General features: G+C 64.6%; 86 protein-coding genes and 2 pseudogenes (1 of these 88 running past the window's edge). 49 read left to right on the plus strand and 39 right to left on the minus strand.

The window, feature by feature from the left end:
- The first annotated feature begins 582 nt into the window (after positions 1 to 582).
- The 4 genes and pseudogenes from JF290_RS10890 to JF290_RS10900 all read left to right on the plus strand — a co-directional run bounded on the left by JF290_RS10890 (position 583) and on the right by JF290_RS10900 (position 2,281).
- The gene (locus tag JF290_RS10890; protein WP_199024914.1) at positions 583 to 1,368 is read left to right on the plus strand and encodes a hypothetical protein; all 786 of its coding nucleotides are present in this window, start codon (positions 583 to 585) and stop codon (positions 1,366 to 1,368) included.
- Between the two features lie 189 nt (positions 1,369 to 1,557).
- Positions 1,558 to 1,823, plus strand: a pseudogene (locus tag JF290_RS19820) (transposase); the annotation flags it as partial.
- A gap of 10 nt (positions 1,824 to 1,833) precedes the next feature.
- Positions 1,834 to 2,016 (plus strand): annotated as a pseudogene (locus tag JF290_RS19825) (IS5/IS1182 family transposase); the annotation flags it as partial.
- Positions 2,017 to 2,020: 4 nt separating this feature from the next.
- On the plus strand, positions 2,021 to 2,281 hold the full coding sequence (locus JF290_RS10900) for a hypothetical protein (RefSeq protein ID WP_199024915.1): 261 nt from the start codon (positions 2,021 to 2,023) through the stop codon (positions 2,279 to 2,281).
- On the opposite strand, the gene JF290_RS10905 is transcribed toward JF290_RS10900, so the two are convergent.
- From JF290_RS10905 to JF290_RS10915, 3 genes are all read right to left on the minus strand, one after another.
- Positions 2,238 to 2,498, minus strand: coding sequence for a DUF2798 domain-containing protein (locus JF290_RS10905; protein WP_425503955.1), 261 nt, complete (start codon positions 2,496 to 2,498; stop codon positions 2,238 to 2,240). The two genes, JF290_RS10900 and JF290_RS10905, sit on opposite strands and share 44 nt — an antisense overlap.
- Before the next feature lie 35 nt (positions 2,499 to 2,533).
- Positions 2,534 to 3,286: a hydroxypyruvate isomerase family protein gene (locus JF290_RS10910; protein ID WP_199024917.1), complete on the minus strand. Its 753-nt coding sequence runs from the start codon at positions 3,284 to 3,286 to the stop codon at positions 2,534 to 2,536.
- Positions 3,287 to 3,372: 86 nt separating this feature from the next.
- Complete coding sequence (locus tag JF290_RS10915) at positions 3,373 to 3,954, minus strand: DUF1285 domain-containing protein (RefSeq protein ID WP_199024918.1); 582 nt, start codon at positions 3,952 to 3,954, stop codon at positions 3,373 to 3,375.
- Positions 3,955 to 4,023: 69 nt separating this feature from the next.
- Between JF290_RS10915 and JF290_RS10920 the strand changes: the two genes are divergently transcribed.
- From JF290_RS10920 to JF290_RS10935, 4 genes are read left to right on the plus strand one after another with little or no spacing between them, the layout of a single operon-like run.
- A complete protein-coding gene (locus JF290_RS10920) occupies positions 4,024 to 5,031 on the plus strand; it encodes an AAA family ATPase (RefSeq protein ID WP_199024919.1) in 1,008 nt (335 codons plus the stop codon).
- Positions 5,028 to 5,903 (plus strand): DUF58 domain-containing protein, encoded by an 876-nt coding sequence (locus JF290_RS10925; protein WP_199024920.1) that lies wholly within the window; start codon positions 5,028 to 5,030, stop codon positions 5,901 to 5,903. The genes JF290_RS10920 and JF290_RS10925 overlap by 4 nt, the downstream gene beginning before the upstream one ends.
- A complete protein-coding gene (locus tag JF290_RS10930) occupies positions 5,900 to 8,680 on the plus strand; it encodes a DUF4159 domain-containing protein (protein WP_199025121.1) in 2,781 nt (926 codons plus the stop codon). Before JF290_RS10925 ends, JF290_RS10930 begins: the two co-directional genes overlap by 4 nt.
- A complete protein-coding gene (locus JF290_RS10935) occupies positions 8,677 to 10,719 on the plus strand; it encodes a hypothetical protein (RefSeq protein WP_199024921.1) in 2,043 nt (680 codons plus the stop codon). The genes JF290_RS10930 and JF290_RS10935 overlap by 4 nt, the downstream gene beginning before the upstream one ends.
- Before the next feature lie 140 nt (positions 10,720 to 10,859).
- On the opposite strand, the gene JF290_RS10940 is transcribed toward JF290_RS10935, so the two are convergent.
- The 3 genes from JF290_RS10940 to JF290_RS10950 are packed head-to-tail and all read right to left on the minus strand — an operon-like array spanning position 10,860 to position 19,224.
- On the minus strand, positions 10,860 to 11,708 hold the full coding sequence (locus JF290_RS10940; protein ID WP_199024922.1) for a 2-keto-4-pentenoate hydratase: 849 nt from the start codon (positions 11,706 to 11,708) through the stop codon (positions 10,860 to 10,862).
- A 26-nt stretch (positions 11,709 to 11,734) separates the two neighbouring features.
- Entirely contained in the window at positions 11,735 to 13,792 is a 2,058-nt protein-coding gene (gene pbpC / locus JF290_RS10945; protein WP_199024923.1) for a penicillin-binding protein 1C, read from the minus strand.
- Positions 13,789 to 19,224, minus strand: a complete 5,436-nt coding sequence (locus tag JF290_RS10950) for an alpha-2-macroglobulin family protein (RefSeq protein ID WP_199024924.1) — start codon at positions 19,222 to 19,224, stop codon at positions 13,789 to 13,791. Before JF290_RS10950 ends, pbpC begins: the two co-directional genes overlap by 4 nt.
- Positions 19,225 to 19,373: 149 nt before the next feature.
- Here JF290_RS10950 and JF290_RS10955 point away from each other — a divergent pair, with 149 nt between their 5' ends.
- Positions 19,374 to 21,737, plus strand: a complete 2,364-nt coding sequence (locus JF290_RS10955) for a response regulator (protein WP_199024925.1) — start codon at positions 19,374 to 19,376, stop codon at positions 21,735 to 21,737.
- Positions 21,738 to 21,753: 16 nt separating this feature from the next.
- Here JF290_RS10955 and yaaA read toward each other — a convergent pair whose 3' ends face one another.
- The 3 genes from yaaA to JF290_RS10970 form a co-directional block, all read right to left on the minus strand.
- Positions 21,754 to 22,524, minus strand: a complete 771-nt coding sequence (gene yaaA / locus JF290_RS10960; RefSeq protein ID WP_199024926.1) for a peroxide stress protein YaaA — start codon at positions 22,522 to 22,524, stop codon at positions 21,754 to 21,756.
- Positions 22,525 to 22,558: 34 nt separating this feature from the next.
- A complete protein-coding gene (gene recQ, locus JF290_RS10965) occupies positions 22,559 to 24,598 on the minus strand; it encodes a DNA helicase RecQ (protein WP_199024927.1) in 2,040 nt (679 codons plus the stop codon).
- An 85-nt stretch (positions 24,599 to 24,683) separates the two neighbouring features.
- The gene (locus tag JF290_RS10970) at positions 24,684 to 24,971 is read right to left on the minus strand and encodes a YggT family protein (RefSeq protein WP_199024928.1); all 288 of its coding nucleotides are present in this window, start codon (positions 24,969 to 24,971) and stop codon (positions 24,684 to 24,686) included.
- 205 nt (positions 24,972 to 25,176) lie between these two features.
- Here JF290_RS10970 and JF290_RS10975 point away from each other — a divergent pair, with 205 nt between their 5' ends.
- The 16 genes from JF290_RS10975 to JF290_RS11050 all read left to right on the plus strand — a co-directional run bounded on the left by JF290_RS10975 (position 25,177) and on the right by JF290_RS11050 (position 42,396).
- Entirely contained in the window at positions 25,177 to 26,553 is a 1,377-nt protein-coding gene (locus tag JF290_RS10975) for an MFS transporter (RefSeq protein WP_328701247.1), read from the plus strand.
- Complete coding sequence (mepA, locus tag JF290_RS10980) at positions 26,553 to 27,422, plus strand: penicillin-insensitive murein endopeptidase (RefSeq protein ID WP_425503958.1); 870 nt, start codon at positions 26,553 to 26,555, stop codon at positions 27,420 to 27,422. Before JF290_RS10975 ends, mepA begins: the two co-directional genes overlap by 1 nt.
- On the plus strand, positions 27,395 to 28,306 hold the full coding sequence (locus JF290_RS10985) for an esterase-like activity of phytase family protein (RefSeq protein WP_199024931.1): 912 nt from the start codon (positions 27,395 to 27,397) through the stop codon (positions 28,304 to 28,306). The genes mepA and JF290_RS10985 overlap by 28 nt, the downstream gene beginning before the upstream one ends.
- A 63-nt stretch (positions 28,307 to 28,369) precedes the next feature.
- A complete protein-coding gene (locus JF290_RS10990; RefSeq protein ID WP_199024932.1) occupies positions 28,370 to 28,999 on the plus strand; it encodes a queuosine precursor transporter in 630 nt (209 codons plus the stop codon).
- 271 nt (positions 29,000 to 29,270) lie between these two features.
- Complete coding sequence (gene arfB / locus JF290_RS10995; RefSeq protein ID WP_199024933.1) at positions 29,271 to 29,690, plus strand: alternative ribosome rescue aminoacyl-tRNA hydrolase ArfB; 420 nt, start codon at positions 29,271 to 29,273, stop codon at positions 29,688 to 29,690.
- Positions 29,691 to 29,765: 75 nt separating this feature from the next.
- Positions 29,766 to 30,509 (plus strand): SDR family oxidoreductase, encoded by a 744-nt coding sequence (locus JF290_RS11000; RefSeq protein WP_199024934.1) that lies wholly within the window; start codon positions 29,766 to 29,768, stop codon positions 30,507 to 30,509.
- A 107-nt stretch (positions 30,510 to 30,616) separates the two neighbouring features.
- Positions 30,617 to 31,630: a P1 family peptidase gene (locus JF290_RS11005; protein ID WP_199024935.1), complete on the plus strand. Its 1,014-nt coding sequence runs from the start codon at positions 30,617 to 30,619 to the stop codon at positions 31,628 to 31,630.
- Positions 31,627 to 32,157: an isopentenyl-diphosphate Delta-isomerase gene (gene idi / locus JF290_RS11010; RefSeq protein WP_199024936.1), complete on the plus strand. Its 531-nt coding sequence runs from the start codon at positions 31,627 to 31,629 to the stop codon at positions 32,155 to 32,157. The genes JF290_RS11005 and idi overlap by 4 nt, the downstream gene beginning before the upstream one ends.
- Positions 32,158 to 32,182: 25 nt before the next feature.
- Positions 32,183 to 33,445, plus strand: a complete 1,263-nt coding sequence (locus JF290_RS11015; protein WP_199024937.1) for a flavin-dependent oxidoreductase — start codon at positions 32,183 to 32,185, stop codon at positions 33,443 to 33,445.
- 113 nt (positions 33,446 to 33,558) lie between these two features.
- Entirely contained in the window at positions 33,559 to 35,040 is a 1,482-nt protein-coding gene (locus tag JF290_RS11020; RefSeq protein ID WP_199024938.1) for an ABC transporter substrate-binding protein, read from the plus strand.
- Between the two features lie 38 nt (positions 35,041 to 35,078).
- On the plus strand, positions 35,079 to 36,506 hold the full coding sequence (locus JF290_RS11025) for a tannase/feruloyl esterase family alpha/beta hydrolase (protein WP_199024939.1): 1,428 nt from the start codon (positions 35,079 to 35,081) through the stop codon (positions 36,504 to 36,506).
- Between the two features lie 87 nt (positions 36,507 to 36,593).
- A complete protein-coding gene (locus tag JF290_RS11030) occupies positions 36,594 to 37,541 on the plus strand; it encodes an ABC transporter permease (RefSeq protein WP_199024940.1) in 948 nt (315 codons plus the stop codon).
- A complete protein-coding gene (locus tag JF290_RS11035; RefSeq protein WP_199024941.1) occupies positions 37,538 to 38,353 on the plus strand; it encodes an ABC transporter permease in 816 nt (271 codons plus the stop codon). The genes JF290_RS11030 and JF290_RS11035 overlap by 4 nt, the downstream gene beginning before the upstream one ends.
- On the plus strand, positions 38,350 to 39,942 hold the full coding sequence (locus tag JF290_RS11040) for an ABC transporter ATP-binding protein (RefSeq protein ID WP_199024942.1): 1,593 nt from the start codon (positions 38,350 to 38,352) through the stop codon (positions 39,940 to 39,942). Before JF290_RS11035 ends, JF290_RS11040 begins: the two co-directional genes overlap by 4 nt.
- A gap of 99 nt (positions 39,943 to 40,041) precedes the next feature.
- On the plus strand, positions 40,042 to 41,493 hold the full coding sequence (locus JF290_RS11045) for an aldehyde dehydrogenase family protein (protein ID WP_199024943.1): 1,452 nt from the start codon (positions 40,042 to 40,044) through the stop codon (positions 41,491 to 41,493).
- 6 nt (positions 41,494 to 41,499) lie between these two features.
- Positions 41,500 to 42,396, plus strand: coding sequence for a DMT family transporter (locus JF290_RS11050; protein ID WP_199024944.1), 897 nt, complete (start codon positions 41,500 to 41,502; stop codon positions 42,394 to 42,396).
- On the opposite strand, the gene pncB is transcribed toward JF290_RS11050, so the two are convergent.
- Both pncB and pncA read right to left on the minus strand, forming a co-directional pair.
- Complete coding sequence (gene pncB, locus JF290_RS11055) at positions 42,397 to 43,686, minus strand: nicotinate phosphoribosyltransferase (protein WP_199024945.1); 1,290 nt, start codon at positions 43,684 to 43,686, stop codon at positions 42,397 to 42,399.
- Positions 43,687 to 43,747: 61 nt separating this feature from the next.
- Positions 43,748 to 44,338, minus strand: a complete 591-nt coding sequence (gene pncA, locus JF290_RS11060; protein WP_199024946.1) for a bifunctional nicotinamidase/pyrazinamidase — start codon at positions 44,336 to 44,338, stop codon at positions 43,748 to 43,750.
- A gap of 98 nt (positions 44,339 to 44,436) precedes the next feature.
- Between pncA and trhO the strand changes: the two genes are divergently transcribed.
- Positions 44,437 to 45,336 (plus strand): oxygen-dependent tRNA uridine(34) hydroxylase TrhO, encoded by a 900-nt coding sequence (trhO, locus tag JF290_RS11065; RefSeq protein WP_199024947.1) that lies wholly within the window; start codon positions 44,437 to 44,439, stop codon positions 45,334 to 45,336.
- A gap of 35 nt (positions 45,337 to 45,371) precedes the next feature.
- Here trhO and JF290_RS11070 read toward each other — a convergent pair whose 3' ends face one another.
- Entirely contained in the window at positions 45,372 to 46,592 is a 1,221-nt protein-coding gene (locus JF290_RS11070) for an MFS transporter (protein WP_199024948.1), read from the minus strand.
- A gap of 263 nt (positions 46,593 to 46,855) precedes the next feature.
- On the opposite strand from JF290_RS11070, the gene JF290_RS11075 reads away from it, so the two are divergent.
- Positions 46,856 to 57,835 (plus strand): calcium-binding protein, encoded by a 10,980-nt coding sequence (locus tag JF290_RS11075; protein WP_199024949.1) that lies wholly within the window; start codon positions 46,856 to 46,858, stop codon positions 57,833 to 57,835.
- A 15-nt stretch (positions 57,836 to 57,850) separates the two neighbouring features.
- Here JF290_RS11075 and JF290_RS11080 read toward each other — a convergent pair whose 3' ends face one another.
- From JF290_RS11080 to JF290_RS11090, 3 genes are read right to left on the minus strand one after another with little or no spacing between them, the layout of a single operon-like run.
- On the minus strand, positions 57,851 to 59,170 hold the full coding sequence (locus JF290_RS11080) for an HlyD family type I secretion periplasmic adaptor subunit (RefSeq protein WP_199024950.1): 1,320 nt from the start codon (positions 59,168 to 59,170) through the stop codon (positions 57,851 to 57,853).
- Positions 59,167 to 61,386 (minus strand): type I secretion system permease/ATPase, encoded by a 2,220-nt coding sequence (locus tag JF290_RS11085; protein WP_328701240.1) that lies wholly within the window; start codon positions 61,384 to 61,386, stop codon positions 59,167 to 59,169. The genes JF290_RS11080 and JF290_RS11085 overlap by 4 nt, the downstream gene beginning before the upstream one ends.
- A complete protein-coding gene (locus JF290_RS11090) occupies positions 61,383 to 62,768 on the minus strand; it encodes a TolC family protein (RefSeq protein WP_199024951.1) in 1,386 nt (461 codons plus the stop codon). The genes JF290_RS11085 and JF290_RS11090 overlap by 4 nt, the downstream gene beginning before the upstream one ends.
- Before the next feature lie 257 nt (positions 62,769 to 63,025).
- On the opposite strand from JF290_RS11090, the gene JF290_RS11095 reads away from it, so the two are divergent.
- Positions 63,026 to 63,688: an OmpA family protein gene (locus JF290_RS11095; protein ID WP_233155286.1), complete on the plus strand. Its 663-nt coding sequence runs from the start codon at positions 63,026 to 63,028 to the stop codon at positions 63,686 to 63,688.
- Positions 63,689 to 63,703: 15 nt separating this feature from the next.
- On the opposite strand, the gene JF290_RS11100 is transcribed toward JF290_RS11095, so the two are convergent.
- From JF290_RS11100 to JF290_RS11120, 5 genes are all read right to left on the minus strand, one after another.
- Positions 63,704 to 65,032, minus strand: coding sequence for an NAD(P)/FAD-dependent oxidoreductase (locus JF290_RS11100; RefSeq protein WP_199024952.1), 1,329 nt, complete (start codon positions 65,030 to 65,032; stop codon positions 63,704 to 63,706).
- Positions 65,029 to 65,847: an ABC transporter permease gene (locus tag JF290_RS11105; protein ID WP_199024953.1), complete on the minus strand. Its 819-nt coding sequence runs from the start codon at positions 65,845 to 65,847 to the stop codon at positions 65,029 to 65,031. The genes JF290_RS11100 and JF290_RS11105 overlap by 4 nt, the downstream gene beginning before the upstream one ends.
- Positions 65,844 to 66,722 carry an ABC transporter permease subunit gene (locus JF290_RS11110; RefSeq protein WP_199024954.1) on the minus strand — a complete coding sequence of 293 codons (879 nt, stop codon included), beginning with the start codon at positions 66,720 to 66,722 and terminating at the stop codon, positions 65,844 to 65,846. Before JF290_RS11110 ends, JF290_RS11105 begins: the two co-directional genes overlap by 4 nt.
- Positions 66,722 to 67,849, minus strand: a complete 1,128-nt coding sequence (locus JF290_RS11115; RefSeq protein ID WP_199024955.1) for an ABC transporter ATP-binding protein — start codon at positions 67,847 to 67,849, stop codon at positions 66,722 to 66,724. The genes JF290_RS11110 and JF290_RS11115 overlap by 1 nt, the downstream gene beginning before the upstream one ends.
- Before the next feature lie 65 nt (positions 67,850 to 67,914).
- Positions 67,915 to 69,000, minus strand: coding sequence for a polyamine ABC transporter substrate-binding protein (locus tag JF290_RS11120; RefSeq protein WP_199024956.1), 1,086 nt, complete (start codon positions 68,998 to 69,000; stop codon positions 67,915 to 67,917).
- A 140-nt stretch (positions 69,001 to 69,140) separates the two neighbouring features.
- Here JF290_RS11120 and JF290_RS11125 point away from each other — a divergent pair, with 140 nt between their 5' ends.
- Positions 69,141 to 69,827: a GntR family transcriptional regulator gene (locus JF290_RS11125; RefSeq protein WP_199024957.1), complete on the plus strand. Its 687-nt coding sequence runs from the start codon at positions 69,141 to 69,143 to the stop codon at positions 69,825 to 69,827.
- Positions 69,828 to 69,890: 63 nt separating this feature from the next.
- Positions 69,891 to 71,288 (plus strand): aspartate aminotransferase family protein, encoded by a 1,398-nt coding sequence (locus tag JF290_RS11130; RefSeq protein WP_199024958.1) that lies wholly within the window; start codon positions 69,891 to 69,893, stop codon positions 71,286 to 71,288.
- Positions 71,289 to 71,396: 108 nt separating this feature from the next.
- On the opposite strand, the gene argE is transcribed toward JF290_RS11130, so the two are convergent.
- The gene (gene argE / locus JF290_RS11135; RefSeq protein WP_199024959.1) at positions 71,397 to 72,575 is read right to left on the minus strand and encodes an acetylornithine deacetylase; all 1,179 of its coding nucleotides are present in this window, start codon (positions 72,573 to 72,575) and stop codon (positions 71,397 to 71,399) included.
- Positions 72,572 to 73,756, minus strand: coding sequence for a M24 family metallopeptidase (locus JF290_RS11140; protein ID WP_199024960.1), 1,185 nt, complete (start codon positions 73,754 to 73,756; stop codon positions 72,572 to 72,574). Before JF290_RS11140 ends, argE begins: the two co-directional genes overlap by 4 nt.
- 242 nt (positions 73,757 to 73,998) lie before the next feature.
- Between JF290_RS11140 and JF290_RS11145 the strand changes: the two genes are divergently transcribed.
- The 5 genes from JF290_RS11145 to JF290_RS11165 all read left to right on the plus strand — a co-directional run bounded on the left by JF290_RS11145 (position 73,999) and on the right by JF290_RS11165 (position 79,507).
- Entirely contained in the window at positions 73,999 to 75,099 is a 1,101-nt protein-coding gene (locus JF290_RS11145) for an ABC transporter ATP-binding protein (protein WP_199024961.1), read from the plus strand.
- A 111-nt stretch (positions 75,100 to 75,210) separates the two neighbouring features.
- Positions 75,211 to 76,317 (plus strand): extracellular solute-binding protein, encoded by a 1,107-nt coding sequence (locus tag JF290_RS11150; protein ID WP_199024962.1) that lies wholly within the window; start codon positions 75,211 to 75,213, stop codon positions 76,315 to 76,317.
- 106 nt (positions 76,318 to 76,423) lie between these two features.
- Positions 76,424 to 76,660 (plus strand): DUF1330 domain-containing protein, encoded by a 237-nt coding sequence (locus JF290_RS11155; protein WP_233155287.1) that lies wholly within the window; start codon positions 76,424 to 76,426, stop codon positions 76,658 to 76,660.
- A complete protein-coding gene (locus JF290_RS11160; protein WP_199024964.1) occupies positions 76,657 to 78,324 on the plus strand; it encodes an ABC transporter permease in 1,668 nt (555 codons plus the stop codon). The genes JF290_RS11155 and JF290_RS11160 overlap by 4 nt, the downstream gene beginning before the upstream one ends.
- 4 nt (positions 78,325 to 78,328) lie before the next feature.
- Positions 78,329 to 79,507: an ABC transporter permease gene (locus JF290_RS11165; protein ID WP_199024965.1), complete on the plus strand. Its 1,179-nt coding sequence runs from the start codon at positions 78,329 to 78,331 to the stop codon at positions 79,505 to 79,507.
- Positions 79,508 to 79,560: 53 nt separating this feature from the next.
- Here the strand turns inward: JF290_RS11165 and JF290_RS11170 are convergent, their stop codons facing one another.
- From JF290_RS11170 to JF290_RS11200, 7 genes are all read right to left on the minus strand, one after another.
- Entirely contained in the window at positions 79,561 to 80,895 is a 1,335-nt protein-coding gene (locus tag JF290_RS11170; protein ID WP_199024966.1) for a lytic murein transglycosylase, read from the minus strand.
- A gap of 150 nt (positions 80,896 to 81,045) precedes the next feature.
- Entirely contained in the window at positions 81,046 to 83,298 is a 2,253-nt protein-coding gene (rnr, locus tag JF290_RS11175; protein ID WP_199024967.1) for a ribonuclease R, read from the minus strand.
- A 12-nt stretch (positions 83,299 to 83,310) separates the two neighbouring features.
- Positions 83,311 to 83,919: a TIGR04282 family arsenosugar biosynthesis glycosyltransferase gene (locus tag JF290_RS11180; protein ID WP_199024968.1), complete on the minus strand. Its 609-nt coding sequence runs from the start codon at positions 83,917 to 83,919 to the stop codon at positions 83,311 to 83,313.
- A gap of 8 nt (positions 83,920 to 83,927) precedes the next feature.
- Complete coding sequence (dapE, locus tag JF290_RS11185; RefSeq protein WP_425503959.1) at positions 83,928 to 85,070, minus strand: succinyl-diaminopimelate desuccinylase; 1,143 nt, start codon at positions 85,068 to 85,070, stop codon at positions 83,928 to 83,930.
- A 63-nt stretch (positions 85,071 to 85,133) separates the two neighbouring features.
- Entirely contained in the window at positions 85,134 to 85,493 is a 360-nt protein-coding gene (locus JF290_RS11190) for a hypothetical protein (RefSeq protein WP_199024969.1), read from the minus strand.
- Between the two features lie 119 nt (positions 85,494 to 85,612).
- A complete protein-coding gene (gene dapD, locus JF290_RS11195) occupies positions 85,613 to 86,440 on the minus strand; it encodes a 2,3,4,5-tetrahydropyridine-2,6-dicarboxylate N-succinyltransferase (protein ID WP_199024970.1) in 828 nt (275 codons plus the stop codon).
- 98 nt (positions 86,441 to 86,538) lie between these two features.
- Positions 86,539 to 87,465, minus strand: coding sequence for a threonine/serine dehydratase (locus JF290_RS11200; RefSeq protein ID WP_199024971.1), 927 nt, complete (start codon positions 87,463 to 87,465; stop codon positions 86,539 to 86,541).
- 79 nt (positions 87,466 to 87,544) lie between these two features.
- Here JF290_RS11200 and JF290_RS11205 point away from each other — a divergent pair, with 79 nt between their 5' ends.
- Positions 87,545 to 88,387, plus strand: coding sequence for an LOG family protein (locus JF290_RS11205; protein ID WP_199024972.1), 843 nt, complete (start codon positions 87,545 to 87,547; stop codon positions 88,385 to 88,387).
- 3 nt (positions 88,388 to 88,390) lie between these two features.
- On the opposite strand, the gene JF290_RS11210 is transcribed toward JF290_RS11205, so the two are convergent.
- Entirely contained in the window at positions 88,391 to 89,146 is a 756-nt protein-coding gene (locus JF290_RS11210) for a DsbA family protein (RefSeq protein WP_199024973.1), read from the minus strand.
- A gap of 296 nt (positions 89,147 to 89,442) precedes the next feature.
- Here JF290_RS11210 and JF290_RS11215 point away from each other — a divergent pair, with 296 nt between their 5' ends.
- On the plus strand, positions 89,443 to 90,852 hold the full coding sequence (locus JF290_RS11215) for a M10 family metallopeptidase C-terminal domain-containing protein (protein ID WP_199024974.1): 1,410 nt from the start codon (positions 89,443 to 89,445) through the stop codon (positions 90,850 to 90,852).
- Between the two features lie 2 nt (positions 90,853 to 90,854).
- On the opposite strand, the gene rlmN is transcribed toward JF290_RS11215, so the two are convergent.
- Together rlmN and JF290_RS11225 are read right to left on the minus strand one after the other, a co-directional pair.
- Positions 90,855 to 92,030, minus strand: coding sequence for a dual-specificity RNA methyltransferase RlmN (gene rlmN / locus JF290_RS11220; protein WP_199024975.1), 1,176 nt, complete (start codon positions 92,028 to 92,030; stop codon positions 90,855 to 90,857).
- A 132-nt stretch (positions 92,031 to 92,162) separates the two neighbouring features.
- Positions 92,163 to 92,693 carry an invasion associated locus B family protein gene (locus tag JF290_RS11225; protein WP_199024976.1) on the minus strand — a complete coding sequence of 177 codons (531 nt, stop codon included), beginning with the start codon at positions 92,691 to 92,693 and terminating at the stop codon, positions 92,163 to 92,165.
- A gap of 189 nt (positions 92,694 to 92,882) precedes the next feature.
- Here JF290_RS11225 and JF290_RS11230 point away from each other — a divergent pair, with 189 nt between their 5' ends.
- On the plus strand, positions 92,883 to 93,860 hold the full coding sequence (locus JF290_RS11230; RefSeq protein ID WP_199024977.1) for an asparaginase: 978 nt from the start codon (positions 92,883 to 92,885) through the stop codon (positions 93,858 to 93,860).
- A 7-nt stretch (positions 93,861 to 93,867) separates the two neighbouring features.
- On the opposite strand, the gene serB is transcribed toward JF290_RS11230, so the two are convergent.
- On the minus strand, positions 93,868 to 94,743 hold the full coding sequence (gene serB / locus JF290_RS11235) for a phosphoserine phosphatase SerB (RefSeq protein ID WP_199024978.1): 876 nt from the start codon (positions 94,741 to 94,743) through the stop codon (positions 93,868 to 93,870).
- A 156-nt stretch (positions 94,744 to 94,899) separates the two neighbouring features.
- On the opposite strand from serB, the gene JF290_RS11240 reads away from it, so the two are divergent.
- From JF290_RS11240 to JF290_RS11250, 3 genes are all read left to right on the plus strand, one after another.
- Positions 94,900 to 96,054 carry a phosphoserine transaminase gene (locus JF290_RS11240; RefSeq protein ID WP_199024979.1) on the plus strand — a complete coding sequence of 385 codons (1,155 nt, stop codon included), beginning with the start codon at positions 94,900 to 94,902 and terminating at the stop codon, positions 96,052 to 96,054.
- Between the two features lie 98 nt (positions 96,055 to 96,152).
- Positions 96,153 to 97,748, plus strand: coding sequence for a phosphoglycerate dehydrogenase (gene serA / locus JF290_RS11245; protein WP_199024980.1), 1,596 nt, complete (start codon positions 96,153 to 96,155; stop codon positions 97,746 to 97,748).
- 109 nt (positions 97,749 to 97,857) lie between these two features.
- Positions 97,858 to 98,589, plus strand: coding sequence for a metallophosphoesterase (locus tag JF290_RS11250; protein WP_199024981.1), 732 nt, complete (start codon positions 97,858 to 97,860; stop codon positions 98,587 to 98,589).
- A gap of 6 nt (positions 98,590 to 98,595) precedes the next feature.
- Here the strand turns inward: JF290_RS11250 and JF290_RS11255 are convergent, their stop codons facing one another.
- The 3 genes from JF290_RS11255 to JF290_RS11265 are packed head-to-tail and all read right to left on the minus strand — an operon-like array spanning position 98,596 to position 101,803.
- Positions 98,596 to 99,555, minus strand: a complete 960-nt coding sequence (locus JF290_RS11255) for a PLP-dependent cysteine synthase family protein (RefSeq protein WP_199024982.1) — start codon at positions 99,553 to 99,555, stop codon at positions 98,596 to 98,598.
- A gap of 5 nt (positions 99,556 to 99,560) precedes the next feature.
- A complete protein-coding gene (tdh, locus tag JF290_RS11260) occupies positions 99,561 to 100,619 on the minus strand; it encodes an L-threonine 3-dehydrogenase (RefSeq protein WP_199024983.1) in 1,059 nt (352 codons plus the stop codon).
- On the minus strand, positions 100,616 to 101,803 hold the full coding sequence (locus JF290_RS11265; RefSeq protein WP_199024984.1) for a glycine C-acetyltransferase: 1,188 nt from the start codon (positions 101,801 to 101,803) through the stop codon (positions 100,616 to 100,618). Before JF290_RS11265 ends, tdh begins: the two co-directional genes overlap by 4 nt.
- Before the next feature lie 139 nt (positions 101,804 to 101,942).
- On the opposite strand from JF290_RS11265, the gene JF290_RS11270 reads away from it, so the two are divergent.
- Positions 101,943 to 103,118 (plus strand): acetyl-CoA C-acyltransferase family protein, encoded by a 1,176-nt coding sequence (locus JF290_RS11270; protein ID WP_199024985.1) that lies wholly within the window; start codon positions 101,943 to 101,945, stop codon positions 103,116 to 103,118.
- Positions 103,119 to 103,220: 102 nt separating this feature from the next.
- Here the strand turns inward: JF290_RS11270 and ubiB are convergent, their stop codons facing one another.
- Both ubiB and ubiE read right to left on the minus strand, forming a co-directional pair.
- Entirely contained in the window at positions 103,221 to 104,753 is a 1,533-nt protein-coding gene (ubiB, locus tag JF290_RS11275; RefSeq protein WP_199024986.1) for a 2-polyprenylphenol 6-hydroxylase, read from the minus strand.
- A gap of 2 nt (positions 104,754 to 104,755) precedes the next feature.
- Positions 104,756 to 105,508, minus strand: coding sequence for a bifunctional demethylmenaquinone methyltransferase/2-methoxy-6-polyprenyl-1,4-benzoquinol methylase UbiE (gene ubiE / locus JF290_RS11280; RefSeq protein WP_199024987.1), 753 nt, complete (start codon positions 105,506 to 105,508; stop codon positions 104,756 to 104,758).
- Between the two features lie 86 nt (positions 105,509 to 105,594).
- Here ubiE and mutM point away from each other — a divergent pair, with 86 nt between their 5' ends.
- From mutM to gyrB, 7 genes are all read left to right on the plus strand, one after another.
- Positions 105,595 to 106,446: a bifunctional DNA-formamidopyrimidine glycosylase/DNA-(apurinic or apyrimidinic site) lyase gene (mutM, locus tag JF290_RS11285; protein ID WP_199024988.1), complete on the plus strand. Its 852-nt coding sequence runs from the start codon at positions 105,595 to 105,597 to the stop codon at positions 106,444 to 106,446.
- Between the two features lie 64 nt (positions 106,447 to 106,510).
- Complete coding sequence (locus tag JF290_RS11290; RefSeq protein WP_199024989.1) at positions 106,511 to 107,287, plus strand: enoyl-CoA hydratase; 777 nt, start codon at positions 106,511 to 106,513, stop codon at positions 107,285 to 107,287.
- Positions 107,288 to 107,460: 173 nt separating this feature from the next.
- Positions 107,461 to 107,724 carry a 30S ribosomal protein S20 gene (rpsT, locus tag JF290_RS11295; RefSeq protein WP_199024990.1) on the plus strand — a complete coding sequence of 88 codons (264 nt, stop codon included), beginning with the start codon at positions 107,461 to 107,463 and terminating at the stop codon, positions 107,722 to 107,724.
- A gap of 552 nt (positions 107,725 to 108,276) precedes the next feature.
- Positions 108,277 to 109,644 carry a chromosomal replication initiator protein DnaA gene (gene dnaA, locus JF290_RS11300; protein WP_199024991.1) on the plus strand — a complete coding sequence of 456 codons (1,368 nt, stop codon included), beginning with the start codon at positions 108,277 to 108,279 and terminating at the stop codon, positions 109,642 to 109,644.
- Positions 109,645 to 109,867: 223 nt separating this feature from the next.
- Positions 109,868 to 110,986, plus strand: coding sequence for a DNA polymerase III subunit beta (dnaN, locus tag JF290_RS11305; protein ID WP_199024992.1), 1,119 nt, complete (start codon positions 109,868 to 109,870; stop codon positions 110,984 to 110,986).
- A 59-nt stretch (positions 110,987 to 111,045) separates the two neighbouring features.
- The gene (recF, locus tag JF290_RS11310) at positions 111,046 to 112,140 is read left to right on the plus strand and encodes a DNA replication/repair protein RecF (RefSeq protein WP_199024993.1); all 1,095 of its coding nucleotides are present in this window, start codon (positions 111,046 to 111,048) and stop codon (positions 112,138 to 112,140) included.
- A gap of 113 nt (positions 112,141 to 112,253) precedes the next feature.
- Positions 112,254 to 114,671 (plus strand): DNA topoisomerase (ATP-hydrolyzing) subunit B, encoded by a 2,418-nt coding sequence (gene gyrB, locus JF290_RS11315; protein WP_199024994.1) that lies wholly within the window; start codon positions 112,254 to 112,256, stop codon positions 114,669 to 114,671.
- 174 nt (positions 114,672 to 114,845) lie between these two features.
- On the opposite strand, the gene JF290_RS11320 is transcribed toward gyrB, so the two are convergent.
- Positions 114,846 to 115,343 carry the 3' portion of a hypothetical protein gene (locus JF290_RS11320; RefSeq protein WP_199025135.1) on the minus strand. It continues 48 nt past the right edge of the window, so the window shows 498 of its 546 coding nt (coding positions 49-546); its start codon lies off the right edge, out of view; its stop codon occupies positions 114,846 to 114,848.

Genomic DNA, 115,343 nt, shown 5'->3' on the forward strand with positions numbered 1-115,343 from the left:
GTAGGGCTCCAGACGCGCCATCTGCGCATCCGTCAGCCAGAAAGGGTCAGACATATCACCGCTCCGTTTTCGTAGCCGCGAACCACGCAAACCGACCAAAATCAATGGGTCCTGAGCCTAGGAGACGGCAAACGCTTCCCGTCTTGCTTCAAACGTCGAAACGCCCGGACGACTTTTGATGCCGGAAGGGCCGCAACTGGGGCTGAGGCGGGCTAGACCCCAAGCATTCCAATCTTTAGATTGCTTCTTGTGCAGTTTGTCCGAAAAGCGCGTTGGCAGCAAGATAGCGCGGCTCTGAAAAGGTATGTCATGACAGTTTGCGTCGTTCATATTGGAGATATCAAGTCCGGCACGACGTCTATTCAGGCGGCATTGCGTGCGGGGAACATTCCAGACGTTGGAAAGAAGGTCGTCTATCCCTGTCAGGACTTGAACCACAACAATCTTGCGCGCATCATTGTGAATCGCAAACGCCTACAGGCGTCTCAGGTCAATCATATTCGCCAACAACTGATACAGAACAGAGATGCCGACCTATGCATTCTTTCCGGATAGCGGCTGTCGACAGTTACTCCAACTTTGGTGAAGCAGGAATTGGAGAAATGCTTTGGAGATCTCGTTTCTGAATTTCGAGTAATACACTATATTCGACCACACTTTGGCCGGACGGTTTCGGCCTATTCAGAGCAGGTAAAAATTGGCGCAACGGAGCGCAGTCTGCCAGATTTTGTGAAATGGGTCTGCGAAACCAATCGTTTTGCACATATGCCGCGCCTATCTGCTTGGCGGAGTGTGTTCGGGGCCGGCTACCAAGTAAGACCTATGCTACGAAACATGTTGTATAGGAACGATGTTGTCGCTGATTTTTTTGAGAGTGTATTGGGGCACGTACCGATCGGTTGGCCGATACCCCCACAAGTAAACGTCTCTCTCACCGCATCTGGGATTACCCATGTGATGCGGCTTCAATCTCAACTAAGGGGCAAACACCCCAGCCTCCGGCACGCAATTGGATATGAATTTGAAGAGCGATACTCTAAACTTGTAGGAACAATAAAAGACCCAATAAAATTGAACTCTAGTATTGCCAAAATTTTCTATTTGCATTATTTGAAAGATGCCCAAGAATGCGATAAATTTCTTGAAACCCCATTTCTTGTAAATTCTCTTGAAATGGATGCGATATCTTATCAAAGGGTTGGACTTGATCCGTCCCTCCCCGTTGACAGAAAAGAAGTTGATTCTTTGATTTCGCACTTGATCGAACTGTCCAATACCGAAAACGAGAAACAAATGGCCAAACAGATTCGACAGATGCGATTTGCACGATATCTGGCACTTTCGTCAACACCTTCACATTGCGGTTGAAAAAGGCTTTGTGGCTTTGGGTCAGGACTTATAGTGAGAAAATTGCGGTGCGGCGGCGACGATGGCTGATAGGAATACCTTTACTCATCTGTCGTGATGGAGCGCCATGCGCCGCCGATCCTTCAGCCTGCCTGCGCTGTTGCAGGAGTTTGACTGTGAACGACTCTTTACGTGAATCCATGCGGTTAGATGGCCGAAACGAGCAAGCTGCCACCCGCCCGCTACCGCACAACGAATTAATCCAGATTCGCTGCGAAACCGCGGTTCACTGGCGATCTGGTTGGACAAGGAGATCACCTGGTTCGCACCACCTGTCGGCCACCGCGCTCGCCCTGCAGTGTTCCTGATGCGGCGATCCAGTTTTGTCTATCGATCAAGGTCCTGTTCAAGGGCCACTCAGGCAGACTGCTGGAATGGTCTCCAGCCTGCTGCGTTTGGCCGGCTCGGACTGGCCGAGCCTTCTGAAAGCGATGGACCGGATATCACGCTCGCAGCCGGATCGAAGCGAAAATGCACCACCTCAAATCCGTCGGAGAGCGCATCGCCGCCGGAGACTCCGACCAAAAAATCGCCGAAGTTCATATTTGCAACCCGCTGATGAACCGCTTCAACGCCTCCGGCACCGCCGAGATCGTCTGCGTTGCTTGAAGTCATGGGGGTAAGGGGCCGGCACGTCTCAAGCGGTCGTGCTGCAACACTGCCGTTTGCCTTCTTCGTCGCGGTCTTCATCTTCGACGAGGCGTTCGGACAGGCGCTGATGATCGATTTCCAGATGATATGGTGCGCACTGGTGATCTTTACCGTCACCTCGGTCAGACAGGCACGCAGCACGCGCCGGATGGCGGCACAGGACCCGGACTCGGCGCGGCTCAACCCGGAGATTTCACCAGCAGCGCGACCAGACGCCGGGTGATCGGGGCAACGACAAGGACCACCGGAAAGGCGATGGCCCAGCTGAGGGCCCAGGAGGACATCCATTCGCCCAGCACGCCCTCGGTCAGGCCGACTGCGCGCAGGGTCGAAATGCCCGAGACCATGCAGGACATCAGGCCGGACAGGATGAAACCGAACAGGACGGGGGCGAAACGGGCAGGCACCATGGCGATCTCCGGACGTGTTGCGCGCCTCATATGCAGAATACCGAACGGAACTTCCAGTGCGCGTGTCAGCGCATCCAGTCAAGGCTATCTTCGGTGCGCGGCGTGCTGGGGTGGTACTCTGCACTGACCCAGCCGTCATAGCCGCTGGCGTCGATCGCAGAGAACAATGCGGGGAAATCGGTCGGCCCTCGGCCCGGTTCGCTGCGGTCCGGTGCCGCACCGATCTGCACATGCATGGCGCGGTGGCCAAGACGGTCCCAGACGGCCTGCGCGTCGCCGTGGATCACCTGCGCGTGGTAGCTGTCGTATTGCAGGCCGACATTGGGCCGGTCGACCACGTCCAGGATGTCCGCAGCAAGATCGAAGTCGTCGAGGAAATAGCCTGGCTGGTCGCTTGGATTGAGCGGTTCGATCGTGAAAAGCTGCTGCGGCGCTTCGTCGGCGGCCCATTGCAGGTTGGCGATGAATGTGTCGCGCGCTGCCGCGTCCTTGGTGTAGCCCGACATTACGTGGATGAAGCGTGGTTTGAGGATTTCGGCATAGCGCATCACGCGGCGGATGTCGTGCTGGAAGCGCCCCTCGCCACCGGGAACCGCGCCATAGCCGGGAGAGCCGCCGGTGTAGTTGGGCGGCGGGGCATTCATCAGGACGAGATCGAGCCCGTTCCTGAGCAACGCGCGCCGGGTCTCCTTGGCGGGAAGGTCGTAGGGAAAGAGGATCTCGACCGCGGCAAACCCTGCCTCGGCGGCGGCATCGAATCGATCAAGATAAGGCAACTCGGCAAAGAGCAGCGTGAGATTTGCGGCAAATCTGGGCATTTTGGGGCACTCGTTCAAACCGCAAAAGGTTTAGCGCGTGACCCGTGCCGCTGCCAAGCCGCTGATGCGAAAACGCAGCGGAAGGCTCAGCTGATTCCGAGATCGGCCGAAGGGATGATCCGGAAGAATTCGCCCGAAGACCAGACTCCGAACCAACCGTCCTCGTGCGCTCCAAGCTCGACCAGCCGATAGAAGCTCTTGCGATCGATCAAGGCTTCGAGATTGTCACGGATCAGCACATAGGGCGCGGGCTCGCCGGTTTCCGCGTCCCTTTCGACGCGGATCGGGTGATCCGGACCGGCGACAGCGATATCGCCAACGTGGTTGTGAAAGGTCAGGATCTGGTCGCGTCCGCTGCCCTCGGCATCGAAATCGACCGCTACAAACGGGGCATCATCAACGGTGATTCCGACCTTTTCCACCGGAGTGACCAGAAAATAGGCATCGCCCTCTTTCCTGAGGATCGAGGAAAACAGCCGCACCAGCTCGAAACGGGTGATCGGCGTTCCGAGGTAGAACCAAGTGCCATCACGGGCGATGCGCATGTCGAGATCACCGCTGAAGGGCGGATTCCACTCGTGCACGGGGGGCAACCCCTTGCCCTTGGCGGCCTTGACCGAGGCGGCAATGCCCTCGGCAGACGGAGTAACGGCTTTTTGTGCACTCATAGCTTTTGCCATTTCCTGTTGGCGCGATACACTTACATTTCAGAGTATATGTCCCGCGAAAGGAATGTCATGTCCGATCCCTCCGATCTGGTCGCCGAAATCGAAGCGCTCGAGGACAAGCTGGCCGAGGCGAAGGGGTCTATCACCCGCCGCTTCATCGGACAGGAACGGGTGGTCGACCTGACCCTGACCGCGCTGCTGTGTGGCGGGCATGGCTTGCTGATCGGCCTGCCGGGTCTGGGCAAGACCCGGCTGATTGAAACCTTGTCGACCGTGATGGGGCTGGACGGCAACCGCATCCAGTTCACGCCCGACCTGATGCCGGCGGATATCCTCGGTTCGGAGGTCCTGGACACGGCAGCCGACGGCACGCGAGCGTTCCGCTTCATTCCCGGACCGATCTTCTGCCAGCTTCTGATGGCGGACGAGATCAACCGCGCCAGCCCGCGCACGCAATCGGCGCTGCTGCAGGCGATGCAGGAACGTACGGTAACGGTGGCGGGCGAGGATCGCAGTCTGGGCGCGCCTTTTCATGTGCTGGCGACGCAAAACCCGATCGAGCAGGAGGGCACCTATCCGCTGCCCGAGGCACAGCTCGACCGGTTCCTGGTGCAGATTGACGTGAACTACCCCGACCGCGCAACCGAGCGTGACATCCTGATCGCCACCACAGGCGTCGCCGAGGACAACGCCACGCAGGTGTTCAGCCGCGACGAGTTGCTGGCGGCGCAGACCCTGTTGCGGCGGATGCCGGTGGGTGACGCGGTGGTCGAGATGATTCTCGACTTGGTTCGGGCATTCCGACCGGACCAGCCGGAAGCCAGCGACCGCGTGCGCGAGACCGTGGCCTGGGGTCCGGGACCACGCGCGGCGCAGGCACTGATGTTGACGGTGCGGGCGCGGGCGCTGCTGGAAGGACGGCTGGCCCCCAACGCGGAAGACGTGATCGACATGGCCCGCCCTGTGCTGAGCCACCGGATGGCGCTGAATTTCGCTGCCCGGGCCCGCGGGGACAGCCTCGCCGATCTGATCGAAACAACGGCGGCCGGTCTTGGCCGGGACCAGGCGGCTGCGTGATACATCCCGCCTCCCTGCGCGAACGGTCGGAGACCGAAGCGAGCCGCCTGCCGCCCTTGCTGGCGCGGGCAGAGCACCTCGCCGGCACCGTGCTGCTGGGCGAGCATGGCCGCCGGCGCGCCGGACTGGGCGACGATTTCTGGCAATACCGGCCCGCGCAGCTGGGCGACAGCAAGCGGATGATCGATCATCGCCGATCGGCGCGGGGCGATCAGCAATTCGTGCGAGAGCGGGAGTGGCAGATCGCGCAATCGGTGATGCTCTGGGTCGATCAGGGCGCTTCGATGCGGTTCCAGTCCAATGATGACCTGCCGACCAAGGCGGACCGCGCCCGCGTGCTGGGCCTCGCGGTCGCCATCTTGCTGGTACGCGGCGGCGAACGGGTCGGCCTGACCGGCACCAGCCTCCCGCCGCGGCGGGGCAACGCACAGATCATGCGGCTGGCCGAGGCCCTTACGCGCGATGCGCCGCAGGACTACGCCCCGCCCGAGCATCGGGCGATGATTCCCCACGCGCGAGCCGTGTTCATCTCGGATTTCCTCGGCGACATGGACGAAGTCGAACTGGCCCTGACCAAGGCGGCGGATCGAGGCGTGCGCGGCGTGGTATTGCAGGTGCTCGATCCCAGCGAGGAAAGTTTTCCGTTCCGCGGACGCACCATCTTTGAAAGCGTCGGCGGCACGCTGCGCCATGAAACCCTGAAGGCCGGCGACCTTCGCAGCCGCTATCTGGACCGTCTGGCCGAACGCAAGGAGAGGCTGGCGCACCTGTGCCGGACGACCGGGTGGATGCTGGGGCTGCATCACACCGGCGACAGCGCGCAATCGGCGCTTCTATGGCTGTACCGGGCGCTGGATCGGGGCACGACGTGACCGTTCTGGGCGGCATCGGGTTCGCATCTCCCTGGCTGCTGCTGGGGCTATTGGCGCTACCGATCCTGTGGTTGATTCTGCGCGCCATCCCTCCTGCGCCGATCCGCCGGATGTTCCCCGGTGTCGCGCTGCTGCTGGGGCTGAAAGATGACGAGAGCGTCTCGGACCGCACCCCGTGGTGGTTGCTGCTGCTCAGAATGCTGGCGGTGGCAGCGGTGATCATCGGGCTGGCCGGCCCGATCCTGAACCCACAGCAGGAACGTGCCGGAAGCGGGCCGCTGCTGATGTTGCTGGATGCAAGCTGGGCCGGAGCGACGCGCTGGGGCGACAAGATCGACCTGTTGGACTCGCATCTGACCGAAGCCGGTCGCGCAGGGCGTCCCGTTGCGATCCTGCGACTGTCCGATCCCGAGCCACCTGTGTTTCAGGCCGCCGATGTCTGGCGCAGCCGCCTCGCCGGCCTTCAGCCCGAACCATGGCAACCGGCGCAGGCGCAGGTCGACCGCGCGATCGAGGCGCTCGCCGCCGTGGAGGGCGGGTTCGACACTTATTGGCTGAGCGACGGGCTGGATCACGACGGCCGTTCCGACCTGATCGCGGCACTGGATGCGCGCGGCGCGCTGCGCGTCTTCCAGACCGGCACCGAGGTTCTGGGCCTGCTCCCCGCAAGCTATGAAGACGACGCGGTGAACCTGACCGCGACCCGGTCCGCCGATGGGTCCGAGCGCGAGGTCACGATGCTGGCGCAAGGCCGCGATCCGGCGGGCACCGCGCGGGTGCTGGCCTCTGCCACGGCGACATTTGCCGCCGGCGAGACCACGGCCGAGGCGGCCCTGTCGCTGCCCTCGGAACTGCGTGCAAGAATCACCCGCTTCGAAATCCAGGGACAGCGGTCGGCAGGCACGGTCACGCTGACCGACGACAGCCTGCGCCGCCGCGAAGTCGCACTGATCGCCGGGCGGGAAGATCGCGAGGGGCTGGAGCTGCTGTCGCCGCTGCATTACCTGAACCAGGCGCTGGTGCCGACCGCCGACCTGCTGGACGGGGCGCTGCTCGACCTCTTGCCCGCCAATCCCGACGTGATCGTATTGGCGGACGTGGCGACTCTGTCGGATGCAGAAGAAGAGGCCCTGACCGAGTGGATCGAGGACGGCGGCATGCTGCTGCGGTTCGCCGGGCCGCGACTGGCCGCAAGTGACGTGAGTCGCACCGAGGAAGACCCGCTGATGCCCGTGCGTCTGCGCGCGGGCGGCCGCAGTGTCGGCGGCGCGATGAGCTGGGGCGAACCCAAGGCGCTGGCGCGATTCCGGGCCGAATCTCCCTTTTTCGGTCTGGCTGTGCCCGATGACGTGACCGTGAGCGCCCAGGTGATGGCCCAGCCCGATCCTACCTTGGCCGACCGGGTGATCGCCGAACTGAGCGACGGCACGCCGCTGGTCACACGCAAGCCACTGGGACAGGGTCAGGTCGTGCTGTTCCACGTCACCGCCAACGCCGAATGGTCGACCCTGCCGCTGTCGGGTCTCTTCGTCGAGATGCTCGAGCGGTTGGCGGTCTCCTCCGCCTCGCGAATGCCCGATGCTGATGATCTCGAGGGCACGACCTGGACCCCGGTGCAGGTGATGGACGGTTTCGGCAGCCTGTCGGATGCGGGCAACCTAGGCGGTGTTTCGGGCCCCGAGCTTGTGACCGATCCGACCGGTCCGACCTTGCGTCCCGGTCTCTACGCCAGCGAGGATCGCCGGCTGGCGCGCAATGTGCTTCCGGCAGGTGCGGTTCTGAGCCCAGCCGCATGGCCCGCCGGCATACCGGTCGAGGGGCTGGCGATCGAGCGCGAACTGCCGCTGGGCGGCGTATTGCTGGGCCTCGCGCTGGCGCTGCTGGCAGTGGACGTGGTGGCATCCTTAGCGCTGTCGGGCCGGCTTGGCCCAGCGGGGCGCGCGACCGCGGCCGGGCTGGCCGCGCTGCTGCTGGTGCAGATGGCCGCCCCGGCACAGGCGCAGGACGACCAGCAGGCGGCGGATGATTTCGCTCTTGCCGCGACCTCGGAACTGGTTCTGGCGCATGTTCTGACCGGCGATGAACAGCTGGACGAGGTGGCACAGGCCGGGTTGCGCGGTTTGTCGGACACGCTGTTCTTCCGCACCTCGGTGGAGCCCGCAGCGCCAATCGGGATCGACCTTGAGCGCGACGAACTGGCGTTCTTCCCGATGCTCTACTGGCCGGTGACGCCCGACCAACCGACGCCCTCGTCAGAGGCCTATGCCAAGCTCAACGCCTATCTGCGCTCAGGCGGGATGATCCTGTTCGACACGCGGGACGCCGACATCGCCCGCTTTGGCGGCGCCAGCCCGAACGGGCGCAAACTGCAACAGTTGGCGGCGCCGCTGGACATTCCGCCGCTGGAGCCGTTGCCGGCGGACCACGTGCTGACACGCACCTTCTACCTGTTGCAGGACTTTCCCGGCCGGCACGCCGCGCGCGAGGTCTGGGTCGAAGCCGCTCCACCGGACGCGCAGCAGATCGAGGGAATGCCGTTTCGCAACCTCAACGACGGGGTCACTCCCGTGGTGATCGGCGGCAATGACTGGGCCGCGGCCTGGGCGGTGGATGGAAACGGGCGCCCGATGCTGCCGGTGGGGAGCGGGTTTTCCGGCGAGCGGCAGCGCGAGCTGGCCTATCGCTTCGGCGTCAACCTCGTGATGCATGTGCTGACCGGGAACTACAAGTCGGACCAGGTGCATGTTCCTGCGCTGCTGGACAGGTTGGGCCAATGACCGGAAGCATCGTCTTTGACCCGCTGATCCCGTGGCCAGCAATCGCCGCACTCGCCGTGCTGGCGTTGGCCGGCGTGGTTCTGGCGCTTTGGCGCGGTCTTTCGGGCTGGGCGCTGCGCGGGCTGGCGGCGCTGGTCTTGCTCGGGGCGCTCGCGGGCCCGGCCTATCAGGTCGAGGACCGCACGCCGCTGACCGACATCGTGGTGATGCTGGAGGACGAGAGTGCGAGCCAGGCGCTGTCGGACCGTCCGGACCAGATGACCGAGGCGGCCGAGGCGCTTGCCGTCGAGATCGGCGCCCGCGCCAACACCGAATTGCGCCGGGTCACCGTTCCGGACGGTGCCGGAGATGCGGGCACCGAACTGATGACCGCGCTCACCGCCGCCCTGGCCGAGGAGCCTCGCGCGCGCATCGCCGGGATCATCGCCCTGAGCGACGGGCAGGTCCACGACATCGAGCGCGCGCCCGACCTGCCCGCGCCGATGCACCTGTTGCTGACCGGGCGCGAAGATGATTGGGATCGCCGCCTGATCGTGCGCAATGCGCCGGCCTTCGCGATCATCGGCGAGCCGGTGACCCTGACCCTTCGGATCGAAGACAGCGGCGCGGTGCCCGCGACCGGTGCAACGGCGCCCCTTGAAATCTCGGTCGATGGAGGCGAAGCACAGAGTTTCGACGTGCCGATCGGGCAGGATATCGACCTGCCGCTGACCCTGCCCCATGGCGGGCGCAACGTGATCCAGTTCACCGTGCCGGAGGCTGAGGGAGAGCTGACCGATCGCAACAATACCGCTTTGATCCAGATGAACGGCGTACGCGACCGGCTGCGCGTGCTGCTGGTGTCTGGCGAACCTCATCCGGGCGGACGGACCTGGCGCAACCTGCTGAAATCGGACAGTTCGGTCGACCTCGTCCATTTCACCATCCTGCGCCCGCCGGAAAAGCAGGACGGCGTACCGGTCGGGGAACTTTCTCTGATCGCTTTTCCGACGCGCGAGCTGTTTCTCGAGAAGATCGACGATTTCGACCTGATCATATTCGACCGTTACAAGCGGCGCGGTATTCTGCCGGCGATCTACCTCGACAACGTGGCCAACTACGTCGACAAGGGCGGCGCCGTCCTGATCGCGGCAGGACCGGATTTCGCCAGTGCAGACAGCATCTATCGCTCACCGCTGGCCCGCATCCTTCCCGCCGAACCCAGCGCGCGGGTCATCGAGGACAAGTACCGCCCCAGCGTCACCGACCTGGGCGAACGCCATCCGGTGACGTCGGATTTGGGCGATGGCGAGACCTGGGGGTCGTGGCTGCGCCAGATCGACGTGACCGCCGGGGCCGGATCGGTGCTGATGAGCGGCGTCGAGGATCGCCCGCTGCTGATCCTCGACAGGGTCGAGGAGGGCCGCGTCGCCCTGCTGGCTTCGGATCATGCCTGGCTCTGGAACCGCGGCTACGAGGGCGGCGGCCCCCAGCTCGAACTGCTCAGACGCCTGGCACACTGGATGATGAAGGAACCAGAGCTCGAGGAAGAAGCGCTCTGGGCGGAGGCCACGGGCCAGACCATGCGGATCATCCGCCGCTCGCTGTCCGAGGAGATCGGCCCGGTCACGGTCATGCGGCCTGATGGCGTGACACTTGAAATCGAGCTGGAAGAAGTTTCGCCGGGCCGGTTCGAGGCGCTCTATGACGGTCCCGAGATCGGACTCTACAGGCTTGCCGAAGGCGAGCACGAAGCGGTGATCGGACTGGGACCCGCCGCGCCGCGCGAGTTCGAACAGACCATCGCCACGGGTGAGGTGCTCGATCCCGTTTTGGCGACGATGCGCGGCGGCGTGGTGCGGCTTGAGGACGGGCTGCCTGACCTGCGTGACGTGCGCGAGGGCCGCCCGGCAGCAGGACGTGGCTGGATCGGGCTGACGCCGCGCGATGCCTACGAAACCCGCGACGTCACGCAATCCCCACTGCTGCCGGCCTGGCTGGTCCTGCTGCTCGCCTCGGTCCTGATCGTCGGCGGCTGGCTGCGCGAGGGCCGCCGATAACCTTAGGACGTGATGGCAAGGGGCCGTTGGCCACCTGCCTGATGTGCCTCGTCAGAGTTCAGTCGCTCCATACGAATCCGGCAAAACTGGGCGCAGTCGTCGAATGACTCCCCATCCGACACCAAGTTGCACGTTGAAGGCTAGGGTCTGAAGCGCACGGATACGGTCGGATCATTGGGCAGGCCTTCGTAGGTCACCGACGCGCCACCCTTGCCGTTGGCGGGCGGAACCAGCGGGCCGAAGGATCCGACCGACACCAGGTCCCCCGCCTTCAGCGTGATCCCCTTGGACATCAGCCAGAGCACCGCGTTGACCGGATGCCCAAGCACCGCCGTTCCCGGGGCCTGCGCCAGAACTTCGCCATCCGCTGCCGCCAGCGTGACCTGCATATCGCCGAGCGCCGCGAAGGTCGACGCCGCATCCTCCACCGGGATTTCCGCGCCGATGACCCCCAACTTGGGCGCAACCGCCATCGCCGTCAAAGTCACGCCGGTGATCGGTTCGCCCTCGGCATAAGTCAGGTCGGGCAATTCGATGAAGGGACGGATGGCCGAGATATGCGCCATCGCCTCCTCGGCCGTGCTGGCGCCGTTGATCGCGTCGTTGCCGACGACAAGGATCAGATCGGCCTCGAACAGCGGACGCGCGCCCCAGCGTTCGGGCACCTCGGCCCCGTCAGGCAGCATCATGTCGCGGTAGAGCACGCCCTGCACCGGTTCGCTGACACCGAACCGGTCCTGCGCCGGCGGACTGGTCAACCCCGCCTTGTACCCGATCACCGGGCCCATTCGGGCGCTGACGGCCGCGACAACCTTGGCTTGGGTGCACAGCGCGTCCTCCATCGTTCCGCCCGCCGCCAGCGCGGCAGTGGGCGTGTTGGCCATGTAGTCAGCGACGAATGTCGCGACCTGCGCATCACTCGCGCAGTCTGCATGGGCGTTGGCGGCAATGCAGATAAGCCCCGCGGCCAGTGTCTGTTTCAGCGTCATGGCAGTCTCCCTTTTTCATTTGCTTGTCAGTCCAGTCGAACGGTCACGCGGTCCGATCGCCCGTTGCGGTCGATCAAGGTCAGCGTTGAGTAGCCGGGGCCGAGGCCCGACACCTCGAATTCGTCGCGGCGCTGGCCGGTCAGCACGGGTTTGCCGTTGGCCATCACGAGGTAAGGCCCGACACCGCCGCGCAGCTTGACCGTCACCGCGCCGCCGGTCGCCGCCAGAACCGCGCCGTCAGGGGGAAACACCAGCTTGGGCGATTCGGCGGCGTCGGTGAACTGCGCGTCGCGCGGACGGAAACGTTGCAGCGGCAGGGGCAGGTCGGCGGTGCCCGCGATCAGCGTCGCAGGCGGTGGCGGCGGCAACGGGTCGAACCCATGCTTCAGGCGTCCGAACGCCTGGAACAGGACCGGCGCTGCCAGATCGCCACCGAAAGCGCCGGGCACCGGCGTACCATCCGCCCGCCCGATCCAGACACCGATCACGTGCCGCCCATCATAGCCGATCGCCCAGGCATCTCGATGCCCATAGGAGGTGCCGGTCTTGTAGGCCAGCGCCCGGGGTGGCGCGCCCGGTGGCGGCACCATTCCGGCGAGGATGTCACCGACCTGCCAGGCTGCGACGTCGGACATCACTCGCGTTGGTGTCTTGCCGGTTTCGCCTCGCGTCGCGTGCAGGCGCGGCCCTTGCCCCCCTTGCGCGAGCGCCGCGTAGAGTTGAACGAGATCGTGCAAGCTGACACCCAGGCCGCCAAGTGCCACGGCCAGACCCGGCCGCCCGCCCGGAAGCTTCGCCACGACGCCGGCGCGATCGAGCGCCGCCATGACCCGGGCCGGGCCGATCTCCTGTGTCAGCTTGACGACGGGGATGTTGAGCGACAGCTGCAGCGCCTCGCGGATGCGCAGGTCACCCCGGAACCGTCCGTCAAAATTGCGCGGGGTATAGCGACCGAACTGCACCGGCGCGTCACGGATCAGCGTTTCGGGATGCGCGCGGCCCTGATCGAAGGCCAGCCCATAAACCAACGGTTTCAAGGTCGACCCCGGCGAGCGCAGCGCGCGTGTCATATCGACGAAGCCTTGCCGCCCGCCCGTCGCGCCATAGGCAGCCGAGCCGACCGATGCGAGGATTTCGCCGCTCCGGTGATCCGCGACGACGAGGGCGGCGGACAGCTTGGAACCGGCGCGGTGGACGGACTCGGCCACGAGTTGTTCGAGCGCCGCCTGCAAAGCGGCGTCGAGCGTGAGATCGTGCCGACCGAGGTCTGGCGCACCGGCGCGCAGGCGATCGCCCAGATGGGCCGCCAACTGCGGAAAGGGCTCCATTCGACTGGGCAGCTCTGCCCGGGAGGCGACCTCCGCCGCGTCGCGCGGCAGGACAGCCTGCCGGGCCATGCGTTCCAGAACGCGCTTGCGCGCGGCCCGGGCGTGGTCCTGGTTGCGGTCTGGACGGCGGGTTTCCGGCGCCTGCGGCAGCGCCACCAGCAGCGCAGACTGAGCCGCGGACAGGCGCGCGGGCTCCTTGCCGAACCAGGCCAAAGACGCGGCGCGGATGCCTTCGAGATTACCGCCAAAGGGGGCGTGCGTGAGATAGAGTCCGAGGATCTCGTCCTTGGACAGGCGGCGTTCGAGCGCCAAGGCGACGCGCATCTGGCGCAGCTTGCCCGCCCACCGGCCGGTGCTGCCATCTTCGAGCGACCGCGCAACCTGCATCGTCAAGGTCGACCCGCCCGAGACCGTGCGACCCTGCCAGACGGCCTGTCCGGCGGCGCGCAGCAGCGCCAACGGATCAACGCCGCGATGGCGGTGGAACCGTTTGTCCTCGTAGCGGATCAGCATGCCGAGATAACCGCGATCGACAGTGGCCAGTGTCGGCGCAAGCCGCCAGAGCCCGTCCTCGACCGTGTAGGCCCTGAGCAGCCGGCCTTCCCGGTCGCGCATCTCGACCGAGGTTTCAGCCAAGGTGAGCGGCAGCACCGTCGCGTCGACCCAGCGGTCGAGCGCGTCGCGCGCCATCGCCAGGGCAACCAGCAGCAGGGCGAGGCCGATCAGCCAGCCGCCGACTGCCGAGCGGCGTGTCATTCGGCGATATCCATGCGCCCCGTGCCCGTCCGGGCGCGGAAGCGCGGGCGATACATGTCCTCGACCGAAGCCGCCGGATGGTGGAAGCTGCCCGGAGTGACCGCGCGGGCGATGTAGGCCAGATTGACCGGCGCGGCGCCGCTGCTGTCCACGGCAGCGAGGAAGCGGTCACTGCGGAACTCGGCATGGCTCGCCTCGGACGGGGTGAGCCAGCCAAGCCCGCGGATGTCGCCGGCGCGCAGCAGGTTCGGATTGTCGATCTCGATTCCGGCGGGCAGCGGATCGTCGATCATCAGTCGCGCGCCGGTGTCCTGAAACGGCGTGACCTGAAGCACGACGACCATCCGGTCGCCGACGGTCAGGGTATCGGGTGTGATCTCCTCCCCTTCCATCGTGTAGTAACTGCGCGTTATGGCATAGCCGGTGCCACCTGCGGCGGGGGACGCGAGGGGCACGCCAAGCGTCGTCAGGGTGATTTCGGCGCCCGCATCACCGGCGGGGCTGATCGCGCGGACGGGCGCGTCCCTCCCCTGGTCCAGAACCTGTACGAACGGGCCATCCACCGGCACGCCGTCGAGCAGCAACCCGGAGGCGCCGGGGGTTTCGATCAGCGCACGGGCGGCAAGCAGACTCCAGGCGGCCTCCTGCGTCGAGAGCGGACCACCGGCGGCGGCGAGCCGGGCGCCGAGCGCATCGACGTCGATAACCTGGCTGCCGGCCTCTGTCGCCAGCGCAAGGAGCCCCGCCGCGTCGCGCAAGGGGGTGCCATAGTCGGCGCGCCAGATCGGTTCGAGCTCGGCTTGGTCCGTGACCAGCCGCGCGGCTCGGGCGAACATCACATCCGCGCGCTGCTGATCGCCATAGAGCGCAAGCGCCGCACCAAGTTGAGCCGCCGCCAGCGGCGTCGCAAAGGCGTCGCCCTTCACATCGGCATAGTAGCGCAGATCGCCCATCGCCGCCGCGCCCTCGCGGGCCAGCACCATCAGCGCATAGGCGATATCCTCACCACCACTGTCGAAATCGGATGCATAATTGATCCGGTTGCGCAGGTTATCGAGCGCCAGCCCGAAGGCCCGGTCGGGCACGTCATGCCCGGCGGCTCGAGCGCGGGCAAGGAAATCCGTGATATAGGCGTCGAGCCAGAAATCTCCCGCTTGCGCCTGCCACAGGCCGAAAGCGCCATTGCCCGTCTGGTTGGTCAGAATGCGGGTGATCGATGCATCGACCCGCGCGCGCAGGGCAGGTTCCTGTCCCAGCCCGGTCGCCTCGGCCACCGAGGAAAGATAGAGCAGCGGCAGCGCCTGCGAGGCAACCTGTTCGGTGCAGCCGTATGGATAGCGGTCGAGCGTTGCCAGAAGACCCGGCACGTCGAAACGCGCCAGCGGCCCGGCCGACAGGATTGCCTTGCCGGTCTCCGGTCGCAACCCGGCAAAGACATCCGGGCTAAAGGTGAAGACGCTGCCGGGATCGAGCGTGATCCGCTGTGTTCGCGCGACTGCAGGATCATTCGCGCGCACCGGGAGCGTGAAGCCCTGCAGCAACGCACGCCCGTCCGGCGTGGTCAGCACGAGAGACAGCCGCGCATCGCCCACGGCCAGCGCGGTCACCGGCAGGTCGAGCCGCGCGCGACCGCCCTGTTCCAGCCGGATCACGCCGGGGGCCTCGCCGATTTCGACCGTGTCGCCGTTCGCGGTCAGGGCGACGGTCATGTCGCCTGCGGGACCGTCCGCGTGGATGAGATCGAGCCGGATACGGCTTTGATCACCGGGGGCGAGGAAATTGGGCAAGCTGGCCGTGACCACCACCGGGTCGCGCACCTGCATGTCTACATGTGTCTGTCCGATTGCGCGACGCGACCAGGCCACGGCCATCAACCGCACGGTGCCGTTGAACGCGGGCAGCGGAATGTCGACGGCGGCCTCGCCACCGGGACCGACCCGGACCGGACCGCTGAAGGCCGCCATCAGGTCCTGCGTTGGCGGCGGAGACTGCATCCGCATCGCTGCACCCCCGTCGCCACCCGAGCGCACGGTGCCGAGCGCGCCGTTCATACCGTCGATCAGCCGTCCATAGACATCCCTCAGTTCGACGCCAAGTCGGCGCTGGCCGAAATAGTGTTCGGAGGGATCGGGCGGCTGAAAGCCCGTCAGGTTGAGGATGCCCAGATCGACGGCGGCGAGGGTCAGCCACACTTCCTCGCCCTCGCTCGCGCCGACGACGGTCAGGCGCGCGCGCTGGGTCTGGCGCGGTTCGGCGACCTGCGGCACGTCGATCTCGACCTGAAGCCGCTTGCCGACCGGTTCTACGGCGGCATGGGCAAGACCCAGCGCCCGCGTCGGATTGCGTCCAGCGGCGCGATCCATCGGCCTGATGAGCGTTGCCGTGACATAGGCGCCGATACCCCAGTCGGCGGTCACGGAGAGCGGAATCACGGTTTCACCGGGTTCGATCGCAAGCGTATTGCGCTCGATCACCCGGTCAGAAAGCACGCTGATCTGCAGCAGACCCGGATCGCGGGCCTCTATGCGCAAGCGTGCGGTGTCGCCCGGAGCATAGCTGTCCTTGTCCAGCGACACTTCGAGCCGGTCCGGCGTCGCGGTGCTGTCGGCGGGCGCGTACCAGCCGGCGGAAAAGCCGACCGACGCGGCCGCGTAGTCATCCCCGACCCGTTCGACCACCAACTCGTGCTGGCCCCAGTCGACCGGCTGGGACAGGGTCATCGGGCCGTCCAACAGAGCCTCGCCAGTGGCCACGCGGGTCCGCCGCGTGGTCGGCTCCCACGCCCAGTTGCCGAACAGCTGATACCACTGATAGCGGGTTTCCACGCGGTTGAGCGTCCAGCGCACGGGCATCGACGTCGAGGTGAGGTCCGGCGCCAGTGCAATCACTTCGAACTGCGCTTCGGTGCCTTCGGTCACCACCTCGTCAAACAGCGGCTTGATCCCGATCACCGGAGTCGCCGGCTGGACCGGGGCGCTGATCTGACGCTCAACCGGACGGGCCGACCCATCGGCCAGCCGAACCGTGACCGTCAGTTCCAACGGCTGACCCGAGGTGGACGGTTCCGGCAGGTCGAGCGGCAGCCGTGCCAGCCCGGCTGCATCGGTGCGCTCTCCCCCGAACTGGTTGACAACCGGTTCGCCCGGCATGTCGTGGCGACCGAACCGGTAGCCAGGCCAGCCTTCGACGGTGTCGGCACCGCGCAGGGTCACCTGTCCTTCGACCGACAAATCCGCCCCCGGCGCACCAAAAAGATACCGCGCGTCGATCGAGAGGGAGGGCGTGTCACCGATCCCGAGGGCACCGTCGGGCAAGGCGAGGTCGAACTCGATGCGCTCGGGCAGGAAATCCTCGACCAGCACGGTCGCGCTCGCCAAGGCGGGCGCGTCGGGATCGGCCGAAAGGTCGATGCGCCAGGTGCCGCGCGGCACGTCGGGACCGACCGGCAGAGCGAAAACATGCCCGCCGGCTACGCCGCCGCCGGAGACGACGCGCGCATATTCCACCCCGTCAGGCCGGTGCAGCACGGCGACCAGCGGCAGCCCGTCGATGGCGGTGACCTCGGGATCGCGCGCCAAGGCTGTGACATGAATGGTCTCCCCGGCGCGATAGGCGCCCCGATCGGTCGTCATGAACACATCGACCGGCCCGGCGGGGGCGCGGCCCTCGACGCCGCGGTCCGACAGATCGAAGGCCGGGTCAGTAAGCGAGAGGAACCCGATATCGGCCTCGCCCTCCTGCGCCAGGACCAGAGCGGGCGCCGCGCCGCCAGGACCGCGCGTCAGGCCGGGATCAAAGCGGACGTCGCCGGCCGCGTCACTGACGGCGCTGGCAAGCACCGCATTGGCGCGCGAGATCAGTGTCACGGTGACACCTTGGCGCGGTCGGGCGTCTGACAGGCTTCGCACGTTGACCAGCAGTCCATCACCACCGGACAAAGTCGACAGGCCGAGATCGGAGAGCACGAACCATTGCGTCGCACCGGGATCGTCATAGGGGTCGGCTCCGGGCACGCGCGCGGTCAGAGCATAGATCCCCGCGGGCTGGTCGGCCAAGGCTTCGGCCAGCGGCAGACGAGTGGTCATGTCGCGGTTGAGGTCATTGCCGACCCCGGCGCTGCCGGTCCAGACCTCCTGCGCGATGTCGCTGGCGAAGGTCTGGTCCTGCCATTGGGTCAGCGGTCTGCCGAAAAAGCCATCCTGCACCGCGCGAAGAAGATTGCGGTCGCTGACGCGGCGCAGACGCAGATCGACGTTGGAGAGGTTGACCGTTTCGATTGGCACCGCAGCCTCGGCGGTCCTTGGCAACACGTAGGTGCGCCCCGGAAAGCGCAGCGCGGGGCTGCGGTCGCGGACATAGTGCGTGAGCTCGACATCCGAGGCGAGCGTCTCGCCGTCCGCGGACGGGAGACCTGCGCGCAAGGTCAGACGATATCGCTGGCCATGCTCGACGCCGTCGACGCAGATCTGCGACCCATCGGCCTGCACCGCCAGCCCGGTCTCGGTCAGGCGCACGAAGCTTTCATAGTCGACTCCGGTCCGGGCCAGAGGGGCCGAGAACTGCGCACAGATTCGCGGCGCGGCAGCGTCGCTCTCCACAGTGCTGTCGGTCACGCGGAAACCGTACTTCCCGATGGCGTTGACGAGCGCGGCGGCGATGCGCTCGTCCGGTGCCAGCGTCTGCGCCAGCCGAAGTGCTGCGATCATGTCACGTCCCCGACCGGCGCGTTCCAGCGCGCGGGACAGCATGACCAGGGCCGCGGCCTGATCCGCGGGTTGACCAGCGCGCAGGAAGCCGTTGATCGCCGCCGAAAGAGCCCGTGCCGACAGGGCGGCCGCATCCGCTTGCGACCCGGCGGCGAGCGTCAGCGCAAGACCGGCATAGTCAGTCCAGAGATCGGCACGGTCCGTCAAGGACAGAGCCGCACCGGTGAAACTCAACGCCTGCGCCGCGTCACCGGCCGCGCTCCGGTCGGCCGCGGCGCGCAGCGCCATGTCGGCCTCGACCCCACCCGCGCGGTGGCGCAGCCCCAGATCCCGTGCCAGCGCCGCCGCCGCGGCGATATCCTGATCTGTCAGACTGGGCAGCTGATCCAGCCGGGTCTCGGCCCGAGCGGCGAGCGCCGGATCGTTTGCCGTCTTGATCGCCGATATGGCCCCTTCGTACGGTGTCCGCCGGCTGACTTGGGACTTGGGGAAACAGGCATTCGAGCGGCTGTTGAAGGTGAACCCCGCACAATCGGCACGTGCCACGCAGGCCCGGCGGCAACTCTCGAGATCAGTGTCGAACAGGGCGTCGAGGTCGGAACCGAAGAAATCCATGTCGGACGTGGCGACGAATCGATACTCGGGAATCGCGGTCTGGGCATTCAACGCGAGAGGCGTGAGCCAGAGGGTTAAGGCCAGACCGATCCGTTTCGCCAGATGCCGCATGAGCTCTCTCCCTCGTCTTTGTGGCAGGGTGGCACGGCCCATGCGCGGCTGGCAAGCTGGCAACCGCCTGCCCTTAAGCACTTGTTCACCGAGTTGGCCGATCCTGACCGGCATACCCGCCCCAAGGGCCTGTTGCGGAGCCTGCAAGCATGAGCCTTGCCAACAAACTCGCCGAGGAACGGCGTTCGCGCCTGGCGGCCGAGCGTCTTCTGGAGCTCAAACAGGCCGAGCTGACGGCCGCGAATCGCAAGCTGGGACGCCATGCGCTGGCGTTGACCAAGCAGATCGGCGAAACGCAGGCCGAGGTCGCGACCGTCCGGGACGAAAACGAGAAGGTCAAATCCGACCTGACCGTAGCGCACCAGAAAATCGAGATCGCGGAACGGCGGCTGTGGCATTCGATCCAGACGATTCAGGACGGGTTCGCCTTCTTCGACGGCGACAGCAACCTGATCGGCGCCAACACCGCCTATCTGAACGCCTTTGACGGGCTGGAAGAGGTCGCCCCCGGCGTCAACTACATGCGCATCCTGCAGATCCTCACGGACGAGGGCCTGGTCAATACCGAGAAACTGTCTCCCGATGCGTGGCGCGCCATGATGACGGAACGCTGGCTGCAGCCCAATCCGGAACCCATCGTGATGCGGATGTGGAACAACGTCTATGTCAAGCTGATCGACCAGCGCGGACATGGTGGCGATGTCGTCAGCCTGGCGCTGAACATTACCTCGACGGTCAAGTACGAAGCGCAGCTGAAGAAGGCGCGGCGCAAGGCCGAGGCGGCCAACCGGGCCAAGTCGGCCTTCCTCGCCAACATGAGCCACGAGATCCGCACGCCGATGAACGGGGTCGTCGGCATGGCGGACCTTTTGACCGACACGCCGCTGGACGAGGAACAGCGGCTTTACGTCAACACGATCAAGAGCTCGGGCGAGGCGCTCCTGGTCATCATCAACGACGTGCTGGATTACTCCAAGATCGAGGCCGAGAAGCTGGTCCTGCATCCCGAGCCGTTCGACCTCGAGCGGTGTTTGCACGAGATTGTCATGCTGTTGCAGCCGATCGCGCGCGACAAGGGGCTGCCTCTGCTGATCGATTACGACGTATTCCTGCCGACCCGCTTCATCGGTGACCCCGGCAGGATCCGCCAGGTGATGACGAACCTCGTGGGCAACGCGCTGAAATTCACGCTCGAGGGTCACGTCCTGATCCGCGTGACCGGGGTGCCAGACAAGAACGGCGCGGCGACTGACATCCACGTCTCGATCGAGGATACCGGGATCGGGATCCCCGCCGACAAGGTCGATCACATCTTCGGCGAGTTCAACCAGGTCGAGGACGACCGCAACCGCCAGTTCGAGGGCACCGGGCTTGGGCTGGCGATCAGCAAGCGCCTGATCGAGATGATGGATGGCAGCGTCTGGGTCGAGAGCGAGGAGGGCGCGGGCTCGTGCTTCGGCTTCAAGGTCACGCTCGATCGGGTGGAGGACGACCAGCCTGCGCCGCCACGTCTGCATCCGAAGCTGCGGCAGGTGTTGGTGGTCGACGACCAACCGACCATCCGGGGCGTCCTCGAACGTCAATTGGGACAACTGGGGCTCGAAGTCACGGGAGTCGGTTCAGGAGCCGAGGCACTTGCGGCAATGAGCGACGGAATCGACCTGGTCGTCAGCGATCACAACATGCCCGAGATGGACGGCATGGAGCTGGTCGAGGAACTGCGCGGCGCCGGATGGTCCGACGTGCCGTTTCTGCTCCTGAGCGCGAATGCGAGCTTCGCGCAGAACGATCCGTCCTTCCGCCACGTGCAGGGGTTGTTGCAGAAACCCTTCCCGCGGCAGGACCTGTTCGACCGGTTGACGGAGATGGGCCAGTTGATCGAAGCGCGGGCGCGACCAGTTGCGCCGGACGACCAGAGTGATCCGACCAGCAAACCTGTCGATCCTGCCCCGGCGGATCGCACCGTGCGGCGCCCGGCACGACTCCATCTGGCTTCCAGCCGCGACACGCCCGAGACCGAAGCGCCACAGGAAGAGGCCGCCGTCCCGGAGGCCGCGCCGGCCGCGGCAGAACCGGACGCAGCGTCACCCGGGTTGCGGGTGATGCGGGTGCTGGCCGCCGAGGACAACAAGACCAACCAGCTCGTACTTCGCAAGATGGTGCGCGACCTCAACATAGAGCTTCGCTTCGCCAACAACGGGCTCGAGGCGGTCGACGCCTATTCCGAGTTCGAACCCGACATGATTTTCATGGACATCTCGATGCCGAAGATGGACGGCAAGGAGGCAACGCGCGAGATCCGCAAGCTTGAGGCTGAAACCGGTCGGCACGTGCCCATCGTGGCGTTGACCGCCCACGCCATGGACGGCGACGCCGAGGGCGTCCTCTCGGCGGGGCTCGACCACTACATGACCAAGCCCCTGCGCAAGGCCGCAATCCACGAAAGAGTGGCGATGCACTGTCCAGACGACGCGCAGGATGTGCTGCCCCAGGCCGAGGATGCGGCGGGGTGACTCCCGCCGCGCGGGCCTAGCTGGTGTAGGGACGAACGAAGACCGGGCGGTCGGGCTCCGACATCTCGGGGGTATAGACGTAGCCGCCGCTGTCGAAATCGGTCAACGCGTCAGGGTCCACCAGCCGGTTCTGGACGATGAACCGGGCCATCGCGCCGCGCGCCTTCTTGGCGAAGAAGCTGACGATCTTCGGCGCCCCGCCCTTGTCCTCCATGAAAACGGGCGTGATGACACGCGGCTTCAACGTTTTGAGCGCGACCGCGCCGAAATATTCCTGGCTGGCGCAATTCACCAGGACATCGGTGCCGACCTCGCCGGCTTGCGCGTTCAGCGCCTTCGCGATGTCATCGCGCCAGTACTCGTAGAGAGCCCCACCGCGCCGCGTCTTCAGCTTGCTGCCCATCTCCAGCCGATAGGGCTGGATCGCATCAAGCGGGCGCAGCAGCCCGTAGAGGCCCGAAAGGATGCGCAGATGATCCTGCGCCCAGGCCAGTTCATCTTGATCCAGCGAGGCGGCTTCGAGCCCCTGGTAGGTATCGCCCGCGAAAGCCAGCGCCGCGGGACGCGTGGTTTCAGCATCCGGCGCCTCCGCGAAAGTGCGGAACCGGTCGCGGTTCAGTCGCGCGAGGTCCGGGCTGATATCCATCAGCTTCTGCAGATCGCCCAGCGTCAGGTTGCGCGCCGTGCGCGCAAGGCGGATTGCATCCTCCTGGAACTCCGGCGCGGTCACCGGAATGTCGCGTTCCGCCCAATCCAGCCGCTTGGCCGGAGAAATCACCACGAGCATGGCGCTCCCTTCCCTCGTCAATTCTCGCGTTGATCTAGTCCGCCGCGCGCAGAACGTCCAGAAAGGCCGGTCCGAAACGTTCCGCGCGGCGCTCGCCAAGGACCCTTTCAATGGCCTGCGCATCGCCCGGCTGCAATTGCGCGATCTTGGCGAGCTGCGCCGCAGAGCAGCTGAGCGGCTTGTCGATCCCGGTTTCACCGCGCGCCAGATCCGCCTGAACCGAGAGCAGCCGGTCATAGACAGAGCCCGACGTCCGGCCTGCCAGTTTGCGTCGTGCCGGGTGCACCGCTTCGGTCGCTCCGGTGATGACCTCCAGGAACGTGTCGCCGTAACGGTCGAGTTTCTTGGCGCCGACGCCACCGATCCGCGCCATCTGGTCGAGCGTGGCGGGGCGCGTCTCGGCCATCTCGATCAGCGTCTTGTCGGTGAAGATCACGTAGGCCGGCACCCGCGCCGCCTCGGCCAGTGCGCGGCGCTTGGCCTTGAGGGCGCTGAGCAGCGGCGCGTCCTCATCCGACACCAGAGTCTTTACGGCGGGGGTTCGGGTCGCCTTGCGGATGCTGTCGCGGCGCAGCGCGATCTCGGCCTCGCCGCGCAGGATCGGGCGGGCGGCTTCGGTCATGCGCAGCGCGCCATGACGGTCGGGGTCGGGGCGCACAAGGTCGCGACCCATCATCTGACGGAACACCGCCTGCCATTGTCGCTTGTCGTATTCGGTGCCCACGCCATAAGTCGGCAACTGGTCATGCCCACGGGCGCGGATCTTGTCCGTGTCGGCCCCAAGCAGGATGTCGATCAGGTGGCCCGCGCCGAACCATTCCTCGGTGCGCAAGATGGCCGACAGGGCCTTGCGCACGGCGGTCGTCGCATCAAAAACCTCCGGCGGCGTATCGCAAAGATCGCAATTGCCGCAATCGTCGCTCTCCTCGCCGAAATAGGCCAGCAACGCCTTGCGTCGGCAACCCAGCGCCTCCGCGAGGCCGAGCAGCGCGTTGAGACGGGCATGGTCGGCGGCACGGCGCTCGGGCGGGGCCAGCCCCTCGTCGATCTGGGCGCGCCGCAGCCGGATGTCCTCGGGTCCGAACAGGGTCATGGTTTCCGCGGGCGCGCCATCGCGACCGGCGCGACCGATCTCCTGGTAATAGGCCTCGATGCTCTTGGGCAGGTCCGCATGCGCGACCCAGCGCACGTCCGGCTTGTCGATGCCCATGCCGAAGGCGATGGTCGCGACCACGATCAGCCCGTCCTCCCGGCTGAAACGGGTTTCGACGATGCGGCGGTCCTCGGCCTCCATCCCGCCGTGATAGTGGCAGGCGCTGTGGCCATCCTCGGTCAACGCGCGGGCCAGGGTTTCGGTCTTGGCGCGGGTGCCGCAATAAACGATTCCCGACTGGCCTCGGCGGGCCGCCGCAAAGTCGAGGATCTGACGGCGCGGGCTGTCCTTGGCGGCAAAGGCGAGGTGGATGTTCGGCCGGTCAAAGCCGTGCAGGAAGCTGCGCGGCGCAGCCCCGTCAAACAGCTTGGTGACGATTTCCTCGCGCGTTTCCAGATCGGCCGTCGCGGTGAAGGCGGCGAGTGGCACGCCGAGTGCCTGGCGCAGGGCTCCGATCCGCAGGTAATCCGGGCGGAAATCATGGCCCCACTGGCTGACGCAATGCGCTTCGTCCACCGCGATCAGGCTGACGCCGACACGGCGCAACATGCCGGTCGCCGACCCCGAAGCCAGTCGTTCCGGCGCCATGTAGAGCAGCTTCAGATCTCCCCGCTCGAGCGCCTCCCAGACCGCATCGGTCTCCTCCGGCGTGTTCCCGGACGTAAGCGCCCCGGCACTGACCCCGGCCTCCTGCAGCGCGCGCACCTGGTCGCGCATCAGCGCGATCAGCGGCGAGATCACCACCGTCACGCCCTCGCGCATCAGCGCCGGAAGCTGGAAACACAGCGATTTTCCACCGCCCGTGGGCATGATGGCCAGAACGTTTTCGCCCGCGGTGACAGCCTCGACGATCTCGGCCTGGCCCGGACGGAAGGCATCGAAACCGAAAACGTCGCGCAACAGCGGGGCTGCGTCCAGCATGCCTGTGGCCTCTTGTGATCGATGTGACTGCTCTTGGTTCACAGTCTCACACCCGGACTCGGCGGGCAAGCCCGTGGCGGGCGCGTCAGTAGAAGGCCGCGGCGTTGTTCACGAGGATGATGCGCAGCGCGAATACGCCCAACAGTACCACCAGGGGCGCAAGGTCGAGGCCCTGCATCGGCGGCAGGATCCGGCGCACGGGCCCGTAGAGCGGCTCGAGCAGGCGTTGCAACGTGTTCCAGACCTGCGCCACGAAGGGTTGATGCAGGTTGAGGACCTGAAAACTGATGAGCCAGCTCATGATCACGTGGGCGATGATGAAGAACCACACCACGTCCAGGATCAGCATCAGGATTTGAAACAGCGACTGCATGGCGGCTCCTTACCGTTGGTGCAGTTCACCTAGTCGCAGAGCGCGCGAAGGGCAAGGTGCGACGCTTGACTGGGATGCACGAACGCGCGCGAGACGGGTTTTCCAAACCTGCAAGTGCGTCCCTGACACGCTGTCCGCGAAACTCCGGAATACCGGACTTGATCGCTGCCATGATCCCCTGTCTTATCCCCGCAATCATAGGGGCCTGAGCAGCATGGCGGAAATTTCGGTGCGCAAGCGCATTTGGGGCTGGTACTTCTTCGACTGGGCCAGCCAGCCCTATCACACCCTGCTGGTCACCTTCATCTTCGGGCCGTATTTCGCCGGTGTCGCTGCCGAATATTTCGTCGCGCAGGGCTTTTCCGAGATCGCTGCTGACGCCAAGGCACAGAGCACCTGGGCGCTTTGCCTGACGATCACAGGTCTGATCATCGGGTTGGGCGCACCGCTGATGGGGGCGTTGGCCGACAGTTCCGGCAGGCGCGTGCCCTGGGTCTTCGGTTTTTCCTGCATGTATGTGCTCGGCGCGGGCGCGCTGTGGTTCACGATGCCGGACGGGTCCAACATGTGGCCGATGCTGATCGCGTTCGGCTTTGGCTTCGTGGGCGCGGAATACGCGTTGATCTTCACCAATTCGCAACTGCCGAGCCTTGGCACCGACGAGGAGATCGGCAGCATCTCGGGCTCGGGATTCGCCTTTGGTTATGCCGGCGGCTTCGTCGCCCTGGCGATCCTTCTGCTGTTCTTCGCCGAGCAGGGCAACGGCAAGACACTGATCGGCCTCGACCCGGCCTTTGGGCTGGACGCCAGCCAGAAGGAGGGCACGCGCGCGGTCGGGCCGTTCACGGCGCTTTGGTTCGCAATCTTCATGGTGCCTTATTTCCTCTGGGTACACGACGATCCGCCCACCGGGCAGCGGGCCAGTTTCGGAACTGCTTTGGGAATGCTCAAGGCATTGGTCGCAAGCCTCTGGAAGCGCCTGAGCCTTTCGGCGTATCTCGGATCCTCGATGTTCTATCGCGACGCGCTGAACGGGCTTTATGGCTTTGGCGGAGTCTATGCGACGCTGGTCCTGAACTGGGAGATCACCCAGATCGGGATATTCGGCATCATGGCGCTGATCTCGTCGGTCATCTTCAGTTGGCTCGGCGGTCGGGTGGACCGGCGCATCGGACCGAAACCGGTGATCGTCGGGGCGATCTGGATCCTGATGGCGGTCTGTATCGTGATCGTCGCGATGTCCCGCACGCAGTTCTTCGGATTTCCCTTGGCACCCGGATCGTCCCTGCCGGACGCGGTCTTCTTCGGATGTGGTGTACTCATCGGCGGCATGGGCGGCGTGGTGCAATCCGCCAGCCGCAGCCTGATGGTACGCCACTCCGATCCGACCTCGCCGACCGAGTATTTCGGCCTCTATGGCCTGTCGGGCCGCGCCACCGCCTTCATTGCCCCGTCACTGATCGGAATGGTGACGGCGGCCACCGGCAGCGCCCGGCTGGGGATATCCCCGGTGATCGGGCTTTTCGCGCTGGGGTTGGTTCTGCTAGTCTGGGTCAAACCGGAAGGAGATCAGCCGAAATGATGCTTACCCGACTGTTCACATTGCTCGTTGCCGCCGCCCTGGCGCTGCCCGTTTCGGCCGCTCCCCTTGCCAAGGAGCAATTCGGTGCGAAGGCCACCGGCTCCCGCCAGGCGCCCGAGCCTTTCGGAAGCTATTCCAAGGGCTGCGTCGCGGGGGCGGTGCAACTGCCGGAAACCGGGCCGACCTGGCAGGCCATGCGCCTGTCGCGCAACCGCAACTGGGGGCATCCGGAAACGATCGACTTCATCCAGGACCTCAGCCGCGAAGCCGCGCGCCAGCCCGGCTGGAACGGGCTGTACATCGGTGACATCAGCCAGCCCCGTGGCGGGCCGATGCTGTCGGGCCACCGCAGCCACCAGATCGGGTTGGACGTGGATATCTGGATGTTGCCCACGTCGCGGCTGAACCTGTCCCGACAGCAACGCGAAAGCATTTCATCGGTGTCGCTGCGCCGGGCTGGCGGCGCGTATGTCAACAACAGCTGGAGCCGTGCGCATCACGAAATCATCAAGGCCGCCGCCAAGGATCGCCGCGTCGCCCGCATCTTCGTCTTTCCTGGCGCCAAGGTGCAGATGTGCAACGACGAGCGCGGCAATCGGCGCTACCTGCGCAAGATCCGCCCGTGGTACGGGCATCACTATCACTTCCACGTCCGCCTTTCCTGCCCCCGCGGGATGCGAGGCTGCGTCGATCAGGACCCGCCGCCGCGCGGCGACGGCTGTGCCGAGGCCGAGCAGTGGGTGCGCAACATTCTGAACCCGCCGCCGCCGAAAAAGGCCGATCCCAACGCTCCCAAGCCCCAACCACGGCGCGAGTACGTGCTGGCCGATCTGCCCGGACAATGCGCCTCGGTCCTGCGCTCCAACTGATTCTCACTCTTGGGTTCGCTCCCCTGACAGCGCTCGCGGATGACGCGGGCGCTGTTCTGGTCGGGGTGTTCGAGTGGGAGGCTCCGCAGGGCTGGTTCGGCGGCCTGTCCGGTCTGGAACTCTCCGAGGACGGCACGGCGCTGACCGCGATCACGGATCGCGGGCGTATCCTTTTCGCGCGCATCAGCCGCGACGAGGAACGCATCTCGGGCGTCGAGATCCTGCGCTCAAATCACCTGCGCCTGCAAAACGGTCGCTCCCTGATCGGTTTGACCGCGGATTCCGAGGGGTTGGCCATCGCGCCCGACGGCACGATCTTCGTGTCATTCGAGCATGTACACCGGGTCGCGCGCTATCCCGAAGCCACGGCCACGGCCGAGGGTCTGCCCCGCCCGCCCGCGCTACGTGCCCTGCGCGGCAATGCCGGGCTCGAGGCGCTGGCGATGGATGCGATGGGGCGGCTCTACACCCTGCCGGAAAAGGCCTTTGACGATCAGGGCCGAATCCCGGTCTACCGTTGGGACGGTGCGGCGTGGAGCATGCCTTTCGCTCTGCCTGGCATGGGCGGTTTCCTGCCGGTCGGAGCCGATTTCGGCCCGGACGGACGGCTCTACCTGCTCGAACGCGATTTCAACCTGTTTGGTTTCCGGAGCCGGGTGCGGAGCTGGCAGATCATCGAAGACGGCGCGGGGGACGAAAAGCTGCATCTCGAAACCGAACGGCGCACCCACGACAACCTCGAAGGCATTTCGGTCTGGCGCGACGCAATCGGGCGCATCCGGCTGACCATGGTGTCGGATGACAATTTCATGGTCTTCCAGCGCAGCGAACTGGTCGAATATGCGCTGCCGGAAAGGCTTGCGCAGTCCCGTGCAAGCCGATAGGTGCACGCTGCCTCCCGAAACGGGGGTCAAGTCGCCGCACCCTTGCAAAAAACGAGCACCCCGATGAACCGCGCACACCTCCCCGGAATACTCGCCATGGCCGCGATCGTCGTGGCCTCCAACATCCTGGTCCAGTTCCTGTTCGGCCAATGGCTGACCTGGGGCGCGTTCACCTATCCACTGGCCTTCCTCGTCACCGACCTGATGAACCGAATCTACGGCGCAGGACCCGCGCGTAAGGTGGTCTTCGCGGGGTTCCTCGTCGGCGTCGCCTGTTCGCTTATCGGCACCCAGATCATCGGCGAATTCGGCCCGCTCGTCACCCTGCGCATCGCGCTTGCCTCGGGGATCGCGTTCCTGACGGCGCAGCTGCTGGATGTCGCCATCTTTTCCTCTCTGCGCCGGGCGTCGTGGTGGAAGGCGCCGCTGGCCTCGACCCTGATCGGGTCTTCGGTCGACACGGTTCTGTTCTTTTCCATCGCCTTCGCGGCCGGGCTCAGCTGGATCGAACCCGGCAACGATGTCGGCTGGGCGAACGAGGCGCTGCCGCTTTTGGGCATGGGGCCGGTGGTGCCGCTCTGGGCGTCGCTGGCGCTGGCCGATTGGAGCGTCAAACTGGGGCTGGCCCTGATCGCCTTGGTCCCGTTCCGCCTCATCATCGGGCGCTTCGGTCCGGACCCGGCGCTACGGTGACGATTTCGCTTGGTGAAATCCGCAAGCCGTGGCACGCTTTCGTTTAACGTCAACAACGGAAAAGGAGGTGATCCAGTGTCAAGAAAGGTATTGGAGCGAGGTGTCGGAACAACTCGGGAGGACCTCCGCTAGGGCAATCCTTGGCGGGCGCTTGGCCCGAGACGATCTGGCAAAGGTCTGACCGACCCTGCCTCCGAATGACTTTCGAAAGGGCCGTCCGGGCAATCGGGCGGCCCTTTTTGTCATCACCGCAACGGTGTAGAAGGCCGCCATGTTGCACATCACTGATGATATCGCCCTTCAGGACTGGGAATTGACGGAAAGCTTCGTGCGCGCCTCGGGCCCCGGCGGGCAGAACGTGAACAAGGTCGCAACCGCCGTCGAGCTGCGCTTCGAGGCGGCGCGGTCCCCGTCGCTGCCGGCGCCTGTCAAGACGCGCTTGAAACGGCTGGCCGGGCGGCGTTGGACCAAGGATGGCGCGGTGGTCCTGCAGTGCGACGAGACCCGCAGCCAGTCCCGCAATCGCGAGATCGCCCGCGACCGGCTCGCGGAGCTGGTTCGCCGCGCGTTGGTCGCGCCCAAGCGGCGCATCGCCACCAAGCCGACAAGGGGGTCTGTGCGGCGGCGTCTGCAAGCCAAGAAACAGCGGGGCGAGATCAAGAACCTGCGGGGCCCGGTCTCGGACGACTGAACCACTCTCTTGCATTGTGATCGCCGCCGGCCTGCTGCTAACCTGCAAAGAAACGGCGTGTCGAGGAGGAACAGGATGCGACTGAAGGGCAAGACGGCCATCGTGACGGGTGGTGCATCGGGGTTCGGTGCGGGAATCGTGCGCAAATTCGTCTTCGAGGGCGCGCGCGTGATGATCGCCGACATCAACGGCGAGGCGGCCGAACGCATGGCTGCTGACACCGACAACACGCTGGCCCAGGCCGTCGACGTTGGGGACGGGGCATCTGTGCAGGCCATGGCCGAGGCCGCGCTGGCCGCCTTCGGGCGTCTCGACATTCTCGTGAACAATGCCGGCGTCACCCACCTGCCGACCCCGATGGAAGATGTCAGCGAAGAGGATTTCGACCGCGTTGTGCGCGTCAACATGAAGTCGGTCTACCTGACGGCCCGCGCACTGGTTCCGCATATGAAGCAGCAGGGCGCCGGTGCGATCCTCAACATCGCCTCGACAGCCGGGGTTTCGCCGCGGCCCAAGCTCAACTGGTACAATGCCTCCAAAGGCTGGATGATCACCGCGACCAGGACGATGGCGGTGGAACTCGCCCCGGACGGCGTCCGCGTCAACGCGCTCAACCCGGTGGCGGGCGAAACCCCGCTGCTCAAGTCCTTCATGGGCGAGGATACGCCCGAGATGCGGGCGAAGTTCCTCGCCACGATCCCGCTTGGCCGGTTCTCCCAGCCCGAGGACCTCGGCAACGCGGCCTGTTTTCTCTGCTCCGACGAGGCCAGCATGATCACCGGCGTCGCGATGGAGGTCGATGGCGGGCGTTGCATCTGAGTGTTTCCGTTGCGTCTTTTTCACAGCATACACCCGCTTTGCGCCCGAACCGGACGCAAGACCAAAGAGCTGCGCGCACACCGCGACCGATCTGACAGGACCCGCGCATGATCCCTGGCCCCCGCAACCTGATCACCGACGTGCCCGGCCTGATGGTCGGCAATGCGCAGGACGCAGCTCTCAAGTCCGGTGCGACCGTGCTGACGGCGGATGCGCCCTTCACCGCATCGGTCGCCGTGATGGGCGGCGCACCCGGCACGCGTGAGACCGACTTGCTGGCGCCGGACAAATCGGTCACCCGCGTCGATGCTCTGGTGCTGTCGGGCGGCTCGGCCTTCGGGCTGGATGCCGCTTCGGGCGTCATGGATGGTCTGCGCGCGGCGGGACGCGGCTTTCGCATTGCCGATGCGATCATCCCGATCGTTCCGGCGGCGATCATTTTCGACCTGCTGAACGGTGGCGACAAGTCATGGCGGGACAACCCCTATCGCCATCTCGGCCGCGCCGCGTTCGATGCCGCCGCGCCCGAGTTCGACCTCGGCACCGCCGGTGCCGGCACCGGCGCGCTGAGCGCGATGCTGAAGGGTGGGCTGGGCTCGGCCTCCCTCGTTCTCGACGACGGAACCACCGTCGGCGCCCTGGTCGCCGCCAATCCGATGGGCAGCGTGACCACCCCCGGCGAGCAGCATTTCTGGGCCGCTCCCTTCGAGATCGACGCGGAATTCGGCGGGCTTGGCCCCGACCCTGCTGCCGGGCTCGGCCGGACGCTCGACAGTCGAAAGATGCAGGCGATGCGCGCCCGCGCGCAGGAGCGCGCCAACACAACCATCGCCATCGTGGCGACCGATGCGGCGCTCGACAAGGCACAGTGCCAACGCGTCGCCACCGCAGCCCATGACGGCATCGGCCGCGCCATCGTTCCGGCCCACGCGCCAGGCGACGGCGATCTGGTTTTCGCGCTTTCCACCGCTGAGCGCGCGATGCAGGCGCCCGAACGGGATCTCGCCCTCATCGGCCATGCCGCGTCGCTCTGCCTGTCGCGGGCCATCGCCCGAGCGATCCACTTGGCCCGTCCCGCCCCCGGCGATTTGTTGCCCTGTTGGTCGGATGCAACACCATGAGCAGCGAAATCCCGGCCTGGGTCGACGAAGAACTGAAGCCGGTCGACAAGATCGAAGTGCACCGCGCAGGCCTGCGACACAAGGCGGTGTCGGTCTTCGTGATCCGCGACAGGTCGATCCTGCTGCAGCGCAGGGCGTTGGGAAAATACCATACGCCCGGCCTCTGGGCGAACACCTGTTGCACCCATCCGGACTGGGGCGAAAGCGCGCTCGACTGCGCACAGCGCCGCCTGTCGGAAGAACTGGGCATCACCGGATTGCAGCCAGAGCACCGCGAGGTCTTGGAATACCGCGCGGACGTCGGCGGTGGCATGATCGAGCACGAGGTCGTCGATGTCTTTATCGCCGAAGCGCCGCCTGACTTGCCGATATCGCCGAACCCGGACGAAGTGATGGACACGCGGTGGGCGGACCTTGCCACGCTCGCAGAGGATGTGGCCCGTCAGCCGGAGGCCTACACCCCATGGCTGCGGATCTATCTGCGCGACCATTCCGCGGCGATCTTCGGCCCGGAATGGACGACATGACCTTGGCCAAAGGAGAGCGGAGAGGATGACGGTTCTGATCGCCGGCGGTGGCATCGCAGGACTGACGCTGGGCCTGACCCTGCACCAGTTAGGGGTGCCATTTCGCATCTTCGAGACCACGCGCAAGATCAGGCCCCTGGGTGTCGGGATCAACCTGCAGCCCAACGCAGTGCGCGAGCTGCTCGATCTGGGGCTCGGAACCGAGCTCGACCGGATCGGCGTGCGCACACGGCAGATCGGGTTTTACAGCAAGCACGGGCTGCTGATCTGGGAAGAGCCGCGCGGCACATGGGCAGGCTATGCCTGGCCGCAATACTCGGTGCATCGCGGCCATCTTCAGGTTCTGCTGCACCAGACCCTCATCGCCCGCGCCGGACCAAACTGCGTGGTCACAGGCACCCGCGCCACCGGCTTTCGGACCGGCCCGGATCAGGCCACCCTGCTGCTGGACAACGGAGAGACCATCGCGGGCGACCTCGTGATCGGCGCCGACGGCATCCATTCGGCCCTGCGCGCGCAGATGTATCCGCAGGAAGGCGCGCCGATCTGGAACGGGCGCGTTCTGTGGCGAGCGACGACAGAGGCCGAGGCATTCCTGGGCGGCGGCGCGATGGTGATGATCGGCCATGACGACCTGCGCATCGTCGCCTACCCGATTTCGGATCCCGACCCCGAGACAGGCTGCACGACGATCAACTGGATCGCCGAAAAACGCTTTGATCCCGAGATCGGATGGCGCCGCGAGGATTGGAACCGAGCCGCCGACATCCGCGATTTCCTACCCGATTTCGCCGACTGGCGGTTTGACTGGATCGACGTGCCCGCCCTGGTCCGCAGCGCGGCCGAGGTGTTCGAATACCCGATGGTCGACCGCGACCCCCTGCCCGCTTGGACGGAAGGGCGCGTGTCCCTTATGGGCGATGCGGCGCATCCGACCTATCCGGTCGGCTCCAACGGGGCGAGCCAGGCGATCATCGACGCACGCATGATCGGCGCGGCGCTGCTGACGCATGGCCGGACACACGCCGCGCTGGCCGCCTACGAGGACGCCGTACGCCCGGTGACGACGGCGGTCGGGCTGGCCAATCGCGGCAGCGGACCGGACGCGATCCTGCAACGCGTCGAGGATCTCTGCGGCGGCCGGTTCGAGCAGATCGACGACGTGATCCCGCGCGCCGAACTGGCCGCCCATGCCGAACGTTACAAGTCCCTGGCCGGGTTCTCGATCGAAACGCTGAATGCAAAACCGCCGATCATCCCGCCCGCCGCTCGGACCTCCGACACCTAGCGGCGCACACAAGGAGGCGGCAGAATATCCTTGTGTCGCCGCCCGTCTCGGCCAAGACTGCCTTCCGGATATCTCGGTTCGCCGACACGAACACGACCCACAGGGAGAAGACAATGATCCGCACGTCGAAACTGGCCTTCGCCAGCGCAATCGCCGTCGCTGCCGGTCTCGGCAGCGCTCAGGCCCAGGGCGACATCACGGTCGCGATGCAGCTTGAACCGCCGCATCTGGACCCGACCAGCGCCGCCGCGGGGGCGATCGACTCGGTGGTCTATGCCAACATCTTCGAGGGGCTCACGCGCTTCATGGGCGACGGGTCCATCGTGCCGGGTTTGGCGGAAAGCTGGGAAATTTCCGATGACGGGCTGGTCTATACGTTCAAGCTGCAGGAAGGCGTGACCTTTCACGACGGCACCACAATGGATGCCGAGGACGTCAAATTCAGCCTAGACCGCGCCCGTGCCGAGGACAGCGTGAACGCGCAAAAGGCGCTTTTCGAGGGGATCAGTGACGTGTCCGTGGTCGATCCCCTGACCGTCAAGGTGACGCTGGCCGAGCCCAACGGCCTGTTCCTGTTCAACATGGCCTGGGGCGACGCAGTGATCGTCGCGCCAGAGAGCATCGAGGACATCAAGACCAACCCGGTCGGTACCGGCGCGTTCAAGTTCGTGAACTGGGTGCAGGGCGACCGGATCGATATCGAGAAGAATCCCGAGTACTGGGGCACGCCGGCAAGGCTCGACAAGGCGACCTTCAAGTTCATCTCGGACCCGACCGCCGCCTTCGCGGCCGTGATGGCCGAAGATGTGGACGTGTTCACCGGCTTCCCCGCCCCCGAAAACCTGCCCCAATTCGAGGCCGACCCACGCTTTCAAGTGCTGGTCGGTTCCACCGAGGGCGAAACCATCCTGTCGACCAACAACAAGCAGCCGCCCTTCGACAACATCAAGGTGCGCGAGGCGCTGGCACATGCCATCGACCGGCAGGCGATCATAGACGGTGCGATGTTCGGCTATGGCACGCCCATCGGCACCCATTTCGCGCCGCACCATCCGGCCTATGTCGACCTGACCGGGCAATCCGCCCATGACCCGGACAAGGCCCGCGCGCTGCTCGCCGAGGCCGGTTTCCCCGACGGATTCGAGACCACGCTGCACCTGCCGCCGCCCTCCTATGCACGCCGGGGCGGGGAGATCATCGCCGCACAACTGGCCGAAGTCGGCATCACCGCCGAGATCACCAACGTGGAATGGGCGCAGTGGCTGGAAACCGTGTTCAAGGGCAAGAATTTCGGCCTGACAATCGTCAGCCACACGGAACCGATGGATATCGGCATCTACGCGCGGCCCGACTACTATTTCCAATATGACAACCCCGCGTTTCAGGAGCTGATGGCGACGCTCAACAGCACCACCGATCCGGAGCAGCGCACCAAGCTGCTGCAACAGGCCCAGACGATCATCGCCGATGACTACGTCAACGGGTACCTGTTCCAACTGGCGGCCTTGTCGGTCGCCAAGGCCGGGGTGCAGGGGTTGTGGGCGAACGCGCCGACGCAGGCCACCGATCTGACCGCAGTCAGCTGGGCGGAATGACCAACGAAGGCCGTGATCTTCCCGAAAGGAGACATCTTATGAGAACCCTTTTTCTGGCCGCCGGTGTTGTGATCCTTGCGGGCTCTGCCCAGGCGCGCGACGCGGCGGAATGCGAGGCGATTCACAACACGGCGCTCTCGGGCGGTTTCGTCAGCTCGGCCCGCGTGGTCGAGGCCAGCGACACCCTGCCGGCCTATTGCGAAATTCGCGCCACCGCGCTGCCGGCCATCTCGATCGAGGTGCGCCTGCCGATGGAGAACTGGAACGGCAAATACTACCAGGCGGGCTGCGGCGGTTTCTGCGGCATTCTGGGTCGGGCCGATGCGGCCGCGGGCTGGGTCAACGCGATGAAACCCGGACTGATGCGCGGCTATGCCACCGCAACATCGGACAGCGGCCATCACGCCCTGTCCGTGGTCGACGCGGGCTGGGCCGATTCCAACCCGCACGCGGAACGCGACTGGGGCTGGCGGTCGATCGGCGAGACGCACCGTGTCGCACAGGTCATGATCGAACGGTTCTATGGCGGCGGCTCCGAACAGGCGATCTTCCAGGGCTGCTCGACCGGCGGGCGCATGGCGCATGTGGCCGCCCTGCGCTATCCCGAGATGTTCGACGGCATCATCTCGGGCGCTCCGGCGATGGATTACCCGGGCCTTGTCGCAACCAAGGCGAGCTGGATGATGCAGGCGAATACCGCGCCGGATGGCAGTCAGATCCTGAAGCCCGGCAAGGAGAAACTGATCGGCGACAGCGTGATGGCGGCCTGCGACGGGCTGGACGGGGCAGAGGACGGGCTGATCTCGGACCCCCGCGCCTGTCCGGTCGACCTGGCGGCGCTGCAATGTCAGGCCGGCCAAAGCCCGGACAGCTGCCTGACGCCGGACGAACTGGGCGTTCTTGCAAAGTGGCGGCAGGGCCCGGTCAACAAGGCGGGTGAGCAGCTCTATCCCGGTGGCATTCCCGCCGGCTCCGAGCCCTTCTGGTGGCTGTGGCTGACCGGCGACGGAAAAGGCGGCGGCCGGCTGGTCAACGCCTTTACCACCGGTTTCGGCGCCTACATGGCCTTTCCAGAAGACCCCGGTGCGTCCTGGTCCCCCACGGATTTCGACTTCGAGACCGACCCCGCGCGCATGGGGCAGGCCGCCGCCATGTACAACGGCGATGATCCGGACATTTCGGCCTTCCGCGAGGCGGGCGGCAAGATGATCGTCTGGCACGGCTGGGCGGATGCCATCGTCACCCCATTCAAGACAGTGGAGTGGTATGAAAAGGCCGCCGAAGTCGCCGGGGGAGAGGACACGCTGAAAGAAAACGTTGCCCTGTTCATGGTGCCGGGGCTCGACCATTGCGGTATCCTTCCCGGACCCGGCGGCATATCGCAGGCGAGCCTGGACCCGATGACGCCGCTCGAAGCATGGTTGAACGAGGGCGTGCGACCCGAAAGCATCCGCGCCGCGGAATGACGGAACCTCCGGGCGCGCAAATGACGTGCGCCCGGAAACCGCTTTGCGCGCTGGACCGCACCGGTCCCCGCGCCTAACCTGCCGGCAATGCTGCGCTATACGCTCAAACGCCTCCTGTCGCTGTTCCTCAGCCTCGCCGTGGCGTCGCTGGTGATCTTCTTCGTGATCGAGGTGGCACCGGGCGACCCCGCGAGCTTCATGTTGGGCATCAACGCGCAGCCCGACACGGTCGCTGCCCTGCGCGCCGAACTGGGTCTGGATGTGCCCAAGTGGCAGCGGTACCTCGACTGGGTCGGCGGTATGCTCGCCGGGGATTTCGGCACCTCCTATACCTATCGCACACCGGTGGCCGACATGATCGGCGAGCGGCTCTGGGTGTCGCTGCCGCTGGCGCTCTATGCGCTGACACTGTCGACGCTGATCGCCTTTCCCGCCGGAATCTATGCCGCGTCGCGCCGCGGCAAGCCGGGGGACATCGCGGTGATGGGCGCGACACAGCTTGGGGTCGCCATTCCGAATTTCTGGTTCGCGATGATGCTGGTGCTGGTCTTCGCCATCAACCTGCACTGGTTCAGCGCCGGTGGCTTCGCAGGTTGGGACGCCGGGCTTTGGGCGGGAATGCGCTCGCTGACCCTGCCCGCGATCTCGCTGGCCTTGCCGCAAGCGGCGATCCTGGCGCGGGTCATGCGCTCCTCCCTGCTGGATATCCTCGGCGAAGATTTCATGCGCACCGCCCGCGCCAAGGGGCTGAGCCGCCGGCAGGCCCTGTGGCGGCACGGGGTGCGCAACGCGCTGATCCCGGTGCTGACGATCATCGGATTGCAGTTCTCGTTCCTGCTCGCCGGCTCGATCATCATCGAGCAGGTGTTCTACCTGCCCGGTCTCGGACGGCTGGTGTTCCAATCGATCAGTTCGCGCGACCTGATCGTGGTCGAAAGCGTGGTCATGCTGCTGGTGTTCTCTGTCATCACCGTGAATTTCATCGTCGATCTGGCCTATGCGCTGGTCGATCCGCGACTGAGGTCGCGGACATGAACCGCAACCTGCTCCTCGGCGGATTGCTCTCTTCGCTCTTCGTACTGGCGGCGTTGCTGTCCTTCGTCTGGACACCGTTCGACCACGCCGCGATGGACATCCCGGCCAAGCTGAAGCCTCCGCAGGCGCCGCACTGGTTCGGAACAGACCATTTCGGACGCGACATGTTCAGCATGATCATGGTCGGGGCGCGCACCTCGCTCGCCGTGGCCTTCATCGCGGTCGGGATCGGCATGGCAATCGGTGTACCGTTGGGCCTGACCGCGGCGGCGCGCAAGGGCAGTTGGCTCGACGAGGTAATCATGCGCGCCAACGACCTGGTCTTCGCCTTTCCCTCGCTGGTGATCGCGATCCTGATCACCGCCGTGTTCGGGGCCGGTGCGATCAACGCGATCATCGCCATCGGCATCTTCAACATCCCGGTCTTCGCCCGCATAACCCGCAGCGCCGCCCTGTCGCTGTGGGAGCGCGATTTCATCCTCGCGGCTCGTGTTGCGGGCAAGTCCAGCACGCGGATATCGCTGGAACATATCCTGCCCAACGTGACGAACCTGCTGATCGTGCAGGGGACCATCCAGTTCAGCCTCGGTATCCTGGCCGAAGCGGGGCTGTCCTATGTCGGACTCGGCGCGCAGCCTCCGACGCCCAGCTGGGGGCGGATGCTCGCCGATGCGCAGACCATGGTCAGTTTCGCGCCGCATCTGGCCCTGATCCCTGGTCTGGCGATCATCCTGACGGTGCTGGGGCTGAACCTCATGGGGGACGGGCTGCGCGACCATCTCGACCCGCGGCTCAGGGTGTCACGCACATGAGCCTGTTGAGCATCCGCAACCTGTCGCTGTCGATCCGCAACATGGCGATCCTGCGGGACGTATCACTGGATGTCGACCCGGGCGAGATCGTCGCCGTGACCGGCGAAAGCGGCTCGGGAAAGTCGATGACGGCGCTGGCGGTCATGCAACTGCTGCCCGAGGGCGCCACGGCGCGAGGCGAAGTGTGGCTGGACGGCACCGACATGCTGGCCACGCCAGAACCCGCGCTCTGCGCGATCCGGGGCGCGACGGTCGGAATGGTGTTTCAGGAGCCGATGACGGCGCTGAATCCGGTGCGCACGATTGGTGACCAGGTGGCCGAGACAATCCTTGTGCATGGCGCGATGTCGCCTGCGAAGGCCCGCGAACGCGCCCGCGAGGTGCTGGACCGCGTCGGCCTCCCGGCCGAGCGCTTCCCGCTGAGCCGCTATCCGCACGAACTGTCGGGCGGGCAGCGCCAGCGCGTCGTGATCGCCATGGCCATCGCGCTGCGCCCGAAACTGTTGATCGCGGACGAACCGACGACGGCGCTCGACGTGACGACGCAGGCGCAGATCCTCGACCTGCTCAAGCGCCTGGTGCGCGAGGACGGCATGGGCCTGCTGATGATCACCCATGACCTCGCCGTGGTGGCCGGCATGGCCGACCGGATCGTGGTCATGCGCAAGGGCGAGGTGGTGGAACAGGGAGAAACCGCTGCTCTGCTGTCCGGCATGACGCATCCCTACACCCGGATGCTGTTTGACGCCTCAGGCCACGTGGTCGACCTGCCCGCGCCGCCCTCGCCAACGCCGCTGTTGCAGGTACAGGGGGTGACCCGTGCCTATCGTCTGCCCCGCACGCGGCCCTTCGCCCCGCCCGGGTCATTCACTGCGGTGGATGATGTGAGCTTTGAACTGAACCGGGGCGAACGGCTGGGGCTGGTCGGCGAGAGCGGATGCGGCAAGTCGACCCTCACCCGCGCGATCCTGGGTCTCGAACCGGTGCAGCGAGGTCAGATCCTGCTGGACGGCGCGCCGGTCTTCGCCGGGCATCGCCCCGACCTCGCCGTGCGGCGCAAGATGCAGGTGGTGTTTCAGGACCCGTTCGGCTCGTTCAACCCGCGTCACCGGGTCGACCGGCTCATCACCGAACCGTTCCACCTGCTGAGCACGCCCCCGACCGGCACGGCCCGCGACGAGGCGATCGCCGAAGCTCTGACCGCGGTCGGACTGCAGCCCGAGGACCGCGGCAAGTACATCCACGAGTTTTCGGGGGGGCAACGCCAGCGCATCGCCATCGCCCGCGCCCTGATCATCCGTCCCGAGCTGATCCTGTTCGACGAGGCAGTGAGCGCGCTCGACGTGTCGGTGCGGGCCCAGATCCTCGACCTCCTGGCACGGCTCTGTGCCGAATACGACCTGACCTATCTCTTCATCAGCCACGATCTGAGCGTGGTGCGCAGCGTGACGGACCGTGTTCTTGTGATGCAGGCGGGCCGGATCGTCGAACAGGGCGCGACCGAAGCCGTTTTCAGCGATCCGCAACATCCCTATACCCGTGCCCTGATCGCGGCGGCACCGGTTCTTCCCGCACGGGGCGCGGCGTGATGTGCCGTCCCGCCCGCGAGCACGCGCATCTTGCAGCGCGTCCTTGCGTCAGTCACATTCACGCGAAACGGTCCCGCAATTCTTCCCGAAGGAGACCCAATGGCAGACGCTCTCTGGTTCGACCCCGCCCTTTGCCTGATCGGCGGAACCTGGCGCCCTGCCACTGGTGGGGACGACCTGCCGCTGATCAATCCTTCGGATGGCAGCGAACTGTGCCGTATCGCGCGGGGCGGTCCAGCGGATATCGACGCCGCCGTTTCGGCAGCGCAAGCGGCGCTCGATAGCGAGTGGGGCCGGATGCCAGCCTTCGAACGCGGCCGCATCCTGACCAGGATCGGACAGCTCGTGCTGACGCGAGTCGAGGACCTTGCCCGGATCGAGGCGCACGACGTTGGCAAGCCGCTGACACAGGCCCGCGCGGACGCGGTGGCCCTGGCACGCTACATGGAGTTCTACGGCGGCGCGGCGGACAAGGTGCACGGGCAGACCATCCCCTATCTGGACGGTTACACCGTCTACACACTGCGCGAACCGCATGGGGTGACAGGGCATATCGTGCCTTGGAACTACCCGATGCAAATCATCGGTCGGTCGGTCGGGGCGGCACTGGCAATGGGCAATGCCTGCGTCCTGAAACCGGCGGAAGAGGCCTGCCTGACCGCCCTGGCCTTTGCCCGCATCGCAGTGGAGGCAGGGCTTCCAGCCGGCGCGCTGAACGTCGTACCCGGCCTCGGATCCGAAGCAGGGGCCGCGCTGGCCGGACATCCTGGCGTGCAGCATGTCAGCTTCACCGGATCGGTCGCGACCGGGGCACTGGTGCAGGCTGCGGCGGCGGCGAACGTGGTGCCGGTAACTCTGGAACTGGGCGGCAAGTCGCCGCAACTGGTCTTCGAGGACGCCGATATCGACGCGGCGCTGCCATTCCTCGTGAACGCCGGTATCCAGAATGCCGGCCAAACCTGTTCGGCTTCCTCGCGGATCCTGGTACAGAGGGGCGTCTATGACGCGGTGCGCGACCGCATGGCTGCGGCCTATGAGGCGCTTACCGTCGGGCCGGCGATGGACGACCCGAGGGTCGGGCCGCTGATCTCGGCCCGCCAGAAGCAGATCGTATCCGGGTTCCTCGACAAGGGGCGCGACCTGACCATCGCAGCGCGGGGGAGGATCGTCGATCACGCGCCCGCGTCGGGTGCCTATGTCGCGCCCACGCTCTTTGATGACGTGCCGCCAGGCCACGCGCTGGCGCAGGACGAGATCTTTGGCCCGGTACAGGTCCTGATCCCCTTCGACACCGAGGCAGAAGCGCTGCGCATCGCCAATTCCACCGCCTACGGGCTGGTGGCCAGCGTCTGGACACGGGACGGCGCACGGCAGATGCGGCTGGCCAAGGCGCTGAAAACCGGGCAGGTCTTCATCAACAATTACGGCGCGGGCGGTGGTGTCGAACTGCCCTTCGGCGGTGTCGGCAAGTCGGGACATGGGCGCGAAAAAGGATTCGAGGCGCTTTATGGTTTCTCGACGCTCAAGACAGTCGCGGCGCTGCATGGATAGAAAAACATGACGGCGCGCCCGGGCGACCGGGTCGGAATGGCGATCCTGTTGTCGTTGCTGGCGTTGCTGCTGTTCGACTTCATGGGGCTGATCATCAAGTACCTGTCGCCGCGCTACGGGGCAGCGGAACTGTCAGCCTACCGCAACATCTTCGGCGTGCTGCCGGCCCTGATCGCGCTTTGGTCCTCGACCGCCTGGCACAACAGCGGAAGCATATGGCGCATCCGCCAATGGAAGCTCGCGACCTCGCGCGGGCTCTATGTCGCGGTGGCGCAATTCCTGTTCTACAGTTCGCTCGGCGCACTGGCTTTCGCCACCGCGACCTCGATCACCTATTCCAACGCTCTTTTCATGACCGCGCTGGCGGTGCCGATTCTCGGCGAGCGAGTCGGGATGCTCCGCTGGGCGGCGGTGCTGGTCGGGTTTGCGGGGGTGTTGATGGTGGTCGGGCCGTCAGGCGACGGGGTCCAATGGGTTGCGCTGGCACCGATGGGCGCGGCGTTCCTCTATGCGCTGGCGGGCGTTTCGGCGCGACTGTTTGACAGCGACGTGCCAAGCCCACTAGTCAATCTGTACTCCGTCGGGGTCGCGCTGATTGGATCCGTCGCTCTGGCGCTGGCGACCGGGGGGTTCTCGCCCATCCAGTCCTGGCAGGACCTCGTCTGGATCGTCGCGATGGGTGGGTTCGGTGGATCAGCCGTTCTGTGCCTGGTCATTTCCTATCGCATGACCGAGCAGAGCAACCTCGCGCCGTTCAGCTATTTCGGCATCCCGATGGCGTTTGTCCTTGGTTGGCTCTTCTTCGGTGAGGCGCCGTTCGGTGACCTCTTTCCCGGCGTTCTGCTGATCGTCGCGGGCGGGCTCCTGGTGATCTGGCGCGAGCGCCGGATGAAGGGCCGCTGATCAGACCACCACGGCCAGACGCTCCTGCTCGCCGACCCCGAAGACACGCTTGTAGCGCTCGATCTCCTCGGGCGGACCCATAGCCTTTTCGGGATTGTCCGACAGCTTGACCGTTGGCCGCCCGTTCGCAGCGACCGCCTTGCAGACCAGAGAGAACGGCGCCAACGCGTCATTCGGCACGAGTCCGCGGAAATCATTGGTCAGCAGCGTGCCCCAACCGAACGAGACGTTCACCCGGCCGTCAAAGCGGCGATGCAATTCGATGATCTTGTCCACGTCGAGCCCGTCGGAAAAGATGATCCGCTTGCTGCGCGGATCCTCGCCGCGCGCACGCCACCACGCGATGGCCGTTTCCGCTCCCTTGACCGGGTCGCCGCTGTCGATCCGGATACCCGTCCAACTGGTGAGCCAGTCCGGCGCGTTGTCCAGGAAGCCCTGGGTGCCGTAGGTGTCGGGCAGGATGATGTGCAGGTTGCCTTCGTGCTCGTCATGCCAGTCCGACAACACGTCATAGGGCGCCTGGGCCAGCTCGGCATCGCTTTCGGCCAGTGCGGCATAGACCATCGGCAGTTCATGCGCGTTGGTGCCGATCGCCTCGACCTCGCGGCGCATGGCGATCAGGCAATTCGAGGTCCCGGTGAAGTTCTTGCCCAGCCCCTCGCGCATCGCCTGCACGCACCAGTCCTGCCACATGAAGGAATGCCGCCGCCGGGTACCGAAATCGGCGATGCCGAGGGTCGGCAATTCGCGCAGCCGTTCGATCTTTTCCCAGACGCGTGTCATCGCGCGCGCGTAAAGCACTTGAAGTTCGAAGCGTCCCATCCGGTTCAGCACCGCCCGGCCGCGCAGTTCCATCAGGACCGCGAGCGCCGGAATTTCCCAGAGCATCACCTCGGGCCAGCTGCCTTCGAAGGTCAGTTCATACTGATCGCCGCGCCGTTCCAGGTGATAGGGCGGCAGGCGCAACGCCTCGAACCACTCCATGAAGTCGGGGCGGAACATCTGGCGCTTGCCATAGAAGGTGTTGCCGCGCAGCCAGGTACTTTCACCACGGCTGAGTCCGAGCGACCGGATGTGATCCAGCTGTTCGCGCAGTTCGGCTTCGTCGATCAGGTCGGCCAGCGGGATATGCGTCGATCGGTTGATCAGCGAAAACGTGACCTGGGTGTCCGGCTTGTTACGGAACACCGACTGGCACATCAGCAACTTGTAGAAATCCGTGTCGATCAAGGACCGGACAATTGGATCTATCTTCCATTTGTGGTTATAGACACGGGTCGCGATGTCCAAAGTCAGGCCCTCCGGTTTCCCCCGTTAGATCAAGGGCCGCCGCCCATGTCCAGCTATGCGCTCACAGCGTGATACCCGCCGCTTTCATCGCCGAGAGAGCCGCGTCGAGCGATCCGTCCAGATCGATTCCCCGGCAGGCTGCCAGATCGACGGTCACGTCAAAGCCAAGGCGCGCCGCGTCGAGCGCGGAATACTGCACGCAGAAATCCGTGGCGAGCCCGACCAACGTCAGGCGCGTGATCCCGCGCGTGCGCAGGTAGCCATCAAGCCCGGTGGGTGTGCTCCGATCGTTCTCGAAGAAGGCCGAATAACTGTCGATCTCGCGCCGGAAGCCCTTGCGAAGGATCAGGTCTCCGTCGACCCGAAGATCGGAATGGAACGCGGCGCCCGTGCTGCCCTGCACGCAATGATCGGGCCAGAGCACCTGCGCTCCATAGGGCATGTCGATCACCTCGTAGGGCGCGCGCCCCGCGTGGCTGCTCGCAAAGGAACTGTGGCCTGCGACATGCCAATCCTGTGTCAGGATCACCGCATCGAAGCGATCCATCATGGCGTTGATGACAGGCACGACCGCGTCACCTTCGGGGACCGCCAGCGCGCCGCCCGGGCAAAAATCGTTCTGCACGTCGATGACGATCAGGGCGTTGGTCATGGTGCTCTCCCTCCGGTGGCACATCCCTAGGCCAAGCCCATGTGGCGCGTCAATCCGGGCTCTTGCAAGGGCGCCATGCCAAGGCTAGATCGGCGCGCATGTACACGATCGCAGCGCTCTATCACTTTACCCGCTTCGCCGATCCGGCCGCGCTCAGAGGTCCACTCCGGGCGATGTGTGACGCAGGATCGGTCAAGGGTACGCTGCTGTTGGCGCCGGAGGGCATCAACGGAACGATCGCCGGCCCGCGGGCCGGGATCGACGCTGTGCTCGCCCATATCCGTTCCCTCCCCGGCTGCGCCGATCTCGAGTGGAAGGAAGCGACCTCTGACGAAGCGCCTTTCGGCAAGCTCAAGGTGCGCCTGAAGAAAGAGATCGTGACCATGGGGCAACCCGACGTCGACCCGATCGCCCGGGTCGGGCACTATGTCGAGCCTGCCGACTGGAATGACCTGATCGACAGTCCCGACGTTGCGGTCATCGACACCCGCAACGACTACGAGGTCGCCATCGGCAGCTTCGAAGGCGCCGTCGACCCCGAGACCGCCTCCTTCGGCGAGTTTCCCGCCTGGTGGGAGGCGAACAGGGACAGGTTCCACAACAAGCGGATCGCGATGTTCTGCACCGGCGGCATCCGCTGCGAAAAATCGACCAATTACCTGATCGGACAAGGGGTCGAGGAGGTGTATCACCTCAAGGGCGGCATCCTGAAATACCTTGAGGACGTGCCCGAGGAGGACAGCCGCTGGACAGGCTCCTGTTTCGTCTTCGACAACCGGGTGAGCGTCGGGCACGGGTTGAAGCAGGGTCCGCATGATCTGTGTCACGGCTGCCGCCGTCCGATCCTGCCCGAGGATCGCGCCCGCCCCGAATACGAGCATGGCGTGGCCTGCCACCAGTGTTTTGACGAGACGACCGAGGCCGACAAGGCCCGCTTCCGCGAACGCCAGCGCCAGATCGAACTGGCCCGGCAACGGGGCAAGCGTCACATCGGCTGATCCCCGGTCAGACCTTCACGGCAGGACCGTCCGGCTCAGGTCGCCACTGCGCGTGGCATCCGGGGACGTGTGCGCAGCAGCAGCATCAGCATGATCGCGATGTTCAGTCCGTTCCAGGCGATCCCGTTCAGGAAGGCCATCCGGTAGCTGCCGCTCAGGTCATAGATCCAGCCCGACATCCAGCCGCCGATCGCCATTCCCAGAATGGTCATCATCAGCACGAAGCCCACCCGCGCCCCGGCCTCCTTGGCCGGCATGTATTCGCGCACGACGACCGCGTAGCTCGGCACGATCCCGCCCTGCGACAGGCCGAAGATCGCACTGACGATATAAAGCGATACCAGCCCATCATAGGGCAGGTAGAGAAACAGCGCCGCGCATTGAAGGACAGAACCGATCAGCAGCGTCGCGACACCGCCCAACCGATCGGCCAGCAAACCCGAGATGATGCGGCTGACGACACCGCCCAGCAGCATCAGAGACAGCATCTCGGCCCCGACGGCGGGACCATAGCCCAGCCCGACGCAATAGGCGACGATATGCACCTGCGGCATCGACATCGCGATGCAGCAGGCGATTCCGGCAAGACCCAGGATGTACTGCAGCGCGCGCGGCGAAAACCCCGACCGTCGCGCCCGCAGGGCAGAGGCCGCCTCGGCCGCGCCGTGCGCGCTCAGCGGGACCCGGCGGCGCAAAAGGGCCGACAGAGGGATCAGAACCGCCAGCGTGATCACCGCCAGCGCAAGGTAGACCTGCCGCCAGCCGCTCTCGGCGAGCATATCCGCCAGAAGCGTCGGCCAGATCGCGCCCGACAGGTAATTGCCGCTCGCCACCAGCGCCACGGCGATCCCGCGCCGCCTGAGGAACCAGTGCGAGATATCTGCGATCAGCGGGCCGAACCCCACGGCCGTTCCCAGCCCCAGCAGCAGATGCGCCAGCGACAGCATCGTCATCGACGGCGCGAAGGTCGACAGCAGATACCCGGTCGCGATACCGACTGCGGCCCCATTCAGTGCCAGCGTGACACCGAAACGGTCCACGACGCGACCGATCAGAAGGTTGCCGAGTGCGAAGCCGACCATCGTCATCGTGTAGGGCAAAGACGCCTCGGCACGGCCAGCGCCGAACTCGGTCTCGACCGCCGGCATGATGACGATAACCGCCCACATTCCGACGTTTGCGACGGTGGCGATGGCCAGCGTCACCAGAAGCCTCAACCACGAGTATCGGCTGTCGTGAATCTCAGGCGGGGTCATTCGGTCAAGCCTCGCATTTGGCCCCGCAATCCGGTGGGTCGGCGCAGAGGATGGAGCCGTTGGTCGGGGAAGTCCAGATCGCGCGAAACGGTTTCTTCCGACGCCTGAACGCCCGGCCCTGCGATCAGGCGCGGGGCATACCACACACAGTCCCGCGCGCCATGGCCGGCACGGTCACGGCGTCCGGTCATACCAGCTTGCGGCACGCGCCGGCATCCGTTTACTCTGCCGTTACGAGCAGAGCGTGGCGAAAGGGGCAGGACTTGGCCGACGACACAGGAACGACGCAACCCGCTTTCGACGCGACCACAACACGCGAGGATCTCGAGGCGGCACTGACGCAGCCCGGCCTTCAGATTCCGCGAATCGACGCCGGAGGGCTAGTCTCGGTCCTGCTGCCCGAGGGCACCAGCATCGAACGGCCGTTCCTGTTCGACGGCGACCTGGTCCTGCTGCAGCCGGATGGCACCCTGCTCGTCCTTTCGGATCTGACCGGCAGTACCATCGTGATGCTGCCCGGCGGCACGCCAGTGCCCGGGCAACGTCTGCTGGATGCCGCCACGCCCGAAGACGCCTGGCAGGAGCTTCAGGACGTGGCCACCGTCCCGACGCATGTTCTGGTACATCCCGGCACCCCACTTGCCTCCGGCGAACAACAGCAGGTGCACCCGGGCGATCCGCTCATCGGCCTGCCCTACAATCCGCTCCTGCCCCCGACGGAATATATCCAACCCCTGCCCTACGACCGCCTCTACGATGGCAACGACGGCGGCACCCCGCCCGGATGGATCGATGTCAGATTGACGGCTCCGCTGCTCTATCTCGAAACCGATGGCGAGGTCACGGTCCGGTTCGCAGATCGCGTGCTGATCACGGACGGGCTGCTCGATGCCGGCCGTTTCGTCGAAACGGTCGAGATCACGGTCACCGGCCTGCCCGCCGGTGCCATCGCCAGCGACGGACAACTGATCGCGGCGGCGGACGGCAGCCAGGCTCTGGTCTTCTCGGGCAGCTACGCGGACTTCCAGTCGCTGACGCTGACCCTGCCCACGGATTTCTCGACCCAGAGCCGATCCGACCTGCCTGAAGGTCCGCTCTCGGTGTCAGTGCTCGCGCGCACGATCGAGGGCTACGAGGCGAACGATACGTTCCGCCTTGTGGTGCTGGCCGAGGGGGATGCCTGGATTGATGGGTCTCTGGTGGACGATGTTGCGGACGAGACGGATGCGGCGACGGGGTTGGTGCCGTCGGCGCTGCTGGTGCCTGAGGTGACGGATGCCGATGGGTCCGAGCGGCTGGAGTCGCTGCGGCTGACCATCGACGGGCTGCCGGCGGGCTCGACCGCGGCGAGCCTCGCGCTGATACTGCCCGCCGGGGCGAGCACGCGGTTCGAGACCGACCCCGCCACCGGCGCGGCGCGGCTGGTGATCGAGCTGACCGCCGCCGGCGTCGGCGACGTGGCGGCGGCCTACGACGCCATCCGCCTCGCCCTGCCGGCGGACTTCTCCACCACCAACCGCAACGACCTGTCGGACGGCGCGACCAGCCTCCCCCTCACCCTGCGGCTCGACATCCAGAGCGACGAGGACCGCGCCGCCACAACCGACACCCCCACAGACGGAACCGCAACCGCAACCCGTATCGTCGATGTCGACTTCAGCCCCGACATCACGCTTGGCGGTCCGCGGCTGGTAGTCGTCGCGGAGGATGGCGGCCAGGCGAACAGCAGCGTCGGCGTCATCGCCGATCTCGGGCTGCAGATCGCGATCACCGACCAGGACGGCTCGGAGACCGCCGACCCGTCCGACCCGCGTTTCGCCGCGACGGTCGAGGTGATCCTCGCCGGCCTGCCCGCGGGTGCGAGTGTGAACGTCGGCAGCCTGTCCATGCAGGCCAATGGCGGGGTCTGGACCGGCACCGTGGCCGAGGCGGAGGCGCTGGCGGTGACCCTGCCGGGCGATTATTCCGGCACCATCCTGAACCTGGTGACGGTGCGCACGCCCGAGGGCGAGAGGCAGTTCGTGCAGGGCCTGCGCGTGACGCCCGAGCCCGACGTGGATGTCAGCGGCGCGGTCGTGGCGCGCGAGACCGACGCCCCGGTCGAGGTCCTGCTCTCGGATTTCGTCGACCTGGTCGTGACCGATCCGTCCGAGACGCTGCTGGGGGTGGACGTGCGCCTGCCCGGCCTGCCGCCCGGAACCCAGGCGCTGGATGCGCAGGGCACCCCGGTCGGAAGCCTCGTGGATGCCGGCGACGGCACCTTCACCTTCGCGCTGGATTACGACGCGGCGAGCAGCGGCTTCGCGCTCTCCGATGTCCGGCTGGTCTTCCCGCAGGATTACTCCAGCACCAATCCGTCCGTCCAGTTGCGGGCCCAGCTCGACGTGACCACCGACCAGGGCCAGGCCACGGGCCAGGTGCCGCTGGTGATCTTCGCCGAGGGCGATGCCGAGATCACCGGCAACGGGCTGGCGCTGCAGGAGACCGACGCGCCGGTCCAGTTCCGTCTCGCCGACCATTTCCAACCGCGCGCGACCGATATCGACGGCTCCGAACAGGTGGTGCGGGTCGCGGTGGCCTTCGCGTCCCTGCCACAGGGGACGCTGATCTCGCGCGATGGCGGGCAGAGCTTCCGCCCGCTCTCGGAGGTGCCGAACTTCGTCGGCACCCTGGCCGAGTACGACCAGCTCGTGATCTCGCTGCCGACCGACTTCTCGACCGAGAACCCGCAGACCGACCTGGTGCTGCCGATCTCGGCGATCACCGACGAGGGCGGCTTCGCCTTCGCCGAGCAGACCATCACCGTGGCCTTCGAGCTCGACGTGGAGCTCGCCGCCCCGGCGCGGATCACCCTGCCCGAGGATGGCGACGGCGGCGACGGATCGGGCGTCACCGTCGACATGGCGATCGACGTGCGCGCCACAGATATCGACGGCTCCGAGGACACGACCGTCGTCCGGATCGACTTCACCGGCGTGCCCGACGGCACCGGTTTCTCGACCGGCAGCTACGACGCGGCGACCGGCCGCTGGAGCGGCAGCATGGCCCAGGCGCGTGACTTGGCGCTGCGCCTGCCGGGTGACTATTCGGGCCTGATCGAGGCCGAGATCGTCGCCCTCAGCCCCGAGGGGCAGACCTCGACACGGCAGGTGATCGAGATCACCGGTACCGGTGACATCGATCTCGACGTGGCCCCGATCACGCTGGTGGAGACCGACGCCGCGCTCACCGTCACCCCCGCCGCCAGCTGGCAGGTCGCGGTCAGCGACGGCGACGCGAACCAGCCGCCCGAGACCATCGACAGCGTGACCCTGTCTCTGACGAACCTGCCCGCCGGGATGGTGTTCCTCGGCGCGCCGCCGGCGACCATCGCCTACGATGCCGCGGCGGGCGGTGCTTTCACCTTCACCGGCACGCTGGCGCAATACCAGGCGCTGCAACTGCAGTTCCCGGCGGATTTCTCGACCGAGAGCCGCAATGACGGGCTGGGCGCGATCGACGGCACGCTGCGCGCCACCTCGACCGAGGACGCGGCCGGGCAGCAACTGCCGGTGCAGCTGACGATCGAGGCCGAGGGGGATGCCTGGATTGATGGGTCTCTGGTGGACGATGTTGCGGACGAGACGGATGCGGCGACGGGGTTGGTGCCGTCGGCGCTGCTGGTGCCTGAGGTGACGGATGCCGATGGGTCCGAGCGGCTGGAGTCGCTGCGGCTGACCATCGACGGGCTGCCGGCGGGCTCGACCGCGGCGAGCCTCGCGCTGGTGCTGCCCGCCGGGGCGAGCACGCGGTTCGAGACCGACCCCGCCACCGGCGCGGCGCGGCTGGTGATCGAGCTGACCGCCGCCGGCGTCGGCGACGTGGCGGCGGCCTACGACGCCATCCGCCTCGCCCTGCCGGCGGACTTCTCCACCACCAACCGCAACGACCTGTCGGACGGCGCGACCAGCCTCCCCCTCACCCTGCGGCTCGACATCCAGAGCGACGAGGACCGCGCCGCCACAACCGACACCCCCACAGACGGAACCGCAACCGCAACCCGTATCGTCGACGTCGCAGCAGAGGGCGACCTTTCCACAAGCGGGTCGGGACGGATCGAGCTGACCGAGAACGACGCCCCGAACGATCCGGATGGCGACCAGACCGCACAGGCTCCGCTGGAGTTTCGCCCGATCGATGCGGTGCAGGGTGCCGCCACGGACGCCGATGGCTCCGAAGCGGTCGCAGAGGTCGATGTGACGGTCTCGGGTCTGCCAACGGGCACGCAATACTCGCTGGATGGCGGTCAGAGCTTCGTTGCGGTTCAAGGTGCGACCGCGACCCTGACGGGCTTGAGTGCGGCACAATACGCTCAGCTCGTTTTCCGCCTGCCGGACGATTACGCGACCGTTGCCGACATCGTGGGCACCGTGCGTTTCGTCACCGACGAAGCGATCCTTTCCGGGGAGGTCGATCAGGACGCCACGGACGGGATCGAGACGGTGCCCTTCACGGTGTCGGTCGTCTCGGAACAAGATATCGAGATCACGACCGCGGACATCACCGTGATCGAAGACCTGGGCCAGGTCATTCCGCTGGGACTGGATGCGGTGGTAACGGATATCGATGGATCGGAATCGATTACGGGTATCAACGTCACATTCGATGGACTGCCTGCGGGCGATACGACTCTGACGGACGGCACGATCCTGACCGGCCCATCGGCGACATGGACCGGCGACGACGCGAGTTTGCGTGCGCTCGGCGTGCAGAGCTTTCCGCAGCATTTTTCGGGCGTCATCGACATCGCGGTCAAGATCGTCACGGACGAAGGCGCAACCGCCGGGGCAACCGAACGGATGCAGCTGAACGTCACGCCCGTGGCCGAACCAACCATCGCGCTCTCGGTTGACACAGGCGAAGCGGGCGTCGACGGCACGGCTCCCGACCAGTTCATCGTGGACGAGGACGGCTCGTTCCTGCTGCAGATCTCGGCACAGACACCGGACCGAGACGGTTCGGAAGACTTGACCGAAATCGTGATCGACAACCTGCCGGCGGGCTGGGTGCCGACGTCAGGCGGAACCGTCGATCTGTCACTGTTCGAAAGCGGCGCCGGACTTGTCCAGAGCGCGACGCTCAGCGGTACGCGACTGACGATCACGTTGAATGATGGAGTGCAGGTGTTCGACGCTGCGCTGCGCGTTGTGCCGCTGCCCGACGACGACCGCGACGTGGAAACGATCGTCGGGAACGACCTTTTGGCCACGGTCACGGCGCTGGACACGGCAACCGGACTGGCCTCCGATATCGCGACAGATGTCTATGGAATCGATGTCAACGTCGACGCCATCGTCGATCCGCTGCAACTGGTCGTCGCGGACGGTACGACCGATGAAAGCTGGAACGGTGCGCAGCTGATCGGACTGGGCATCACAGATATCGGTCTGACCGATACGGATGGATCGGAGACGATCACCGGGCTGGACCTGACGCTCGACATCGCGACGGCGAGCACAGCGTTTGACGCATCCGATCCGGCCCAGTTCATTCTGCAGGTCAGCGACCCGTCGCTGGCTGGTTTCGTGACCATCACCGACACCGGATCGACCAGCGATACGGCGCGCTATCGTATCGAACCGGCGGGGGGCGCCTCTTCAGATCAATTTTCGCAGGCGATCGAGGCGTTGGAATTCCAGGTGCCCGATCGCTTCAGCGGTGTGGTAGAGATCGACGGCACCATCACCTGGAACGAGACACGCACCGGCGACGTCGAGAACGACACCAGCGACAATTTCGCCACGCAGGATTTCCAGATCACGCAGACCATCGCGCCCCGGGCCGAGGCGGAACTCGCCGCGTCGGTCTTCGTGCTGGCGGCGGACGAGGTCGCGAGCGGCAGCCTCACGGAAGTTTCCGCAACGATCAGGAACGGCAGCATCGCGGCGAGCGACATCCTGACCCTTCTGGAAAGTACCGCGGACGGCTCGGGTCCAGGCCAGGTTCAGAGCTTTGTCGGGCTGCAGGCGACCACCCCGGACGTCGACGGCTCGGAAGCGCTTGAAACCCTGGTGATCTCGAACGTGCCGTCCGCCTGGATATCGGCCAACGTGGCCGGCGGAGATATCCAGCAGGCAGCATTCTTTTCGCAGGATGGCAGCGCACCGCTTGATGCTTCGGAATGGGCCAAACTGGCGAGCGCGACCTATGACGACGCCACGGGCGAGGTCACTCTGACCTTCACGCCCGGCGTCACCGATTTCGCTGCTGCGCTTCAACTCACCCCCAGCCTCTACGAGGATTACGACATCGACCGCGCAGCGGGCGATCCCTTCACATCGGCCGGTGACTTCTTCGGCGAGGACCTCAAGATCGAGGTATCGGTGCGCGATGACAATACGGCGCAGACCGCCACCGAGACGGCCGATGCGACGTTCGACGTGGATGTGGATCCGGTCAACAACATCGCAGAGATCCTCTCGGTACCCGTCGGCAACGAGCAGGTCATCGACGATGCCGGCGGTGTTTGGCAAATACCATTCAGCCCGACGATCGAGGATGTCGACGGCAGCGAGACGATCACCGCCGTCATTCTGAGCAATGTGCCGAGCGTGATCGCGATCTATGCCGAAGATCCGAACGATCCCAGCGGCCCCAAGATTCCGGCGCTTCTGACTGAAGTCGACAGTCCTCCCGGCTTCAACACCTGGAGCCTCGAACTGGGGCAATGGCAGACTGCAGAGGCACGGGGCATCCCGACGCATTTCGCGGGCGACACTCAGATCGTGATCGAGGTCGTCACGACAGAATCCGATGGCGGCAACACGCGGGTCACGACCCTGCCGGAAACGCTCAGGATCGAACCCGTCGCAGACGGGGGCACACCCACGGAAATCGGGGTGACGGACGAGGATGTCGCGGTTCAACTGACACTGGACGGCAACATCATCGACAACACGGGGAATTCGCCGGGATCGCCCGAGGCAATTCTGGATTTTGTCACCATCACCGGCATCGGCCCGGACGCCTTTGGGCGGGTGCCGCGCTTTTTTGATGGCCAACCCGAACCGGATACGGCCAACCCCGGGCAATATCTGAACGAAGTGGTGCCCAATGCGAGCGGCACGCTGCGGCTGTTGCCGGCGGTTGCGGAGAACCTCTGGATTCTGCCGGGACAGGACAGCAACGACGACATCCAGCTCGATATCAGGGTCGTCTATTTCGAAACCATACAGCCCAGCGAAACGAAGGTCGGCACTGGAACGCTGACCGTTTCGCTGACCGGTATCGCTGACGAACCGTTGGTCACCGTGCAGATCGCCGACCCTGACAGCGATCCTTCCAGCACGATTTCGGATGCGGATATCAACGCGATCTACCGCCCCGGCGACGTCCAGGACGGCACGCCGAATGCCGACCGGGTCTATGGCTATGCCGGCACGGACACGTCGCCCTTCGAACTCGACATGCGGGTGGCCGACGATTTCCTGCGCAGCGGGGTGATCGATTCGGCGCAGATGTTCGCCGCTGCCGACCCCCTCTCGGGCACAATGTCCGAGATGATGTTCGCAGGGCAATTAGACGGCTCCGAAACGCTCTACTTTCTCATCACCGGCGTCGATCCGTCCGTCACGTTCCTCGGCGCGAACCCGGTCGATGCGAGCGGCGAATCCTACCTGGTCGAGGCCAGTCAGCTCGACAGCCTGCAATTCGTGCCCAACGGCGTGTCCGATGTCACCTACTACGACATGGTGTTCAACGCGATCGTCGTCGAGGACGACGCGGACCTGAGCGGCCTGACCGGCGCCACCGCCGAGGACCGCCTGCAGGAAATCGACGCGCTGCCCGGCGGGTCGGTCGTCAGCCGGGATTTCACGATCGTGGTCCTGCCAGACGGCGGCCCCGGACCCGACAATTGCACACCCGATCAGGACCTGCCCATCCCGGTGCTGGAACTGATCGGCAGCGGCGACGAGGACACGCAGATCGCGCTGACCGTGAAGCTGGTTCCGTCGCCGCCCTATGACAGCATCGACGACCTCAGCAGCCTGCCCAACGGCGTGGTGGGTGACTTCGGTCTGGCGATCGAACTGCCGCCCGGAGCTTCGATAACGTCGACTGTGCCCGGCGCGGTGCTGTTCGACCCGGTCACCTCGACCTGGGTGATCGACCTCGCCGCACTCGGCACGGATCCGAACGACCCGACGCAGACCGCCGAGCAATTGCTGTTCACGCCGCCGCCGCATCAATCCAGCCCCGTCAACCCCTTCGATCCGAACGATACCTTCGGGCCGGACGATCCCTATGACAGCCTGGATTCGCTGACCTACAACGCGATCCTCAACAACATCACCTGCGGCACGGTCAAACAGGCCTCGGGTGATTTCTCGATCACGATCAACCCGGTCGTGGACGGACCACTCTTGGGTCTGATCGGAAGCACCGACAGCTTTTTCGAGGATACCGAATTCGCGCTGCGCATCCGCGTCGACGGGGTGGATGGCGGCGAGCAACTGGATGGCGATGTTCTGGTCACTTTCGACACGGCGTCCTTCGGACAACTGCTCGACGCCTCGGGAAATACGCTGACCGGGATGGATAACGGCAATGGCCAGATCGAATTCTCGGTGCCAGAATCCCAGCTGTCCTTGCTGCGCCTGATACCGGCTGAACACTACAGCGGCCCACTCGACGTTACGGTGACGGCGACTAGCGAGGATATCGACGGATCCAAGAAGACCTCCTCGATCACGCAGACGCTGAATGTGATCGCTGTGGCCGATACCCCGTTCATCGACTTCGACACCACAGTGCTCGACCCAGACACCGGCCAGCCGTTTGTGGACCTGACAGGCCCGGTGCCGGTTATCACTGCGATCGAGGACATTCCCTTCACCCTCGGCACGGTCATCGACGCCGACAGCCCCGACCAGGACGGCTCGGAAACCGTCACGATCGTTCTGTCCGGGGTTCCCGACTTCCTGACCGTGTCAGGCCCGTCGGGACCCGGCCTGATCGACAATGGCGACGGCTCCTTCACGATTTCCAGCAGCGTCTTTCCGCAGATCTCGCTGGTTCTGAACGATGAACACGCGCGCCTGCCGGATTCGCTCGATCCATCTTTGCCGTCCGAAATTCGGCTGACACTCGCCGTCAACACGCTGGAATTGTCCAATTCGGACGGGGCCGACTTCAGCACCGACTTCATCCTGAAGGTTCGCCCCGACGCCGACATGCCGATCCTTTCGGCGGAAGCGATCCCGACCACGGGGGTCGAGGACGACCCGACCGAATTCATACTCGAGCTTGTCGGCACGACCCCGGACCGGCACGAAACGATCGACTTCGAGGTGGTCGTGCCTGCAGGCGGCAGCCTGTTGATCGACGGCGTGGTGCAAACGCCGGTCGGAGGCGTGGTGACCATCCCAGGAGGGGTGGGCGCGGTGAACCCATCGACCGGCAACACGTTCCAGCCACCATCGACGGTTTCCTTCCTGCCGCCGCCGGATTTCGGTGGCGATGTGACATTGACCGTCACTGCCATCACGACGGATGCCGATGGCATCTTCACCGATACCGCGCGCTCGACGCCCTCGGATGTTGTGCTGCAGATCACCCCGGCGCCCGACCTCGTGCTCGACGTGATCGATGCAGATGTGGAGCTTGACGAGACCGACGCACCTGTGGACTATCTCCCGTCCGGCGATTTCGACATCCAGGTGACCGATGTGGACGGGTCCGAAACCGTGGATTCCGTGCGATACGTGATCAACGGCGTCCCTGATGGCACCACCTATCAAGTCGGCGCCGGCGCATCGGTCCCGGTCTCCGGCATGCTCGACTTCACCGGCACGCTGGCCGATTTCCAGGCCCTGACCGTCACGTTCCCGACCGATTTCGCCACCAACGGCACGCCGCTTGACGGAACGATCGATGTCACGACCAACGAGGGCGGCAACGAGACGGGGAATTTCACCATTGCCCTTTCGGGCGAGCTGGATCTGAACGTCAACGTCGATGTGCAGCCCGATGCCGTGCCCCAGACCGGCACGCCGATCGTGGTGGAGTTCGGCATCGATGCGCAGGTCACCGACACCCAGGCGTCCCCCTCCGAAACACTCGATGAAGTCGTGGTCCAGTTCGATCAGCTCCCCCCGAGCGGGACGACGGCGTCGGCTGGCACGCTCTCGGGCGACCGCCTGACCCTGACGCGCGGCACGCAGAGCGCAGCAGAGTTCGCGCTCCTTGTGGCGGCCCTGTCGATCACCCTTCCGGGCAGTTTCGCAGACGAGTTGACCGGAACGATCACGGTCGCCACGAACCACGGCCTGTCGCCCGCCGAAACCTTCACCATCTCGGTCAACGCGCAACCGGATGTGTCGGGGCCGGTCGATATCCGCTCGACCGAGCCGCAGTTCACGATCCTGTTCGATGATCTTCTGGTCAACGCCAGCGATCCCGATCAGCCCCTGACCGTACAGAACATCACTTCCAACGACCCGGATGTCGCCCTGACCATCCTGGCCGACCGAGTCGAAGTGGAGGTGCCCGATGCCTATGTCGGCACGCCGATCCTGAGCTACGAGATCGTCGACAGCGGCATCGGCCCGGCGGTCAGCCAGGCCACGGCCAATCTCGATATCAATACGCTGCAGATGGAAGCGTCGGGCAGCGTGACGAATCCCGATGGCCAGACCCGCGACCGCATGGATGACGTCACCGGAGCGCCGGGTGGGACCGATACCGCAAAGGCAACCGGTGGCAACGACGCGGTGATCCTCGACGCGACCACCCCCTATGTCGATATCGAGGCCTTCGACATGCTGGGCGGCGACGATTATGTCGACCTGTCAGGCGCGGCTTCGGGCTTTTCGGTGGACCTCGGCGATGGCGATGACATCGTGCTGGGTGGCGACAGCGACGATGTCCTGACAGGCGGCGCGGGCGCGGATACGCTGACCGGCGGGTTGGGCCAAGACGTGTTCCGGATCACCGATCTGGCCGATGCCGACACGATTCTCGATTTCGAATCGCCCACCCTGCCCGCAGGCGCCGACGGTGATCAGATCGACCTGAGCGACCTGGTCGCCCTGTTGCCCGGGGAAACACTCGCGGATCATGTGGGCTATGACAATTCCACGGGCCTTCTGAGCGTCGACGGCACCGCGGCGGCCTCAGTCGGCGCGATGGGCGGCGGGATCGCCGATGCAGTCGAGGTGATCTTCACCAACGCCACCGGAGCGCAGGAAACAGCGGTCATCTGACCGGCGTGCGAGCGTTCAGCGCTCGCGCATCGCCTCCAGCCGCGCCTTGCGGAAGGGTTTGAGCAGATAGTCCAGCACCGTGCGTTCGCCGGTGCGGATATCCACCGATGCGACCATACCGGGGCGAATCTCGTGCACCTCGCCGCCGTGGGTCAGGCTGTTGGTCTCGGTCTCCACGATGATCGGGAAATAGATCTGACCGGTCGCCTCGTCCTGCTCGGCGTCGGCGCCGATCCGCACCACGCGCCCGTCCAGCGCGCCGTAAACGGTAAAATCGAACGAGGTCAACTTCACGGATGCCGGCAGATCCGGACGGATGAAGGCCACGTCCTCGGGCCGCACGCGCGCCTCGACCTGCAGGCGGTCATCCAGCGGCACGATCCGCAGAACCTCTTCGCCGGGCGAGATCACCGCGCCGACCGTGTGGACATTCAGCATCGAAACGACGCCGTTCACCGGCGCCCGCAGCGCGGTCCGCGACACCACGTCCGACGCCCCCTTTAGGCTTTCGGCGATGATGCTGAGCTGGTTGAGCGTGTCCGAGCGTTCGACGCTGATTTCGGCGCGACGCTGCAATTCCGCTTCGGTGAGGCGGGCTTCGGCCTCGGTCAGAGCCGCGCGGGCCCGGTCACGCCGCCCGATCAGTGAATCCTGCTCCTGCCGCTTGGTGGACAGCTCGCGTTCCAACGGCAGGATCTGGGCGCGCGGGATCACACCGCTGTCGCTCTTCAAGGCGATTTCCTCTTCCAGCAGCACGAGACCTTCTGCAATGCGTTCGATCCCGGTATCAAGTTCATTGATCTCGAGCTGGCGCTGGCGGGCCTGTGCCTCGAGCACCGCGCGCTGGCCGAAATAGGACGCGACGCGGCTGTCGAAGATCGCGGTTTCCCGCAACGCCAGAGGGCTGGTCGCGTCGATGCCGACGGCGGTGAAGTCCACCGTGTCGCGCCCTTCCATCTCGGCTTCCAAGCGCAGGCTGCGGGCCTGCAACGCTTGCTCCTGGGCCCGCAATTCTCCGAGACTGGCGGCAGATCCGGTATCGTCGATCCGCGCCAGCACCTGCCCGGCGTCGACAGCATCGCCCTCCCGCACGAGGATCTCGCGAATGATACCGCCTTCCAGGCTTTCCACGGTGCGCGCCTGTCCGGAGGGCACGACGCGCCCGTCCGCGCGGGCGATCTCCTCGATACGGGCCTGTGCGGCCCAGATCACGGCGACGAAGATCAGCAGGACGATCAGCAGCAGGAACAGGGTGGTTCCCGTCCCGCTGCGCCGCAATCCAGCCGCCTCGCGGCCCGAGACGAAATCGCGCAATTCCCAATCCTGCGCGCTCATGGTTTGGTTCCTTCGTTCGGGGTCGCGAGCGCTGTCATCACCTCGGACCGCGGACCGTCTCGCGTCACGCGCCCGCCCTCGACCAGCATCACCCGGTCGACGAGGTCCAGCAGACCCTTGCGATGTGTCGAAACGATCAACGTCATCGGACGTTCGGCCAGGACACGTGCCAGCCGTTGCACGAATTGCCGCTCCGAGCGCGTGTCCATCGCCGAGGTCGGCTCGTCCAGCACCAGGATCCGCGGTTCCGGCAGAAGTGCGCGCGCCAAGGCCACCATTTGCCGCTGCCCGCCCGACAGGTTGCGCCCGCGTTCGCTGATCGGCATCGAAAAGCCATTGGGATGGGCCGCTGCGAGCCGATCAACGCCGGTCAGTCGCGCGACACGCAGAACGTCCTCGACCGTCGCTTGCGGCGCGCCGAAGGCAATGTTCTCGGCCAGAGTGCCGGAAAACAGCACCGCCTCCTGCGGAACGAACTGCACGTCGCGGCGCAGGTTGGCGGGGCTGAGTTGCCCGGCGTTCAGACCGTCAAGCAGCACCAACCCGGATGAGGGTGCCCACAGCCCGCCGATCAGACGCACGAGGCTGGTCTTGCCGGCACCGACCGGCCCGATCACACCGACGCGAGCACCGCCGGGGATGTCGAAACTGGCCTCGGACAGGCTGGGCTGCTGCGCGCCTGGATAGGTCAGCGAGACAGCCTCAAAACGAACCGCGCCCTCTGACAGCCTGGCATTCAAGCCCTGACCCGGTCGCGCCTTGTCGGAGGCCTGCGCCATGAGGGTGTTCAGGCTGCGCAGGGTCGACATGGCAAAGCTCGCACGCACGAACAGGCCCGCCAGGGCCGCCGTTGGTGCCATGGCGCGCCCCGACAGGATCATCGCCGCGATCACCGCGCCCATCGTGATACGTCCCTCGAGCGCAAGATAAACCCCGATGACAACGATCCCCACCGACGACAATTGCTGTGCCAGCGCCGTCGCGGTGGTGGCGAAGGTGGCAAGCTTACGGCTGCGATCCTGCACCCGCGCGGTTTCGGCGACCTGTCGTTCCCACCGGGCCTGCATGCGGCCCTGACCGGCCACGGCCTTTAGCGTTTCGAGATCGGACAGCGCCTCGACCGCCACCGCGTTCTTGACGCCCGTCATCTGCCGGTCGCTGACGGACGCGCGCCGCAACGGTCCGAGGATCAGCACCCCCATGAACAGGACCACCGCCAGTGCGATCGCCGGCGGCCAGGCCAGTGGGCCACCCAGATAAGCGATGACCGCAATGAACAGGACGCTGAAACAGAGATCGGTCAGGGTCGCGAGAGTCTGCGAGGAAAAGAAGTCGCGAACCTGTTCGTAATCCTTGAGCGTGTTGACCAATGCGCCGGTCGTCTGCATCTCGGAATCCAGACGCAAGTCCGAAACATGGCGGAAGATCTCGGAGGAAACGGCCTGATCGACCCGGCGGCTGACCGCGTCGATGACGTTCGCCCGCAACCACTTGAGCGCCGTGTCGAACACGAGCGCAAGGGCGACTCCCGCCACCAGCGACCACAGCGTGACGATGGCGGCCGTCGGAAAAACCCTGTCATAGACATTCATCGTGAAAATCGGCGTGGCCAAGGCAAGGAGGTTCACGGCGACCGAGGCCAGCATGACCTGCAGGTAGTCCGGCCAGAAGCGGCTGGCGATGCTCCAGTACCAATGGCGCAGGGCGGAAACATCGTCTGGCTGCGCCTCGACAGTGGCCTCGGCCCGCAGGATCAGGGCGTGTCCGGCGTAGCTGTCGCGCAAGGTTTCAAGCGGCACATCCAGTGGCTGGTCCGATCGCTCCGGCCATAGCAGCCTTGCACTTGTGTCATCGCGCGACAGCAGAACACAGGCATCGCGCCCGTTCAGAAACAGCAGCGCCGGCAGTGCAGCTTCGGGCAGATCGTACAGCGCCTGACGGGACAGATGGGCGCGGACGCCCTGCATTTGTGCTGCCTTGACGGCGAGTTCCGGGGTCAGGCGGCCATCTGCCGGCAGGGGAAGACCGGCCAGCAGGGTGTCGGTGCCGATGTCGCGCCCGGTTTGCTGCAACGCCAGCGAAAGCGATGCGGCCAAAGGATCGCGCGGGGCGTTCGCCAGTTGCCAGTCGTTCGACGCCTTGGCCCGCAGAAGGCGGGGCTTGGCACGGGGCGCGTCCGCAGCGCCAGGTTCACTATCCGGAGCGGGACGGCTCACCGGACTGATCTGCGCCAGTCCCGAAAGCTGCCTGCGTCGAACTGGCTCTCGTCACCGAGGCTGTCCAGCGGTGGCGCACCCAATTGGTCGCGGGCATAGGCGCGGGCATCTTCGGGCGGCTCGATCCCCAGTGTCGGCAGCAGGACACCGGCGGACGCCAGCAGCCGATACTTGACGTAGGTCTCGAGCGACTGGGCGTTGATCAGGTTGGCCTCGGCCTGAAACAGCGCGTTCTGCGTGTTCAGAAGGTCGAGAAGCGACCGCTGGCCAACTTCGAATTCGCGTTCATAGCTGTCCAGCAGCCGGCGCGAGAGCTCGGCCTGCGCCCGAATGGTGGTGAGCCGGCGCTGCGCGGATTGCAGGGTGGCCCAGCTCTGGCGGACTTCATGTTCGACCAGCCGGGTCCGGTGCAGCAAGTGAGCGCGGCTCTCGTTCACTCGCCGTGCCTGCTCCTGACGTTCCGCGCGCTTCATCTTGCCCTGGAATTCATAGCGCAGCATCAGGCCGACCCGCGCGTCCCTGCGGTCGCCCTCGAACCCGCCCACATTTTCACCGATGCGGCCATCCGCCTCGAGATGCAGGGTCGGGAGCTGGTTGGCATCGACACTGCGCGCCAGCGCTTCGGCGGAACCGACATCGGATTGGGCGAACATGATCGTCGGGCTGCGGGCCCGTGCCGTGGCGACCGCCGCATCGATCGTGGCCGGAACCGCGCTGCCCAATACCGGCACACGGTCGAGCCCCGTGGGTTCGACACCAACGGTCGCCAGAAAGAGCAGCTTGGAATCCTCGAGATTGTACTCGAAATCGAGCACCGTGTCTCGCGCCACCACAAGCCGTTCTTCGGCTTGCTGCAGATCACCCAGCCCGACCACCTGTGTATCGAACCCGTTGCGAATCCGATCCAGCATCTTGCTGTGGTAGTCGGCGTTGCTCCGCGCCAACGCCAGCAGCGCCTGGCCGCGGAGAACGTCGGAATAGAGCCGCACCGCCTCCAATGACAGCACCTCGGACCGCTCGAGCACGCGGTAGGCGGCGGCATCTATGCGATAGGCCTGGCGCTCGATCTCGGAGCGGGTCTGGTAGCCATCGAACAGCATCTGCGAGACCCGCGCCGACAGCTCGTAGCCGTCGATCGTGCTGCGTGCCGACGACAGGTCCGGCGTGGCCGTTCCAAGGTTGCGGCTGGCCCCTGCCCACCCTTCCAGGATCACGCGGGGCGCACGCAGGCTGCGAGCCTGTTCCAGCTCGAACTCGATGGCCTGCTTGTTGGCCTCGGCCGCCTGGATTTCCGGATTTGTCTCAAGGATGTAGTAGATCGCGTCCTGCACCGTGAGCGCCTGCGCGCCGCCAATCGGAAACAGGCATGCAAGGGCCGTCACCCACCTGAGGCCAAAGTGTCGCAATAGTTCGCTCCAAGAGTGTCACGCGTCGTTTCGCGTCATTCTTCGTGAGCCCGGCAACGGGTGTCAATGGCACGAGCGCGTTTTGCGGGGAAAGTTGCCCAACCGTTTCAATCGCTGGCTGAGCCCTTGTCTAAGCCTTGTCTTTCCGGCCACGGCGGTGGCAAGGTACTCAAGACGAGAATAAATCGGAGGCTGACGTGTTTCGGTCATCTTGCGCGACAATCGCCACCCTCTTGCTCCTGTTGCTGGTCCCGCTCGCAGCTTCGGCCCAGACATTGGGAACGGTGAATTTCGATTTCGATTCAGATCGGCTCGACGCGACCGCACAGGCGGAAGTCGCGCGTATCGCCGAGCAGTTGAAGGCCAACCCCAGCTACCGCCCCACGGTCGTGGTCGGCTATACCGACGCGGTCGGGTCCGCAGGCTACAATGACGGGCTTGGTTTGCGCCGGGCGCAGCGCGTCGCGCTGGCGCTCGAAGCTGCGGGCGTTCCCGTGGACCGGATCGGCACGATCCGCAGCCGTGGAGAAAATGAACTGCTGGTCGCCGTGACGACGCCAGAACGCCAGAACCGCCGTGTGACGGTCACTCTCGACGACATCCTCGCCGCCTGTCGCAGCTATCGGCAGGTTCCCCTTGCCGCGGACGACATCGGCAACGCCTTGCAGACCGACCTCGCGGCCCGGCTGCAGGAAGCTGCGCGTGAGTATCAGACGCTCACGGCAACCGGCGGCAACGGCGCGGCGTTCCAGATGGCTGGTGCCGCGCGCGAGGATTGCGGACAAGCGGTCGGGTACAACGACGACTCGGTTCGCAAGGTCGAATACGCCAAGCGCTGCTTCTGCAACTCGGCCCGGATGCAGGTGGCTCTGGGCAAGATCCCACCGCCGAACTGATCGGACGCTTCTGGATCAGAGATCCTTGAGCCAGAAGTAGAGATACGCCGCCGGCATGATCAGGCGGCGCAGGCGGCCCATCGGAAACCGACCCATCGGCGACGACATGAGATCCGGATAGGGAAGTTCGAGCCTGCGCGACAGGGCCAGTTCGGACAGAAGCTTGCCGGAATAGCTTCCCATTGCGACACCGTTGCCATGATAGGCAAGCCCCGCGAAGGCGCCTGTCAGGCCGGGTACCGGACCGACGAACGGCACCCTGTTGCGCGCCAGGCAGACCATCCCCGACCATTGATGCGGCGACGGAACATCGCGCCAGGCCGGGAACATCCGTTCGAAGTCCTGCCGTGTGCGGCGGCGTGCGCGCCGTTCCGCGTCAGGCGAGGCCATCAGCCCGCCCCGCATGCCGAACAGGAATCGCCGATCGGGCATCAGCCGGAAATAGTGCAGCAGGTTGCGCGTGTCATAGGCCATCTGATCGCTGCTCCAACCTTGGGCGGCGATCTCGTCCTCCGTCAGAGGACGCGTGACCAGCACGTTGGACTGGCTCGGCAGGTAGCGCCCGGAGAGCCAGTCGGGCATGTCGTCGCTGGAGTATCCGTTGGTTGCGATCAGCACCTTTTCGGCGCGCAAACGGCCTTGCGGCGTCGTGAGCGTGAAGCCCTTCGCACTCTGCTCGAGACGCTCGACGCGGCTGTCGCGGAACAGGCGCGCGCCCGCCGCCTGCGCCGCCGCCGCAAGACCGAAAAGGTATTTCCGCGGGTTGAGTCCAAAGCCGACCGGAGTCGTCAAGGCGCCGTGAAACGGACCGTTCAGCCCATGCGCCGCAAGCTCGGATTTCTCGATCAGTCCGGGTGCCTGACCCGTTTCCCTGGCGAGGGCATCGGCTTCCTTGCGAAACCTGTCCATGTCCGAAGGACGATGCGCGAGTTGCGTCTCGCCACGGGAATGGGTGTCGGCCTCGATCTCCAGACGGTCGATCAGGTCGGCCACAAGTCCGACCGCCTCGATTTCAGCGTGGCGATAGGCGCGCGCCTGTTCCAGCCCATAGGTCCGGCGCAGTGTTTCATCATCGATCTTGGCCCCGCCGAGACAGCAGAACCCGCCATTGCGCCCCGATGCGCCCCAGCCGGGTGTCTCGGCTTCCAGAACCACGACATCAAGGCCGGCCTCGGCCAAATGCAGGGCTGCCGACACCCCGGTGAACCCGGCGCCGATGATCGCCACATCGGCCCGTATCGCTTCCTGCAGGACAGGCCAGTCGGGCGTGTCGATGGTTTCATCCCACCAGCAGCCCTGCCGCGGGCCCGCCCCATAGGCGAAGTCCGAAAAGATCCGCTTCATTGAGCGCGAACGGCGAGCTGTTCCTCCTTGCGCTGACGCACAAGGTTCTGTTTCGAAATTAGCGACGCGGTGATCACGCCGACGGTCACGATCCCGATCATGATCGTTGAAAGCGCGTTGATCTCGGGGCTGACCCCGAGCCGCACGGCTGAGAAGATCTTGATCGGCAGGGTGGTGGCCGATGGCCCGGTCGTGAAGGAGGCGATCACGAGATCGTCCAAGGACAGTGTGAATGCGAGCAACCAGCCGGAGATCACGGCAGGTGCGATGATCGGCAGGGTCACGAGGCGGAACGCGTCCATCGGTGAGCAGCCGAGATCGAGCGCGGCCTCCTCCAGCGAACGATCGAAGGTGACGAGCCGCGACGAGACGACGACGGAGACATAGCACATCGAAAAGGTCGTATGCGCCAGAACGACCGTCAGAACTCCCCGGTCAAGTCCAATGCCGATGAAGAGCAGCAACAGCGAGAGACCCGTGATGACTTCGGGCATGACCAATGGCGCATAGATCATGCCGGAAAACAGCGTCCGCCCCATGAAACGCCCGCCGCGCACCAGCACGTAGGCGGCCATTGTCCCGAGCACGGTCGCCAGCGTCGAGGAAAAGACCGCGACCTTCAGCGTGACCCAGGCCGCGTTGAGAAACGCCTCGTTCCGGAACAGCTCGCCGTACCACTGCGTCGAGAACCCGGCCCAGACGGTGACCAGCTTGCTCTCGTTGAAGCTGAAGATCACCAGGATGATCATCGGGATGTAGAGAAAGGCGAAGCCGAAGGTCAGCGACACCACGTTGAACCAGCTCAGACGCATCATTGCTCTGCCTCCGCCTGTTTCTGCTGGTTGCGCTGGAACAGCACGATCGGGATCACCAGGATCAGCAACAGAACCACGGCGACAGCAGACGCTACAGGCCAGTCACGGTTGGAGAAGAACTCCTCCCACAGCACCTTGCCGATCATCAGCGTGCCCGACCCACCCAGAAGCGACGGGATGACGAATTCGCCGAGCGCGGGAATGAAGACGAGGAAACACCCGGCGATCATGCCGTTCCGGCTGAGCGGAATGGTCACCAACCAAAAAGCCAGCAGGCGCGAACAGCCGAGGTCCTCAGCCGCCTCGATCAGCGACCCGTCCATCCGGTCGAGTGCCGCATAGATCGGCAGGATCATGAAGGGCAGGTACGTGTAGACGATCCCGATATACACCGCGATATTGGTGTTGAGGATCGTCAGCGGTTCGCTGATCAGCCCGGTCCAGAGCAGGAACTGGTTCAGGAAACCCTCGTTGCTGAGAATGCCCATCCAGGCATAGACCCGGATCAGAAAGCTGGTCCAGAACGGCAGGATCACCAGCATCATCAGGGTCGGGCGCCATTCCTCGGGCGCACGGGCCATGCCGTAGGCGATGGGGTAGCCGATCAGCAGCGTGAAAGCGGTGGAAAGCAGCGCGATCTGCAGGCTGCTGAGATAGGCTTTCCAGTAGAGGTCGTCCTGCGTGAGCCAGACGAAATTCTCGAAATCCAGCTCGCGGAAGAAGGCCCCGATGTCGGACCAATCGAACGTCGGCGTATAGGGCGGGATCGCCAGCGCCGTGTCCGAGAGGGAAATCTTCAGAACGATGACGAACGGAATTAGAAACAGAAGCAGCAACCAGACATAGGGCACTGCTATGAGAGCGAAACGGCGCATCACTCGGCCAGCATGACGCCGGCGGTGGCGGTCCAGGACAGCCAGACCGGGTCTTCCCATGTGATGTTGCGCCGCGAGATCCGCCGCGTGTTGGCAGTCTGGGCCTTGATGATGACGCCGCCAGGCAGTTCGACGTGATAGGTCGACAGGTTGCCGAGATAGGCGATGTCGAGCACCTTGCCTTGTACTGCGTTGTCAGCGTCGGCTGGCTTGTCGATGGCGATCGTCACCTTTTCGGGCCGGATGGCGAGGTGACAGGCCTGTCCGTCGCTGAACGGGGCGGCCGAGGTCGCCGTCAGCGGCGCGTGGCCATCGGCCCAGTCTATGCGATATGTCTCGGGGCCGGTCGCGGTGGCGCGGCCCTCGATGATGTTCACGTCACCGATGAAATCGGCGACATAGACGCAGTTGGGGTTTTCATAGATCCTGTCGGGCGTTGCCACCTGTATCAGACGGCCTTCGTCCATCACCGCGACCCGGCTGGCGACGGTCATCGCCTCTTCCTGATCATGGGTAACGATCACGAAGGTCGTCCCGGTCTTCTCCTGGATATCCATCAGTTCGAACTGGGTATCCTGGCGCAGCTTCTTGTCGAGCGCCCCGAGCGGTTCATCCAGCAACAGCAGTTTCGGCGCCTTCGCGAGCGACCGGGCGAGCGCGACCCGCTGACGCTGACCACCAGAGATCTGGTGCGGCTTGCGACGGGCGAATTTCTCGAGCCGCGTCAGCTTGAGCATCTCCTCCACCCGTGCGGCCACCTGGTCCTTGGGTTTCTTGTCGCGGCGCAAGCCGAAGGCGATGTTGTCCCAGATCGAAAGATGCGGAAACAGCGCATAGGATTGGAACATCATGTTGACCGCGCGCTTGTTCGGCGGAACCGGGCCGATATCCTTGCCGGCCAATTCGATCCGACCTTCTGTCGGCTTTTCGAACCCGCCAAGCATCCGCATCATCGTGGTCTTGCCGCACCCGGATGGGCCGAGCAGCGCAAAGAATTCCCGTTCGTAGATCTCCAGCGACAGGTCGTCGATGGCGGTGAATTCTCCGAAGCGCTTGGTTACGTTCTGAAACCGGATCAGCGGTTTCTCGTCCGGATCGTTCCAAGGCGCGAATTCGACTGTCTGCACGGTGGCCCCCACTCTGCCGCAAGAAAAAAGAGGCGGACCGGCAGGTCCGCCTCGTCAGGACTGGATCAGGTTCCGGACTTGATCTTGGTCCAGAGGCGCGTCACCACGCGCTGCACCTTGGCCGGATAGGGCGTGGTGGTGAACAGCTTCTCGAGCGTCTCGTCATCCGGATAGATGGCCGGATCGCCGATAACGTCCTCCACGAGGTACTCCTGCGAGGCCTTGTTACCGTTCGCGTAGTAGACGTAGTTGGACGCGGCCGCCATGTTCTCGGCATCCATGATGAAGTTCAGGAACGCATGGGCCGCCTTCGGGTTCGGCGCGTCGACCGGAATGGCCATCTGGTCGAACCACATCTGCGCACCTTCCTTGGGCGCGTGATAGACGATCTCGACGCCGTTGTCGGCTTCGGCGGCGCGGTCACGGGCCTGCAGGATGTCGCCGGACCAGCCGACGGCCACGCAGATATCTCCATTGGCCAGCGCGTTGATGTATTCCGAGCTGTGGAACTTCTGAATGTGCGGACGAATCGACATGAACAGGTCTTCTGTCTTGGCGATCACGTCCGGGTCGTGGCTGTCCGGGTCCTCGCCGATATAGTTCAGCGCCGCGGGGATCATCTCGGCGGGTGCATCAAGAAAGTGCACGCCGCATTCGGCTAGTTTTTCGATGTTCTCGGGTTTGAACACCAGATCCCAACTGGTGATCGGCGCATCCTCACCCAGCGCTTCGCGCACCTTGCCGACATTCACACCGATGCCGGTGGTGCCCCACATGTAGTTGATCGAATAGGCGTTGTCCGGGTCGTACTGCTCGGTGCGGGTTTCGACCACGTCCCACATGTTGTCGAGGTTTGGCAGCATTTCGGGGTCGAGCTTCTGGAACGCGCCTGCAGTGATCTGGCGCTGCAGGAAGGTGCCGGACGGCACCACGACGTCATAGCCCGAACCGCCCGCCAGCATCTTGGTTTCCAGAACCTCGTTGCTGTCGAACACGTCATAGATCAGGTCGATGCCGGTCTCTTCTTCGAACTTGGTCAGCAAGTCTTCGTCGATGTAGTCGGACCAGTTGTAGACGCGCACTTCATCGGCCATCGCCGCCGTGCCGCCGATGGCCAGAATCGCTGTGAGTGTCAGCGCGTTAGTCTTCATGAGTATCTCCCCTGTGTTCGCCGATTATGCTATCGGCTGATCATATTTGATCAAGTTTTGCCTTCTTTGGCAATCCAAGATATGTTTCCATGCCGATGGAGACGACGCAAGCGATCTGCGGACGAAGGGGAGATTGACGGTTGGTCAAGGTCGAAAACGCCGCCAAAAGAAGCACCGGAGCCAGCCCCTCGGCGCCCGCGCATGAACAGGTCTATCGGCAATTGCGCGCGCAGATCCTGTTTGGCGAGATGGCGCCCGGTCAGGCGGTCACGATCCAGGGACTGACTGCCGAATTGAACGCAGGGATGACGCCCGTACGGGAGGCGATCAGGCGGCTGATCTCGGACGGGGCGCTGGTGTTCCAGGGCAACCGCCGCGTGAGCGTGCCGCAGCTGTCAAAGTCCGATGTCGAACAGATTGTTTATGTCAGAAAATCAATCGAGTATCAGCTTTGCGAACGTGCGGTCAACCGTATCACAGACGCCCTGATCGATACGCTCGACCTGATCGACCAAGAGCTCGACGCCGCCATCTCATCGGGCAACGTTGGACGATACCTGGAACGCAACTACCAGTTCCACGCTACGCTTTACGCCCAAGCCGATGCGCCGATCCTCGCCGAGATCACGGACCGGCTCTGGCTCAGGTTCGGGCCGTCCCTGCGGGTGGTTTGCGGTCGTTTCGGCACCGAGAGCCTACCTGACCGGCACAAGGATCTACTGACCGCCCTGCGCGCGCGCAATGTTGCGGCGGCGACTGCGGCGGTGCTGCTGGATATCGAACAGGGCATGGATCAGATTTCCGCGGTTCTGGCCGCGCAGAACTGATTCGATTGACACTCCGAAATTTGATCATATTCTGTCGGGAACCCGCAATACGGAGGTTCCGCCATGTCCGCGATCACCAATCACATGCCCACCGCAGAGCTTCAGGCTCTGGATGCCGCGCATCACATGCATCCCTTCACCAACGGCGACGAACTGAACGCCAAGGGAGCACGCGTCATCACGCGCGCCAAGGGCGTGACCCTGACCGACAGCGAGGGCAACCAGATCCTTGACGCGATGGCCGGTCTGTGGTGCGTCAACATCGGCTATGGCCGCGAAGAACTGGCCGAGGTGGCGGCGCGCCAGATGCGGGAACTGCCGTATTACAACACCTTCTTTCAGACCACGCATGTGCCCGCGATTGCACTGGCCAACAAGCTGGCTGAACTGGCGCCGGGCGACCTGAACCACGTGTTCTTCGCTGGATCGGGATCGGAGGCCAACGATACCAACATCCGCATGGTCCGCACCTACTGGGCGATGAAGGGCAAGCCGACCAAGTCGGTCATCATCAGCCGCAAGAACGCCTATCACGGGTCTTCGGTCGGAAGCGGCAGCCTCGGCGGCATGACCTACATGCACGCCCAGGGCGGCATGCCGATCCCCGATATCCACCACATCAACCAGCCGCATTGGTATGCCGAAGGCGGCGACATGACACCCGAGGAGTTCGGACTGGCCCGCGCTCGGGAGCTGGAAGAGGCGATCCTCGAGTTGGGCGAAGACCGCGTCGCGGCCTTCATCGCCGAACCGGTGCAGGGGGCGGGTGGCGTGATCATTCCGCCGGAAACATACTGGCCCGAGATCCAGCGTATCTGCGACAAGTACGAGATCCTGCTGATCGCCGACGAGGTGATTTGCGGGTTCGGGCGCACCGGCACATGGTTCGGCAGCATCACGATGGGACTCCGTCCTGATATCATGACCATCGCCAAGGGTTTGAGCTCGGGCTATCAGCCGATCGGTGGGTCGATCGTCAGTGACGAGGTCGCAGCCGTGATCGGCAGCGGTGAATTCAACCATGGCTATACCTATTCCGGTCACCCTGTCGCCGCCGCCGTCGCGCTCGAGAACCTGCGCATCCTCGAGGAAGAGCGGGTCGTCGATCACGTCCGCGATGTCGCCGCGCCCCACCTTAAGGCGAAATGGGAGGCACTGAGCGATCACCCCCTGGTCGGCGAAGCTCGGATCATCGGATTGATGGGCTCGCTCGCGCTGACCCCGCACAAGGACAGCCGTGCGAAATTCGCCAGCGATGCCGGAACCGTTGGACTGATCTGCCGCGAACGCTGCTTTGCCAACAACCTTGTGATGCGCCATGTGGGGGACCGGATGATCATCTCGCCACCGCTGGTCATCACACCCGAAGAAATCGACACGCTGATCGCCCGCGCGACCAAGGCGCTGGACGAGTGCCATGCGGAATTGAAGGAACGCGACCTGCTGAAGGCCGCGTCCTAAGCCATTTACCACAAGAGAATCCCTGGCCCACAGGGCCAGGAGGAGAACACGAACGTCCCACACCCAAAGCGGAGAGGTCACCCGGAACGGTTCCCGGCTCTCCGCGACCTAGCCCGACTGAGCGAGCAAGGCTGGCGACCGCGCCAGCCCCGCCAGCATGTCGAGGCAGGTGCTCATTTGCGACAGGCTCACGAATTCGTCGGGTTTATGCGCCTGGTCGATCGATCCCGGTCCGCAGACGACCACCGACATCCCCATCTTCTGGAAAAGTCCCGCCTCGGTACCGAAGGGCACCACGTCGGCGGCATTCGATCCGAGCAGCGCACCGACCAGATTGCGCGCCGCGTTCTCGGGCATGACTTCAAGGCCCGCGACCTCGCCGACGACTTCTGTCACGATGTCGGAGTCGGGGTGGATCGCCTGCATCATCGGTAGAAGTTCCTGCGATACCAGTCGGTCGAGCCGCGCCTTCACGAAATCGGAATCGCCGTCCTGTACCGGTCGCATCTCCCAATCAACTTCGGCCTTTCCGGCGATCACGTTGTGCGCCACCCCGCCCTGTATCCGCCCGACGTTGAGCGTGGTCCAGGGGGGCTCGAACCGGCTGTTTCCGGGCGCGCGCAGCATCAGTTCGCCGCGCAGCGACAGCAACTCAGAAACGTATCGCGCGGCGTATTCCACCGCGTTCACACCGCGCTCGGGGGCCGAACCATGCCCCTCCAGCCCGGAGAACCGGACGGTGTATTCGCAGCATCCCTTGTGGCCTTCGATCACGCGCATGTCTGTCGGTTCGCCGATGATCGCCATGGACGGCCGAACGCCGCGGCGTTGCAGTTCGGGCACCAGGTTGCGCGCCCCGAGGCAGCCGACCTCCTCGTCATAGGTGAAGCAAAAATGCACCGGACGGCGCAGGTCCCGCGCGCCGAACTCCTGCGCCATGATCGTCGCGGCGGCGATGAAGCCCTTCATGTCGCAGGCGCCGCGCCCGTGCAGGCGGCCGTCTTCCTCGTACAGCATGAACGGATCGCTGCTCCAATCCTGATCGGCGACAGGCACCACGTCAGTATGACCTGAAAGCACGATGCCACCGGGGGCATCCGGCCCAAGCGTGGCAAAAAGGTTGGCCTTTGTCCCATCCGGGCTCTCGAACAGCGTCACGCGCGCGCCGCTGTCCTCGAGCCGATATCCCAACTCGCCGATCATCGCGATATTACTGTCGGCCGAGACCGTGGGATAGCCGATCAGCCGCGCCAGCAGGTCGACGGTTTCGTCCAGCCGGGCCGTCATGTCTTCACGAACAGCTGGCGTGGGCGGTCGCAAAAGGTTTCCGCCGGACCGCTCTCGCGGATCAGAATGCTCTCGGTGATCTCCAGTCCCCAGTCATGCATCCAGAGGCCCGGCATGAAATGAAAGGTCATTCCGGGCTTGAGCACGGTTTCATCCTCGCTGCGCAGCGAGATCGTCCGCTCACCCCAATCCGGGGGATAGCTCAGCCCGATGGGATAGCCACAGCGCGCGCCCCGTTCGATGCCCGCCCGTTCGAGCGGCACGGCGAGCGCATTCGCGATATCGCAGGCCCGATTGCCGGGGCGGGCCGCGTCCAATCCCGCTTCGAGCCCTTCGATCAGCGCCGCCTCGGCGCGGCGCAGGAACTCGGGCGGCTCCCCCAGGAACAGGGTGCGGCAGAACGGGGCGTGATAGCGCCGGAAGCAGCCGGAGATTTCGAAGAAGGTCGCCTCGCCTGTCGCGAAAGGGCGGCCGTCCCAGGTCAGATGGGGTGCGGCCGCATCGCTGCCCGACGGAAGCAACGGTACGATCGCCGGATAGTCGCCCCAGGCACCATCGACGCCGCGCACCGCGTCGCGATAGATCTCGGCAACGATCTCGTTCTTCGGCACTCCCGGCTCGACACGCTCAACCAGGCCGTCGACGATCTTCTCGGAGATTCGCGCCGCCTTGCGCATGAATCCTATCTCGGCCTCGGATTTCACCGCCCGCCGCCAGTTCACCAGCCCGGTGGCATCGACCCAGCGCACCTGCGGCACCGATTCCCGCAGGGTATCCATCGCCTTGGCCGAAAAATAGTAGTTGTCCATCTCGACCCCGATATGCGCGATCGACAGGCCCAGATCTCCCAGCAATCCCGCCAGATCCTGCATCGGGTGGCGATCGGGAGATTGGACGAAGCCGTCGGCATAGCCGGCCACCCGGTCGGGCGCCATCCAGACGGTGCGAAGGGCGCCCTGGGTGTCCTGGTTGCGCCCCCACCAGATCGGATCGGCATGCGGCAGGACGATCACGCCCTGATGGACGTAGAAAGACCAGCCGTCATAGCCGGTCAGCCACGCCTGGTTGGAAGGATCGGTCACGAAAAGGGCATCGAGCCCCCTGTCCACCATCGCAGCCCGGGTCCGGAACAATCGCGATCCGTACTCGGCCATGTCGAATGGCAGATCCAGTTCAGTCATCGTCTTGTCGTCCTTTCTGTGCAGGAAGCGGGTGCCAGAACGAACTCTGGTGACCAAGACGCATTCTGTCCAACAGAATGTTGAAGCGGCCGCACCAAGCGCCGTTTTTGCGCGCGATCGCGACGCTTCGACCCGGATTCGTTAGCTTTTCAGGCGACTCGGTTGCATCTGCACCCCGGCCTGTGCTTACACTTGTGCATCAAAACGCGGGAAAAACCGCGGCAAGTCCAAGGGGAGCCGGTTTGGCCGATACGCAAACGTCTGACGCGTTCGTGGAGTTCGAACGTGTCCAAAAAAGCTATGATGGCGAAAATCTCGTCGTCAAAGACCTCAACCTGGTTATGCCGAAAGGCGAGTTCCTGACCATGCTCGGACCCTCCGGGTCGGGCAAGACCACCTGCCTGATGATGCTGGCCGGTTTCGAAACCGCGACGCATGGCGACATCCGCCTTGACGGTGTGTCGATCAACAACATCCCGCCGCACAAGCGCGGCATCGGCATGGTGTTCCAGAACTACGCGCTGTTCCCGCACATGACGGTGGCCGAGAATCTGAGCTTCCCGCTGGAAGTGCGCAAGATCGGCAAGTCCGAACGCGAGGCCAAGGTCAAGCGCGTGCTGGACATGGTGCAGATGGGCGCTTTCGGCGGACGCCGTCCGGCGCAGCTCTCCGGTGGCCAACAGCAACGTATCGCCCTCGCCCGCGCCCTGGTGTTCGAGGCTGAACTGGTCCTCATGGACGAACCGCTGGGCGCGCTCGACAAGCAGCTGCGCGAACACATGCAGTTCGAAATCAAGCGGATCGCCGACAACCTCGGTATCACCGTGGTCTATGTCACCCACGACCAGACCGAAGCGCTGACGATGTCCGACAGGGTGGCGGTGTTCGACGATGGCCGGATTCAGCAACTTGCGCCGCCCGATCAGCTTTACGAAGCGCCGGAGAACAGTTTCGTCGCCCAGTTCATCGGCGAGAACAACACGCTGGAAGGCGTGGTCAAGGAAATCAACGGCGACGTGGCGCTGGTGCGCCTGGACGATGGGGAACTGATCGACTGCAAGCCGGTCAATGTCAGCAAACCCGGCGAGCGCACCCGCGTGTCGATCCGCCCGGAACGGGTGGAATACAACAAGGAACGGTTGCAGGAGGGCGTGCACACGCTCAAGGCGGAGGTGCTCGAGTTCATCTACATGGGCGACATCTTCCGCACCCGGCTTCGCGTCGCCGGCAACGAGGATTTCGTCATCAAGACCCGCAATGCACCCGATCAGGTGCGCTTGCAGCCGGGCACCCAGATCGAGATCGGCTGGTTGCCCGAGGATTGCCGCGCGCTGGATGCGTAGCGGACCGTGAAGTCGTCTGCCGAGGCAGTCGATGGACAAGGGGTCTGGCAGATTGCCCGTTGCACCGACCCCAAGAACCCTGAAACGGGCGACTACAGGGAGACACTCCGAATGAAACTGACGAAGATACTTTTGGCTTCGACCTCGTTGACACTGGCCGCCGGGCTGGTTCAGGCGCAGGAGATGGCCAATGACATGACGCTCGTGTCCTGGGGCGGCGCTTACCAGTCGAGCCAGCAGAACGCCTATGTCGCGCCATACCTCGAGGCAAATCCCGATGTGACCGCGGTGTGGGACGAAAGCTCGGCCGAGGCCGTTGCCAAGCTGCGCGCGATGAACGAAGCCGGCAACATCACCTGGGACCTGGTCGACGTTGTGGCGTCGGATGCGATCCGCTTGTGCGACGAGGGCCTGGCGATGGAATACGATCCCGACGAGCTGCTCGCTCCGGGTGACGACGGCACGCCGGCCTCCGACGATTTCGGCGACCTGATCGTGTCCGACTGCTTCATTCCACAGATCGTCTATTCCACCACGTTCGGCTATCGCACCGACATGGTCGGCGACACGCCTCCGACCAAGATTTGTGACGTGTTCGACCTGGAAACCTATCCGGGCAAGCGCTCGCTGGAAAAGCGGCCGATCAACAACATGGAATGGGCGCTGCTGTGTGACGGCGTGGCCAAGGACGAGGTGTATGACGTTCTGGGGACCCCGGAAGGTCAGGAACGTGCCCTGGCCAAGCTCGACACGATCAAGGACGAAGTGATCTGGTGGTCCGCGGGCGCCGACACGCCGCAGTTGCTGGCCGATGGCGAAATCGTCATGGGCTCGACTTACAACGGCCGCCTGTTCAGCGTGATCGAAGAACAGGACCAGCCGGTCGCCATGCTCTGGGACGCGCAGGTGTTCGACCTTGACGGTTGGATCATCCCGGCCGGTCTGCCCGAGGATCGTCTCGCGCGGGTCAAGGATTTCGTCCGCTTCGCGACCGACACCCAGCGTCTGGCGGATCAGGCGAAGTACATCTCCTACGGCCCGGCGCGCGCCTCTTCGGCTCCGCTGGTCGGTGAGCATGCGGAACTCGGAATCAAGATGGCGCCGCACATGCCGACCGATCCGGAGAACGCGAAGAACACGTTCCTCTACAACTACGAGTTCTGGGCCGACTATCGCGACGACATCGACGCGAAGTTCCAGGCTTGGCTGGCCAAGTAAGACAGCCCGGGCGGGCCGGACCACCGGCCCGCCCATGTCCTTCAGGACCCGAAACGCACGAGGATCGCCGGCCATGCCTAGGGGAGACATTATCGGGCATATCACCTTGACCGCCCCCGACAGCTATCCCGGGTCCGTGTGGAAGGGCATGCCGATCCTGCGTCGCCCGGGCGGCCAAGCGCAGGCCAAGGTCGGCACTATCAACGACAGAGATGTCGTGAACGGATATCCAAACGACGAAGCGGCGTTGGCCGCATACAATGACCCGGATCGCCCGGAGCTGGCCGAAATGCGCCACCGCTCTGCAGAACGCGTGATCATGGTCGTGGAAGGTGCAGAATGAGCGACACAACACAGAACGGACCGGTTCTGGCGGCGGACGGTACGCCGCTCAAACGCAGCCTGGCGCGCGCCTTGCGGATGCAGAAGATGCGGGCGCTGATGCTGATCGCCCCGCTTCTTCTGTTCGTCGTCATCACCTTCATCGCACCGATCGCGGACATGCTGTTCCGCTCGGTCGAGAACAAGATCGTCGCGACCACCCTTCCGAACACCGTCGTCGCGCTTCAGGACTGGGACGCAACCGGCGATGCACCGCCCGCCGAGCCGGTCTATGAGAGCCTCTACTACGACATGTTCGTCGCCGCCGAAGCGAAGGAACACACCAAGCTCGGCAGCCGGCTGAACTATGAACAGACGGGGCTTTCGTCGCTCTTCCGCAGTTCCGGTCGCAGACTGGATGACGCCGGCGAAGCCCAGATCGACGCGCTCGAAGACCTGAACCCGGCATGGGAAGATCCGGCGTTCTGGTATGCTCTGATGGATGCGGGCAGCGGTGCCGCCGACGACGATCTGCTGGCAGCCAAGCGCAAGCAGATGACCGAACTGACCGATATCGATCACGGAGTGGATATCGGATTTGCGCCGCGCGCTGACATTTCGCAGCTGCTGCCAAAGACAGCCGATGCCTATACGCTGTTCGCCCTGTTCACCGCCGTCGAAGACGAAGACGTTGTCGCCGAAGAAGAACCTTGGGAGGCCGTCAAGGTCGCGCTCGTGCAGGATCTTCAGGAAGGTGCGGACGTTTCGAGCTATACCGGTCCGGGTGCAGCTGAGCTTGCGGCGGCGCAAACCGCTTTGGCCGAACTTCCAGCGATGAACTTCAAAGAGGTGTTTCTGGACATCGACAAGGATTGGGGCAGCGTCGACAACTGGAGCACCATCCAGACCTACAGCCCGCGCTACACCAGCGGATATTTCCTCAATGCCATCGACATGCAGAAGGGCCCCGACGGCCCCGAGGCGCGCCCAGAGAACCAGCAGATCTACATGATGTTGTTCAAGCGCACCCTGTTCATGTCGCTGGTCATCACCGGCTCCTGCATCCTGTTGGGCTATCCGGTCGCATGGATTCTCGCCAACCTGCCGATGCGCACTGCGAACCTGTTGATGATCCTCGTATTGCTGCCGTTCTGGACATCACTCCTTGTGCGCACATCGGCCTGGAAGGTGATGTTGCAGCAGCAGGGCGTCATAAACGACGTTCTGGTCTGGCTCGGACTCGTTGCGGACGACGCGCGGCTGGTGATGATCAACAACCAATTCGGCACCATCGTCGCGATGACCCACATCCTGCTGCCGTTCATGATCCTCCCGATGTATTCGGTCATGCAGACGATACCGCCCAGCTACCTGCGCGCCGCCAAATCGCTTGGCGCGAACAACTGGACCGCCTTCTGGCGGGTCTATTTCCCGCAATCCGTGCCGGGAATCGGTGCCGGGTCGATCCTCGTCTTCATTCTGTCGATCGGCTATTACATCACGCCCGAAATCGTCGGCGGTACGACCGGCACGTTCATCTCGAACCGGATCGCCTATCACATCTCGAGTTCATTGAACTGGGGACTGGCAGCCGCGCTCGGAGCGATCCTGCTCGCTGTCGTTCTGCTGCTCTACTATGCCTATGACAAGATCGTCGGCATCGACAACGTCAAGCTGGGGGGCTAGAGCCATGGTTGCACTCACACCGATCTCACGAACCCCGGTTTCGTTCTACGTTCCGGTCGTCGCCGCCGCCGGAGCCTTTGCCGGCCTGCTCGTAGGCACAGCGCAGGGCCAGTCGCTGCTCGGCCTGGTTGGGGGCGCGGTAGCCCTCGCGATCATCGCGTTGGTGATCACGCAGCTGATGGACAACGAAAAAGCGAGCCGTTGGGGCCTCACCCTGCTGATGCTGGTTGGGGGCTTCATGATCGGGGGCCTGCCCGGCGGCGTCATCGGCGGTCTCTTCGGCTGGTTCTTCGGCTGGTTCACCTTCTGGCTCTTCGAAGGCCGATACCGGGCGACGGTTCCTCCCTATCTGACGCCGGGGCAGGTGCTGTGGCACTATGGCTTCCGCGTGATCTGTGGCGCGATCTTCATCTTCCTGATCACGCCGATCCTCGTGGTGATGCCGCTCAGCTTCAATGCGGAAGACTTCTTCACCTTCACGCCCGAGATGCTGCGCTTTGATCCCGACGGGTATTCGCTCAAGCATTACAGGGATTTCTTCACCAGTTCCGACTGGCAGCAGGCCCTGCGCAACTCGATCCTGATCGCGCCGATGGCGACGCTCCTGTCGGTCAGCTTCGGAACGCTTGCCGCCATCGGTCTCAGCCAGCCGCATGTGCCTTTCCGGCGCGCGATCATGGCGATCCTGATCTCTCCGATGATCGTTCCGCTGATCATTTCGGCCGCCGGGATGTATTTTTTCTATTCGCGCATCGGGCTGCAAGGCACCTATCTCGGTGTGGTTCTGGCCCATGCCGCCCTGGGGATTCCCTTCGTCATCATCACCGTGACGGCCACGCTCGTCGGGTTCGACACCTCACTGACCCGCGCTGCCGCGAACATGGGTGCGAATCCGGTGACGACCTTCTTTCGCGTTCAGATGCCGCTGATCTTGCCGGGGGTGATTTCCGGCGGGCTCTTCGCCTTCATCACGTCGTTCGACGAGGTTGTCGTGGTGCTTTTCGTCGGCTCGGCCGGACAAAAGACGTTGCCGTGGCAGATGTTCACGGGGCTGCGCGAGCAGATCAGCCCGACGATCCTCGCGGTCGCGACGATCCTCGTGGTGATCTCGATCGCGCTTTTGACAGTGGTCGAACTTCTACGCCGTCGCTCCGAGCGGCTGCGTGGCATGAGCCCGGGCTAGGTCGTCACCCTCACCGCTCCAACAAATCGCGTCGGCGCCAGAGGCGCCGCGCGTCAGCGCAGGCGTTTCAGCAGATTGAGCGAGGCATACCCGTCCGGTGTCATGCCAGATGCAACCTGAAAGGAGCGCACGGCGCTGATGGTCAAGGGACCGATCCGCCCGTCCACACCCTGGGTGTCGAAACCGCGCGCGGTCAGTCGCTCCTGCATCTCCTTGCGCTCGCTCAGCGTCAGAGCACGATCCTCGCGCGGCCATTTCGCCTGGATCGCAGGGCCGCTCTTGATGCGATCGGAGAGGTGACCGACCCCGATCACATAGGCATCGGCTGCGTTGTAGCGTTCGATCACGGCGAAATTCTTGAAGATCATGAAGGCCGCGCCGTTGCCGCCTGCCGGCAGCAGGATCGACGCCGTCCCGAAATCGCGCACCGCACGCCCGTCGACTCCGACAACGCCCAGCCGCGCCCAGTCGGACGGCATCTTGCCGATCTTGCGATCCGCCAGCCGGTAGTCGAACCCGTCGGGCAGCCGCACTTCGACGCCCCAGGGCTGGCCCGAGATCCAGCCGAACTTCGCCAGATAGGCCGCGGTCGATGCCAACGCATCGGTCGGATCGTCCGACCAGATGTCGCGTTTTCCATCGCCGGTGAAATCGACCGCGTAATCGAGATAGGAGGTCGGGATGAACTGGGTATGTCCCATCGCCCCGGCCCAGCTCCCGGTCATGTTGCGCGGCGTCGTGTCACCGTTCTGCAGTATCTTCAGCGCGGCGACGAGCTGTTCCTCGAAAAAGGCACCGCGGCGGCCATCAAAGGCCAGCGTCGACAAAGCGCCAATGATGTCGGTCTTGCCGCGATAGGTGCCATAGGCGCTTTCCAGCCCCCAGACAGCAACGACGACCTCCTTTTCGACACCGTACCGGGCTTCGATCGCCTCGAGCGTTGCGCGATGGGTCGCCAACGCCGCCTGGCCGTTCGCGATACGGGTGTCCGACGCGGCGCTGTCGAGGTATTCCCAGATCGTCTTGGTGAATTCCGACTGGTTGCGGTCGCGCCGGATGATATCCGCATCATAGGTCACACCGTCGAAGGCTTGGTCGAGAACCCGGCGGTCGATGCCTTGCACGGCGGCCCGGTCCTTGAACGCGCGCACCCAGTTCTGGAATCGCTGGTTCTCTTCCGCGGTCTGCAAGGCTGTCTCGGTCGGTTGTTGTATCGCGGGCCTGGAGGCCGGGCGAAGGGAAGTGCTCAACTCGACGGCGGCGAGTTGGGTTGCGGCCATTTCGCCCGCAGGACGCGCCGTCGGGCGCGGCGACATCGTCACGACACCGGCCTGCACGCCGCCTGCGCATGCAAGGGCCAGAACCCCCGCGCATTTGATTATACGCATTCTAGAAGTCCCGTTATCTGCTCAAGCGCAATATAGCCGGAAACCCACCTTCAAGAAAGCGATCAATCGTGCGTCTGCGATCTTTCGCAGATTGCCCTTCCATCGTCTCGGTAGTGAACCATGGCTCGTGCCGATCCAAAATGGGCAGAGCTAGCGCCGTTTGCGCGCCACCTTCCGCTTGACCTTGTCGGCCTTCTTCTTGCCTCGCACCGCCTTGCGGCGCGGGCTTCGGCCCGCCGGGCTCTGGGCTTTGGGCATGGCATTGCCCTCGACATCCAGGAGTTCCAGTTCAAGCCCGCCCGTGACCGGCGTCGCCTGGGCCAGCCGCACGGTGACACGCTGCCCGATACCGATAGTGAAGCCTGTATCCGCGCCCATCAACGTGCCGGCATCACGATCGAAATGGAAGTACTCGCGTCCAAGCGAGCGGATCGGAATCAACCCGTCTGCGCCGGTTTCGTCCAATTTCACGAAAGCCCCAAACCGCGCGATCCCGCTGATACGCCCGGTAAACTCGTTGCCGACGCGCTCTGACAGGTAGGCTGCGAGATAACGGTCCGTGGTGTCACGCTCCGCCATCATCGAACGACGCTCGGTTTCCGAGATGTGCTCGGCCGTTCGCTCGAGTCGCTCCATGTCCTCGCCCGACAGGCCGTCCTTGCCCCAGCCATGCGCCGTGATCAGCCCCCGGTGCACGATCAGATCGGCATAGCGTCGGATCGGCGAGGTGAAATGCGCGTAATGCTGCAGCGCGAGGCCGAAATGGCCGAAATTCTGCGGCGAGTAATAGGCCTGCGTCATCGACCGCAGGGTCGACATGTTGATCAACTCGTCGTTCTCGCTGCCCTCGGCGGCGCGCAGAAGCTGGTTCAGATGCCGTGTCTGCAGAACTTGCCCCTTGGCCAGATTGTATCCGGCGGCCTGCGCCACCTCGCGCAACGAGTCGAGCTTCTCCGGCGCCGGTTCCTCGTGGACGCGGAACAGCAGCGGCGATCGCTTGGCGATCAGGGTTTCGGCCGCGGCGACATTGGCAAGGATCATGAATTCCTCGATCAGGCGATGGGCGTCCAGCCGCTCGCTGAAATTCACCGATTGAACGGTGCCGTCCTCGGCCAACACGATCTTGCGTTCCGGCAGGTCCAGATCGAGCGGCTGGCGTTCCTCGCGCGCCCGGGCGAGCGCATGATACGCGGCAAAAAGCGGCTTCAGAACCGGGTCGAGCAGCGGTGCGGTCCGGTCGTTCGACGTGCCGTCGATGGCCTCCTGCACCTCGCGGTAATTCAAAGAGGCGACCGAACGCATCAGCCCTCGCACGAACCGGTGGCCGATCTTGTTGCCCTCGGCATCGAGTTGCATCCTCACCGCAACGCAGGCGCGCGGCACGCCCTCGTGCAGCGAGCAGAGATCGCCCGACAGCCGGTCCGGCAGCATCGGCACCACGCGGTCAGGGAAATAGCTTGAATTGCCCCGATGGCGCGCCTCGCGATCAAGGGCCGAGCCCGGACGTACATAGGCGGCGACATCGGCAATGGCGACCCAGATCACGTGCCCCCCGGGGTTCTTCGGGTCATCGTCGGGCTGAGCGAGGCAGGCATCGTCGTGGTCGCGCGCGTCAGACGGGTCGATGGTCACAAGGGGCATGTCGCGCAGGTCCTCGCGCCCCTTCAATCCGACCGGCTTGCAGGCGTCGGCCTCGGCGATCACATCGTCGGGAAACTGGTCCGGGATCCCGTGCTGGTGGATCGCGATCAACGACACCGCCTTGGGGGCCGAGGGATCGCCCAGCCGCGAGGTGATGCGCGCCCGAGGCAAGCCCATGCGCGCTTTCGGGCCGGCTTGTTCGGCCTCGACCAGTTCGCCGTCCTTGGCGCCCAGACGGTTCGCCTCCGGAACCGTCCACTCGGTGCCCTGTGCCTTGTCGATCGGCACGATCCGCCCGCCTTCGGCGCCTTTGCGAAAGATGCCGAGGATGCGTTTGGGGTTGGTGCCGATGCGGCGGATCAGGCGGGCTTCATAATTGTGATCTTCCGCCGTGACGACGGTGAGCCGAGCCAGGATCCGATCGCCCTCGCCGAGGGCGGGGTCGCTGGCGCGCGGCACCACGAGGACGATCGGCTCGACCCCTTCGCCGTGCCATTCCAGCGGTCGCGCGAACAGATCGCCATCCGCATCCGGCGCCTTGACCTGCAGCACGCTGACCGGCGGCAGGCGATCCGGGTCCTTGTAGGACCGCTTGCGGCGTTCCAGATGGCCCTCGGCCTCGAGTTCGCGCAACACGCGTTTCAGGTCGATCCGGGCAGCGCCTTTGATACCAAAGGCCTTGGCGATATCACGTTTCGAACTAAGGGTCGGGTTGGCCGCGATCCAGTCGAGAATCTCGGCCTTCGTGGGAATGTGCACCATGTTTCGGCCCTATCACGGCGCAAGGTCTGCGTCATCGCCAAAAGCGAGCCGCGCCAGATCGGCGGCGGTATCGACATCCTGCAACCGGTCGATCACGCCAATGCGATGACCCGGCAGGCGGGCCGTGCTGTCGGCCAGCGCATGTTCGCTGGACCAGCGCACCCCGCGCAAGGCCTGCAGCGGCACGCGGCGCGGATGCTTCAGCCCTATCAGCCAGTATCCCCCGTCAAGGGCCGGCCCGAACACGGCATCATGCTCCCCCAACGCCGCGAAGGCCCGCGCGATGTGAGCGCGATCGATGCCGGGGATGTCAGCGCCGATGACACAGGAAGGACCGGGAGCGGCGGCGCGCAGGGCGCGCATCATCCGCTCTCCCAGGTCCCCCCGTCCCTGCGGACTCCGTGGCAGGTCGGAGGGCCAATTCCGACCTTCGACAGCGTCGCGATCGGGCGTGACGGCCAAAACAAGTCGCCAGCGCGGGTCACGCAGACGCCGCAGCAGCGATACGCTCTGGTGGCGAAACCACCAAGCCGCCCCAGTCATGCCGACATCGCGGCCGAGCCGGGTTTTCACGCGCCCGGCGCGCGGCGTCTTGACCATGACGATCACGGTGCGCCGCATGGCGGATGTCAGTCGAAATAGTCTTGCAGGACGCGCAGATAGACCTGCTTCAGCTGCTCGATCTGGGCGATTTCGACCCGCTCGTCGACCTGGTGCATGGTTTTGCCGACGAGTCCGAATTCCACCACCGGGCAATGGTCCTTGACGAAGCGCGCATCCGATGTGCCGCCGGTCGTGGACAGGATCGGGCGCATCCCGGTTTCGGCCTCGACGGCGCCCGCGACGAGGCTCGATAGCGGCCCCGGCGGGGTCAGGAAGCTTTCGCCTGACACCTTGACCCGCATGGCGATCTGTACGCCGAAGGTCTCGGCCACCGCATCCGCCTCGGCACGCAGCCAGTCGGTCACGGATGCGCCGCTGTGGCTGTCGTTGAAGCGGATGTTGACCGTGGCGCGGCTTTGCGCCGGGATCACGTTGGTGGCGGGGTTGCCGGTGTCGATCGTGACGACGGCGAGGGTCGAGGCATCGAAATGCTCGGTCCCCGTGTCGAGTTCATGCGACGCCAACCGATCCATCAGCCGGGCCATCGCGGGCAGCGGATTGTTGGCGCGGTGCGGATAGGCCGAATGGCCCTGCTCGCCCGTGACCGTGAACCAGGCGTTCAGCGACCCGCGTCGCCCGATCTTGATCATCTCCCCCATGCGGTCCGGGCAGGTCGGCTCTCCGACCAGGCAAACCGACATGAATTCGCCTTCGCGCTCCATATGATCGAGCAACGCGCGGGTGCCGTCCAGCGCATCGCCCTCCTCGTCGCCTGTGATTGCAAGGATGATGGCGCCGTCGGGCGGAGTATCGCGCACGAAGTCCATGGCGGCGGTGGCGAAGGCCGCGACGCCCGATTTCATGTCGGTCGCACCGCGCCCGTACAGGAACCCGTCCCGCTGCTCTGCCGCGAAGGGCGGCATCGTCCAGGCCGCCTCGTCCCCCACCGGCACCACATCCGTGTGCCCGTTGAACCCGAAGCTGCGCGCATGGCCCTTCTGCCCCCAGCGCGCGAACAGGTTCGACACGCCGCCCCTGTCGGCCCGGACGCATTCAAAACCCGCTGCGCTAAGCTCCTCCGCCAAGAGCGTGAGTGCGCCGCCTTCCTCGGGTGTGACCGAAGGGCAGCGGATCAGGCGGGCGGTCAGGTCAACGGCATCAACGGCCATGGTCATGTCCTTTCTATCGCGCATCGGCGGCATCCGTCAGATGCGCCGGACGTTTCTGAGCAGTCAGTCCCGGGGCAGGCGCGCGTCCTTTGACGGGTCATCGAAGAACGGTGTCATCTGCGCCACGATCACGGCGTTTTCCTGCAAGGCACGCTGCATCAGCGCGCGCTCCTCGGCATCGACCTCGTGGCCTTGCGCCTCCCGGTCCTCGAGCGTGCCATAGCCGGTCACGTCGAGCGGCGCGGTATCGGCCTGCTTGAGAACGGCAACGGTTTCGCGCACCGCCTCCGCCTCGTCGACGCCGCTTGCAAAGCAGACAAGCGCCGCGCCGGTGGCGCCGGCGGGCAGGCCATCGCCCTCCTTGCGGCCGATCTGGACCAACAGGGTAAAGACCCGCTGTTTGCTCTTGCGTGCGTCGCTCATGTGTCCGGCATTACGTCAACGCAGCCAAAGTGCAACCGGATTTGCGCGACCCCGCCACATTTCGCGCGCTTGCGAGGTAGCTGTGTGTGCGGCTCACCATGATCCGCTCCCATCACACCTCAGTCGCGCAGCAGTTCATTGATGCCCGTCTTGGAGCGGGTCTTGGCGTCCACGCGTTTCACGATCACCGCGCAATAGAGGTTGATGCCATTCTTGCTGGGCATCGTCCCGGCCACGACGACCGAGTAGGGCGGCACTTCGCCATAGGATACGTCGCCTGTCTCGCGATCCACGATCTTGGTGGATTGGCCGATGAAGACACCCATACCCAGCACCGAGCCTTCGCGCACGATACAGCCCTCGACCACCTCGGACCGCGCGCCGATGAAGCAATTGTCCTCGATGATCGTCGGGCCGGCCTGCATCGGTTCGAGCACGCCGCCGATGCCAACACCACCCGAAAGATGCACGTTCTTGCCGATCTGCGCGCAGCTGCCGACGGTCGCCCAGGTGTCGACCATCGTGCCCTCGTCCACATAGGCCCCGAGGTTGACGAAGGACGGCATCAGGACCACACCCGGCGCGATGAAGGCCGACCGGCGCACGACGCAGTTGGGAACGGCGCGGAACCCGGCCTTTTTCCAGTCCTTCTTCTTCCACCCGGCGAACTTGCTGTCGACCTTGTCCCACCAGCCACCATCCTGCGGCCCGCCGGACTGTTTTTCCATGTCTTTGATGCGAAAGCCCAGCAGCACGGCCTTCTTGGCCCACTGGTTTACATGCCAGCTGTTGTCGGCCTGCTTTTCAGCGACCCTCAGCTTGCCGCTGTCCAGAGCCTCGAGCGTCGCCTCGATGGCATCGCGCGTTTCCCCCTTGGTTTTGGGGGTGATCGTGTCTCGCGTGTCCCAGGCGGCTTCGATTGCGGCTTCAAGCTGGGTGTTCGACATTTGGGCGTCCTTTGATCGGGTTCCGGAAAGTGCGCCGCAGCTATAGAGCGGAACAGACGGTTCGGCAATCCGCGACGGCAGCGCGGATCGGCGTGATATCAGCCACCGCGAAACGGGTCGGGCGCGACGTTACCGCCACAGACCAGAACGGCCACCCGCTCATCCGGTGCCGGGACGTAGGCCCCGGACATCAGCGCCGCGAGGGCGGTCGCACCCGCAGGTTCGACCAGTTGACGAAGCATGCGCCACAGCGCCACCTGGGCGGCGGTGATCGCGGTGTCAGACACGAGGATCGATTGCACGTCCCATCGCACGGCCTGCTCGAAACAGATCCTGCCGATCCGCCGCGCTCCGAGCGCATTTGCGGCCACGCCAGAGACCTCGACATCGACCGGCACACCGGCGGCGCGCGCCGCGTGCAGCGCGCACGAGGTTTCGGGCTCGACCGCAACAACCTTGCGCGCGCCGGCCAGCCAGGCCAACGACCCGGCGATCAGCCCTCCGCCGCCGACCGCGATCAGCACCGTATCGGCCTGCAGCCCCTGCTCCTCCCATTCGCGCAGGCAGGTGCCCTGACCTGCGACGGTCGGATCGGCATCATAGGCGTGGATCTGCATCGCGCCGGTCTCGACCTCGAAGGCCTGGGCCTGCTGCATCGCGTTGGCATATTCGCCCGGCACCACGGTCAGATCGGCCCCGGTGTCGCGGATCAGGGCGATCTTGGAGGGCCCCGCCATTTCGGGCACGAAAACATGCACCTTGTGACCCATTTCTCGCGCTGCATAGGCCACTGCCGCACCGTGATTTCCACCGCTGGCGGCGACCAGGCCCGCCTCGGGAACCGGGCGCGAGATCAGCGTGTTGAACGCGCCGCGCGCCTTGAAGCTGCCGGTATGCTGCATCTGTTCGAGCTTGAGCTCGACCTCTCCCGGCAGGTTTGGTCCCGTGATGCGGATCACCGGGGTGCGCAACATATGAGGCGCAATCCGCGCCGCGGCGGCATCGATCTCGGTTTTCCAGTCCATCCATGCGGTCCCGTCACTGGTCTTGTCGCGGCGAACCCTATAGGGCTGGAACCGACACGCAAGCAGGGAACGTACTGCAATGAAAGAAGATCGCCTCAGCCCGTTCCGGGATGCCCACCTCGATCGCACAACTGCCGCGCATGTGCCCGACACGCCGCAGACCCGCGCGCCGGCCTATCGGCTGGCCTTCGCCGACAACGACTTTTTGTGCCGGGATGAGTTGCGTCCGGTGCGGCTGCAGCTCGAACTTCTGAAGCCCCAGATGTTCCTCGACGAACGCGGCATCGAGAGCACCGTCGTCCTGTTCGGCGGTGCGCGCATCCCCGATCCCGAACACAAGGACACGGCGCGCACCAAGACGCTTGCAGAGTTGTCGCATTTCTATGACGTCGCCCGCGATTTCGCCCATCAGATCACGTTGCGGTCCGTGCAAAGCGGCTGCAAGGAGAACGTCATCGTCACCGGCGGCGGGCCCGGCGTGATGGAAGCGGGAAACCGGGGCGCGCACGACGCGGGCGGGATCTCCATCGGTCTGAATATCGTGTTGCCGCACGAACAGGCGCCGAACGGCTACGTGACGCCGGAACTCAGCTTCAACTTTCACTATTTCGCCATTCGCAAGATGCATTTCCTGATGCGTGCCCGGGCGATCTGCATTTTTCCCGGCGGGTTCGGCACGCTTGACGAAATGTTCGAATCGCTGACCCTGATCCAGACCGGCCGGATGGAGCGGGTGCCCTTCCTGCTGTTCGGACGTGCCTTCTGGGAGCGGGTCATCAATTGGGACGCTCTGGCCGACGCCGGTACGATTTCACCGTCCGACCTGGACTTGTTCCGCTTCGTCGACACCGCCGAAGACGCCGTGCAGATCATCGAGAACTGGGAGCCGGCGCCACCGCGCGACAGCATCCCCGACCGCTGAGCGTCAGCCGGCAAAACACGGCCCGGGCGGCATCGCAGCCTCGAGCGCTATGAGCCGCCGCAGGTCGCGTTCCTCGATCGTGCCGACGACAAGCGTGCGACCGACCACCAGGGACGGCGTGCCGACGATCCCGAACACGTCGGCCAGCGCCCGGCTGCGTTCGATCCGCGCAGCAACTTCCTCCGAGGCGGCGTCTTCGACAAATTGCGACGGTTCCAACCCGAAACTTTCCGCCAGCGTGCCCAGCTGCGCCTCCCCCGGTCGCAACGTGCTGCGCATCAGGTGCCGGTGCAAAGGCAGGTAGGCATCCTGCCGTTCGGCGGCCAGCGCCGCCCGCGCTGCATCCTCGGACCGCGGACCCAGCAGCGGAAGATCTTGCCATCTCACGGCGATCGGTTCGCCCGCCTCCTGCAGCGCGATCACCGTCTCGCTGAGGGTCGGACAATAGGGGCAGTTGTAATCGGTGAAGACGGCCACGGGGACGATCCCCGGCGCAGGTGCACCACCATCGTGCCAGAGTGAATCGCAGGGTGAGGACGCGATAGCGCGGCGGAGCGCGTTCTGCTCCGCTGACAGGGTATCGATGCCGACCAGCGCAATCGGGAGCGACGAGACCGATCCGCCGGACAAACGTCGAAAGCCCGCGAGACCCGGGATCGTTTCGAATTCAAACTCGGGTTCACCGAGCCGGCGCGCGCGCGGCAGGGCGACCACGACAGCGGCGAGTCCCGCCAGGATGAGCACGTCCCGTCGCTTCATCGCACAATCTGTTTCAGAACACGAAACCTCATTTCAGCCGCAATCCCGCTTTCTTTCCGCCACTGGCGCACTCTGCCTGAAAACCAGTTTCGCATCGCGCCGACCGAAAAGCACCAGCGATTCAAGAGGTCGGGCGAAACCGGTTACCATTCTTCCGCAATCCATATCAAATTGCGCTGTTCCGGCCCTCCCCTCGGCCATGACTCACCGCTGTCAAATCGCCCCATCGGCACCCAAACCGGGCCGCATTGCACCGGCATGGTGCCTCCTCGAAAGCCACATGGGGAGCACAGCCAATGAGTACCGATGTCGAAGACTACACCGGCATTCTTGCCTATCTCGGGCAGAACCCATTGCGTTGGAATGGCGCGACCGACGTCGGGACGCAGGTGGTCATCACCTACAGTTTCACCGAGACCGCCGACCTGCCGACCTACACGCAATACAACACTTCGTCCTACTGGTCCTATTCGGCGACGCAACGCGCCCTGTTCCAGGAGGTGATCGCCAAGTTCGAAGCCGTCAGCGGTGTCAGATTCATCGAAAAGACCGGCACGGCCATGATCAACATCTATGGTTCGTCCGGGGCGAGCGCCGGTGGATGGGCGAACTACTCCTATTCCGAAGGCCTGTCGGGCCGCTCCGGCGAGGGCGTTCTGGTCAACAATTACGGCTACATGGGCGAAGGGGAGTACGGCTACTTCGTGAACCTGCATGAACTGGGCCACGCGCTGGGTCTGAAACATCCGCATGACGGCGAGATCACGCTGGACCAAGACCACGACCATCAGGACAATAGCGTGATGACCTACAACATCCGCTCGCCCTATGCGACCGAACTCGGCACCTTCGACGTCCAGGCGCTGCAACATCTTTACGGCGACTCGGAGAGTTTCGAAGGCTGGTCGGTGCATCTGAACCGGAAGAACATGGTTGTGATCCGCGCGACCGACGCCGCTGAAACGCTGATCGCGACCTCAAGCGCCACGCGCCTGATCGCGGACGCGGGCGATGACACGCTTTTGGGTATGCAGGGCGACGACACGCTGCAGGGCGGCCGTGGCAACGACACGCTGCAGGGCGGCCGCGGCAACGATCTGTTGAAGGGCGGCGGCGGAGTGGATTCGCTCGATGGCATGTCCGGCGACGATACACTGCAGGCCGGCGGTGGCGCCGACACTCTGATCGGCGGCGACGGCAACGACTGGTTGGGCGGCGGCAAGGGGCATGACACCCTCATCGGCGGGCGGGACAGCGGCGACAATCCCTATGCCAGCGGCTCGGACGACGACAGCCTGTTCGGCGAAAACGGCAACGATCAACTCTTCGGCGGCGCCGGCAACGACCTGTTGGATGGCGGCAGAGGGCGGGACCAACTGCATGGCGGACATGGTCAGGACACGCTGGTCGGCGGAGATGGAAAAGATGTTCTGACGGGTGGAAAGGACTCCGACGTCCTGAGCGGAGGCAGCGGCGCGGACATCTTCGTGTTCACTGATGCCGATGCCTATTCGACCGACCGGATCACGGACTTCACCACCGGCGAAGACCGGATCGACCTGTCGCACTTTGCCGACATGACCATCAGGTCGCTGACGGTCACGCAGCAGGACGGCGATACCTCGATCCGCTACAGTTCATGGTTCGACGTCGAGTTGACCGGGTTCACCGGGCTGTTGACGGAGTCGGATTTCATCTTCGCCTGAGCCTACAGGCCCGCTTCGGACTCGATCTGGCGGCGCGACTTGCGCGCCCGCTCTGTCGCGGATTTCAACTGCCCGCAGGCCGCCATGATGTCCTCGCCGCGCGGGGTGCGGATCGGGCTGGCATAACCCGCCTTGTAGATGATGTCGGCAAAGGCGCGAATGCGGTTGTTGGACGAACGCGTATAGGGCGCACCGGGCCATTCGTTGAACGGGATCAGGTTGATCTTGGCCGGGATGCCGTCGATCAGGTCGATCAGGCGCCTTGCGTCTTCGTCTGTATCGTTCACGCCCTTCAACATCACGTATTCGAAGGTGATCCGCTCGGAATTGCTGACCTTGGGGTAGCTGCGCAGTGCCTCCAACAGTTCAGCGATATTCCAGCGCTTGTTGATCGGCACCAGCTGGTTGCGCACTTCGTCCGTGGTGGCGTGAAAGGACACGGCCAACTGGCAGCCGATTTCTTCGGCGGTGCGGGCGATCTCGGGCACAACGCCGGAGGTCGACAGCGTGATCCGCCGGCGGCTGAGCTGGATGCCCTCGGGGTCCATCGCGATCTTCATCGCGTCGCGTACGTTCTCGAAATTGTAGAGCGGCTCGCCCATGCCCATCAGCACGATGTTGGACAACAGGCGGGTTTCGTCCTTGGGCGCGCCCGGTGTCGGCCATTCGCCCAAGTCGTCCCGCGCCATCATCACCTGGCCGATGATCTCGCCCGCAGTGAGGTTGCGCACCAGCTTTTGTGTACCGGTGTGACAGAAAGAACAGGTGAGCGTGCATCCCACCTGGCTGGAAATACAAAGCGTGCCGCGATCCTCTTCCGGGATGTAAACCACCTCGACCTCGTGCCCGCCCGCGATCCGAACGAGGTACTTGCGTGTGCCGTCCGCGCTGAGCTGCTTGCTGACCACTTCGGGGATCTCGATCACGAAGCGTTCCGCCAGTTGCGCGCGATAGCTCTTGGCCAGATTGGTCATCTGGTCGAAATCGCGCACGCCCCACTGATAGATCCAGGTCCAGATCTGACCGACCCGCATCCGCGCCTGCTTTTCCGGCGTGCCGGATTCGATCAGCAGGTCGCGCATCGCATCCCGGGTCAAACCAACAAGGTTGGTGGGCCCGTCCGGAAGCTTGCGCGGAAGGGTCATCACGTCTTGGGTGATCGGCGCGGTCGCAGACATCGGATTTCCTTCGGGTTGCGGATACAGACCGCCCGTATATAGGGTTTCGGCCCGGTTTCAAAACACTCCGCATCACCATTTCAAGGGATCGCACGCCGCAATGCCGCTGTCAGAGGCCAGGCTTAGCCCGTGTCAACTCTCGCAGCGTTTCTCGGCATCCTCGACGGCAGCGGTGAAACCGAGCAGTGAGAACGTATCCTTGGTTTGGGTGCCACGCGAGGAGCGCGCGGTTATCGTCGCCTCGGCACCGCGCTTCATGGCGGTGATGATCTTGGCGTCGTCGGCTGCGGTCGCCGGCCATGCCCATTCGCCCTCGGCGAAAAGCTCGAACTCGTTGCCTGAGATGTTCAGGTTGACAGTCGAGCCATCCGCGAAGGGATAGCCGCCAGTGAAGGTCACCTGCCCCTTGACCCCTGCGCCCGGACGATAGAACACGAACAGCAGGATATCACCGCGCCGCACGGCGACGACACGCCCGTCACGAGTGTTCACGGTCTCCTTCGGGGCCGAAACGCTCCAGCACTCCTTGGGATCGGATTCGACGAAAACGCTCCAATCGGTTTTCGCGGCGACGCGGTTGTTGCTCTGCTCCTGAGCCATCGACGCGCTGGCCAACCCGGCCAGACACAGACCCGCAATCGAGCGGGCAAGTTTCAATCGCATTTGTGCAGCCTCCAGACTGATCCTGACCTCAAGTATATGGGCGGGCGCATGCGGTTCTTGGCAAACCGTCTGGACGCGCGCCTGCCGCTTGCCGACATACACACACTAACGTAGATTGCACCACGAACGAAAGAGCGATTGGCGGGATTTCGCCAAGTTGTGAGGCCCGAATTGACCCAGCCAGTTCCGATGACCGAGCTTTGGCGCGGAAGCCTTCTGGAAAGCCGCCATACGGGACACGCCGTGATCTGCGACGACACCGGACAGATCGTCCGCGCCTGGGGCGATCCCGAAGCTGTCATCTATCCACGATCTTCGTGCAAGATGATCCAGGCCTTGCCACTTGTGACCTCGGGCGCGGCCGACAAGTACGGGCTGGACACCGAACATCTCGCGCTGGCCTGCGCATCGCACAACGGCGCTGCGATTCATACCGATAGGGTGCGCGCCTGGATCGACCAACTGGGTCTGGTGGATCAAGACTTTCGCTGCGGGCCACAGATACCCGACGACCGCGACGCGATGTACGGGCTTATCCGGACCCACGAACAGCCCTGCCAGTTCCACAACAACTGTTCCGGCAAGCATAGCGGGTTCCTGACGCTGGCCGCGCATATGGGCGCGGGGCCGGACTATGTCGAGATCGACCACCCGGTGCAGCAGGCTGCGCTGGCCGCCTTCGAAGAGACGACCGGCGAGACCAGCCCGACCTATGGTATCGACGGCTGCTCGGCGCCGAACTTCGCGACCACGCTGCATGGCCTTGCCCGGGCCATGGCCTGGTTCGCCAGCGCAGCGGACCGGTCCGACCGGCAGAGCATCGCGGCGGAAAGACTTGCGCGCGCGATGATGCTGCATCCCGAACTGGTCGCCGGTGAAGGCCGGGCTTGTACCGAGCTGATGCGCGCAATGGATGGGCGCGCGGCGATCAAGACCGGAGCCGAAGGCGTCTTTATCGCCATCATCCCCGAGAAACGCCTCGGGGTTGCTGTGAAGATTGCTGACGGTACGACGCGGGCGGCGGAATGCGCCATATCCGCGATCCTGGTGGGCCTTGGCGTCTTGGAGGCGGACCATCCGGCAACCCGCCGCTTCATGAACGCGCCCATTCTGAACCGCCGCGGCATCGACACCGGCATCATCAAGCCGGCCGAGCAACTGGTTTGAAACGTCTTCAGGCGGCGAATTCAGACAGCGCATAGCCTTGCAGGAACAGCAGCGCCGTCAGATCGCCGTGGTTTATCCGAACCTCGCACTGTTCGGCGACCGAGGGCTTGGCATGCAGCGCCACGCCGGTGCCGGCCCGCTGCAACATGCCGAGATCGTTCGCCCCGTCCCCGACCGCGATCACGTCGGCTTCGGAAATACCGAGCCGTGCGGTGATCTGTTCCAAAGCCTCGACCTTGGCCGCGCGCCCCAGGATCGGGCGCGCCACCTCGCCGGTCAGCCGCCCGTCCTTCACAATGAGAGTATTGGCGCGGTTTTCATCAAAGCCCAACTGGGTCGCCACCGATGCGGTAAAGGCCGTGAACCCACCCGACACCAGTGCCGCATGGCCTCCATGCGCCTTCATCGTCGCAACCAGCGCCTGCCCGCCGGGCATGGACGAGATCCGCTCGGCCAGAACGCGTTCGATCACTGTGGCGTCGAGTCCGGACAAGAGGCTCACGCGCTCGACAAGGGCGCCCTCGAAATCGAGTTCCCCATTCATGGCGCGGGCAGTGATCTCCTTGACCCGCTCGCCTACACCGGCCACGTCCGCCAGTTCGTCGATGCATTCCTGCCGGATCATCGTGCTGTCCATATCCGCCAGCAACATCTTCTTGCGCCGGTCCTTTGCCGGCTGCACCACCAGGTCGACCGCAAGCGCCTGGAGCTCGCTCCAGACGTCCCACTGGTTCGACGGGCGTGATTGCATTTCGAATTCCGCCGCCACGTCCGGCGACAGCCATGTCGCCGCGCCGCCGCCCCAGGCATTGCGCAACGACTCGACCAACGCCGGCTGAAGGTTGGCTCTTGCGGGATCGGTCAACAGGGTCACGACGAACATGGGCAGTTTCCGATAGGCGACACGGATGTCGCAATTGCAGGCTCAAGCGGCGCTATAGCGACGTTTTTGAGCTTGTGAAACCCCGGGCGCCGCCGTATCTCCGGCAGCGGGACACCCCTCCCCAACGAGGGGCGCATATCTGAAAGGGTAGCATTGATGGCTATTGCTCAACCGGTTGCGCGGCCGGTAAACCCGCGCTTTTCTTCCGGCCCCTGTGCCAAACCCCCTGTCTTCGATCTGAACCGGCTGTCCGACGCCCCGCTCGGGCGCTCGCACCGCGCCGCGATCGGCAAGGCCAAGCTGCTCTCGGCGATCGAGCAGACCCGCGAAATCCTCGGTGTGCCCGCGGATTACAAGATCGGCATCGTTCCGGCTTCCGACACCGGCGCCTTCGAAATGGCGATGTGGAACCTCCTGGGCGTGAGACCGGTCGAGATGCTCGCCTGGGAAAGCTTCGGTGCGGGCTGGGTCACGGACGCGGTCAAGCAGCTCAAACTGGACGCCGAGGTCAAGACCGCCGAGTATGGCGAGATCGTCGATCTGGCCGGCGTCGATTTCGACAAGGACGTCTGTTTCACTTGGAATGGCACAACCTCGGGCGTACGGGTTCCAAATGGCGACGCGATCCCTGCTGACCGCGCCGGGCTGACGCTCTGCGATGCGACCAGCGCCGCCTTCGCGATGGACCTGCCCTGGGACAAGCTGGATGTGACCACTTTCAGCTGGCAGAAGGTGCTGGGCGGCGAGGCCGCGCATGGGATGCTGATCCTAAGCCCCCGCGCGGTGGAACGGCTGGAAAGCTACGCCCCCGCCTGGCCCCTGCCGAAGATCTTCCGCCTGACCAAGGGCGGCAAGCTGATCGACGGCATCTTCAAGGGCGAGACCATCAACACGCCTTCGATGCTCTGCGTCGAGGATTACCTGCTCGCGCTCGACTGGGCGCGTTCGGTCGGAGGATTGCGGGGCATGATCGCCCGGGCCGATGCGAACACCGCCGCGGTCAGCGATTTCGTCGCCGCGCATGACTGGATCGACTTTCTCGCTACCGATCCGGCGACCCGGTCCAACACGTCGGTGTGCCTGAAGTTCACAGATGCGCGCATCGATGATGGCGCGGCCTTTGCCAAGGCGGTCGCCAAGCGGCTGGAAACCGAAGGCATCGCGTTCGATATCGGCGCCTATCGCGACGCGCCTCCGGGCCTGCGCATCTGGTGCGGCAGCACGGTGGAAACCAGCGATATCGAGGCGATGCTGCCCTGGCTCGACTGGGCGTTCAACGCCGAAATCGAAGCCCTGTCGCAGGTTGCCTGATCGCTTGGGTGGGGCCCCGACCCCACCGCCTTTCCCATGACATGCAGGACGGGAGACCTCTCCCGCCCGTTCCCGATACTTCGAAAAGGACCGCCAAAATGGCCCCCAAAGTTCTCGTTTCCGACAAGCTGTCTCCCACCGCCGTGCAGATCTTCCGTGATCGCGGCATCGACGTCGATTTCCAGCCCGACCTGGGCAAGGACAAGGACAAGCTGGCAGACGTGATCGGCCAGTATGATGGCCTCGCGATCCGCAGCGCCACGAAGGTGACAGAGACCATTCTGCGCCACGCCGACAAGCTGAAGGTGATCGGTCGTGCCGGGATCGGCACCGACAATGTCGACAAGGAAGCCGCCTCCAAAAAAGGCGTGATCGTGATGAACACGCCCTTCGGCAACATGATCACCACCGCCGAGCATGCCATCGCGCTGATGTTCGCCGTTGCGCGCCAGATCCCCGAAGCCAGCGCCAGCACCCATGCCGGCAAATGGGAGAAGTCCAAGTTCATGGGCGTCGAACTGACCGGCAAGACGCTGGGCGTCATCGGTGCGGGCAATATCGGCGGCATCGTCTGCGACCGGGGGCGCGGCCTCAGGATGAAGGTGATCGCCTATGATCCGTTTCTGAGCGAGGAGAAAGCGCAGAAGATGGGTGTCGAGAAGGTCGAGCTCGAAACCCTTTTGGCGCGTGCCGACTTCATCACGCTGCATGTGCCGCTGACCGACCAGACCCGCAATATCCTGTCCGCCGAGAACCTCGCCAAGACCAGGAAGGGCGTGCGCATCATCAACTGCGCCCGCGGTGGCCTTGTCGACGAAGAGGCGCTGGCCGACCTGCTGAAATCCGGCCACGTCGCGGGGGCGGCCTTCGACGTGTTCTCCAAGGAGCCGGCGACCGAGAACCCGCTCTTCGGCCTGCCCAACGTGGTTTGCACCCCGCACCTGGGCGCGGCCACCACCGAGGCGCAGGAGAACGTGGCCCTTCAGGTGGCCGAGCAGATGTCGGACTACCTGCTGACCGGCGCGGTGACGAACGCGCTCAACATGCCGTCCGTCACCGCCGAGGAAGCCAAGGTCATGGGACCCTGGGTCAAACTGGCCGGGCATCTGGGCGCCTTCATCGGCCAGATGACGGACGAACCGATCAAGGCGATCAACATTTTGTATGACGGAACCGTGGCCGAGATGAACCTCGAGGCGCTGAACTGCGCCACCGTCGCGGGGATCATGAAAAAGGCGAACCCCGACGTGAACCTGGTCAGCGCGCCTGTGATCGCCAAAGAGCGCGGCATCAAGATCAGCACCACCAACCAGGACAAGTCCGGCGCCTTCGACGGGTACATCAAGGTGACGGTCAAGACCTCCGAACGAGAGCGTTCGATCGCCGGTACGGTGTTCTCGGACGGCAAGCCGCGCTTCATCCAGATCAAGGGCATCAACATCGATGCCGAGATCGGCGCGCACATGCTCTATACGACCAACGAGGACGTGCCCGGCATCATCGGCGCACTCGGCCAGACAATGGGCGAGAACGGCGTGAACATAGCCAACTTCACCCTTGGACGGTCAGACAAGGGCGGCGAGGCGATTGCGCTGCTGTATGTCGACGAGGAAGTCCCCGCCCCGGTGCGCGAAAAGCTGTCGGCAACCGGCTTGTTCCGCCAGATCAAGCCGCTCGTCTTCGACGTGGCATGACGCACCTCGCTGTGTTGTGGTTTTGGACAGGGGCCGCTTTCGCGGCCCCTGTCATTTCCGCTCGGGTTCTGTCAGATCGTGGACACGGATCAGACCTGCAGGAGGCGACATGACCGGCACGCCAATCTACGCCATCGGCGACATCCACGGCCAGTTCGACCAGATGAACCGGGCGCTCGACCTGATTGCGCGGGATGGCGGAGCGGAGGCCGAGATCGTTTTTCTCGGCGACCTGGTCGATCGCGGCCCCGACTCGCGCGCGGTGATCGATTCGCTGATCCGGGGACAGGAGACCGGGCGAAACTGGCATGTCTTGAAGGGCAACCATGACCGCATGTTCGCGAGGTTCCTGCGCGATGCCACGGTCGACGACGAACGCATTTCGTCGGCGCTGACCTGGTTGCACCCGAGGCTTGGGGGAGACGCAACGCTCGCGTCCTATGGCGTCGAGGTGGCGGAGACCGACCAGCCTGCCGATCTGCACAGGCAGGCCCGCGATTCCATACCGCAGGTGCACCTGACCTTTCTGACCAGAATGCCGCTCTACCTTGAGCGGGGCGAATTGCTTTTCGTCCACGCGGGAATCGTGCCAGGCGTCGCACTTGCCGAACAGTCCGAAGATGACCTGTTGTGGATCCGCAAGCCGTTCCTGGAATTCACCGGCCGACATCCCTGGCTGGTCGTGCATGGACATACCGCGCTCGAGATGCCGCATCATTTCGGCAATCGCGTCGATCTGGATGGCGGCGCGGGGCACGGGCGCCAGCTGCATCCCGCCGTGTTCGAAGGGCGCGACTGCTGGCTGTTGACCGAAGGTGGCCGGATCAGATTGGCGCCGTAAGCCGCCTCATGCGTCCCAGAGATCGGTCGAGAGGTACTTCAGACCGCTGTCGCAGATGATGACCCCGATCCGCCCGCCCTTTTCCGGACCGGCCAAAAGGTCGAGCGCAGCGGCGACATTCGCTCCGGCCGAGAAACCCCCGAAGATGCCTTCTTCGCGCGCGAGCGCCCGTGCCGTGTCGCGCGCCTGCTGCCCCGAAACCTCGAGAAAACCGTCGACCGAAGCGCCTTGCAGCAGCGCGAGGTCTGCCATCGCATAGCCGCCTCCCTGGATCGGATGACCGGGATGCGCCGGCGTCCGCCCGGCCAGCACCGCGGCGCCCTCGGGCTCCACCACGTAGCCCCGGACGTCGCCGCGCTGTTCCTTGAGCGCACGGATCACGCCGGCATAGGTGCCGCCGGAACCGGCGAAATCCACGAAAGCCGTGAGCGTGCCGTCGCTGTCAGCCCAGAGCTCCGGCCCGGTGGTGGCGAAATGGGCACCAGCATTTCCGGCATGGGCGAACTGGTCGGCTCGAAAGGCGCCGCGCTCGACGGTGATCCGGCGCGCCTCGGTCTCGACCAGGGCCAGGTCCGCGCCGGACACCTCGCCCACGACGCCATCCTCGGCCTGCGCGACGAGAACGACCTCGGCCCCCAGCGCGCGCATCATTTGCGCTCGTTCGGGAGAGTTGCCCCGGCTCATCACTGCGACGAACGGATGACCAAGTGCACCGCAGACAATGGCCAGCCCGGTTCCCATGTTGCCGCTGGTCAGTTCGACCACCGTCTGGCCCGGGGCGAGCGACCCGTCCGCCCGGGCCGCCTCGATGATGCCCCGCGCCGCGCGGTCCTTCTTTGATGATCCGGGATTGAGATAGTCGAGCTTGGCGAGGATGCGCCCGTCGAGCCCGCGCGCCGCGACCATCCGATCGAGCCAGACCGCCGGGGTCCTCCCGATCGCTTCGACGATGGAGGTGAACGCCACTGCGCCTACGTCCCTCTACTGGCCTGACCGGTCCAGTCCAATACGACCTTGCCGCTCTGGCCGGATTTCATCGCCGCGAACCCTGCCTCGAAATCATCGACGCCGAACCGGTGGGTGATCACCGCGCTCACGTCGAGCCCATTTTGTAGCATGGCGATCATCTTGTACCAGGTTTCGAATATCTCGCGCCCGTAAACACCCTTGATGGTGATCGCCTTGAACACGATCCGGCTCCAGTCCACCGGGCTTTTGCCCGGCGGTATGCCGAGCATCGCAATCCGCCCGCCCATCGTCATCGCCTCGACCATCTGGTCGAGCGCTCGTTGGTTGCCGGACATCTCGAGCCCCACGTCAAAGCCCTGCTTCATCTTCAGCCGCGCGATCACCGGGGCCAGTTCTTCCTCGGCCACGTTCACCGCCACCACGTCGGCCACCTTGGTGGCGAGGTCCAGCCGCGCAGGGTTCACGTCGGTGATCACCACGTGGCGCGCGCCCACGTGCCGCGCCACGGCCGCCGCCATGATTCCGATCGGCCCCGCCCCGGTGATCAGCACGTCCTCACCCACCAGGTCGAAACTCAGCGCCGTGTGCACCGCGTTGCCCAGAGGGTCGAGAATCGCACCGATGTCATCGCTGATCTCGTCCGGCAGAGGCACGACGTTGAAGGCCGGCAAGCGCAGGTATTCGGCAAAGGCTCCCTGCTCGTTCACACCGATCCCACGCGTCGCGGGGTCAAGGTGGAACTTGCCCGCGCGCGACTGGCGCGAGGTCTTTCCGATCAGGTGGCCCTCGCCACTGCAGCGCTGACCTATTTCCAGCCCCTCGACATCGCGGCCGATCTCGACGATCTCGCCGGCGAACTCGTGCCCGGTGATCAGCGGAACCGGCACCGTGGCCTGCGCCCAGTCGTCCCAATTCCAAATGTGGATGTCTGTGCCGCAAATGCCAGTCTTCTTGATCCGGATCAGGACATCATCGGGACCGATTTCGGGTACCGGCGCGGTCTGCATCCACAGGCCTTCGCGCGGCTCGGCCTTCACCAGGGCCTTCATCTCGTTCGTCATGCCAGAATCCCCACTGCCTTGCCCGCGCGCTCGAACGCTCCCAGCGCGCTGTCGAGGTCCTCGCGTGAGAGCGCGGCGCTCATCTGCGTTCTGATCCGGGCCTGTCCGCGCGGCACCACAGGAAAGAAGAAGCCCGAGACATAGACGCCTTCGTCGAACAGCCGCGCCGCCATCTCCTGCGCCAGCTTTGCCTCGCCCAACATGACCGGGATGATCGGATGTTCCCCGGGCAGCAGGTCAAAGCCAAGCCGCTCCAGCCCCTGTCGCCAATATGCCGCGTTCTCGACCAAGCGCGCGCGCAGGTCATCGCCAGCCTCGGTCAGCCGGATCGCCTCGATACCTGCGGCGGCGATTGCGGGCGGCAACGAGTTCGAAAAGAGATAGGGCCGCGCCTTCTGCCGCAGCAGGTCGATGACGGGTTGCGGCCCGGCGATGTAACCGCCGATCGCCCCTCCCAATGCCTTGCCGAGCGTGCCGCTCAGGATATCGGCACGCACGCCGAAATGCGCCGGCGTCCCCGCGCCCTTGGGCCCCATGAACCCGGTGGCGTGACAGTCATCGACCATCAGAACCGCTTCGTACCTATCCGCAAGCGCCCGAATCTCGGGCAGCTTGGCCAAGTAGCCATCCATGCTGAACACGCCATCGGTAGCGATCATGACATGACGGGTGCCATCCGCACGGGCGGTCTTGAGCTGTGTCTCCAGATCCTCCATGTCGGAATTCGCATAGCGATACCGCCGCGCCTTGCAGAGGCGGATTCCGTCGATGATCGAGGCATGGTTCAGCGCATCCGAAACCACCGCATCCTCGGGGCCGAGCAGAGGTTCGAACAGGCCGCCATTGGCATCGAAACAGGCCGCGAACAGGATCGAGTCGTCCATGTCGAGGAACGCCGCCAGCCTCTGTTCCAGTTCGCGGTGAAGATCCTGCGTGCCGCAGATGAAGCGGACGCTCGCCATCCCGAAACCGTGCGTCTCCATCGCCGTTTTCGCAGCCGAGACGAGATCCGGGTGATCGGCGAGACCCAGGTAGTTGTTGGCGCAGAGGTTGATCACCTCACGGTCGCCGACCGTGATCCGGCCGGATTGGGGCGACAGGATGAGCCGCTCGCGCTTGGTCATGCCCTCCTCCTCGATCCGGGCCAGCGCACTGCTCATGTCGGTCAGAAATTTCGTGCTCATGTCGGACTCCTTGCCACACTAGACTAGGGCGTGAAAACCCTGCGATAAACGGCGGCGAAATGACAGGGCAATCCGCCCGTCACGCCACACCGGACTTACGACGGGAAGTTGGCAACCATCTGATCAGGAGACCGCATTCATGACCGACATCGTCATTCTCGACGGCGCCCGCACCGCCATCGGCACATTCGGGGGCGCGTTGGCCAGCACCGCCCCGATCGATCTGGCCACCGTCGCGAGCGAGGCGGCGATGGAACGCGCGGGCGTCGAAGGCGGGCAGATCGGCAATGTCGTCTTTGGCCACGTCATCAACACCGAGCCGCGTGACATGTACCTGAGCCGGGTCGCGGCCATGCAGGCCGGCATCCCCGAAGGCACGCCGGCGATGAACGTGAACCGGCTGTGCGGATCGGGCGCGCAGGCCATCGTGTCGGCGGTGCAGTCACTGATGCTGGGCGATGCCGAGTTCGCGTTGGCCGGTGGCGCGGAGAGCATGTCGCGCAGCCCCTTCATCGTGCCGCAGCAGCGCTGGGGCGCCAAGATGGGCGACATCACGACGCTCGACATGATGCTGGGGGCGCTCAACTGCCCGTTCGGCACCGGGCATATGGGCGTCACGGCGGAAAACGTGGCCAGCGAACACCAGGTGACCCGCGAGGAGCAGGACGCCTTCGCCCTGACCAGCCAAGAGCGCGCCGCCGCCGCCATTGAAGAGGGGCGGTTCGACAGCCAGATCGTCCCTGTGCAGGTCAAGGTGCGCCGCGACATGGTCGATTTCAAGGTCGACGAGCACCCCAAGGCGACCACGATGGAGGCGCTGGCCGGGTTGCGCACAGTGTTCAAGAAGGACGGCAGCGTCACCGCCGGCAACGCCAGTGGCATCAATGACGGTGCGGCCGCGGTCGTTCTGGCCACCGCCTCGGCGGCGGAGAAGGCCGGATTGAAACCCAGGGCACGGGTTCTGGGCTATGCCCATGCCGGGGTGCGCCCCGAGGTGATGGGGATCGGCCCGGTGCCGGCCGTTCGCAACCTGCTGGACCGCACCGGCCTGTCATTGGCGGATTTCGACGTCATCGAAAGCAACGAAGCCTTCGCCGCCCAGGCGCTGGCGGTGAACAAGGAACTGGGGCTGGACGCGGCGAAGGTGAACCCCAATGGCGGTGCCATCGCGCTGGGTCACCCGGTCGGTGCCACCGGCGCGATCATCACCGTGAAAGCGCTCTATGAACTGGAGCGTATCGGCGGCAGCAAGGCGCTGATCACGATGTGCATCGGCGGCGGGCAGGGAATCGCGCTGGCCATCGAGCGGCTCTGATCCCGAAAATCCGAGACGGGGCTGAATGCCCCCTCTCGGACCAAGCCCAATTCACCCCTTTGGGTGTTTCTCAACGGAACGACGCCCGAGCCGTGCGCGGCGTCAGAGAAGAGCCTCGATCCCCAAAGTGAGGATGGTTGCGATGACTGCACCCGCCGCGCCCGCAGCCAGCAAAGCCCCGAGGCCCTTGCGGCGTGGTGGGTCCTGTTCGCTCGCCTGCCGGATCAGCGCCGCCTCGACCAAGGCCGGCAGGCGCGGGCCGAATCTCGCAAGCACCTGCGCCGTCCTGGCAAGGTCAAACACAACGGCACGAGGACCGATCGATTTCTTGATGTAGTCCTCGACCACGGGACGCGCGACTTCCCAGATGTTCATCCGGGGATCGAGCGACCGCGCAACGCCTTCGACCACGACCATGGTGCGTTGCAGCAGGATCAACTCGGTCCGCGTTTCCATCCCGAAGCGTTCCGTCACCTCGAAGAGATAGCTCAGCAGGCGACCCATCGAGATCTGGGTCGCATCCATGCCGAAGATCGGCTCGCCCACCGCACGCAGGGCGCGGGCGAACTCGTCGACATCCTTGTCGGCGGGCACGTAACCGGCTTCGAAATGCACTTCGGCGACGCGCTTGTAATCCTTGCGGATGAAACCGAAGAGGATCTCGGCATAGACGCGTCGGGTGTATTCGTCGATATGGCCCATGATCCCGAAATCATAGGCGATGATATCCCCGTTCGGCGCGACCTTGAGATTGCCCTGGTGCATGTCGGCGTGGAAGTAGCCGTCGCGCAAGGCGTGCAGGAGAAACAGTTTCAGCACCCGTTCGCTGAGCGCGCGGCGGTCGTGACCCGCCGCGTCGATCGCGGCATTGTCCCCAAGCGGCACTCCATCCGCCCAGCCCAGGGTCATGACCCGGCGCGCGGACAGGCTCCAGACGATCGGCGGCAGCTGGAACCCGGCATCGCCCTTGGTGTTGGCCGCGAATTCCGAGGCGGCCGAACTTTCCAGCCGCAGATCGAGTTCACCGCGCACGACGCCGTCGAAATGCTCGATCACCTCCATCGGCCGCAAGCGCCGCGCGCCGGGCGCGAATATGTCGACGATGCGGGCGGCGAGATAGAAGGCATCCACATCCTTTCGGAAGGCGCGCTCGATTCCCGGTCGCAGCACCTTGACGGCGACCTGTTCCCCCGTGCTCGCCAGAGTTGCCTTGTGAACCTGCGCGATCGACGCCGCGGCGATCGGGGCGCTGAACTCGGAGAACATGTCGTCGACCGGCTGCCCGAGCTCCTTGGCGACCTCGCGCTTGGCGACTTCAACCGGGAACGGCGGCAGCTTGTCCTGCAGGACCCTGAGCTGGTCGGCCAGTTCCTGACCGACCACGTCCGGCCGGGTCGACAGGACCTGACCGAACTTGATGTAGGCGGGTCCGAGGGCCGTCAGAGCGCGAGTCGCCGGCGGCATCGACGGGTCGCCGTTGTATCCCAACCACATGAACGGCTTGCCAAGTGCATGCGCCACGAAGCGCAAAGGCTTGGGGGCTTCGAATGCGTCGAGCACCACGTTCATGGCACCGGTCCGCTCGAGCGTCGCGCCTGTCCGGATCAGGCGGATGATATTGTGCGGTCCGCGCATCGTCAGATCTTCCAGCCGGAATGCAGCGCCGCGATGCCCATGCTCAGATTGCGATATCCGGCATTCTCGAAACCGGCCTCGCGCACCATGCCGAGAAAGGTCTCCTGGTCCGGAAAGTTGCGGATCGACTCAACAAGATACTGATAGCTGTCGCGATCCCCGGCGATCGCCTGCCCCATGCGGGGTATGACGTTGAAACTGTAGAGATCATAGAGCTTCTGCAGTCCTTCGTTGGGCAGTTGGCTGAACTCCAGAACCATCAAACGCCCGCCCGGACGCAGGACCCGAAAGGCCTCGTCCAAGGCCTTCTGCGGCCGGGTCACGTTCCGGATTCCGAAGCTGATCGTGTAGACATCGAAACTGTTGTCGGCGAAAGGAAGTGCCATGGCGTCACCGACGATCCAATCGAGACTGTCGGCCATGTGGGCGGCCTCGGCGCGCTTGCGCCCTTCCACCAGCATCGGTTCAGTAAGGTCCAGCACGGTTGCATGGCCCGAACCTGCTCGCTTGAGAAACCGGAAGGAGATATCCCCTGTGCCGCCGGCCACATCCAGCAGCTTCTGGCCGGGACGCGGTGCGAGCCAGTCCATCATCGCATCCTTCCACAGCCGGTGAATGCCGACGCTCATCACGTCATTCATCACGTCGTATTTCGATGCAACGGAGTTGAACACACCTCTCACCCGTCCGGCCTTTTCGCCTTCGGGAATGGTTTGCGACCCAAAATGGGTGGTCTTGTCGGTCTCGTCGGTCATGAGGACTTGTCGCCTTGCAGTTTCGCCCTTGTTATAGGGCGCTGTGGGTCAGGCACAATGCGGCCCCTTGGACAGGACATGCACCGATGCCGGAATTGCCAGAGGTCGAGACCGTACGCCGCGGGTTGGCGCCCGTCATGGTCGGGCAGCGCATCGCCCTGGCCGAGGTCAACCGCCCGGACCTGCGCTGGCCCTTTCCGCCTGATATGGCCGACCGTCTGACCGGGCGCCGCGTTTTGGGGCTGAGGCGACGGTCGAAATACATTCTCGCCGACCTCGACAGCGGCGAAACGCTGTTGGTTCACCTCGGCATGTCCGGCCGCATGACCGTGTCGGGGGATCCGCTCGGTCGGTTCGTCCACGATCATCCCGCCAAAGCCCCGCATGACCATGTGGTGCTGAACATGGAAAGCGGCGCGCGCATCACCTTCAACGACCCGCGCCGCTTTGGAGCAATGGACCTGATGGACACCGCCCACGCGGACGATCACAAACTCCTCGCCGTGCTGGGCCCCGAGCCGCTGGGCAACGACTTTCATGAGACCCACCTCGTCGCGGCCTTTCGCGGCCGTCGCAGCCCCGTCAAGTCCGTTCTTCTGGACCAGAAGACCGTGGCGGGGCTGGGCAATATCTATGTCTGCGAGGCGCTTTTTCGGGCGCGCATATCGCCGCGTCGCCACGCTGGCCGTATAGCGGAAGCCCGCGTGGCAGGCCTGGTCCCGATCATCCGGCGCGTCCTGCAGGATGCGATCGACGCGGGCGGATCATCGCTACGCGACTTCCGGCAGGCGGATGGCGAACTGGGCTATTTCCAGCATTCCTTCGACGTGTACGGACGCGAGAACGCGCCTTGCCGTACCCCCGGCTGCACATCGAATGTCCGCCGGATCGTTCAATCCGGACGCTCGACCTTCTATTGTTCGCACTGCCAAAGATGACTTGAACCGCTGCCGTCTCATGGTAAGGGTTCGCACCTGAACGGAACAACCGAAAGCAGATTCCATGGCATTTGAGACGATCAACGTCGAAGTCGAAGACCACGTGGCCCTGATCAAGTTGAACCGTCCCGACGCGTTGAACGCGTTGAACACTCAACTTTTGAGCGAGCTCTGCCAGGCTCTCGAAGAAGCGGACGCCAACGACAAGGCCCGATGCATCGTGATCACCGGATCGGAAAAGGCCTTTGCGGCTGGCGCGGACATCAAGGAGATGTCCACCATGGGCTTCGGAGAAGTGTTCACGATCAATCTCTTCGCGGACGCCAGCGACCGAATCGCGAAGATCCGCAAACCGATCATCGCCGCAGTGGCGGGATATGCGCTCGGCGGGGGCTGCGAACTGGCGATGGCGTGCGATTTCATCATCGCTGCGGACACCGCCAAGTTTGGCCAGCCCGAAATCAACCTTGGGGTGATCGCTGGAATGGGCGGAACCCAGCGACTGACCCGTTTCGTCGGTAAATCCAAATCCATGGACATGAACCTCACCGGGCGCTTCATGACGGCCGAGGAAGCCGAGCGTTCCGGACTGGTCAGCCGGGTCGTTCCGGCCAAAAAGCTCATGGAAGAAGCCATGGGCGCGGCACAGAAGATCGCCGAGAAATCCATGATGACGGTGATGGCCGCCAAGGAGGCGGTGAACCGCAGCTATGAGGTCACGCTGTCCGAAGGCATTCTGTTCGAGCGCCGCGTGTTCCACTCGATGTTCGCGACCGAGGACCAGAAGGAAGGCATGGCCGCGTTCCTTGAAAAGCGCAGCCCGCAGTTCCGCGACAAGTAGCACCCTGGCACGAGCCAAGTTTGCGGTTGGCAATGTCCGCGAACTTGGCTAAACGGGCCGCCATACATGCGCGTGCGGCCCGCTTGGCTAGAATCATACCGATGGATACTCCCTCGGTTCGGGTTGGCATTGCGCTGCTGAAATGAACACAACTCGAACGAAGGTCAGATACCATGGCAAATTCGCCGCAATCCAAGAAACGCGCCCGCCAGAACGAAGCCCGCTTTGCCGTGAACAAGGCACGGCGGTCGCGGATCCGCACATTCCTGCGCAAGGTCGAGGAAGCCATCGCTTCCGGTGACAAAAATGCCGCAGCCGACGCCCTTCGCGCAGCCCAGCCTGAGCTGATGCGCGGCGTCACCAAGGGCGTCTTTCACAAGAACACGGCGTCTCGGAAAATGTCGCGCCTGGCGGCACGGGTCAAAGCGCTCGGCTGATACGCACATCCAGGGTGTCAAAAACCCTGTTTTCAAAAGGCGTTGCCCCGGCAGCGCCTTTTTTTGTTGGCTTTGCCGTATGCGCGCCGGCAACACCGCCGATAGATTCTTTGCGCCGGAAACGTGAGTCAACACTAGAGTTTCGTTGCCGCTTCCCCCCCAAAATTGCTACCACATATCTAGCGATTCACTAGCTTGGGGGGACAGGCGCCGATCGCTCCGGCCTGACGGGCATCAGGCCGCGAGGGATAGTGCGTGTCGATCAGTTCGGCTGCCATACCAACTGTTCGGTCTGCTGCGTTCTTCGGTATTCCATACCGCTGTGCAGCCCTGTCGTAACATGAGTGTGTAACGGTGACGTGTCAGTCCGCTTGCCAGTTTGCAGGCATCGGACCGCTGTCACCCTCTGTACTGCGGCGCTGATTTCAAGCGCAGGCGGTGCCGTCTCTCGGGGCGGTACACACTTGACGTGCGACGTGAGTCCTGCCGGGCACAGCCCGGCCAACGAACGGGACAGGCCGCAAGGTCAGAATGGGATGTACGAGGCGCTGCATGACACAAGAAAAATGGGGGCAACTCCGACAGAGGCTTTTGAAGACGGTAGGGCAGAACAACTATACCACCTGGATAGAACCGCTTGAATTCGAGCACCTCGAAGACGGCGTCGCGACGTTCAGCGTTCCGACGAACTTCATGGGCAACTATGTCAGCCAGAACTTCGCCGACCTCATTCTCTACGAACTGAACACGGCAGGCGCCAAGGTTCAGCGGGTTTCTTTTCAGGTCGCCGCGAATACCTCCAAGCGCCCCAGCCCGCGCGTGGTTTCATCCAAGGCCGACGAGTCGGTCGAACAGGCGACGACGACACCACTCGACGCACTGCAGGCCGCCCCGCTCGATGCCCGGTTCACTTTTGACAGCTTCGTCGTCGGCAAGCCGAACGAGCTGGCGCATGCCGCAGCGCGCCGCGTCAGCGAGGGTGGCCCGGTCACCTTCAATCCGCTCGTGCTCTATGGCGGCGTCGGGCTCGGCAAGACCCATTTGATGCACGCCATCGCCTGGGAATTGCGCGCCCGCAAACCCGACCTGAACGTGCTCTACCTGTCCGCCGAACAGTTCATGTATCGCTTCGTGCAAGCGCTGCGCGAGCGCAAGATGATGGACTTCAAGGTGCTGTTCCGCTCGGTCGACGTGCTGATGGTGGACGACGTCCAGTTCATTGCCGGCAAGGACAGCACGCAGGAAGAGTTTTTCCATACGTTCAATGCGCTGGTCGACCAGAACAAGCAGATCATCATCTCGGCCGATCGTGCGCCGGGCGAGATCAAGGATCTCGAGGAGCGGGTCAAGTCGCGCCTGCAATGCGGTCTGGTCGTCGATCTGCATCCGACCGACTATGAATTGCGGCTCGGCATCCTGCAGACCAAGGTGCAGCAGTATCGCGGTTCTTATCCAGGGCTCGAAATCGCGGACGGCGTGCTTGAGTTCCTCGCTCAGAGGATCTCGACCAACGTGCGCGTTCTGGAAGGCGCGCTGACACGGCTTTTCGCCTTCGCGTCGCTTGTCGGGCGCGAGATCGACATGGAGCTGACGCAAGATTGCCTGGCCGATGTGCTGCGCGCCTCCGAACGCAAGATCACGGTCGAGGAGATCCAGCGCCGTGTGTCGGAATACTACAACATCCGCCTCAGCGACATGATCGGACCCAAGCGCCTGCGCTCCTACGCGCGTCCCCGGCAAGTGGCGATGTATCTTGCCAAGCAGCTGACGAGCCGCAGCCTTCCCGAGATCGGGCGGCGTTTCGGCGGGCGCGACCACACCACGGTGATGCACGGCGTGAAGCGTATCGAGGAACTGAAGCTGATCGATGGGCAGATCGCCGAGGATGTCGAGATGCTGCGCCGCGCGCTCGAAGCCTGACCGCGGCGCGATCCTGAACGGAACGGACAAGGGGCGTCGATCGGGCGCCCCTGGTCATGTGCGCTCAAATCCATCCCTGATTGCGCCGATGCCATAGTGGCACGCTGCCTGTTCCGGGCCTCTTGACGCCCGAATCATTCCGCAGGACAAATTGACAAAAAACTTGTGCGGACCGGGCAAACCGCTACGTTGCCCTTCCCGGCCCAACAGAGGATCGAATGACATGAAGATCAGCATAGAACGCGGCGCATTGCTCAAGGCCGTGTCGCAGGCGCAGTCGGTCGTGGAGCGCCGCAACACGATCCCGATCCTCGCCAATGTCCTGATCGAAGCCGAGGGCGACAAGGTGCAGTTCCGCGCCACCGATCTGGATATCGAAGTCGTGGACAAGGCACCCGCCCAAGTCGAGCGCGCCGGGGCCACCACGGTCGCCGCGACAACGTTGCACGAGATCGTGCGCAAGCTGCCCGACGGGGCGCTGGTAACGTTGACGGCCGACAATGTCGCAGGGCGTCTGACGGTCGAGGCCGGCCGCTCGAACTTTTCGCTGGCGACGCTGCCCAAGGAAGATTTCCCCGTAATGGCGTCTTCGGAGTACGAGTCCAACTTCTCGGCCCCCGCCGCTGTTTTGCGGCGGCTGTTCGACAAGTCGAAATTCGCGATCTCGACTGAAGAAACTCGCTATTACCTGAACGGGGTCTATTTGCATGTCGCCGACGCAGATGGCGGCAAGGTGCTGCGCTGTGTCGCCACCGACGGGCACCGCCTCGCCCGGATCGATGCCGACTTGCCCGAAGGCGCGGCGGACATGCCCGGCGTGATCGTACCACGCAAGACGGTCGGCGAATTGCGCAAATTGCTGGACGATGACGACCTCGCCATCGCAGTGTCGGTCAGTGAGACGAAGATACGGTTCGCGACGCCCGACATCACCCTGACCTCCAAGGTCATCGACGGCACATTTCCGGACTACACCCGCGTCATTCCGCAAGGCAACACGCGGCGGCTGGAAGTCGACGCGAGCGAATTCGCCCAGGCTGTCGACCGGGTGGCAACCGTGTCGTCGGAACGCTCGCGCGCGGTCAAGATGCAGCTTGACGAGGACAGGCTGATCCTGTCCGTCAACGCGCCCGACAGCGGCGCCGCCGAAGAGGAACTGGCCGTCGCTTACGGCGATGAACGGCTCGAAATCGGATTCAACGCCAAGTACCTGCTGGAAATCGCCAGCCAGGTCGATCGCGAGAACGCCGTATTCATGTTCAACTCGGCCGGCGATCCGACCCTGATGCGCGAAGGCAATGATCAGAGCGCGATCTACGTCGTCATGCCGATGCGCGTCTGACGGCACCGCTTGCGACCGGCGGAGACACGTTCGATCAGGATCAGCGGGGCCACCACTGGATGTACTTGTCCGACCTGACCCTGTCTCACTTCCGTTCCCACAAGACCGCACGACTGGCCAGCGACGGTCGGCCCGTGGCGATCTTCGGCGCCAACGGGGCCGGCAAGACCAACATACTCGAGGCGGTGTCGCTGTTCTCGCCCGGTCGTGGCCTGCGCCGCGCCAGCGCCGAAGACATGGCCCGCCGCCCCGAAGCGCTCGGCTGGAAGATCACGGCACATCTCCAGGGTGGCGGCCATCTGCACGTGATCGAACTCTGGTCCGAAAACGGTGCCGCCCGACAAACCCGGATCGATGGCAAACCCGCGAGCCAACTCGCTTTGGGACGGATCGCCCGCGTGCTCTGGCTGATCCCCGCGATGGACCGGCTCTGGATAGAAGGTGCCGACGGGCGGCGGCGGTTCCTGGACCGCATGACACTGAGCTTCGCGCCCTCGCATGCCGAAGCGACGCTGACCTATGAAAAGGCGATGCGCGAGCGCAATCGTCTGCTCAAGGACCAGGTGCGCGACTCGGCCTGGTATGGCGCGATCGAGGCCCAGATGGCGCGCACGGGGCACGAGATCCACGTGGCGCGCAAGCGTACCCTCGCGCTGCTGACCGAGGCCCAGACCCGGGCCGAAACCGCCTTCCCGACGGCCGAACTCGACCTGGTGCAGACCGACGGAGAAATGCCCGAGACCGAAGCCGACCTGCGCGAGGCCCTGGCCGAAAGCCGGTTTCGAGACCTGGCTGCAGGGCGCACCCTGGTCGGCCCGCATCGCGCGGACCTCTACGGGGTCTATGCGGCCAAGGCGGTGCCGGCGCGGGATTGCTCGACCGGTGAACAGAAGGCGCTTCTGGTCTCGCTCATCCTCGCCAACGCGCGCGCATTGGCCGAGCAGATCGGCGCCGCTCCGATCCTGCTTTTGGACGAGGTTGCCGCCCATCTCGACGCGCAGCGCCGTGCCGCACTTTATGACGAAATCTGCGCGCTCGGCGCCCAAGCCTGGATGACGGCGACCGACCGCGACCTGTTCCAGAGCCTCGGCGACCGGGCCCGATACCTGACGGTGACGGACCGCGACGGACTGTCCGAAGTCACCGAAATCTGAACGGGTTCCCGGTCGGGAGCGAGACCCGCAATCCGGCCACAAAATATGGGCAATTGCGTGACATCCCCCGCAATAAGTCGTATGTAACGGTCAGAAAAACAAGGAAATGACTGATGTCCGACGACGCGAAGGTGCCCGAAGAGTACGGCGCGGATTCCATCAAGGTTCTCAAAGGCTTGGAGGCCGTCCGTAAACGCCCCGGAATGTATATCGGGGACACGGACGATGGCTCGGGCCTGCACCACATGGTGTACGAGGTCGTGGACAACGGGATCGACGAAGCGCTCGCCGGTCACGCCGACGCGGTGACCGTCACGATCCATGCGGATTCAAGCGTTTCCGTCAGCGACAATGGGCGCGGCATCCCCGTCGGCATCCACGAGGAAGAGGGCGTTTCCGCGGCCGAGGTCATCATGACCCAGCTTCATGCGGGCGGCAAATTCGACAGCAACTCCTACAAGGTCTCGGGCGGCCTGCACGGAGTCGGCGTGTCGGTGGTCAACGCGCTCTCGGTCTGGCTGGAACTGCGCATCTGGCGCGACGGCAAGGAACACTACGCGCGCTTCGAGCACGGCGATACCGTCGAACACCTGCGGGTCGTCGGCGATGCGAACGGACGGACCGGGACCGAAGTGCGCTTTCTCGCCTCGACCGACACGTTTTCCAACCTCGACTACTCCTTCGAGATTCTCGAACGCCGCCTTCGCGAACTGGCGTTCCTCAATTCCGGAGTGCGGATCATCCTGATCGACGAACGACCGGTCGAACCCCTGCGCAGCGAGCTCTTCTACGAGGGCGGCGTACGCGAATTCGTCAAGTATCTCGACCGCTCCAAGAGCTCGATCATGGAAGAGCCGATCTTCATCACCGGCGAGCGTGACGACATCGGGATCGAGGTCGCGATGTGGTGGAACGACAGCTACCATGAAACCGTGCTCCCTTTCACGAACAACATCCCGCAGCGCGACGGCGGCACCCACATGGCCGGGTTTCGCGGCGCTCTGACCCGCACCATCAACGGCTATGCACAGTCCAGCGGAATCGCCAAGAAGGAGAAGATCAGCTTCACCGGCGACGACGCGCGCGAGGGACTGACCTGCGTGCTGTCGGTCAAGGTGCCCGATCCGAAGTTCAGCTCGCAGACCAAGGACAAGCTGGTCAGTTCCGAGGTGCGGCCCGCGGTCGAGGGATTGGTCACCGAAAAGCTGGCCGAGTGGTTCGAGGAAAACCCGATCCAGGCGAAGATCATCGTCGGCAAGATCATCGAGGCCGCGCTGGCCCGCGAAGCGGCGCGCAAGGCCCGGGAACTGACCCGGCGCAAGACCGCGATGGATGTGAACTTCCTTGCCGGCAAGCTCAAGGACTGCTCGGAAAAGGACCCGGCCAAGACAGAGCTGTTCCTCGTCGAGGGTGACAGCGCCGGGGGCTCGGCCCAGACCGGGCGCGACCGCCAGACGCAGGCGATCCTGCCGCTCAAGGGCAAGATTCTGAACGTGGAGCGCGCGCGATTCGACAGAATGCTGTCGAGCCAGGAGATCGGCAACCTGGTGATGGCGCTCGGCACCGGGATCGGACGGGACGAGTTCGACATCTCCAAGTTGCGCTACCACAAGATCGTCATCATGACGGATGCCGATGTGGACGGCGCGCATATCCGGACGCTTCTTCTGACGTTCTTTTATCGCCAGATGCCCGAGTTGATCGAAAACGGCTATCTCTACATCGCACAGCCGCCGCTGTACAAGGTCAGCCGTGGCAAGTCCGAGACCTACCTCAAGGACCAGGTCGAGATGGACAACTACCTGATCCATCAGGGGGTCGACGGTGCGCTGTTGCGGTTGGGATCGGGTGAAGAGATCGCCGGCCAGGATCTGCTGCGCGTGGTCGAGGAGGCCCGGCAGCTGAAACGCGTGCTGGACGCCTTCCCGACCCACTATCCGCGCCACATCCTCGAACAGGCCGCGATCGCCGGCGCCTTTGTTCCCGGGGTGGTCGATGCCGACCTGCAGGGCGTGGCGGACAAGGTCGCGGCTCGCCTCGACCTGATCGCTCTGGAATACGAACGCGGCTGGCAAGGCAGGATCACCCAGGATCATGGCATCCGGCTGGCCCGCATCCTGCGCGGCGTTGAAGAGGTGCGCACGCTGGATGGTCCGATGCTGCGCTCGGGCGAAGCACGCAAGACCGGCAGCTTCACCAAGAGCCTGCAGGACACCTATGCCACACCGGCACAGCTGGTGCGCAAGGATCGCAGCCTGACGATCTACGGTCCGCTCGGGCTGCTCGGGGCGATCCTCGAGGAAGGTGAAAAGGGCCTGTCGCTCCAGCGCTACAAAGGTCTCGGAGAAATGAACCCGGACCAGCTGTGGGAAACGACGCTCGATCCGGACGCGCGTACATTGCTGCAGGTCAAGGTGGACGACATGGTCGAAGCCGACGACCTCTTCACCAAGCTGATGGGCGACGTCGTCGAACCGCGCCGCGAGTTCATCCAGAAGAACGCGCTGAGCGTCGAGAATCTGGACTTCTGAAGCTGTCGTAGGGACGCGCACAAAGCTGCACGCACCGCAAAAGTCTGCATGAATCGCCCATAATATTGCACGGTTTCTCGTTATCGGTGTGCTTTCTGCGAGCCCTCGACCTATAGATTCTCGCAAGAGGCGGGCAACTCGGAGTTGCCGGCGGAGATTTGCCCTGCTTGATGATTAACGGCTTCTGCGCGTCCAAAAACCTTCGATGCCGTCATGTGCTTCGGCTCCTGGTCGGACCATGAGGTTCATCTGGTGGTTCATGACCAAGACTGAGGTGCCCCTAGATTTGCAGACGCTTCGCCGCCTAACTTTAAGGCGAAAGATGTCGATCCCTGCATATTCCAGCCCTTCTGGCCAGATCTGATGACAGTGCAGGGCGACGAATTGCCCATCGGCAATCGCGCGTTTCACCTCGACCCGCTCGCTATCTGGAGATCGGCGCAGATGCAGACACGTCATGGAGCCCAGCGATCTGTACGGCTCCTGCAAATCCCCCTTGATCGACTTCACCGGCTTCGCAGCCCACTCGATGACATGGTCCGAGAGGGCGGCCCGCCGCGCTTCGAGCAGGGCTGCGTGGATGGTCTCATTCATGGGCACGATCGCACGCCCCTTTCTCAAGCCGTCTCCGGTGCGGAGGTTGATCTGGCGCGGCGTGAAATCCACCCTGCC

It is taken from the genome of Sedimentitalea arenosa (assembly GCF_016428585.1).
GTDB classification, from domain to species: Bacteria; Pseudomonadota; Alphaproteobacteria; order Rhodobacterales; family Rhodobacteraceae; genus Sedimentitalea; species Sedimentitalea arenosa.

Bases quoted from the DNA above. Each gene is read 5' to 3' on its own strand.
- JF290_RS10900 (WP_199024915.1), top strand. From the start codon at position 2,021: ATGGGGGTAAGGGGCCGGCACGTCTCAAGCGGTCGTGCTGCAACACTG.
- JF290_RS10905 (WP_425503955.1), bottom strand. From the start codon at position 2,498: ATGAGGCGCGCAACACGTCCGGAGATCGCCATGGTGCCTGCCCGTTTC.
- JF290_RS10910 (WP_199024917.1), bottom strand. From the start codon at position 3,286: ATGCCCAGATTTGCCGCAAATCTCACGCTGCTCTTTGCCGAGTTGCCT.
- JF290_RS10915 (WP_199024918.1), bottom strand. From the start codon at position 3,954: ATGAGTGCACAAAAAGCCGTTACTCCGTCTGCCGAGGGCATTGCCGCC.
- JF290_RS10920 (WP_199024919.1), top strand. From the start codon at position 4,024: ATGTCCGATCCCTCCGATCTGGTCGCCGAAATCGAAGCGCTCGAGGAC.
- JF290_RS10935 (WP_199024921.1), top strand. From the start codon at position 8,677: ATGACCGGAAGCATCGTCTTTGACCCGCTGATCCCGTGGCCAGCAATC.
- JF290_RS10940 (WP_199024922.1), bottom strand. From the start codon at position 11,708: ATGACGCTGAAACAGACACTGGCCGCGGGGCTTATCTGCATTGCCGCC.
- pbpC (WP_199024923.1), bottom strand. From the start codon at position 13,792: ATGACACGCCGCTCGGCAGTCGGCGGCTGGCTGATCGGCCTCGCCCTG.
- JF290_RS10950 (WP_199024924.1), bottom strand. From the start codon at position 19,224: ATGCGGCATCTGGCGAAACGGATCGGTCTGGCCTTAACCCTCTGGCTC.
- JF290_RS10955 (WP_199024925.1), top strand. From the start codon at position 19,374: ATGAGCCTTGCCAACAAACTCGCCGAGGAACGGCGTTCGCGCCTGGCG.
- yaaA (WP_199024926.1), bottom strand. From the start codon at position 22,524: ATGCTCGTGGTGATTTCTCCGGCCAAGCGGCTGGATTGGGCGGAACGC.
- recQ (WP_199024927.1), bottom strand. From the start codon at position 24,598: ATGCTGGACGCAGCCCCGCTGTTGCGCGACGTTTTCGGTTTCGATGCC.
- JF290_RS10970 (WP_199024928.1), bottom strand. From the start codon at position 24,971: ATGCAGTCGCTGTTTCAAATCCTGATGCTGATCCTGGACGTGGTGTGG.
- mepA (WP_425503958.1), top strand. From the start codon at position 26,553: ATGCTTACCCGACTGTTCACATTGCTCGTTGCCGCCGCCCTGGCGCTG.
- JF290_RS10985 (WP_199024931.1), top strand. From the start codon at position 27,395: ATGCGCCTCGGTCCTGCGCTCCAACTGATTCTCACTCTTGGGTTCGCT.
- JF290_RS10990 (WP_199024932.1), top strand. From the start codon at position 28,370: ATGAACCGCGCACACCTCCCCGGAATACTCGCCATGGCCGCGATCGTC.
- arfB (WP_199024933.1), top strand. From the start codon at position 29,271: ATGTTGCACATCACTGATGATATCGCCCTTCAGGACTGGGAATTGACG.
- JF290_RS11000 (WP_199024934.1), top strand. From the start codon at position 29,766: ATGCGACTGAAGGGCAAGACGGCCATCGTGACGGGTGGTGCATCGGGG.
- JF290_RS11005 (WP_199024935.1), top strand. From the start codon at position 30,617: ATGATCCCTGGCCCCCGCAACCTGATCACCGACGTGCCCGGCCTGATG.
- idi (WP_199024936.1), top strand. From the start codon at position 31,627: ATGAGCAGCGAAATCCCGGCCTGGGTCGACGAAGAACTGAAGCCGGTC.
- JF290_RS11015 (WP_199024937.1), top strand. From the start codon at position 32,183: ATGACGGTTCTGATCGCCGGCGGTGGCATCGCAGGACTGACGCTGGGC.
- JF290_RS11020 (WP_199024938.1), top strand. From the start codon at position 33,559: ATGATCCGCACGTCGAAACTGGCCTTCGCCAGCGCAATCGCCGTCGCT.
- JF290_RS11025 (WP_199024939.1), top strand. From the start codon at position 35,079: ATGAGAACCCTTTTTCTGGCCGCCGGTGTTGTGATCCTTGCGGGCTCT.
- JF290_RS11030 (WP_199024940.1), top strand. From the start codon at position 36,594: ATGCTGCGCTATACGCTCAAACGCCTCCTGTCGCTGTTCCTCAGCCTC.
- JF290_RS11035 (WP_199024941.1), top strand. From the start codon at position 37,538: ATGAACCGCAACCTGCTCCTCGGCGGATTGCTCTCTTCGCTCTTCGTA.
- JF290_RS11040 (WP_199024942.1), top strand. From the start codon at position 38,350: ATGAGCCTGTTGAGCATCCGCAACCTGTCGCTGTCGATCCGCAACATG.
- JF290_RS11045 (WP_199024943.1), top strand. From the start codon at position 40,042: ATGGCAGACGCTCTCTGGTTCGACCCCGCCCTTTGCCTGATCGGCGGA.
- JF290_RS11050 (WP_199024944.1), top strand. From the start codon at position 41,500: ATGACGGCGCGCCCGGGCGACCGGGTCGGAATGGCGATCCTGTTGTCG.
- pncA (WP_199024946.1), bottom strand. From the start codon at position 44,338: ATGACCAACGCCCTGATCGTCATCGACGTGCAGAACGATTTTTGCCCG.
- trhO (WP_199024947.1), top strand. From the start codon at position 44,437: ATGTACACGATCGCAGCGCTCTATCACTTTACCCGCTTCGCCGATCCG.
- JF290_RS11070 (WP_199024948.1), bottom strand. From the start codon at position 46,592: ATGACCCCGCCTGAGATTCACGACAGCCGATACTCGTGGTTGAGGCTT.
- JF290_RS11080 (WP_199024950.1), bottom strand. From the start codon at position 59,170: ATGAGCGCGCAGGATTGGGAATTGCGCGATTTCGTCTCGGGCCGCGAG.
- JF290_RS11100 (WP_199024952.1), bottom strand. From the start codon at position 65,032: ATGAAGCGGATCTTTTCGGACTTCGCCTATGGGGCGGGCCCGCGGCAG.
- JF290_RS11105 (WP_199024953.1), bottom strand. From the start codon at position 65,847: ATGATGCGTCTGAGCTGGTTCAACGTGGTGTCGCTGACCTTCGGCTTC.
- JF290_RS11110 (WP_199024954.1), bottom strand. From the start codon at position 66,722: ATGCGCCGTTTCGCTCTCATAGCAGTGCCCTATGTCTGGTTGCTGCTT.
- JF290_RS11120 (WP_199024956.1), bottom strand. From the start codon at position 69,000: ATGAAGACTAACGCGCTGACACTCACAGCGATTCTGGCCATCGGCGGC.
- JF290_RS11130 (WP_199024958.1), top strand. From the start codon at position 69,891: ATGTCCGCGATCACCAATCACATGCCCACCGCAGAGCTTCAGGCTCTG.
- argE (WP_199024959.1), bottom strand. From the start codon at position 72,575: ATGACGGCCCGGCTGGACGAAACCGTCGACCTGCTGGCGCGGCTGATC.
- JF290_RS11140 (WP_199024960.1), bottom strand. From the start codon at position 73,756: ATGACTGAACTGGATCTGCCATTCGACATGGCCGAGTACGGATCGCGA.
- JF290_RS11150 (WP_199024962.1), top strand. From the start codon at position 75,211: ATGAAACTGACGAAGATACTTTTGGCTTCGACCTCGTTGACACTGGCC.
- JF290_RS11160 (WP_199024964.1), top strand. From the start codon at position 76,657: ATGAGCGACACAACACAGAACGGACCGGTTCTGGCGGCGGACGGTACG.
- JF290_RS11165 (WP_199024965.1), top strand. From the start codon at position 78,329: ATGGTTGCACTCACACCGATCTCACGAACCCCGGTTTCGTTCTACGTT.
- JF290_RS11170 (WP_199024966.1), bottom strand. From the start codon at position 80,895: ATGCGTATAATCAAATGCGCGGGGGTTCTGGCCCTTGCATGCGCAGGC.
- rnr (WP_199024967.1), bottom strand. From the start codon at position 83,298: ATGGTGCACATTCCCACGAAGGCCGAGATTCTCGACTGGATCGCGGCC.
- JF290_RS11180 (WP_199024968.1), bottom strand. From the start codon at position 83,919: ATGCGGCGCACCGTGATCGTCATGGTCAAGACGCCGCGCGCCGGGCGC.
- dapE (WP_425503959.1), bottom strand. From the start codon at position 85,070: ATGGCCGTTGATGCCGTTGACCTGACCGCCCGCCTGATCCGCTGCCCT.
- JF290_RS11190 (WP_199024969.1), bottom strand. From the start codon at position 85,493: ATGAGCGACGCACGCAAGAGCAAACAGCGGGTCTTTACCCTGTTGGTC.
- dapD (WP_199024970.1), bottom strand. From the start codon at position 86,440: ATGTCGAACACCCAGCTTGAAGCCGCAATCGAAGCCGCCTGGGACACG.
- JF290_RS11200 (WP_199024971.1), bottom strand. From the start codon at position 87,465: ATGGACTGGAAAACCGAGATCGATGCCGCCGCGGCGCGGATTGCGCCT.
- JF290_RS11205 (WP_199024972.1), top strand. From the start codon at position 87,545: ATGAAAGAAGATCGCCTCAGCCCGTTCCGGGATGCCCACCTCGATCGC.
- JF290_RS11210 (WP_199024973.1), bottom strand. From the start codon at position 89,146: ATGAAGCGACGGGACGTGCTCATCCTGGCGGGACTCGCCGCTGTCGTG.
- JF290_RS11215 (WP_199024974.1), top strand. From the start codon at position 89,443: ATGAGTACCGATGTCGAAGACTACACCGGCATTCTTGCCTATCTCGGG.
- rlmN (WP_199024975.1), bottom strand. From the start codon at position 92,030: ATGTCTGCGACCGCGCCGATCACCCAAGACGTGATGACCCTTCCGCGC.
- JF290_RS11225 (WP_199024976.1), bottom strand. From the start codon at position 92,693: ATGCGATTGAAACTTGCCCGCTCGATTGCGGGTCTGTGTCTGGCCGGG.
- JF290_RS11230 (WP_199024977.1), top strand. From the start codon at position 92,883: ATGACCGAGCTTTGGCGCGGAAGCCTTCTGGAAAGCCGCCATACGGGA.
- serB (WP_199024978.1), bottom strand. From the start codon at position 94,743: ATGTTCGTCGTGACCCTGTTGACCGATCCCGCAAGAGCCAACCTTCAG.
- JF290_RS11240 (WP_199024979.1), top strand. From the start codon at position 94,900: ATGGCTATTGCTCAACCGGTTGCGCGGCCGGTAAACCCGCGCTTTTCT.
- serA (WP_199024980.1), top strand. From the start codon at position 96,153: ATGGCCCCCAAAGTTCTCGTTTCCGACAAGCTGTCTCCCACCGCCGTG.
- JF290_RS11250 (WP_199024981.1), top strand. From the start codon at position 97,858: ATGACCGGCACGCCAATCTACGCCATCGGCGACATCCACGGCCAGTTC.
- tdh (WP_199024983.1), bottom strand. From the start codon at position 100,619: ATGACGAACGAGATGAAGGCCCTGGTGAAGGCCGAGCCGCGCGAAGGC.
- JF290_RS11265 (WP_199024984.1), bottom strand. From the start codon at position 101,803: ATGAGCACGAAATTTCTGACCGACATGAGCAGTGCGCTGGCCCGGATC.
- JF290_RS11270 (WP_199024985.1), top strand. From the start codon at position 101,943: ATGACCGACATCGTCATTCTCGACGGCGCCCGCACCGCCATCGGCACA.
- ubiB (WP_199024986.1), bottom strand. From the start codon at position 104,753: ATGCGCGGACCGCACAATATCATCCGCCTGATCCGGACAGGCGCGACG.
- ubiE (WP_199024987.1), bottom strand. From the start codon at position 105,508: ATGACCGACGAGACCGACAAGACCACCCATTTTGGGTCGCAAACCATT.
- mutM (WP_199024988.1), top strand. From the start codon at position 105,595: ATGCCGGAATTGCCAGAGGTCGAGACCGTACGCCGCGGGTTGGCGCCC.
- JF290_RS11290 (WP_199024989.1), top strand. From the start codon at position 106,511: ATGGCATTTGAGACGATCAACGTCGAAGTCGAAGACCACGTGGCCCTG.
- rpsT (WP_199024990.1), top strand. From the start codon at position 107,461: ATGGCAAATTCGCCGCAATCCAAGAAACGCGCCCGCCAGAACGAAGCC.
- dnaA (WP_199024991.1), top strand. From the start codon at position 108,277: ATGACACAAGAAAAATGGGGGCAACTCCGACAGAGGCTTTTGAAGACG.
- dnaN (WP_199024992.1), top strand. From the start codon at position 109,868: ATGAAGATCAGCATAGAACGCGGCGCATTGCTCAAGGCCGTGTCGCAG.
- recF (WP_199024993.1), top strand. From the start codon at position 111,046: ATGTACTTGTCCGACCTGACCCTGTCTCACTTCCGTTCCCACAAGACC.
- gyrB (WP_199024994.1), top strand. From the start codon at position 112,254: ATGTCCGACGACGCGAAGGTGCCCGAAGAGTACGGCGCGGATTCCATC.